This is a genomic window from Paenibacillus oryziterrae, assembly GCF_042610485.1.
Lineage (GTDB): Bacteria > Bacillota > Bacilli > Paenibacillales > Paenibacillaceae > Paenibacillus_AQ.
The window spans coordinates 5304-88719 of the sequence record NZ_JBGJZO010000020.1 but is presented as its reverse complement, the minus strand read 5'-3'; the positions used below and the strand labels follow the sequence as shown (position 1 = coordinate 88719).

Genomic DNA, 83416 nt, shown 5'->3' with positions numbered 1-83416 from the left:
CGGCCTCAGTCCCATTGAATTCAGGACCAAGACCGCTTAGCTATCTTTTATTTTTTGTACTGTCTACTTGACGGGGTGCAGTTCAAACGGCCTAGGTACACTCTCTTTAGATATTATTCCATATAAATTTCTATGATAGCAATTTGACGATCACGGGAAAGGTCGCAGAAGTGACTCTCGATCTTAACCAGTGGACGAAATACATCCGTTGGATTGTTCATAATAATTGTACCCATATCACCCGTACTGAGCAGGACGCGTTTGCCGATAAAGTTAGGCATTAGATGCTGAATAAAGGCTTGTACAGATTTGGCATTCAGTTTCCCGAAGCTGAGGTTGTGAATTTCACGTAATACTGTGATCAGTTCCTGCTTGGATTGATAAATCCTCGGAGTAGTCATAGCACTGTACACATCGGCTATTGCTGCAATCTTGGCGTAAGGATGAATTTCGGATTTCTTCAGGTTCGCGGGATATCCGGATCCGTCTTCTCTTTCATGATGCTGCAGTGCCACGAGGGCGGTATGTTGATCGTTCATAGAGTTAGAGATAATTTCGTAACCATATGTAGTATGTCGTTTAACTTCTTCAAACTCTTCCACAGTCAGTTTGCCTGGTTTATTCAGTATTGCCGGTGAAATCCTGCACTTGCCGATGTCTATCAAATATCCGGCGCGGCTGATCTCATAGCTCTCTTGTTTGGAATAACCCAGCCATGAAGCAATATAATAAGAAAGCATGCCTACCTGAAGTGAATGATTATAGGTGTACTCATCATCCCTATCCAGCAACAGCAGCAGCGAAACAACATCTTTGTGTTGATCTAGGGAGCCTAATAAGGGCTGAAGGACATCATCAACCATAGACTTGTTAAAGCTTCCCTTGGCCAAAGCTTCTAAATATAAAGATTCAAAGCCTTCAACCATACTGTCAAACCGGTTACTTACGATTTGAAGGGTCAATTCTTTATTAGAAGCTTGCTTGATTTCTTCACGGTCCTCGATAACAACGTAATCTACACCGTGCTGCATTAACTTGAAAATATCCTCCGATTGCAGTTGAGTTCCCTTGGATAATACGTGAATTCCTTTGGAGCTAAAAGTGTTATCTCTCAGATAATCACCGGGTTTTAGTTCCGTGACGTGCACTCTCAAGTCTGATGCCACCTTCTACTTCAATTTGTTTAAAGCATAGCAATAAACAATGATATTTACAATGATAAAGAAGTCACGTTCAGACAGTAAAATTATCCCTTGAATTACTGTCAGAATCTTTCCAATACTGGACATCATCGTTAATTTCTTTCTTCCAAATCGGTACGATTTGTTTGAGTTTCTCTATGGCAAAACGACTGGCTTCATAACAAGTTTCACGGTGGGGTGAGGATACGGCAATGACAACACTTGCCTCTTTGAGACCCACAAGTCCCAGACGATGCGCAATTGCACATCGTGCGTTCCAGCGGTGCTGGACTGCATTGCCGATCTCCTGAAGTTTAGAGAGAGCCATAGGAATATATGCTTCATAATATAGCGCTGTCGTTCGCTGGTCTCCTGTCATTTCGCGGGTTGTTCCGATGAATACCAGGGAAGCACCGTGCCCATTATCCAGTACCTTATCAAGCAGTTCTTGTGGTTCCAGCGTTTTATCAGTAATTATGTATAATCCATCAGGTGTGCTTACATTCAATGTTTCAGATTCTCCTCCAGAAACCGGAGGAATAAGCGCCACCTCAGCATTTTCCAGAATTATGGTATCCTCTGGCGCATATTCCCGGTCGATGGCGACAAGGGATACTGCAATCTGGGATGAAGCATCCGGATAAGCTGCAGAAAGAATCTCTTTGAGTTTTCCTGCAGTCAAAGGACTCTCAGCAGCATGGAAAGGAAGAGAGGACGTACCGATAACCTCTGCCAGACCTGCGAATAGACGGATCGTGATATGCAAGCTAGATCACCTCAATTTTAATTATAATGACTCTAATATACCATAATAGTTCTGAAAATGTTATGCTGTTCAGTAGAGAAAAAGCACTTACTGCCGCATAAAGCGGCTGTATAAGTGGAAGGGATATCGCGGATGAGGACCGAGCCAAGAAGATTGACCATTCTGCATACCAATGACATACATAGCCATTTTGAAATGATCAGCCCTGTGGCTGCTGTGATTCAGCGGGAGCGCGCAGCTGCACAGGATCAGGTACTGCTGGTGGATATCGGAGATCACATGGACAGAGCGGCGGTAGAGACGGAAGGGACAGGCGGACAAGCGAACATCGATATTCTTAATCTAACCGAATATGATGCGGTTACGATTGGAAATAATGAGGGACTGACCTTCTCTTCTGAAATGCTGGAAGCTGCTTTCGCAGGATTGCATTGTCCGGTAGTCTGCTGCAATTTTGTAGACCGTAGTACAGGAGTACCGCCAGTATGGATGAAGACTCATGCCATAGTGGTGAAAGACGGCATAAGAATAGGCATTACCGGCGCTACCGTTGCGTTCACTTCCTTCTACTCTCTGCTTGGCTGGGATGTGCAGGACCCAGAAGACGCACTGCGTGAGCAGTGCCGTGAGCTAGCACCGAAGGTAGACATTCTCCTGGTTCTTTCCCATTTAGGACTACCTGCTGACAAACAGCTGGCCGAGAGAATCCCAGGCATCCATGCCATTCTGGGAGGCCACACACACCATGTATTGGAACAACCCCTTCTTATTAACGGTACAGCGGTATGCGGTGCGGGGAAATTTGGCCGATATGTCGGGCAACTGCTATTTGAACAGAGTGAAGCGGGAGCATTTCATTTCGTGAATGGAGGCTGTTTAACGGTTGAGCCTCATTTGCAGGATGACAAGGTTCGGGCGGCTATCGCATTGCATCTTGCAAGAGCGCAGGAAGCTCTTCAGGAGACAGTCGTTTATACCGACAGAGAGCTGCCGCTGGACCTGAATGGAGAGTCACCCTTCGGCAATCTGCTCGCTCAGGCTGTAAGACAATTTACCGGCAGCCAAATTTCGCTGGTCAACACAGGCCAACTGCTGGGTCCGCTGCCTGAAGGCGAGATCACTACAGGGATGCTTCATGCCTTGTGTCCTTCTCCGATTAACTCTTGCACCATGCTGCTGAGAGGCAAAGATATCCGTGAGGCGCTGAAGCAAAGCCTAAATGAAGCTTTTAAGAGCAAGGTCATATACGGTTACGGATTCCGGGGGGAGATGCTGGGCAGTTTGGCCGTAGATGGAATAAAAATCTTGTATAACCCGCAAGCCATCCCTTATGATGACGATATTGCAGTTTTTGTCGATGATGAACCGCTTCAGGATGAACGGGAGTACAATGTTGGAACGCTGGACATGTTCACTTTTCGCATGGGATATGAGAATATCGCGAGCGGGAGAAATATTGTATACTTGCTGCCCCGTTTCCTGAGAGATTTGCTTAGAATGGAACTGCAACGGCCGGGCAGCCTTGAGGAATCCGAAAGTCCACGATGGATCACAACATTACACTAATTTATCATTCCCACATATAGGAGGAGTATATGGATACAATTACAGCAGTTATATTGGCAATAATCGAAGGAATAACGGAGTTTATCCCAGTATCCTCAACGGGTCACATGATACTTACAGCTGAGCTTTTAAATGTGGAACAGACCGCAATCCTCAAAACTTTCGAGATTGTCATTCAGTTAGGAGCCATTCTGGCAATCGCTCTGGTCTACCGGCGCCGTGTTCTGGATTTACTCGGGATTGGACGCAAACGTTCGGGAAGAGGCGGGGTTATGCCAAAGTCACGGCTGAACCTTGTACATGTTATTCTGGGTATTGCCCCGGCGCTTGGGGTTGCTTTCTTCGCTCGTGATTTTATCAAAGGCCTGTTTAGTTCCAGCACGGTACTGTGGGCGCTTGTTGCCGGCGGTATTCTGATGATTGTTGCTGAATGGTTCAATAAACGTAAAATCCGTATTACAGCGCATGAGCTTGATGATTTGTCCTATGGGCAGGCGCTGGCGATCGGACTCTACCAGATTATCTCCGTACTGTGGCCGGGTTTCTCTCGTTCGGGTTCCACGATTTCAGGGGGGATGCTGAGCGGAGTGAGCTACAAGGCTTCGGCAGATTTTTCATTCCTGATTGCCATTCCGATTATGTGCGCAGCTTCGGGCTATGAACTACTTGATTCTTACAAAGATTTCACAAGTGATACGCTTGGCGTCTTTGCGATAGGTTTTCTGATTTCTTTTGTGGTGGCATATCTTGTGGTAATTCTATTTATGAAGCTGATACAAAAGATCCGGCTGACGCATTTTGCAATCTACCGTTTTATTCTGGCGGCTGTATTCTGGCTCTTTGTAATGCGTTAAGAATATGCGTAGGTTCACTTAGGCAGGGATGCATTTTTTCGACACGATTGCGTGTTTCTTTATGGTAACGGTATAACCTATCGATAACAGATGATTTAATTACAAAAAAAGACAATTTACCGTTAAAGGGCAGGAGTGAGTTAAGGTGCGTTTAGTTTCCGTGAATAAGATCCAGGCTGGCATGAGGCTTGGAAAAAGAATATATAATGATGAAGGGCTCACACTTCTTGCGGATGGCATTGAGTTGACGGATGCCCTGATCACCAGGCTGTCCAGGCTCGATATTGGATATGTCTATATTGAAGATGCCCTGACTGCAGATGTGGAAATCCCCGGTTTGTTGCACGATGAAACACGTAATATGGCACTGAAGACGATCCGTAGCCAGTTCCAGGAGATGTCGGGAGCGTCTAATATTACCAAGGGTTTTTATCATCTCGATAAAAAGTTCTCTAAAGTTATGGACTCCATTCTCGATGATATCTCTTCACAGTCCGACCCGATGATCATGCTGCTTGATATGCACACGGCAGATAACTACTTATATGTCCACTCGCTGAATGTCTGCCTATATACACTGGTGCTTGGTATTGCCCACGGCTACAGCAACAATGATTTAAAGATTATCGGTCTGGGCGCGCTGCTTCATGATATCGGTAAGACGCAGATTCCGGTCAAAATCGTACAAAAGCCGGGCATGCTAAGTGAGGAAGAATTCCGTCATATGCAAGCTCATACAGAAATCGGCTACCGCATCCTGAAAGAAGAGCCCAACATTCCGCTACTGTCAGCACTTTGTGCCCTGCAGCACCATGAGCGGGTTGACGGCTCGGGTTATCCCCGGGGACTGACCGGTGACCAAATTCATGAATACTCCAAGTGGCTGGGTGTGGCGGATTCATATGATGCCATGACCTCCAACCGGGTATATAAAAGAGCAATGCTGCCGCATCAGGCCGTAGAGGCGCTGTATGTCGGCTCCGGTACACTGTATGAGCAGAAGCAATTGGAAATATTCCGTGATCGCGTAGCCATTTATCCCTTGGGGCTTACTGTAACGCTCAGTAACGGTGAAAGCGGAGTTGTAGTAAAAATTGACCCGAGTATTCCGCATAGACCGGTTGTACGTGTATTGACCGGTCCAGAAGGGGAAACCATAACGCCGTTTGAACGCGATCTTGGCAAGCACTTATCTTTAGTCATCTCCGGTGTGGCTGATCAGGGAGCGCCTACAGTCCGCTAAACCATTGTACCCGGGGTTTCACAAGAAGCCCTATAGTTTAATGCAGCGAGAATCGGAGACAGGGAACACCCACTTGCGGCGGGCCCGGTAACCGGCTCACGCTGCATTCTGTTTTTTTTATGAAGTTAACGGGCGGTTTAGTCTTTGTGCACCTCTTGTGCAGATATTTTCATCTTCGTGGTATGATATAGGGTAAGTCAATGTTACCAAGTGTTTTATTTTCGGTTAATTAATGAATAAGCCTAACGCTTCTAAAGGAGTTATTGCAAATGAAAGATAGATACAACGCTGAATCCCTGAAGGAGTTATCGCCAAGCTATGACCCCTGGGACCCGATCACATCGCTGCGCACCCACGGCCGCCATGTACTGACCAGTGTTGAAATGACGGTTACTAACCTATGCAATATGCGTTGTGAGCACTGCGCTGTCGGTGACAGTCTTTTACTTAAGGAAGGTGAGATGCTGCCGCTAAATGTAATGCTGAACAGACTGGAAGAGGTGGAGCATCTTCAGACGATCAGTATCACCGGCGGTGAGCCTATGTTCCGCGCGGGAACGGTGGATAATATCATTGTGCCATTGCTAAAATACGCCAGGGAACGGGGAGTGCGCTCCCAAATGAATTCAAATCTTACGATGCCTTATTCCCGTTATGAGAAGCTTCTGCCTTATTTGGATGTGATGCATATTTCTTTTAACTATTTGAACGGAGATGATTTCCACGAGGTTGGTTTTGCGAATAGCGGCCATACCGTTGCTAAGGAAGCCGCTTACCGTTTGTATGATACGATGCTGGAGAACTCCCGCCGCCTCAGCGCGGACGGCATGCTGATCTCCGCAGAGTCTATGATCAACTACCGGACGCACAACAAACTTCCGCAGATTCATACATTGATCCGGGAAATGGGGGCCAAAAGACATGAGGTTCACCCGATGTATGCTTCAAGTTTTGCTTCCACTCTGCCCGTATTGTCCCTGAAAGAGATGGGTGTCGCGATCAACAGTCTGCTGGATGCCCGTGATCCGGACATGTGGATGCTATTCGGAACGTTACCCTTTTTCGCTTGCAGCCCCCTTGAAGAGGATCAGTCGCTGCTGCGGAGGATGCGCTCCGAGAAGAATGTCACGATGCGGAATGATCCGGACGGAAAGAACCGGGTGAACGTCAATATGTTCACGGGTGATGTGTTCGTTACGGATTTTGCAGATATTGCAGCCTTTGGCAATATTGCGACAGACGGGCTTGATGGAATTTTTGCTGATTGGCAGAGCCGTCATCCGTTGAACCAGAAGGTGAATTGCCACTGTGATGCAGCCGGCTGCTGCGGCCCCAATCTGCTGGTGGCGGATATGTATTACCCGGATATCGATTTCAAGAGCAGAAAAGCGATCACTCTGTAGAAATGAGGCGTTGTTATAGTGCATACGGATTTTGAAGTGGGGAGACTGCTGCTGAATCTTTTGCTGGTTCTAGTGCTTGTGTTACTAAACGGCATATTTGTGGCTGCTGAATTTTCACTGGTGAAGGTCAGGCAGTCGCGATTGACCCAATTGGTGAGTGAAGGCAACAAAATGGCGGGGTACGCACTAAAAGTAAACAAAAGGCTGGATTCTTATTTATCCGCCACCCAATTCGGAATTACACTGGCTTCACTGGGACTTGGATGGGTGGGGGAGCCGGCGATATCGGAGCTGCTCGTGGAGCCCTTGATGTTCCAGCTTGGCGTTACCGATCATACACTGATTTCAACCGTATCAGTGGTTATTGGCTTCTCGATTATTACCTTTTTACATATTGTGCTGGGTGAGCTTGCCCCGAAGTCTCTGGCTATCCAAAAAACAGAAGGTTCGGCTCTGCTGCTATCCGCACCCTTGATGTTCTTTTATAATTTGTTCCTGCCTTTTATCTGGGTACTGAATGCCTCGGCCAATGCCTTGCTGCGGCTGGTAGGTGTAGAACCTGCCAGTGAAGCGGAAGCGGCGCACTCCGAAGAGGAAATTCGCATTCTGATGAATCAAAGCGCCAAGAGCGGGGTTATCGACAAAGACGAGATGAAGCTGATGGATAATATTTTTGAGTTCTCGGATTTGCTTGCCCGTGAAGTTATGCTGCCGCGGACAGATATGGATGTACTGTACAGCAACCTGCCGCTGGAAGAAAATATGCGGATCATTACCGAAACCAAACACTCCAGGTATCCGGTTGCTCTGGAAGACAAAGACCGGATTATCGGCTTTGTCCATATTACCGATTTGCTGTTCGCTCCACCGGAGCAGCAGCATGATCTGACTACTCTGGTGCGCCCAATCCTGAACGTGCCGGAATCAATGGAGATTAGTCATGTATTGCGTCTGATGCAGAAGAATCATTCGCAGCTTACGCTGGTTGTGGATGAATACGGTGGTACAGCAGGACTGTTAACCGCCGAGGAGATTCTGGAGGAGATTGTAGGAGATCTCCATGATGAATTCGAGGACGAACGACCTGAGGTTGAAATGATCGGTCAGGTTATTTCTGTAGACGGCCGCATGCTTATTGAAGAAATCAATGACTTGACCGGGGTTATCATCGAAGATGACGAAGTCGATTCCATCGGCGGATGGCTGTTTAAGGAGCTTGAAGGTAATCCCTCCAAAGGCAAGATGATTAAGCGCGAAGATGTTATCTTTGAAGTCGAGGAGGCGACACGGCTTCGGATTACCAGAGTCAGCATCCACCGGGTGCCTCCTCCAGAACCGGATGAAGTGATTGCAGGCAACGATGAGGAAGAAGAGTAATTACCACAGCATTCGGGTTAAAAAGAATATACATGCCACCGCCAAGCCCCATAAATCCTTATGGGGCTTGGCTTTTTTGTTGTCTATACGTCTTTTTATGCTGTGAAATTCATATGCTTGTTACGAAGGTAAGCGTTCATCATCGCTGCTTAGCAAGCGGTGAAATGAACTAAGGAGGGTATAAAACATTGAATCCACAGGAACGTGAATGGATGCCGTATAGGGGACCGTTTGATCCCTGCCCGCCGGTTCCGTGCAAGACGTATGTCGTGCCGCCCAACCAGTTTATTAACTTTCAGCCGCCAGATCTTCCGCAGTTCTCGCTGCCGGAAGCGCTTAGGGCGGGAACCTTATGGCCTGCATTATTCAGTCCGTATGAGTCTAAATGCAGAGGAGGGAACTAGCCGATGGAAGCCAATCCTTGCGAGCCACGTTATTACGAAATGCTTGAGCAGCTCCAGATCCTTGATTTTGCCTTAGTAGAGCTGAATCTGTATCTGGACACTCACCCGGATGATCTGAGAAGTATCCAGCAGTTCAATCAGCTGACTCAAGAACGAACCCGGCTGGCGAAGCAATTTCAGGAGATGTACGGCCCTTTGCAGAACTTCGGACGCGCGTATTCGAAATGCCCCTGGGAATGGAGCGAGAGCCCGTGGCCTTGGCAGGTATAGCCGCGGTATGCTTCCGATGCGAGTTTTGCCGAAGTGTTCTCAATGATGTGTAAGCTCACAAAACTTAGCATATGCTTCCGATGCAAGTTTTGTCGAAGTGTTCTCAATGATGTGTAAGCTCACAAAACTTTTAGGAGGGGAAGCTTCCGCATGTGGATATATGAGAAAAAACTGCAGTATCCGGTTCGCGTCAGTAAATGCGATGTCCGGATGGCGCGTTATTTAATGGAGCAATATGGAGGCGCAGATGGCGAACTGGCCGCGGCCCTTCGTTATATGAACCAACGCTATTCGATTCCTGATAAAATCATCGGGGTCTTAAATGATATTTCAACAGAGGAATCAGCGCATTGTTGTTATCGTTTATATAAAAAGCCCGGAACATCAATGCTCCGGGAGCTTAGGGAATAATTGTAGGTCAAACTTCGCCATCGTTTCCGGCTTCGACCAGTGGCCCTTTTCCTTCTTGCTATAAACTGCCGGTTCCATTACTGATTTAAGCAATTCGTTGCGTTCACTGGCATCCGTTGTTTTATGGTATACCTCCAGCACATGTTCAACTTTAGGGATAATCTCCGATTTCGCCTGACTCCTCCGGTTTTCCAGATCCAGTTCTTCTTTAGCTCTGGCAAGGGCATTCTCCGCCTCAGTAATACGCTGGGTTAAGTTCTGCGAGCGTTCCATAAACACATCAATGGTATAAGCCCCACTCTCCAATAAGTCATGCAGACTGCCTTTCTGTACTCGAAGTTTATTAATCTGTTTCTCAACATCGGCAACAATGAGCTGCTTGGCAACCATCAAATCTTCTGCGAAGTCTGTTTCTACTGGGACATTCTGTTCCCATTGCGTTTTATATTGTGTAATCCAGATTTTAAGACCCTCCAGAATGCGATCCTCCACCATAGAAAAACGAGAGCTAATGTTCTTGCAGAGTGGAGTAACACATATCAGCGTTGGCTCCTGATCCCTTGTGTACGGTCTACGGACCATAAACCTTCCACAATCCGCACAACGCACCAAACCTGCCAAAGAGCTTGTGATCACGCCTGTAGGAGAAGGGGGGTGGTAACGACTCTTAAGAAGGTGCTGCGCTTTATTCCAAATCTCAGTGGATACCAGGGCCTTATGCTTGCCTTTGGCTCTAATCCATTCGGATTCAGGAGCCTCATTCCTGGTCTTGATGATCTGCCCGGCTTTACGGGTTTTCTTTAAGGGCCTGCGCTTCCATACAATTTCACCGTTATATACTGGGTTTTGAATGATTCCACTTATGGTTGCAACAGTCCAATGACCGCCTTTAGCGGTAGGAACTGACAGAAGATTTAGCTTCTTGGCAATGTTACCCATGCCCATATTTTGAGTAGTATACATGTCATATATCATGTTTACGATTGGGGCCTGTTCCGGATGCGGCTCCAGGGTATGAGACTTGTCCGCCAGCTGAATTCGTCTGTACCCATACGGAGGAATATTCCCAATATAGTTCCCTTCTCCAACTGACGAGAGCCTACCGTTCTGCTGCCTACGGTTGATTGTTTTATATTCACGCCGCGACATAAACAAACCGAATTCAAAGTACTCTTCATCGTATTCATTATCTGGATCGTAAACTTTCATAGGCGTGAAAATCTTGGTACCACTATATTTAAACGTCTGCGCAACAAGTCCTTGATCCATCGTATCACCGCGGGCTAAACGTTCAACCTCCATAACAAAGACACCGGTCCATTTACCTTCCTCAACGTCCTCCAGGAGTTTCAGCATTTCAGGACGTTCCGCCACCCGTTCACCGGATACAATCTCCGGATAAACTTTAGAGATATGTATATTCAACTTCTTAGCCAGAGCAAAGAGGGCTGTCCGGTGTTTCTTCAAGGTTTCGCCCTCGCCCCGGGCTTCTGCGTCCAGATCCGCACGGGATTTCCTTAAGTACATGCAGTATGTATCCAAATCCGAACCTCCTATCTCAATAAATCCATTGTAAAAAAATATACGCAATATTAAAAGTCTTGTAAGGAAACTATATATACTCATCTTATACTGCCGATATATAATATGGTTAATTATGACGAATATTATGTCGGGCGGTGTTGTGTGGTGTCGTGGGAGCCAGTAGGTTTTATGTTCTTCTCGATCTTCGAGACGTTTTCTCTGTATTTCTTGATTATGTGTTTATTCCGGTTCAAATATCGGGATTTCGCTTGGCAGGCATTAGTTCTTACCCTGTTGATAAATCTACAAAGCTATATTCTGCGCAATGATTTCTCTTTGGGTTATTATATGCCTGTGATAACGATCGTTTTCTTTGTCATATTCTGTACCGTTATTGTCCATATGCCGTTTATCCTCTCAGTGATCGCAACCATATCCGGATATGTTGTATTTGGAATAGTGCAGTGTTTACTTGCAATTCTATTATTCGGGTCCATAGATGCAGTTGGGGACTCAATCAGTAATGGTTATTTGCTACAGTTTGCAACAGGGGCAATTATCATGCCGGCCTCTTGGTACTACTATCGACGCGGAAACGGCTATACCTTTGATTTGGAGAGATTGAGATTCAAGTTCGAAGACATTGCGGTGATTATTCTAATCGTTGTATTTCTGATCGGTATCAGCACAATCCTCTACTTCAACAAGCTGCATATTGTAACATTATTTTTTGTGGCGACTTCAGCCTATCTCTTTTATTATGCTAGGCGAAAGGAGTACGAGAATTGATTGAGAGACTGGCAGCAAATAGTGCGGCAGCTATCAAAAGAAGAGTACCACATCATCCGGCCAGCGCGGCGGTTATGCAGTATGCACTGGAAGTGATCTATAATGCTTTGTTTATAGTTACGTTCTCACTCCTCATATCACTTTTCACAGGCAAGTCTCAAGAGGTTGTGGCGATCCTAGTCGCATTCGCAGTGTTGCGACAAATCACAGGTGGCATTCACTTGAAGTCTAGCGTTTCATGCGTGGCGGCAAGTACCATAGGATGCACATTGCTTTCTATCGTTCAACTACAATCGGGTATTCTCTATCTCATCGGAGGGTTGTCTTTAGGGCTTGTGCTAATCTTTGCTCCGTCCAGATTAGATGAGCAAACCCGCATTCCTGTCCGTTTCTATCCTGTACTAAAAATTATAGGAGCCGTAGTAGTAATCATAAGCGTCTTCATCCAGTGGACACCAGTTAGCGTGAGTGTATTCGTCCAAGCGATGACCTTAATCAAATTCACCCCGAAGGGAGGTGACCACAATGAATGAATACCCAATGAAAGAAATAACAAAAAAGATGAATCTTAGTGTATTCTATGCTCTGGCATCGGTCCTATCGTTAATCGCTATGTCTATTGTAACAACGAACAGCATCTTGTTCGTACATAAACCTGAAGTGCCGCAGGAATTGCGCAAATAGTACTGGAGTTGATCGATGTGAAAAATCTTCACCTAACCAAAGATAAAGACGGCAAATCAGGTATCTTTAACATACCGGTTGAAGATGTGTTCTACTTCGAAAACTGCATTGGTAAAATCAGAAGGTTAAACGTTCACACTTCACAAGGTATGTTCTACGCCATGGGGACTATGACATATTTGATGGAGGCGCTAAATAATAGCGGGTACCATTTCTCCGTAGGTGATAGATCAGCGTGTATCAATCTGGATAGAGTCGTAAGAGTGAATGAGTACTTCTTAACCGCGTATTTCGACGATAGCAATGAGGGTTGTATGTTAACCGATAAGGGATATCAGGAACTAATGGAAGAGTTAAAGGTCCTAAATCCGAATATGTTATTTAATTGACTGCCGAAAGGCAGTTATTTTTTTGATCAAATATTATAGCATGTTATGCCAAAAAAATGTTCGCTATGATTTTGCAAATTATTGAACAGAAACCCACTTCTCGCGGGATGAGTTATTGTTTACATATTCTTCAATATGTCGTTTAATAAGGGTGAATATTCGGAGCATGAAATTATGTTGACAAATGTAGTATCGGGGTATTAAAATACGCTTTTTAATAATTTAAGCTAGATAGGAGTCCAAACTACTTCAAGATTTCTTGAAGTCTCGGCCGGATCGGGAGGATAAACCTCCGCGCCTCACTTGGATACATCTACTATACGCCAGGTGTACAATAATTCGGGGTTAGGAAGCTTCAATGCTTTGCTAATGGTTATAGCAGTAGCGAACCCCATTTTAGTACGGTTGTGGGCATAGTCGGATAATTGACTCTCGGGATATCCAGTGATGATGTGTATCTCACGTTGAGATATGCCGGTCAATTTATAAAGTTCCAATAGGCGGCAACGATCCGGTTCATACCGCATCGTTCCTGCTCCTTGAATATATTAATTTTTTTGGGAAATGCAGAACGTTTACGAACATATGCTCTTATGTTAAGATGGATAAATAAAGCACCCAGAAATCGGATGGTGACAAGAAGATGGATTCAATAGAAAAAGACGCACTACTTAACATTGAATTAAATGGTATGAACTTAACTATGACTCAAATTTCGAAAATCACCAAAGACGCAGAGTCAATCTTCAGAGGAAAAGATGATTTTTGCAGCTCGCTTGAGCTTTTTTTGGATTTCCGGGTCCGTAAGATCAAGCCCTAAATCATTTTCTAAATGATGAAAGAAATTTATTTTCTTTTGAGTTTCTAAATCATTCTTGGAATTTATCTCATAGTCTGCGGATGATTTTTGCGTTTTTTCGACTGACTTAGCTAAATAACCTGAATTTGAAGCTTCAGTGAGAATTGATTTAATCTCATCAGGAGCTTTTTCAATATGCCCTGCTAAAAGTAGGGACTCTATTTCCCCACCTGTTATTTCAGCAAGTGCTCTATTGAGTGCATCTGAAGCAGGCGGGTTTTTTCCGTTTTGAAGCCTGCTCAAATATTGTTTGCTTGCAGATAGCCCCCTTTTTTCAAGTTCTAAAGAAATGTCGTCTAAGGTAAGTTTAGAACGATTAATAAAACTTTTTAAAAGTTCAGCATAATTCAATGATTTCATCCTCCTTCAACAACCTATTATCTCATTATTGACATAAAAATATCAATTCAACCGAGTTGATATTTTTTTATTACTTTGTGTTGACATATACATATTAAGTTGATATTATCGTGTTACAAAGTAAACATAAATATATCAACTGGTGGTGAAAAAAATGAGATACTCTGAGCTATTAAAACAATCAATTAAAAGAGAAAAATTGACTCTTAATGAGATTTCCGAACGGCTAGATGAGTTTGGTAGGAAAACAAACAAGATTTACATCAGTAAACTTCAGAACGGGAAATTACCACCAGCTAGCGATAATTTGAATGATGCCCTAGCAAAAATCCTCAATATTGATCCTATTGATTTAATGGCTGCAGCATATCTGGAGAAAATTCCAGTTAAGGTTTTGCAACGGATCATAAGCAAGGAAAGGAAGGAGGCGTAAATTATAATGGCTGTCCCACTCCAGGTGCCGCATACACATACCGTAAGGGGTGATGCGGCCATGAATAACAATTTACTCAATAAAATGCCTGAAGGTAATGTGGTTAAGACCATTTGGATTGGCGAGAGCAAGATTGAGTTCTGCGATAACTTTGTAGCTCGTACACCTGAAGATATTTCCAGGGTGCAAAGTGATCTTTACGGCAAGGCTTGGCAGATTGTGAATCGACTCCGCGAGGATGGCGTTGACATCTGATTAAGAAATAACCCGCCAATGTGTACCATCATTGACGGGTAGTGGAATGGGCAAGGGGAATTGCTTAACTAGATATTACATCATGCCTTTGTCCGAAAGCATCCCCAAAAATGGACAAGGAGACGATGAAAACAATGGCAATCGGACAATTTGGGCCAGCACTTGAAGCGGCCATGAAACGTGCAGGTAATACTCGTGGGGATGTTGGCAGGATCGTTCACACCGAATCTTCGATGGTCGGCAAAGTGATGAAAGGGAGCAGAAGGCCATCGAAGCCGGTTATGCAAGCTGCGGTTCAGCATTACGGAGACGTTCAATTAGTGCTGGCGGCGGCAGCAGAAGTAACTGGAGGTGCTTCAGTTCCTTGGTTGGATTGTGCTGACTTACATACAAGTTCAACACATATCAAGACAATTGAGGAAATTCGTGAGGCAGAACAAGCCCTCCAAAAGGTACCGGTTACTAAACGATTAGACCAACTAACACCTGGTGATCTGAAAGCAATTAAGGATGCCTTAATGGAGCAGATTGAGGCAATTACAGCTCTGACCCACAACGTGGCTGTGACCTGCCGAAAGTATGATTTCTCATACATAGAACTTTGGAAGGAACACAGACAGGAATTGAAGATCAAAAAATATATGAATTGAGGTATCGAAATGAAAGTTGAGTATATGGAAGCCGAAGTGCGGTTTATCGCCCAGAATGCAAAGCACAATCTTGAACTGGTTCGAGGTCAGGCTGATCTCATTGATCCGGTAAAGTTGAACCGCAGTATCAAATGGTTGGAAATGATGATCGATTTGAATAACCAACATCTTGCTTTTGCAAAAGAAGAACAGAAAAAAGCCCGCCGGTCAGGGCGGACTCCGTTGAGCACTCGGTTAAAGTATCTCGTTGCGTCTATTTTAACCGTTGAATCCACAAAACGCAAGGAGGCACGGCAATGAGCGAAGATAAAAAAACAGTTACCAAAGGATTCAAGGTCACACCTGAAAACAAAAAGTTCATTGATGAACTTTTCGCTGCTTCTGGGTTTGCCGATCAAGAGGAATTTCTGCTTCATTTGGCTGCGCTGTATGAAATGGAACAGCTTAAGAACGGGGAGTACGCCGGGTATTCTAAACAGCTCGACGAGATGGGCTTTCATTCCCGCCGAATGACAGAGTTGTTCCTTGGAATGATTCAAACCGAGAGCCACCTACGCGCTCAAATGGGTGAAGATCACGCTGTCCACCTTGCAGACGTATCGAACGAGCTTTCAGCACAGCAGGATGAGATTCGTGGGCTTAAGGATGAGCTAAAGAAAGAACAGCAAGCCGGGGCCGAGCAGCGTAAGCAAATCGGTGAAATGGAAAAGCACGTTCAGCAACTCCAGCAGGTCAATGAGCGCGGCGAACAGCTCATATCCGAGTACAAGGGTCGCATTGATTCGCTTTCTGCGCTGGTTGCCGACCAGCAGGAGGCAGTTAACCAAACAAAGGCTATAGAACAACGGTTAACCGAGTTATCCAAGTTAACCGACGATCAAGCACGAGAGATTGACCGCTACAAGCAAGGATTGCAAGATGCTGCAGATAAGCACGAGCGGGAATTGTCAGACCTTCGCGTCCGTGCCGAGCTGGAGCAGGAGAAGGCCTTGCTTGCGGAGCGCCGGGAGCTTCAGGACCAGCTTAATACCGAGCGTGAGGCAAACAGCGCTGAACAGCGCCGCCTGTACGCCGAATTAGATAAGCTGCGGCAGCAACTCTCAGCGTCCAAGCAACCGGCAGTGAAGACAGCTGCTCCTGCTAAACCGAAAGATCAAAAATAACCGCCTGATGATGGCCCGAGGGATACGAGCCGAAACCTACCGGCAGCCGCCGGGATGGTCGCGGAAATCCGCAAATCTATCGAAAGGGGAATGGGATTATGATTCCAGATGGCAATCCGATTCCTGAAGAACTGCTTCAGAATCGGTACTGGCGGGGGCTGCTATTCATCTTCATGAATCATAGCAAACTTAATCTATTTCTGAAACCGGATTTTGTTGATTTAAATGAACCAGTCGTTCATATCGACAATCTAAAGGCTGCTACCAAGCTTTGGAGTCCTTCGGATAAGTTCATGCTTACCGCAGCACTTCACTTGTACAATGGCCGCAATAAAATTGATTTGTCTATGGCGGATCGGTTGGATGACAAGAACACGGAAATCTTACTCAGCGCGCTAAAACTGCGGTTTTCCGGGTAAGGGGGCGGAGAATGCTCGTACTTAAAGGTGACATCGTACGGACAAGCTCCGGCCTGTCAGGTGAAATCACAGATACATGGGGGATCGCTCGGCCTTGGGCTAAGCTCCGTCAGGAGGATGGCGAATTAGCGTTTATCCTGCGCACGGATGTAACAGAGATTATAAAGCGACTTCCGGTAAAGAAGGGCAAGCGATGAAAAGACAGCAGAGGTGAGCTTATGCCAGCAGATAGCTTTCCCTTTACAGTCTACTCGGGGCTATTGGAGCCGCAGCATTATAAACAAATCGGCTCAGCATTATGGCTATTTGCTTGGTGCATTAGCTCCACAACCGCTGAAATCGAAGATGACGGAATCATTATGGGAATTGTCCTGGGGGGCAAACCTATGAAACTATCAGAAATCGGTGAGAAGTTTGGGGTTAACGACAAGACTGTCAGCAGATGGATTAGTGATCTACAAGATCATGATTACATCCGAACCACCAGAGCGCCCCGGGGTTTGATTCTAAAGGTAAAGAATTCTAAAAAGAACCTGTTAAATAGATCGGACAAAAATGTCCTTTCATTAAATAGTGATCAGACAAAAATGTCTGTTCATAATGCCAGTGATAAGACATTTATGTCCGATCATGAGCCGAATTCAGACGGTGATCAGACAGAAATGTCCGATGCAAAAGATATTAAAGATCTTATTACTACTGCTACTACTATTTTGAATATTGAGCCGTGGGAAGAACCGAAATCAGATTCTCAAACGGACGGAATGATTACCCTTTTAAACGCCTATTGCAAGTTGCATAAGAAAATCGACTTTCATGTCACTCAAACAGAACGCGTAGCCATGGGTAAGATGGTCGCCGGGGGGATGCCGGTACCCTTTACCATCACAACTATGGCAAGCCTATACAAGGCGAAGCGAGAACGTGAGGGAGACAGTTTCCAGCAGCCAAACAGCTTTTCTTATTACGTGCCAGGTATCGAAGAGGCATGGAGGAATGCCAAAGTGGGCGGTAAGCGTAAAGGGAAGACCACAACATCAACGCCGAGCAATAACAAGCAGGATAAGCTGGCAGAGTTACGGCGTAAACGGATGGAGGCAGAGCAACTTGAAGCGAGCGCAAGTCATTGACCTGCTGGTGAAGATCGCGGAGGAATACGGCCAAGTTGATACCAGCGATCCAGAAATAGACAGGCTTTACGAGAACCTGAAGGATTTCCCGTTTGACGTTGCTTGCGAGAATGTCCGGCAGCACATGTTAACGAATCCATGGCCTCCGAAAATTGCGCAGATCCGAGGCGGGGTTAGTGATCTTCGGGAGCAGCGTAAATCCAAGGATCAGACGGCAGAGTATTTTGATGAGAGGGATAAAGCCCGAGCATCTGCAACGCCGATGCCTATGGGATGGAAGGAGGAACTGTATGCGCGACTTAAATCAGGAGCCACCGAACGACATTGAAGCAGAATGGTCTGTTCTTGGAGCAATCATGATTGATACCACGGGTGATGCAATAGACAAGGCGAGTTCTTTAGCACCACAAGTGTTCTATGATCCGATGAACCGGACGATCTTCTCAGGAATGGTTGAGCTTCACAATGCAGGTGAGCAAATTGATATCCGGTCTCTGACAGGGGTACTGCTTCAGTGGAAGAGTCTGGATAAGGTTGGCGGCGTACATCACCTTACCAAAATTGCTAGATCATCACCAACAGCGGCGAACATCGAATATTTCATTGGCATCATAAATAACAAATTTACTTTGCGGCAAGCCTTGAAGGATGCATATGACCTAATTGACATGGTTCATGAAAGTGAGGATGCCGATGCAGTGGTTTCCCATGCTCTTACCAAGTCAGCCGCACTATCCGATCAATCCGCACCTAAACAAGATTTTAAATCAACAAGAGAAATTGGAATCGCATATATCGAAACGATTGAACAACGGGTTACCAACCGGCTGAATGGAATCATCAGCGGCAAAGAAACTGGGTTTAAAGATTTGGACAAGCTTACGGGCGGGTTCCAAAAGCAAGATCTGATCATTGTCGCGGCTCGTCCCTCAGTAGGTAAAACGGCCTTTGCGCTTAATATCGCGCAGAATGTCGCTGCATTATCCAAAGATCCGATTGCCGTTTTCAGCCTTGAAATGTCAGAACAGCAGCTCATGCAGCGTATGGTGAGTGCTGAGGTGAATCTTGATGCGAATGATATCCGAATGGGCGACATTACCAGTGATGATGATTGGGGAAAACTGACGATCGGAATTACGTCTTTGGCAGACAAAAACATATTTATTGCTGATGATCCGATTGTCACGGTACACGACATCCGGGCCAAGTGCCGCCGCTTGAAGAGAGAGCGAGGGCTAGGCATGATCATCATTGACTATCTGCAGCTCATACAGGGCAGCAGCGGCAAACGTGGTGAGAACCGTCAGCAGGAAGTGTCAGAAATATCCCGCGTTTTGAAGCAGATTGCCCGGGAATTGGACGTGCCGGTTATCGCTTTGTCACAGCTCAGCCGGAATGTCGAGCAAAGGCAGGATAAACGTCCGATTATGAGTGATTTGCGAGAGTCTGGTTCTATTGAACAAGATGCCGACATTGTAGCGTTCCTTTATCGGGATGATTACTACGATAAGGAATCTGAGAAAAAGAACATCATTGAAATCATTATAGCTAAGCAACGTAACGGCCCTGTTGGAACCGTAGAGCTTGTATTCCTTAAGAATTTCAATAAATTCGTAAACTATGAACGGGCGCATGCGTCATGAGCCTAAAGGAGAGATAGTTATGGAAACATGGGATAAATACCGCTGTGAATGTAGTCGGAAGTTTGCTATTGAGCAGATTCCTGGGGATGAACTGGAAGAGCCAGCTTGCCCAGAATGCGGTGAGACTAACAATAAATTAATGAAGGGGGCGGAAGAATCCACCCATGCATTGAAGGTGACCATTTATCAATGCCAGATGCACAGACCGGATTACATTTTCGCTGTCGTTGACGATCCGTGGCCTGAAGGGAGCTTCCCAGCCTGCCCTATCTGTCAGTCAGAGGACAACATTTACATGCATGCAATCGGAGAGCTGACGAAGACAAAGGTATTAAATCAAGAAGAGGACGAGGGCTAACTCCATGCAGATGGATATTTTCGATCTCTTGAACGCCGAGAAAATAGAGGCGCGTAAAGTCCTTGAATCAGAACGTCTACAGCAGAAGATTACAGAAAATCGGAAAGTACTAGGTTGGGAAGATTACGTGAGATTAAAGGCTGAACGATCCTTGATGGTAGATGTTATAAGTCTCCCTTGGGTGCGATCACATCCAAACATATCAACCTCTGGCTATGAGCATTGTGAGCTTAAGGTAATTATTCCACCGGATATATTGAGCCCTACGGAATATCATTTGCGTTTTGGACGTTCTAAAGAAGTTCCTAGTTATTATGACGATCCAGCAAGAGATGTAAGTAGAGAATTGTGGTCCTCATATAACCATGGGATTTGGGCCTATAAGTCTCACCAGGTTGATTGGTGCGGGGCTACACGTCTATTAACTGAATACCGCGATGCTGGAGAACCAATATGGATGCGGCTCACAAAAATGGGTGAGATATTGATATATGGTGCATTGCCAGATTGCATCGTCGAGGTATCAGGAGCAAGTCAATTTCGAGGGGAGGATACACCAGTATGAGCAGAGAGATTAAGTTTCGGGCGTGGCTCAAAAAAGAAAAGCGAATGCTTGATAAAGTGGCACTTACTTGGCCGGGCTCAGAAATGATTATCCAATGGTACGACAGTCTTGATGACTATTATGCAGGTGCGCTATCAGATTGCGCGGAACGGGACGCGGAAGTCATGCAATACACCGGACTCGAAGACCGGAACGGCCGGGAGATATACGAGGGAGATATTTGGGAAAACGGCATACCAAGGGTTGTGGAGTTTCGGGAAGACCGAGCGGGTTGGTTCCCATTTGCAACGGATGATGGTTGCGGGTGTTGTTCCAGCGAGACGTATCAGCCAGAACACGGATCGGTCATCGGAAACATCTACGAAAACCCTGAACTATTGGGAGAGGTGGCGAAAGCAGAATGACACTTACACTTGAACAAATGTATGAAATGCAGAAGGAACTGGACGCAAAGATAATCCGGGAGAAAGGACTTGAAGGAAAAGACCTGTTGCCGAATACTGTTTTGGCTCTGCAAGTAGAGATTTGCGAGTTGGCGAATGAATGGCGTGGGTTCAAACACTGGAGCAACGACCAGGCACCGCGATATGAGAATAAGTCGATTGCATTTGCTAATCCCGGTGGTCCATTTGAACATACGTCATACCCGCTGATTGAAGAATACGTTGATTGCCTGCATTTCTTTCTCTCCATTGCGCGGCAACTCGACCTTCCCGCAGATGATTTGTACGTGGCTGAAGATTCTTTGGACTATGAAACGACAGTCGTGTTCACTGAATTACTCCACGTTGTGGGTTTGATTATGGGTGACGAGTTTTTGATAAACACTCCAAAGAACATCATGGAATATCGGAGAGATCATCTGCGAGGTGCTCTATATATCTTCTACGGGCTTGGAGAACAACGGTTAGGATTTACTTTTGAGCAGATCGCGGATGCCTACGCAGCCAAGAATAAGATAAATCACAAACGTCAGGCAAACGGGTATTAGGAGGGCAGTCCTTTATGAGCACTATATCCCCAATTCATCCACAGGCTGTGAGGATGATCAACATTGCTCTTAACCAGGTAATCCGCAGAGGTCGCAGGATCGAGCGCATGAAGTTATATGTATGCCCACGTTCCGAGCTTGCTCAGCATCATATTATAGAGACAGCTTTTGGAGAATTGCGGATTCATTCTAAAGACTCTGTTCCGAAGGGCTATTCTTATCTGATGGAAGATCCAGGAGGTGAGAAGAGAGGATTTGCATGGGTGTCAGTGCCGAAGGGCGCGATTAAAGGAGAAGACATAAGAAAGGAGGCAAAGTAGTGATCATCAAGACAATGAAAAACATTAATTCACCAGCTGGATGCATCGTTTCCGGCGTGTCATTCCGGGCTAATAGAGAGAAGAATGGATATAAAATCAACAGTGGAGAATTTAAGGGGATTTTTATTCCAGAAACTTCAGCAATCATCTTAAGCGATGTTGTACTGAATGAAGATGGAAGAATCCCGCGAGGTAAAAAATATGCCTAATGAACATGGAAAGACCCCCTAATCCTTGGCCGGTCCCGGGGGTCAATAAGTGGAAAGTTATTCCTCAACCCATTATAACATAAAGGGGAATGAGGGGAATGGCATTGGTGTGGGAACAAGGGGAATTGTTCGCAGAAGCATCAGAAGAGGAAATAGCTCAAACCGAGTTCTACCTCGAACGGTATAAGGATATGACACTCTTTATATCAGACTATAATAAATTTGAAAATGAAATGGCTGGAGTTGCCGTCGATGGAGAAGTTGCCCGGCGTCTTTCTGCCGATGAATTACACGCCGATAAGACAGCCAATGCTGTTATTTTGAATGAGAAACAGAAATGGATGTATGAGAGATATCGGGTGTATACGTACATGATCTTCCGAGCATACAACCTGATCCGGGATCAAGAGGTCAAGAAAGTCTTGAATGCTCGCTTTATTCAGGGGCACAGCCGGAGAGATACCATTCTCTTTATGTGTAAGGGTACGTCAGCCAGCACAGTGGACCGTTACATTGAGCGTGGAATTAAGATGATATCGAACTCGCTTCATCAGATGGGTTTTTTTGATGAAATACTGAAGAGAAACTGACGACATGTTGAGGACAAAGCGGTGGATTTTGAACACCACATGACTATTTTTCCGTGGTACATTGGTAACGTAGAAATTTAGGAAAGATTCAAAACACAAATCTAAGAAAGTCGCTCATATCTGGGCGGCTTTTTTCTTTGTGTGGAAAAAATCGGGGTGGTGATATGAAGAAAGTACAGCCCATTAGGGATGAGCGAATTATTGACGGAATGAAACATTATTTCCGAATCCGCAGCTTACGGAATTTCCTTTTCTTCTGTATCGGTATTTACTCCGGCTTGCGTGTTTCTGACTTATGTACGCTGCGAGTTGAAGAGGTACGTGGGACGCACGTCAGCCTGACGGAGAAGAAGAATAAGCATGCGAAACGGTTTATTATTCACCCAAGTATCCGGGAAGATTTAGACCGGTACATTGCTGGGATGGATGATGGAGATTATTTGTTCGCCAGTAGGCAGCGCAAGAAGATCAGCCGGATAAAATATCAGGCGATTGATCGAACAACTGCGTATCGGTTTCTCAATGAAGCAGCTCGTGAGTTTGGTTTAAAGGAAATCGGCTGTCACACCCTGCGAAAAACATGGGCCTACAGATTGTATATGCAAGACCCAAACAATCTAGCGTTACTAATGGAGATGTTCGGGCATAGCGATCCGAGGGAGACACTGGACTATATTGGGCTGACACAGGACATGATGGACAAGGCAATCATGGCTTTGCGTTAATTTCAGTGCAACATAATCAGCACTTCATCGAAGTCGTATTTAAGTATGTGAATGCATATATGAAGAAACGCATTTTTTAATGCAGAAGATGAGTGCAACAGAATTACCATTGTGTTTCACTCAAGACCCATTATTTAGCAGTTTAGCAGCAGCAGCCTTTAGGTCGCTAAAGTAACGTTTGTAAATAACTGTTAAAAGTGTACTGTCCAAACTCGAATGTCGTGCGGAGGTGTTGGAATGAGTGAGTAGGAGCCGTAGTGAAAAGCGTGACAGGGCATTTCGAATGTGGGAAAAAAGTGGCCGGACAATGGCGCTGGTGGATATCGCGAAGAAGTTGGAGGTCGCGGCATCGCTTATTCGGAAGTGGAAGCATGAGGATGCATGGGAGGCGCGGCCAAGTCGAAAGCGTGGCGGCCAACCTGGTAACAAAAATGCTGAGGGAAATAAAGGCGGCGGTGCTCCACCGGGGAATAAGAACGGCTGGAAGCACGGCATGTATGAATCCATGTGGATGAGTGAGATTGCTGTCGAACATAAGATGAAACTTATGACGATGGAAACAGACCCTCGGCAAATACTCATCAATGAAATATCACTGCTTGAATTTCGGGAATACCGCCTCATGCGGTACAGTCGGGAGATGGAACAGGGATGGGATGCAACGATTGTTCAGTCCAAGAAACAGCGTTTTGAGACGCTAGTTAAGGATATGGGTGATGTGCCTACCTTTGATGAAGAAGGGTTCCTTCAAATCGAAAAGAAGGTCGGGCATGAAATGGTTGAGGTCGAGACGGTCACTAAGACTCCTCAAATGTTAGAAAGGCTGCTTGCCATAGAGGGCCAGTTATCAAATGTACAGGGCCGCAAACTGCGGTGCATCGCGCTGCTTGATCAATTTGATCGAAACGAGTTGACTACCGAAGAGCTGCGGCTTAAGGTCGAGCGGATGCAGCTTGAAGTGAATAAGCTCAGATCGGAGGCGTGGTAATGGCAAAGCATGCAATACTCCAGACGTTTTACACATCGGATAAATGGAGAGACTTTCGGCTTAATCTGATTGTGGAGCGCGGCAACTCCTGCCAGCGCTGCGGCTGTATAATTGCCAGGCCCATAGATATCATCGGACACCATAAGGTGGAGTTGACACCGGAGAATGTTCATGATCATTCAATCAGCCTTAACTCGGACTTGGTTGAACTGATCTGCTACGACTGCCACAACAAGGAGCATAAGCGATTTGGTTATCAGTCGCAGAAAGAGGTGTTCTTGGTCTATGGTCCGCCGATGGCTGGGATGGTGGAATTTGTACGGCAGCAGATGAGTCGTGGGGATCTGATCGTCAACATGGATCTTCTATACTCTGCAATGTCCGGCCTGCCCGACTATGACAAACCGGATGCGCTGTTCTCCAACGTAATCGGTGTGCAGAACTTCCTCATCGACAACATCAAGACCCGGTTGGGCAAATGGGGTACGGCTTGGATCATCGGCGGGTTTCCTGAAAAGTTCAAACGGGATCGCATTGCCGAAGAGACTGGCGCTGAACTGATCTACTGTCCAGTGAGCCGGGAGGATTGCCTTGCGAGATTGGATAGCAGTGAGTCGCTGCGGTATCGCAAGGATGAATGGCGCGGCTACATTGACAAATGGTTTGAACAATACCGGGAGTGAGGTGTATGTCATTGAATAAGCCAACAGTTGCACCGCCGCCTAAAAGGATTGACGGCGTATCTGCGGTGTTCCTTGATTCAAAAGTATTCGCTGCAAAGATAGAATACCTTAGTCAACTAAGGCAGATTGAAAGTAAGTGTCTGATTGAATCAAATACTATTCAGTCTCGAATTAATGGAGTCTGCGATAGTATTGAAAAAGATTTAAATCTTTAAGCCCCCCGGGTCAAAAATATTTTTAAAGTTATGGGCAACCGTATAGGGGACGCAATTTTGGTGCAAGACCAAAAATTTTGAAATTGGATCGAGGTGTTGAAATCTTTGGAAAAATCGGAGGTCTATAGTCGAGAATTGGCGAAGTTGCAGGCCATCTTTGCCGATGTTGATCCTTCAAAGGCTCAGTTGGTAGAGGGGCTGCTGGAGGATGCGGCGTTCCTGAAGGCTGAAAACACCGTTTTGAAGAAGGCGCTTATCGCAACTGGTATGGTTAAGATCCATCCGACTAACCCGGATCTACAGAAGCCGGTTGAGGCAGCTCGGCAATATCTGAAGAACGTCAATTCCTACTCGGTAATTATTAAGACGCTGAACAGCATCTTGAATAAGAACATCATAGACGATGACGATGATGATTTGGATGATTACGAATGAGTGCGCCGTTTACTTCATGGCTGCATGAATACATGTCACTGTGCCGGAGTGGTGAAATATTAGTCGGGCAGGAATTACTCCAGACGTTCGATATTTTGGACGAACATTTGAGAGATCCCAACATCCGATTTGAACCGGCAGATGCAACCAAGCGAATTCAATTCATTGAAGAAAAATGTCGTCACTTTGAAGCGCCGTATGCGGGAAAGCCGTTCAAGCTGGTATTGTTTCAAAAGGCGTTCATCACTGCATTGCATGCTTTCAAGATATTCGAAGAGGAAATTCAGCGCTGGGTACGTCTTTTCCAAGACGTGCTTTTTGTCGTGGGTCGGAAGAATGGGAAAACGCCTTTAATCGGAGCTATGAATCTGGCTGAGTTTTTCTGTGGTCCGGAGGGAATCAAGATCCTTTGTTCCAGCAACGATTATGAGCAGGCTTCCCTCATGTTTGATGCCATTAACGCTATGCGGGAAGAGAGTCCATCCCTTGAAAAGGTGACACGAAAAAACCTAACCGGCATTTACTTCGGAAATCCAAAACGTCGGAAGAAGAATAGTAAATTCAGCTACCGGAATAAGGGCCACATCAAGAAGATATCCGCCAAAACGGGTGCGAAGGAAGGCCGGAATATCGCGGTAGGTGCTGCAGATGAAGTCCACGAGATGAAGGACAACAGTGGTGTGATGCCTATTCGGCAATCCTTATCCACTCAGGATGAACCACTGTACTATGAGCTGACGACAGAGGGCTTCACCAATGACGGTTATCTCGATGGCCGGATGATTGAGGCCAGACAGGTGCTGAACCGGGAATTGCATCGTCCACGCTGGCTTGTGTGGATGTATACGCAAGACAGCGAACAGGAAGTTTGGCAGGATGAACGCACTTGGGTGAAGAGCAATCCAGGGCTGGGAACAATCAAGAAATGGAGCTTCCTTCGCGGAATGATGGAAGAGTCCAAGACCAACAAGGCAACGCGTATTTTTGTGCTGGCGAAGGACTTCAACATCAAGCAGAACAATGCTGCTTCCTGGTTGACTATGAATGATATCGTCAATGCCAATGATCAAGCTTTTGACCTGGAGGTAATGCGTGGGCGTGTGGCTATAGGCGGAGTGGATCTTTCCAAGTCCGGTGACTTGGCTTGTGCAAGGGCGTTGTTCCTTAAAGATGGCAAGAAGTTTACGGTTTCGCAATACTTCATCCCGGAATCAAAACTATCTAATCTATCGAAAGAGGATTTGGAGAAATACAAGGAATGGATTCGACTGGGCCGGATCACGGTGAGTCCCGGAAATGAAAATGATTTCCGGTTGGTAACTGCATGGTTCGTGAAGCTGGTTAAGGAATACGGAATTAGGTTCCTGAAGATCGGATATGACAAGTGGTCTGCTATCTACTGGGTGAAGGAAATGGAAGAGTACGGATTTGATATGGTTCGTGTGGCTCAGGACTGGGCGCCGATGTCCGAACCGATGAAGCTTGTTGAGGCAGACTTAAAAAGCGATCTGATCCATTACAACAACGATAGCCTGGACAAGTGGTGCCTAGAAAACACAGCGATCACAGTCAATTCTAAGATGGAACAAATGCCAATCAAGGTGCAGGGGAAAGAGGACAGGAAAATTGACGGAGCGGTGACCTTGATAGTTTCATATCGGGTGTATATCGACAACCGCAGTGATTTCCTTCGCCTATGCGCGTAAAGATTGGAGGAAGGAGGGCAGGAATGTGTCCTTAATTGATAGCTTTAAAGGGCTTGTTACGAAATCGAAGGAATTCATTCGGGCAAAAATGCTGAACGGATACATGCCCGTGTTCGGCCAGTTTGGAAACAATATTTATGCTTCCGATGTTGTACAAAATTGCATTGACATCATAGCAACGGAAATCAGCAAACTGCAGCCAAGGCATATTCGTACGGATAACAATGGCATCCAGACAACGCCACGCGGGAACCTGAACAGGCTCTTCAAATTCGGGCCGAATGAGTTAATGACAACAAGAGACTTTCTGGAAAAGATAATTTGGTTACTGTTCACGAATTTCAATGTGTTCATCTATCCTCTGTACACCGTGCAGCAAGAAGACGGATCGGAGAGCCGAAACTATTCAGCGTTTTACCCTCTTAACCCCTATCAGGTCGATTTCCTTCAAGATCCGACAGGGGTTTTGTATGTGAAGATGTTTTTTAAGTCCGGCGAGAACTTTACCGTTCCCTATTCTGATGTGATTCACATTCGCAAGCGTTTTTCGATGAATGAAATCATGGGCGGGGGCTTGAACGGGCAACCGGATAATGAAGCGCTGCTGAAGGTATTACGGATTAATGACACCGTACTGCAAGGGATAGAGAAAGGCATAAAGACCAGTATGTCTATCCGTGGAGTAATGAAGATTGCAACAATGATGGACGATGATACGCAGCGTAAGGAGCGGGAGCGCTTTGAAAAGCTGATGGCTTCCGGCGATTCGGCCATTTTGCCGGTTGACCTGAAGGGGGAATTCATACCGGTTAACATTGATCCGAAGATGGTGGATAAGGATACAATGACCTTTCTTAAAACCAGCGTTCAAGAGTGGTTCGGCGTTTCGTTGCCCATGCTTGCCCGTGATTACAATGATGAGCAGTATCAGGCATTTTACGAAAGCACCCTTGAACCTATCTTAATCGGACTCAGCCAAGCCTTTTCTAAAACGATCTTCAGTCCCAGGGAGCTTGATGTGGGGAACGAGATCGTTTTTTATCAGCGGGACATGATGTATCTCAGTACAGCAGCTAAACTCGACCTGATCAAGATAGCAGGGGAGCAGGGGCTGCTCGATGATAATCAAAAGCTGGCACTGCTCGGCTACCCTCCACTTCCGGACGGTAACCGAATCACGCAGAGCCTTAACTATGTGGACCGATCAATCATTAATATCTATCAGCTCAACAGTGCGAAGGCGGGAGCTGGAAAGGCGGTGAAGGAAGATGGCGAAGATTAACCCACCGGCAATTACGGGGCCGGAGCGTCGTGCATTTGCAATGGAAGACCTGAAGGCTGATCCTAATGGGAATGTCATTGAAGGGCATGCTGCTGTTTTCGATCAGAAAACGATTATCGGAGGTTGGTTCAAAGAGATTATCGAACGCGGGGCTTTTGACAAAACCGACTTTAAAGATGTCCTGATGAGCGTGAATCACGATTTGTCGCAAATCCCCTTGGCGCGTAGCAGGAACAACAATGCCAATTCTACATTGCAACTTCAAGTGGATCAGCAAGGTCTTGCTACACGGGCCGTGCTGGATATCGAAAATAATATGCAAGCGAGGGCGCTGCACAGTGCAGTGGATCGTGGAGACATTTCGGGTATGTCCTTTATCTTTATCGTTCGCAAGGGCGGCGAGGTCTGGGAAGACCTTGACACAGAGATTCCCACTCGACGAATCAAAGACATTGCGAAAGTTATTGAAATCTCGGCGGTATCCTTCCCGGCTTATGACGGGACTGATATAAATGCTCGTGACCAGCAGGCACTGGAGAGTGCCCGCGCTGCACTGGAGAGTGCGCGGTCTCAACTGGACAGTTCGAACAGCGAGCTTGAAATGTTAAGGATTCGAAATCAAATTTTAGCGAAGGGTTAAGGTGAATAATATGAATAAAAAGAAACTGAAAGCTCTACTGGACAAACTTGAGGCAAGAAAGGCGGCGCTGGTTACACGCTCTGCTACTGTTGAAGTAGTTGCTGAGCTTCGTAGCATTAACACGGAGATGGAAGAACTGAATACTCAGATTACTGAGCTTCGTGGAATTCTCGATGAAATGCCGGATGAAGTGGAACCGCCGATTGCTGGAGGTAACATCCCTCCTGAACAGCGCGGAGCGGGACAACCTCCTGCTGGCAACCCAGGACTTGCAAAAGTGCTGGCATCGTTTGGGCTTTCCCAAGTTCCACAGCAACGTTCCGACGAGCCGCAAGACCCATATTCAACTCTGGAATACCGTAACGCGTTTATGGCTTTTGCTAAGACAGGGGAGGTCAAGCCTGAACTTCGTGCCAACGCAATGACGCAGACTACCGATGTATCGGCTGTGATTCCTACAACTATCCTGAATGAAGTCATTCAGAAAATGTCCGTTTACGGTCAAGTCTACAAGCGGATTCGCAAACTTAACATTCCTGGTGGGGTAGATGTTCCTATTCTTTCCCTTAAGCCGGTTGCAACATGGATCGGTCAGACAACACCTTCAGATAAACAAAAGGTTCAAGCGAATACAAAGGTATCGTTCAATTACTATGGTTTGGAATGCAAGGTTTCGATTTCCTTGCTGGCGAGCACCGTAACCCTAAGCGGATTCGAATCGACTATTACTGATCTTATCGTGGAGGCCATGGTTAAAGCGCTTGATCTTGCCGTTGTGAAAGGTACGGGGAATGGCAGCCTTTTGGGTATCACCGTTGATCCTCGGGTAACTGCTTCTCAGAAAGTATCCATGACACCGACTGAGTTTGGCAGTTGGGAGCAATGGGCAAAAAAGGTCATGGCTAAGATGCCTCTGGCCCATAAAGCAGGAGCAACATTTTTGATGGCTTCCGGCACATTTGAGGGTTATATCAATGGCATGGTGGACGACAACGGCCAGCCAATAGGCCGGATTAACTACGGCATCACAGAAGGACCGCAGGAGCGCTTTGGAGGTAAGGAAGTCATATTGGTTGAGGATGATGTTATTACTCCATATGCTGAAGCGGCAACGGGTGATGTAGTTGGTCTGTACTGCAACCTGGGCAACTATGCTTTGAATAGCAATCTGCAAATGACCATGTTCCGGTATTTTGACCATGATACCAATGAATGGGTAGATAAAGCCGTTTTGATCGCTGATGGCAAGCTTCTGAGTGCAGATTGCTGCGTGATTATCACGAAAGCGGCAGCATCCTAATAAACGGGGCTTCACGGCCCCATAAAGGTGGTGAAAATGATGGCTAAAAAAACACAGGCTACAAAGATTGACGGCATTGAATCTTCCACGTTGACTGGTGAAACGCTTGTACTTTGGAAGGCCACCCGCGAATTATCCGCAGAAGAGCATGAGCAGCTTTCCAACAAGTTGCGGATGGAACAGGAGCATGCCGGGATTAAAATCGTGCTGGTTCCGTTGTCCGTTGACGTAGAGGTGACCACGCAAGGCGAAGCCGAACTGGATGCTGAACCAGCTGGAGAGCCAGCAGCGGAACCGGAACCGCCAACAGAACCAAAGCAAGGCGGGGATGAATAATGACGGATGCAGAACTTTTACAGCAGTGCAAGATTGGGCTGGGGATGCCAGCGCAAGGAGACGTGTTCGATGGAATACTCTTGCCTAAGTTGCTGGCCGTCAAGTCTTATATGGCCGGAGCAGGCGTTTCCGATGAAATGATGGCCGATGATGCAGCTATTGGTGCAATCGTGGTCGGCGTGACGGACTTATACAATCTGAACAGCGGAGAGATTCACTTTTCCGCTGTTTTTCATTTGCTGCTTACTCAACTGGCCTGCCGCAGTCTACCGGAGGTGACGTGAAATGTGGAAGCCGGGAGTTCAGCAGTTTACCACTCAGATCCGTATCCAGCACCGTCATGAAACGAAGGTCAACGGTGCATCTGATATCTCATATGTTGATGCGGATATTCCGCTTGATTGCTGCAACTGGAAGGGACGCGGCGGATCAGAGAGTTTAAGCGCCGGAACAATAGTTGTTGCGGACACTGCGGAGCTGACTATGTGGTATCGCCGGGATGTGTCGGAGCGGGACCGCATTCTATTGCAAGATAATGTTGAACTTGCTTATGAAGTAACTAACATTGAGAATGTGGAAATGCGAAATCAATTCATGATCGTCAAGGTCAAGCGGGTGGTGAATGCATAATGGCACGAAGCCGGAGAGTGACGAACTCACGCACGATTACCCTAGACGTGTCCGGTGTTGAGGATTACCTTGCACGTGTGGCTGCAGCTGGCCGGAGCGTTGACGATGCTGTGAAAAAGGCATTAACCGAGAGTGCCGCACCTATCCAGGCAGACATTTCGAAGTGGGCAGAGAAGCACAAGTTGACCGGAACCACGCTGGCTGGGGTGGATGTCGCAGATCCGCAGCAGTTCGGCAACAAAATTGTTGTCCAGGTCGGTATAGATGATACCAAGTCGCCGGGAGCTTGGCACTCTACATTTGTAGAATACGGTACACCTACCCAACCAGCAGACCCGGGCATACGCATGGCTTTTGAGAAAAACAAATCAAAGGTCAAAAAGATTCAACGGGAAGTGCTGAAGCGGGAGGGGTTGCCGGTTGACTAATATCTATGAAGTGGCATGTTCAACCCTGGAACAATTAGGTCATGATGTGCGGGAGCAAGGCACATCCGCTCCAAATGCAAAGCTTCCGGAAAGTTTTGTTACGTATCAGGTGATTGATGATAGCCCCGCAAGTCATGCGGATAACAAGCCTACGTCTCTCGTGTGGCGCGTTCAGGTGTCGTTGTATAGCAAGAAGCCAGCCATCAAACAAGGAGCTTCTGAGGCGATTAAGGATGTAATGTTGGCGGCTGGGTTCCTGAGAGTCGGCGGGCGTGATCTTCCGTTCTCGGAGATGACAGGACACTACGGATATACCTGTGATTACAGGTTCTATGAAATGGAGGAATGAAAGTGGAAAAACAATATGGTGAATTTGTTGGTGTGGACAGACTCCATTATGCAAAAGTCACTGATACAGAGGATAGTTATACGGCGGAAGCCCCGAAGTACCTTGCACCAACTGCAGAAATTTCGGCAGAAGCGGAAACCAGCAACACGCCGACTTATTATGACAATGTTCCAGGTAACAACTATGTTTCTGAAGGTGTAACGACTTTGACGATTACGGTATCCGGTGTCCCCGCTTACAAAGCGGCAGAGCTGCTGGGGAAAGACTTTGATCCGGCTACTGGACGATTGATTGATAGCGGACAGCCTAATCCGCCGGATGTAGCGGTCGGATATCGTGCAAATATTGGGCGATCTGATCACCGGTACACCTGGTATTTGAAAGGGACGTTCTCCGGTGGAGCTGAAGAGGCAGCGACTAAAACGTCTGATGTAGATATTCGCACCTATCAGCTGACCTACACTGCCGTGGCTACGACCAAACAGTTTGAGGTTTTGGGTGAGGAGAAGCCGATCAAGAAGATTTCCGGCGATACGACACACGAAGCCTTTGATCCTACTGGATGGTTTGATCAAGTCCAGACCCCGGACAACTCGGGATCTCCTGCAGCCATTACGCTGATCAGTGTTCCGGCCAATAATGCCACAGGCGTGGCCGTAGGTGCCAATGTCGTGTTGACATTCAGCAATAAGCTCGCGTCTTACTCGGCGGTGCTGCTGAATGGTAGTTTCGATGTTATTGCCTCAGCAGTATCACTTGATGGTACAGGGAAGATCTTGACCATTAATCCGAATATTAACTTGGCTGCAGCGACAGAGTATGCAGTGATCATCAACGGAGCCGTGGATGTGTTCGGTCATGCGCTGCCGCAAACAGTGATTAGTTTTACAACGGCATAATGTATTCAAGGGGCGGAGCGATCCGTCCTATTTTATTTAGCGGAGGCGAGAGTTTAAATGAAACCGGCATTTATTAAATTCACGGATGCCCAGGGCGCAACGACAAAGACGTTCACCACATGTAGTCTTAAAACGGGGCTGATGGATACGATATTTGACATTGCGGAGCGGGCGGAAAGCTTTAAGTCCGATACACCGGATATCCAGGAAGTTCGCGAGTTTTATAGAGAGGTCAAGGCGGTTATAGTTTCGGCGTTCGGTAAACAATTCACCTTTGATGAACTGAATGAAGGCGTTGAAACCGAGGAACTGATGAGTGTCTTCCAGACGCTTTGTAAAAATGTGATGAGTGGTGTCAGAAAAAACTAAGCCCGGGGGATCAACCGAAAGACGATTCCCCGGCGAGCTATCGTGTAAGTATGCTGAGCCTGAAATATAAATTGGTGAAAAATCTAGGATGGACACTGCATTCGATAGATGAGACGGACTTTAATAATCTACTCACGTTTATCAATTTCAAACCATCCGATGACCCGAACACCCGCGTTATTAATGGAAAGACCTATCACCGCGCAAGCAGCGCGCCTAACTGGATTTAAGGGGGCGAGTGAGAGATGGCAGAGAATGAAAATGACATCGGCGGGCGCGTCAGTTTAGATACCTCAGATTTTAAAGCAAACATTAATGCGCTCAATCGGCAGATTCAAATTATTGACACCGGATTCCGGGCCGCGGCGGCTGGTATGGACGATTGGGGATCATCTCAGGAAGGTCTGGAGCAGCGAATCAATGCCCTGAATGGCATAACGGACTTACAGCGGCAGAAAGTGGCCAACCTTACCGCACAGTATCAGCAAATAGTTGCGGAGCAAGGAGAAAGCAGCCGTGCAGCGCAGGCATTACAGGTGACGATTAACCGAGAAACTGAAGCACTTAACCGGAACTTGCGGGAACTAGGGAATGTTACTCAGTCACTTGATGATCTGCGCAGCGGATCAGATCAAGCTGCCGATAGTACAGACGATTTAGCCAACTCCGCAGAATCCGCTGGTGAGCAGCTGAAGGACATGGGTTCTGCCATTGCTGAAAAGGCGGCACTTGGCATTGCTGCTATTGGTGCGGCTGCACTTTCGGCAGTAGGTAGCTTAGTGAAGTTTGGGGACGAGTCCAACAAAGCAATGAACCATCTGCAAACGCAGACCGGAGCAACCGCAGAGCAAATGGAAGAATTCCGAGATACTGCAAATGATATTTACGCGGACAACTTCGGTGAAAGCGTGGATGATATCGCTAATGCTATGGCTGCGGTGAACCAGGTCACGAAGCAGACGGGCGATGAGTTGAAGAAAACTTCCGAAAACGCCTTGCTCATGCGGGATGTTTTTGACTTTGAAGTGGCTGACAGCATTAAAGCAGCCAATGCCTTGATGACTAACTTTGGGATAAGTTCAGATGAGGCGTATGCCTTGATTGCCCAGGGTGCCCAAAACGGTGCGAATAAGAGCGGCGACTTGCTGGATGTTCTAAATGAATTTGCCCCTCATTTTGCTCAACTTGGACTGGATGCCAATGAATTTACGGATACCCTTATTCAGGGTGCCTCCTCCGGTGCTTTTGAAATTGCTACTGTCGGGGATGCTGTCAAGGAATTTGGCATTATCACTCGTGAAGGTACGGACGATGCCCGGGCTGCGCTGACGGAAATGGGGCTAGACGCGACCAAACTATTCTCAACCTTCGCAGCTGGCGGACCTGAATCGGCGGCGGCGTTTAACGATGTAGTCAAGCGGCTTGGTGACATGAAAGATCCCATAGCTCAGAATCAGGCAGGCGTTGCGCTATTTGGCACGATGTGGGAGGACTTAGGCGTTCAGGCGATTAAGGCGCTTGGTGATATCAATGATACGGCAGACATGACTGGTGACACACTGCAGCAGCTCAATGACGTGCAATACAACGACATTGGATCTGCACTGGAAGGCGTTAAACGGCAACTGATAACTGATTTATCTGGGCCAATCAATGATTTGGTCATGCCTGCGGTCAATGACCTTGTGGACACGGTTAAGAATATGGATTTTGGCCCGATTGTTGATGGTTTGGGATGGATCATTAACAATGCGGGAAACATCGCTGCTGGAGCTGCTGCCATCGGTACGGCCATGCTTACCTGGAATGTGGTATCTATGGTTATGGGGCTAGTAGAAGCCATTAAGCTCTGGAGAGTAGCAAATGAAGGATTAACCATTGCCCAGATTGCGCTGAATTTGGCAATGTCATTGAATCCAATTGGGCTGATTATTACTATTGTGGCCGGGTTAGTAGCTGCTATCATCGTACTTTGGAATACGAATGAGGATTTTCGGAATGCATTAATCGGTGCATGGGATGCCATAAAAGGTGCATTTATCGCGGTAATCGATTGGGTGAAGGGAAACTGGGGGAATCTGCTATTGCTGCTGACCAACCCAATTGCCGGAGCACTCAAAATGTTATACGACATGAATCCGAATTTTAAAAAGTGGGTGGACGGGATTTGGTCTACCATCGTCGATGTGATCAAAAATCTTCCCGGAAAAATCGCCGGATTCTTCAATGAAATCCCAGGTAAAATTGGTTATGCCCTTGGCCTTGCTATTGGTACCATGATCAAATGGGGCCAAGAAGCAATCAATTGGGTCATGACCGATGTGCCGAAGATCATCAGCAACATTGTTTCCTTCTTTGTAACTTTGCCAGGGAAAATAGCTGCTGAGCTTAGCAGCGCATTTAGCAGATTCATAGAATGGTCATCCAATCTGATTGCCACCGCGAAGACGGAAATTCCAAAGGTCATCAATACGATTGTTACGTTCTTCACTTCCCTGCCAAGCAAGATGCTGGATATCGGGGAGAACATTGTGCGTGGCTTATGGGATGGCATCAAGAATATGACAGGCTGGATCAAGGACAAGATATCCGATTTTGCAGGCGGAATTGTCGATGGCATGAAGGATTCACTTGGCATTCATTCTCCGTCCAGAGTCATGCGGGATGAAGTCGGTAAGATGGTCGGCGCTGGTATGGCTGAAGGGATCTCACAGAGCGCGCGTCAAGTCACTGCTGCCATGGATCAAATCAGCGGAGAGGTTACGGGCGGGCTTTCTGGCAAGAGTGCAGCACCATCCGGCGGTAGCACCAAGAATACGTATAACTTTGAAAAAATGCTAGATGGGGCAACCTTCTACGTCCGTGATGACGCGGATGTGACCACTATTGTCCGGGAGGTTGTCAATGTAATCAGCGGCGGCGTTGCCATGGCAGGCCGGGGTATGGGAGCTGCGAGAGGAGCGACAACATGAGTGTGTATAAGATAGCAGGCGTTAGACCGGCTGACATTGGTCTGATGGTCATGCGGGGATCGGATCGGCCTATACTTCCGGGTACACGTGACCGGCTGTTGGTCATATCTGGTCGGCATGGAGTCAGGGACTTCGGAGCGGATCTGGAAGCTCGGAATTTCGGGTTGAAATGCAGGTTCATTACCCGATCACCAGCAGCATTGCAGTATGCGGCTGATACTCTGGCACAACTGCTTGTGGATGCATATGGCAGACCGAAAACGGTTGATCTGATCTTCAACGATCATAAAGAACAGACCTTCAAAGTACGGTACTCGGGTTCATTGCCGATAGATCGTTTGGTTGGAATGGGAGACTTCACGCTGCCCCTGGTGGCTTATGATCCGTTCGCACGGGGACCTGAAATACTGGAGGAGATGCAGATCATGGCATCTCCTTTTTCTAAGGAAATTTTATCTTCCGGAAATATTCGCACGGAACCGGTGATTGTGGTTACCAATAACACTCCATCCACATTAACCGGCTTCATTATCAAAAATGAATATCAAATCGAATAGGAGGCGGCGAGTTTGAATCTATCAAACTATTTTGTAACGGCTGCTTTGAATGCGGCTTTTCGCGGCGTTGTAGTGACTTGGCCGGATACGGTTTATCTCGCGCTATATACTAGCAATCCGACTGCGGCGGATACAGGGCAGGAAGTGACTGCAGGTGAATACGAGCGGCAAGAAATCACGTTTGGTGCTCCAGCACCGGAAAATTATATACTCTACAATCTGATTACTGGTGTGCAATCATCAGTACAACGGTTGACCATAAAAAACACCGGTGACGTAGTTGCTCCAGTAGCAGAGAGCAATTGGGGAACAATTACACATATCGGCATTAGGGACGCTGCCAACGGCGGCAATCTGTGGGCGTTTGGAGCACTTGATAACGCTCGAAGCATTCTTGTAAATGACGTTTTCAAAATATTGTCCGGTGAGATCCAGATTGAGATTGGATAAGGAGGTCTGCAAATATGCCGCAAACACAAATGTATTCTGCCTTTGCAAACAGTAGGCAAACGGAGCTGGCTGGAGATATCAACGCAATTCAGACTACAATTACTGTTCTGGATGGTTCTGTTCTGCCTAATCCTCCAAACATGCTTACTTTATCCCCAGCAGGGGAGTCGGCGGAGACGATTCTTTATACGGGCAAGACCGGGAATAACCTTACCGGAGTCACGCGAGGGATAGACGGTACGAATGCACAATCCTGGACGGCAGGGACAAAAATTGCTCGGATGTTCACTGCAGCTGATCATGAGGCATTCAGGCAAAATATTGCGGATCACGAAACGCGTATCGTGGCGGTTAAAGCTACGGCTGATGCTGCGGAGACACCGGCGGGAGCGCAGGCGAAAGTTAACGCTCATATCGCCGACAACGCTAAGCACGTTCCGCACATCGGCACGACAACGAATAGCGGAAACGCGTACAGCGTGACAACTACGGAGACTATATCAGCGAATCAGAAGTTTACCGTCAAGTTCAATACGGCTTCTACCGGTGCGGCTACCCTCAATATCAACGCTTCCGGGGCTAAGGCAATCAAAAAAGCTGGCGGTACAGACGCTACGCTAAAGATTGGGGTGTATACTCTCTTTTATGACGGTACAAATTTTCAACTATTGGGTGAAGGAGGTGAGTATGGAGACGCTACAGCAGATAAAGTATTGGCCCCAAATACTATCGGAACTGACACAGGTATTGTAGTGGGTACGATGCCTAACAACGGAGCACTAGGTACAATAACACCATCAACTTCAAACCAGAACATTCCTGCGGGTTATACAAGCGGTGGCACGGTATTAGGAGATCCAGATCTAATTCCAGCTAATGTTTTGACAACCGCTAATATTTTCGGCATACAAGGCATGGCTCCAGCAATAAAAAAGAACGACGTTGCTGCTCGTGCACTATTCGCATCCGGTTTTGGAACAACTGTAACCCAACTTGCTTACAACGGAGATGCGGATAGATTGGTGTTGCTCGGCGTTCCTGAAGCTGGAAATCATCGCATATACGGTCTCAGGGATGGAGCTCAAGTTTTTACCAGCGCTGCTCTGTCAGCATCACAATCCGTGTGTTTGTGGGTAGTTAGAAATGGTTCGTATTGTATTGCGGCTACTAACAATTACGTTCACAAAGTCCCGGTATCAGTGGGAGGTAGCAATGTTGCACCAACATGGTCAAGAATTCTAACAAATAGCCTTAGCACTATGTGCGGATTATTAGAATTAGGTGACGGGACTATTGTAACAGCAGGTGGTAACTATCTTGAAATAACGTCCTCTTCTGGAGTCTTTGTAAAAAATATAAGTGTAACTTATGCGATACAGACTATGTGTAGCGATCCTACAGACCCGGATATAGTATATGTGCACCTTTCCGACTACTCAGTAAAGAAAATACGCATAAGCACATCAGCGGTAGTCTGGACTAGGGCGAGCATGTCGTTATATACCGGTAGACAACTTATTTACTACAAGGGGTATATATACGGCACAACAGCCGGTCAGACGGCTTTTAAATTATCGGCTGTCGATGGTTCCGTAGTGATCGCAGAAACTAATGTTACCACTGTTCACTCTGGGTTTATGTTCGACAAATTTGATAATTTATTTACAGTAGATAATTCCGTACCTAATAATAATTACGGTCTTAAATGGTGCGGTACTGAAACATTCACATCTACCAAATATACAGTTACCGATTTGATACATGCGTCTTCAAATTGTTACTCTAAAATCATAACTGATAATAATATGGGAGTTGCTTTTGGGAATAACGTGTTGACTGTATTCGAATTTAAATACGGATTACAATAGGAGGATTAAATCATGTTGGTTTCTTACGACAAAGTAACAAAAGCCAAGGGTACAACATATTTCGATACACGGAATATCTCTCAGAAAATTCTTGATGAATGCATTGATATAACCACATTTCCGGAGCAGCCAGCCCCAAAAAGAGGTATTGCCTTCGTTGAATTTATCGACACAGAAACAAAAACTATATACTTCAAGGAAACACCAAGACCGCTTACGCCGGAAGAAAAGTTGGATGTGGCGCTGGAAGATAATGAGGCCCTCAAATCTTCTGATCTGGATAACAAAGAACTTATCACATCGCTGTTTGAGATGATTCTTGGAATGGGGGTGTAGCAGATGCCATTTAATAAGGAACTGCTTGCAAAAGCTTACCGCGACTTGGTCAAGGCCGGACGTAAGGCCGAAGAAGACGTCCCGGCAGAAATTAAACCAGAATACGATGCGTTGAAAGAGGCGGAGTCCAAGTCATAATAGAATAGTTTATCTGGTAGCGCCTCAGGGCGTTTTTATTTTGCCCTCATGCCTGGTATGGGGGCTCTTTTGGAGGTGAGATGATGTTCGGCGGATATTTTAATCGGTTGCCATTTAACCGGGAGTTAACGGTTTTCGTGCTGGGTAGCGCTACGCTTCATGGGGCTGGAAGTCTGCAAGGTGCTGGTGCTTTGATAATGTCGGGATATACTACGCTTCATGGTGCCGGATTACTTCAAGCTGACTTTATTAGGGAGGTATCATTTGCGGCTACTCTTCATGGGACTGCTCACATGTCAGCAGATTTTATTCGGGAGCGGCTGCAATCGGCCTTTATGCATGGCGCGGGACTGACCCGGGCGAACGGGAGCCGGTTCCACATCGACACTATCCAGTTCATGGGGGATTTTGAGCCAGGGGATCAGATTATTATAGATGCCAAACGTCTCAAATTCACTTTGAACGGCCAGAATGCCCTGCACCAAATGCAGGGTGATTTTTTTGACCTGAATTTGGGTGTCAATCATATCACATACACCGATGCAGCAGAAGGGCGAGACGTTCTTATCCGAATCACATACCAGGACAAATATGTTTAGGGGGATATAATGAGGAAATCGTATATCACGGTTTATGATTTGCAGATGCGGCGGGTTGCTGAGCTGGAGAACGCTCTGACGGTTGGTTATTCAACGCCATTTAACGGGCTTTGGACAGCATCCTTCACACTACCGGCTGACGATGAGAAAAACGCGGAATGCCGCCCACTGTATTTCGTGGAGTTGTATGACGGTGATGAACGGCTGGAGCTGTTTCGTATCCTCCCAAACACGACGATGCGGGACAGTGGAGGCGGGACCATTACCTATCAATGTGAGCATGTTCTTGCAACGCTGCTGGATGATGTATTGTTCCAGTATCACACTGTCGGCAACTTGGGTGTGTACACGGCGGATGTGCTGACCTATATCTTACAGCGGCAAGCGGTGCAGCGATGGGTTATTGATAATGTCCAATTCGATAGGCAGTTTGAGTACAACTGGGAGAATGAGAACCTGCTGGGAGCTATTCTAAGCGTTCCGAAGCCGTTCGCGGAGGAATATCAGTGGAAGTACGATACTAGCGTCTGTCCGTGGAAGCTGAGCCTTGTCCAGCCCTCACAGCAGGAAGAGGCGTATATCAGGTACGGTGTCAATATGCAGGGCATAACGAGAGTCGAAGATCCGAGCGACACGGTTACTCGGATCTACGGGCTTGGGTATGGGGAAGGGGTTAATCAACTGACGTTTGCCGAGCTTAATGGCGGATTGCCATATGTGCAGGCGGAGCCGGAGTACATTGAGCGCTATGGTCTGATAAGCAGTGTCTTTGTAGATAGCCGGATTGAGTACCCGGATGTGCTGCTGGGACATTGTCAGGCGCTGTTACGCGAGGCCAAGGAGCCAAGGGTATCTTATACCGTGCAAGCGTCCGAGCTTTATGCCATTACGAATGATCCGATTGATCGGTTCAAGTCGGGGGCTATGGTTCGGGTGATTGATCAGGAAATGGGTATTGATGTGATTACCCGTGTGCTCAATGTATCGAAGCAGGATGTTTTCGGACAGCCTGGTAATGTCACGCTGGAGATTGCCAACCGGACACAGGATATATCCGGGACCATAGCCACGCTACGGAACCGGCAGTATGCATCCGAAGTGTATGCGCAGGGAGCAACTAACTTGGATACTCGGGATTTTGCTGATAACTGTGACCCGGATCATCCTGCCATACTTAAATTTTATGTGCCGGAGGAAACGGTTCGCATTAATAAAGTGCGGTTGAGTTTTGAAACAGAGTCATTCAGGGCGTATTCGAAAGCCATTGAATCAGCACCAGCAACGTCTTCGGGGCCAAGTAGTACACAAACTACATCAACAGAACCAGCTAGAATTCCAACTACCTCGGTTGATGAATCAAAAGTATTATCTTCTACGACATCAGACGAGTGGATGCAGTTTGCGATTGAAATACCAGATGCAGTTTCTGCAGCGGACGACCACAACCATGGAATTCCTAACGGTACTACGCTTATGGTTCAAGGAGGAGGGACGGTAACTTTCATCGCATCTGGGGGTCACGTACATGCCCTTACTTCGGATCATAGGCATCTTATAACAATACCGGGACATTTTCACAACGTTCAAATCCCAGCACACAATCATGAAATGCCGCATACACATCAAATTCCGGCACACAGCCATGAAATAGAATACGGAATTTACGAAGGTCCAAGTCCGAATACACTGATTATAAAAGTAGACGGACATACAATTCCAAACAATGCGATAAGCGGGACAGACGTTGATATTATTCCATATCTCAGTAAAGACGACAGCGGTAGGGTCCAACGAGGAACATGGCATACAATACAAATAACGCCCGATAGTCTCGGGCGTGTTGTCGCAAATGTAGTTACTCAATTATTCGTTCAGAGTCGTGGCGGAGGGAATTATTAAAATGTGATTCCCAAAATGTCCAATGTGTCTCGCCCGAGATAGATTGATGATTCAGAAATCTTAATTGATGCAGTTCCTTCACTGTTTTTATAGACTCCGTCGGTACCATTGGTTTTAAAAGAATAAGGAAAAACTAATGTAGTTTCATTGTACGAAATGGTGGTGTCTTGAGAATTTAGCTTGATTGAAACCGGGAATGCCTTGACTACGTCTCTCGCGGATATCCATTCGTTAGATTCTTTTGTTGTCACGAGACCGCCTCCTTCCTTCAAATTGATTGATTTTGCTTTGCTGTCAAACTCAAGGTCATAGCCGGTCATTAAAGCTACTTCTCGCACTGGCAAGTATGTAGTTCCTTTATACACGAGCGGGTCACCTTTCAAAATCTGTTTTTCTCCGTTAATACTGAAAGTAAACTTGGCAATGGTAGCTTGAACGGTTGAATTAGTAGCTGCGGCAGTCATTCCAGCTGATCCAATCAAAATCCCGGCCAAAAGGCCGATGATATATTTCTTCAAAAAATCATCTCCTTTAGTGTCATATTACCATATATCTCGGTAAATGATGGGAGTTGGTTTATAGAGGACATGCCCAAGTAGGCATGTCTTTTGCTTTTTTAGGGAGTTTCATAGGGAAGGGGGAAAAGACGATGACAGGAGGAGGAGCTGTAGGAACAGAGGACAAGCTTGTTGAGATTCAAATCCAATTGGCACGTATGGAAAAAACGCTTGAAGCAGTCCCTACGTTGACCGTCACTATCGAAACAACAAGGGACCTAGCACGGGAAGCCATGCAATCAACTAAATCCGCGCATCACCGGCTGGATCGAATTGAAGATGGTCAACGCTGGTTGTGGCGTACTATCGGGGGTTCAATTATTACTGTTGTTATTGCTGCTATTATAGCGGCCATTAAACTCACTGGAGGTTAAGCAAATGGAATGGACTGTTGTATCTGAATTTATTAAGCCGGAATTGCTGATTGTTGTGGTTGTCTGCTGGATTATCGGGTATGTCCTGAAGCAGACTCCGAAGGTGCCAAATTGGATCATTGTATATGTCGTGACTTTGGTTGCGATTATTATCGTCTGTCTGATCCTTGGGTTTATCGCGGATAGCATTCTTCAGGGTATTATATGCGGAGCTGTGTCCGTATACGGGAACCAACTTATAAAGCAAGCAAAGAAAGGATTTGATGAATAATGACATTAACACTTGAACAAGTAAAGAGTAAATCGTCCGCTAGATTAGTCGGACTTCAGCCGGTAGTGCTGGCCGCTGTTCTGGCGCTGATTGAGCGCAGCTTTGCGGCGGGTGTACCGATCATCATCACTCAGGGTTTGCGGACAATTGCTGAGCAGGATGCGCTGTATGCCCAGGGCCGAAGCAAGCCTGGTAGCATCGTTACTAACGCAAAGGGCGGTTACAGCTATCATAACTACGGGCTGGCTGTGGACTTTGCTTTGTTACTTCCTGACGGAAAATCAGTGTCTTGGGATATGAATCTTGACGGTGACAAGGATAAGTTAAAAGACTGGGATGAGGTAATAAAATTAGGGAATGAACTCGGGTTTGAGTGGGGCGGTGACTGGACAAGTTTCAAGGATTATCCGCACCTACAGATGACTTTTGGATTATCATTAGCACAACTACGAGCAGGTACTAAACCTGCTAAGATTGAAACAGATAAGATTTATACCTTAATTAATAAGTTAGCTTGTGAGGATGAAACAGTAAGCAAAGAAACAAAGGTATCAGTGCTAGTGAACGGGGTAAAGATTGCTGATGGTTACTTGGATGCTGGAACAACACTCGTTCCAGCTAGGGCAATAGCTGAAGCCTTTGGGGCTTCCATTTCTTATGATGTGGAGACAAAGACAGTTAACATTACAAAGAAAAGTATGATATTATAAGTACATCTGGAAGCACCAGTATAAAGCCTCTGCCAAGTGCAGGGGCTTTTTTGTTAATGATAACAACAACGTACGGAAGAGTTTGCCCATTTGGAAATGATCGCGACCATGATCTACAAGTTGACGAAGGACGCCTCCATTCCTGAACTAGAAGCCGCAGGACTTGGACCGAACTATGCGACCCGGGATCATGCATTGTTCTATCAGAATGCGGCAGGCGTACCCTGGACGGCAACCTATATTCAGGCCAAAGGCGATCCGCTAGCAGACTTGTACGAGGATATCGCTGCAGAAGAGAAGGCGCGGGCTACATACCAGTGGCTGATTGACATGACTGATGATGTGGATCTGCAGGACAGCCTGAAGTTCCTGAGGGAAAGAGAAGTTATCCATGCGATCCGATTCAAGGAAGCGGTACAGATTATTATTGATGACCGTGCTCAGAAGAAGGTGTTCTGAAAAACTACAAAAAGTGAGTAGAGCAGCGATTCTCCCGTTATTGGAGGATCGCTGCTTTGTGTTTTTGGACATTTGTGGGTGCAGAAATCGGTCGCTGCCGTCCGGCCAGCCACATAGTATCCAAATCTGGTGCAGCAGGTCAATTAGCTTAACAAATCTCTTTGGAATTGCTAACGGAATCAGGAGACTTGTTATTTATTACAAGAAGACCTTATTATATTGGGGTGGTTGTTGAAGGGAATTTACTGATCGCCGAAGGAGAGGTGCGATTTTGAAGAATAATATTATCGAATACTGTTTAAAGAAAAAAGGAGCGACCAAGGAGTATCCCTTTGGGCCCACTCCAATAGTGGTCAAAATTGCTGGTAAAATGTTCGCGCTTATTTTTGTGGAAAAAGAGAGTGATATTCGCCTGAATCTTAAATGTGACCCGGTTATTGCGGAGAACCTGAGAGAGCAGCATAAGAGCGTCCGACCCGGATACCATATGAACAAAAAGCACTGGAACACAATTATGATAGATGGTACTTTGCCAGAATCGGATGTCTTTGACATGATTGATCACTCTTACGATATGGTTGTTAAAAATTTGCCTAAGAGTCTTAAAAGGGACTTATTTGTTAGCAATGATAACGAGCCCAGGTGATTCTGTGCTAAAAGGAGATTTACTGTAATCACCGTATATGGATAAAGAATGAAATCCGCATTTTTGCAGCTCATTCTGCAGCTGGTGTTTTGTAACAGGGTACAGAGGAAGCGTATTTGAATATGTGTCGGAGGGAACTTCCAGAACTGCAGTAAACAATATTTTATCATCCTGAAGCTCATACTGACGGGTAAAAGTGAAATTATCTTTTTGGATTATTGGGAAGGAAAAATTTTGTTGAAGCAGTACCTTCTCGAAATTAACAGTCTGAATTACAAGCGCACCTTGCTCCTTCAACTTGTCATATGCAGCTTGAAGAAATGTACGGATTTCATTGAAGTTGTCCAAATGAGGAAGCGTATTGCCTATACAATAAATCCCATCGAATGTTTCGTTTATCTGGGATATTTGCTGCATGCTGTTTGGTATCACCTGTATATCAAGTCCGTCACTCGTTGCTTTTTCCTTGATTCTGGTGACTATGCTATGTTCGGGCTCTGTTGCAGTTAGATTATTGCCAGATTTTGCCAAAGCAATAGCTGTGTTTCCCGTTCCTGCACCAACATCAAGCAGCGTGGAGGCAGCCGGGAAGCATGAAGATAAAAAGCTGATTTGCTTGTCATTAGCAGGGAAGATTTCATCATAATAAGGGTTTAATATTTCATAGAATGTCTTCATTGTAAAGGCTCCTCAGATAATAATTCGACTATGACGATAATGAGAATCAATATCATTGTAACATACAATACGATTAACAATAAGAATGAATGTTCAATACTATTGAATTTTTTGAGAAAGAATAGCCTATGGAGCAATCCTGATTTAATGACAAATGTAACTACAGGCCGGTTCATGCGATTGTCATACTTGTGGTAAGGATATTACAGAGAGGGTGAACCTTATGACGATTGCTTCGATGCAGGGTGTAGTTGCACGGTATGGCGCAAATGTGGTGTTGGATTATGTGGATTTAGAAATTGCCCAGGGTGAAATTATCGGCTTGCTCGGTCCGAATGGGGCAGGTAAAACAACGTTAATCCAGACCTTGACCGGCATGCTGCCTGTTGAGCGGGGTCGGGTGGAGCTTTTCGGCGACTCGAAGAATCCATTCTCCCATTCAAATAAAGAGAAGCTGGGGCTTGTGACACAAGAGATTACGGTCTTCGAAGAGTTGACAGCGAAGGAGAATTTGCTGTTTTTTGGTGGTATTTATGGACTAAAGGGAGCGGAGAAGCACAAAAGAGTACGTGAAGCTTTGGAGTTTGTCGGATTAAACGATCATGCGAATCAGAGGCCTTCCAAATTCTCTGGCGGTATGAAACGCAGATTGAATATTGCCTGCGCTCTTACACATCGGCCCAAGTTTCTGATATTGGACGAACCTACCGTCGGCATCGATCCCCAGTCGAGGAAGCATATTCTGGAATCCGTGAAGAAGCTGAGAGATAACGGCACAACGATTTTATATACGACCCACTACATGGAGGAGGTTCAACTCATTGCTTCCAGAGTGGTGATTATGGATCATGGTCAGATTATCAAAGAAGGTACTGTCGAGGAGCTTATTCAAACCATTCAACATGAGGTAAAAGTGAACATCGACGTGGCTGATCCGGATCTAGTCCCCTTGAAAAGTCTTGAGGAGGTTACCGGGGTGAAAAAGGTTCTGCTGTCCGGAAGCCAGATCAGTGTAATTTCAGCAGCGGGTTCCGGCAATCTGGATCGCATTCTAACACTAGTGAAGGAGCGCACGGGTGTGCTCGGTATCCAGAGTGATAAACCCAATCTGGAAGACGTCTTCTTAACCTTAACTGGCAGCCAGTTGAGGGATAAGGAGGGAGAGATGTGAGAGTTCTATCTACAGTTCCATTCACTGTACTTCGTATGCTTCGGAACTATAATTTTCTGCTGTTGTACCTTGCTTCCCCGATGATTATGCTCACTGTGCTATACATGATCCTTTCAGGTGCTGGCAATGAAACCATTGAGCCCTATATAACCGGTGCGGCTACCATCATGGTTCTCTGCGTTCAGCTATTTGGCGGGTCCATTGTCATGGCGTGTATTTATACGGATTTTTTTACTGCATTCAAAATGAAGGTTTATTCATTACCGTTTAACCAGACTCTGTACGCTTTCTCCATTATGATCTGCGGTACGTTTTTTTCGATTCTGCTCGGCGTGCTGTTAATGCTATTCACGCATTTTGCGCTAGGGGCTGAGTGGGGAAACTGGTTATGGACGATTTATATTATTGCGTTGATGGCGATACTATCCAGCATTGTCAGTCTGATTATTACCTTCTCCGTTAGAAGTATCAAGATCGCGGATCGATGGATTAGCGTGTATGGACTTGGCTCTATCTTGCTGACCAAAGTGCTCTTACCCTTGCCGGACAATGCCTTCTTCGAGTTTATGGGTTCGTACGGCAATCCGCTGGCATTGTCCATCATGTCGATTGATGAAATGAACCAGGCCCATACTGGCTTGGCATGGCTTCAAGCCACGATTCTCTTAACGGCGATTATCCTTTTGTTTATGGTGATGCTTGCTGTAGGGAGGAGGAGAATGGCATGACGATTTTTCATTTTGCCTTAAAAAGAAGCTTTGGCAGTACCATGAATTTCGTGTTCCTCATCCTGGTTCCACTATCCTGCATTTTTTTGCCTGAGGGAGAGACTTTGACGCATCTACCCTATGGGTATCAATATTTTGGCATTATATTATTATTTGCCGGCATTCGCTTAACCTCGATTATTCTGGAGGACAGGGAAAGAGGTGTGGTCAAACGCCTTGCGGTTGCGCCCGTCAGTCATTTTCGCTATTTAAGTCAAAATCTGTTGGCGTATGCGATCATTGTGACCATTCAATGTACGGCAGTTGTTTATGGCGGGGTGCTGTACGGGCAAGAGCTTTATCGGCCAAATGCGCTCTTACTGCTGTATATTTCCTTCAGCTTTACTTCGCTTGCTCTTGCCTTGGCGTGGATTTCCTTCTACCGCAGGAGGGAGATGTCCTTTCTTATTTATACGTCACTCCTCTTTTTAATCGTGCTCTTAGGCGGATTAATGATACCTGTAGACCTGTTCCCTGATTTACTGAAACGAATCGCTGCCGTGCTTCCCACTTACTGGCTTGCTGAAGGTCTCGATTGGATTGTTTTTGGCGGGAATTATTATGATTTCCTGCTCATTATTGGGGTGTTATGGCTATATACGGCCGTTTTTGTTATTATCGGAAGCACTAGAAAAATTCATTGATGCTGTGGAGGGTGAAGGATGAGGCGCATGCTGGAACCGATGATATTCGTAAATGGATGGCGGCTGTTAAATATCGGTTTACTCATTCATTTATGGATCATGGGTGAACCCAAGGGCAGCTCCTTTATTCTAATTCTCCTTTTGCTGGTCATGATGAGCTTACGCTGGCGGTATGATATTTTGGTCTGGACGGTCGTATTCGATACGTTATTGTGCCTGATGTTTATCCCTTATACGGATATCAGTGCGTACGGTTTAGTGCTGCCGCTTTTTGAGCTGGCTTTAAGCGGGAGATGGGCTGTTGTTCTTTTGTTCTTCGGTGGAATACTAATTACACCCTTGTCGCCAAACCTTTTATTCTGGAACGGTCTTCTTGCGTGCTTTATGGGTTGGTTTTCATTTATGACCCTAAAAAATCAAGAAGATTATAGGCGGGAAGCCGATGAGCAACGTAAAGCGCGGTATGAGCTGGAACGAATCAAGCTGGAGCTGCTGGAGGCGAATCAGTCCGCCTCGCATCAGGCTGAGCTAATGGAACGATACCGGATATCAAGAGAGCTTCATGATCATTTGGGACATGATTTAACAGGCGCATCCCTTGCTCTGCAGGCATATGAGGTTGTTCAGGATCAAGAACCGGTTAAAGCCCGCGAGCTGCTCCAGGAAGTCAGAAACCGCTTGGAGCGGAGTACGGAGAGATTAAGGGAAACCGTTCAAAATATGACGTCAACAACACTCATTGGTGTCGAAAATTTGGAGTACATTATCCGGAATTATCAACAGATACATATTCAGTTTCAGAAGTCGGGCGATATGGAGCCAGTGACTGCCCATCAATGGGGACTGCTGGAAGCTTGTTTAAAGGAGGCTTTAACCAATGTTGCCAGACATAGCAATGCCACAACAGCCGAGGTGGATCTGCAGACAACGGCATCGATTGTGCGTCTGTCCATTCGCGATAATGGGACAATTAGAAAAGGGAATAATCCAGCGGGTACTGGTTTAAGGAGCTTGCAAATGCGGGCACGGTCTCTGGGAGGCAGCTTGTCCATCAGCATGGATGACGAGTTTATACTGGTTTGTGTGATTCCTCTGGAGAAGGAGGTGTTAATGGATGAAACTTTTAATCGTCGATGATGATCCGCTTGTGGTTCTAAGCCTGCAACTGCTGCTGGGGAAGGAAGAGGACTTTGAAGTAATTGGCGTAGCCGGTAATGGTCAAGAAGCCGTGGAGCTTTGTGTGCAGCAGCCGGATGTCATTCTAATGGATATCCAAATGCCGGTATTGGGCGGAATTGAAAGCACGAAGATGATTAAAAAAGAGTTCCCGTCCATTCAAATTATGATGCTCACTACCTTTCGCGATGAAAAAAACATCAGACTCGCTTTGCAGGCAGGTGCGGAGGGTTATCTGCTCAAATCGGCAGCGATTGATAATATGGCTGCTCAAATCAGAGCCCTAGCCTCCGGAACGAATGTCTTGGACCCGGATGTTTTAAAAACCATTATGGAGCCCGCCAGTGAAGCCTTTGTAGGCTTAACCGGGCGGGAGACCAATATTGTTGAGCTTATCGCCCAAGGCTTATCGAATAAAGAAATCGGTGAGCAGCTTTATTTAAGTGATGGAACCGTACGTAACATGCTGACGGTCATTTTGGATAAAATGGAGCTTCGGGACCGTACGCAGCTGGCGATTTATTATTGGCAGCGGAAGCAAGGATGAAGTGAGCCGAAATGCACCAATAGTATTCGGCAGAATCGGTTGCCATAGCACAGAGTAGCGAACCCAGCGCTTATAACTGTTTTCTGTCAGCCAGAGAGCGGTTATTGCTATGTTTAGCGGTATAATCTAAATGGATAATAAATTACAGGGTTGGGGTGGGGAGGATGAAGAGTAAGCGTAATCTAATCATTTTATTAGTTCTCACTTTGTTATTTGTATTTTCAGGCTGTGATAATAATAAGGATACGAAATTGACAATGGATGATATACGCGAGCTGGCACGAAAGGGTGAGGATTTAACATGGAAGGATTTTGACGTCTATCTTTATGAAGACATTGGCTCAGGCTTATATATCCGTAAATATGAAGTGGATGAGAATTATTATGTGCTAGTGAGTGGTGGAAGTCTGAGCATTTCGCCTATGCAAATCAGTCTAGTTAAAGCAAACGGTGAGCCTATTGATATTCGTCATGATGATATTGATTTGATCGATAAATAAGTACAACCGATTAATCAAAACAACACAGTTATGTTATAATGTTGGGCGTTGGGATTACGGGCTATTTAATTCATTACTGGCAACATTGTATCCTGCAGCAATGAGGAAATAGAAATTTAATAGTACGAACAACAGGAGGTTAACCACTTTGGCTAAGATTAAAGTAACGGTGTGGAATGAGTACCGGCATGAAAAACAGAATGAGCAGGTGGCAGCTATATACCCCCGGGGAATTCATATGGCGATTGCCGATCATCTTTCAACTTTTGAAGAGCTTGAAGTTGCTACCGCTGTTCTGGATGAACCGGATCACGGGTTGACCGATGAAAGGCTGGCGAACACGGATGTGCTGCTCTGGTGGGGACATATGGCCCATCATGAGGTACGTGATGATATCGTGGAAAAAGTGCAGCAGCGCGTACTGGATGGTATGGGACTGATTGTGCTCCACTCAGGTCATGCTTCCAAAATCTTCGGACGGTTGCTGGGCACGAATACCGGTGATCTAAAGTGGCGGGATGACGGTGAAGTTGAACGGATCTGGGTCGTAGAGCCAGGCCATCCGATTGCAAGCGGTCTTGGAGAGTACATTGAAATTCCGCGCGAGGAAATGTACGGGGAACGGTTTGAAATCCCGGCTCCGGATGAGCTGGTCTTCATCTCCTGGTTCGAAGGCGGGGAGATCTTCCGCAGCGGGTGTTGCTATAGACGGGGAAGAGGCAAGCTGTTCTATTTCAGACCCGGACATGAGACGTTCCCGGTCTACCATCAGCCGGAGATTAAACAAGTTATAGCGAACTCTGTATTCTGGGCAGCACCGGTGGCGGGAGCAACTTCCGTCTACGGACGTACTGCACCTGCGGGTGCGGTAACCAGTCACTGATATCCTAGCATAAACATAACGCCGGAACTGGAACAGGTTGGATCGGGGCTTATCCCACAACAGTCTGTATGCAGTCCGGCGTTTTGATTTTACTTTGGTCAGAGGGTAACTCTCAGAGGTTAGCCTGCTTTAGGTCCACTTTGCAGCCCAAAGCTTCATTTCCTTCAGAATCTGATGAAGATCCACACCTTTTGGTGTAAGGCTGTATTCAACAGTAACGGGGACTGTCGGAAAAGCGTGCCGTTCAAGCACTCCCTGGTCCTCCAGATGGCGGAGCGTATTGGTCAGTGCCCGAGGGCTGACACCGGCAATATTACGCTGCAGTTCTCCAAAACGCCGGGTGCCCTCGAACAGCTCCCTCAGCACAAGGAAAGCCCATTTGCCGCCAAGAACATCCAGTGTTTTCTCAACACTGCATTCAATATGGACGGGGATCTTTGGGGTATAATTATCGGCACGTTCTGCTGCTTTCAAGTGATCTCCTCCTGCACAAATTCTACTATACCTAAGTATAGCAAGTATAAAATGTATAATATAATGAATATGTTTTCACTTCTTTAAATTATATATAAACTCTTCTAGAATGAAAAGGAACGTACATCACAGATCCAAACCATTCCGGAGGAGGAAGAAACTTGGAATTTAGAAGACTTGGTCAAAGCGGAATAAAAGTCAGTGAGATCAGTTTGGGCAGCTGGCTGACCTATGGTGGTTATGTGGAACGAGAAAATGCGGTCAAAGCGATTGAAACCGCTTATAGTCTGGGAGTCAATTTCTTTGATACAGCGAATGTCTATGAAAAAGGTGCAGCTGAAAGACTTCTGGGAGAAACGCTGCGCGCGTATCCGCGGGAATCTTACGTGCTGGCGACGAAAGTGTTCTTCAATATGGGCGAAGGTCCGAATGACCGGGGTCTCTCCCGTAAACATATTACCGAACAGATGCATGCGAGCTTGAAGCGGTTGGGCACCGAATATGTAGATATCCTGTATTGCCACCGTTTTGATCCAGAGACCCGGCTTGAGGAAACACTGCGTACGCTGGATGATCTGGTCCGCCAGGGCAAGGTGTTCTATATCGGTGTCAGCGAATGGACTGCGGCTCAAATGACAGAAGCTTTAGCGGTAGCGGACCGTTATTTACTGGACCGGATTGTGGTCAATCAGCCCGTGTATAATATGTTTAACCGCTACATTGAGAAAGAGGTTATTCCGCTTGGCGAGAGCAAGGGCATTGGACAAGTTGTGTTCTCACCGCTTGCCCAAGGTCTCTTAACCGGTAAATACTCTTCGGTGTCCGACATTCCATCAGAAAGCCGTGCAGCAAGACTGGAATGGGTACGAAACGGGATTACTGAAGATAAAATCCAAAAAGTACAGCAGCTCAGCAAGGTGGCTTCTGAGCTTGGCATCACGGTCGGGCAGTTGGCATTGGCCTGGATTCTCAGACAACCGAATGTGGCCAGTGCACTGGTTGGCGCCAGCAAACCTCAGCAGGTGGAAGAGAATGTTCTGGCTTCAGGCATTGAACTGAGCGGTGAGATACTTCAAGCGATTGAAGATATTTTGGCGTAGTTATTGTGAGGAGTCAACAGCGGCCGAAATTCCGTACATTCATTTCAATACGTTTAACTTCGGCTCACAGTAAATGGAGGCAACGATCATGGCGAAAGTAGTAGTTACCGGAGGCAGCGGAATGCTCGGTAAATGGGTAGTCCGGCATTTCGTGGAACAAGGTTATGAAGTGGTGAATGTGGATACACATAAGCCACAGGAATCAGCGGCACCTACCCTCATTGCAGATCTCAATAATCTGGGTGAAGTATACAGTGTGCTGGCTGGGGCAGAGGCTGTTGTGCATTTGGCTGCGATTCCCGCTGCTCACATCAAGACCAGTGAAGTGACTTATCAGAATAATGTGATGTCTACTTACAATATCCTTGAGGCTGCGGCCGGTCTCGGCATTCGCAAAGCGGTTATCGGATCGAGCGAATCATCATATGGCATTGTGTTCGCAGAGCATCCATTCGGACCGATGTATGTGCCTGTAGATGAGGAGCATCCGCAGTTACCACAAGACAGCTATGGATTATCAAAGGTTGTCAACGAATTGACAGCCGATATGTTCCATCGCAGAACGGGAATGCAGATCGTGTCGCTGAGGATTGGCAATGTAATCGATCCTTCGGTGTATGAACAATTCCCTTCATTTATTCATGATCCTGCGCAGCGGGACCGGATACTATGGAGTTATATCGACACACGGGATGTTGCAGAGGCTTGTCGCTTGGCGGTAGAAGCTGAGGACCTGGGTTCAGTGGCGGTAAATATCGCCGCAGATGATACCAGCATGGCTGTAAGCAGCAGAGAGCTGATGAAAGCCCGTTATCCGGAAGTGACGGATTTCCGTGAGCCGCTTACTGGCCATGAAACTCTGCTCAGCAATGCAAAGGCCAAAAGACTGCTGAATTGGCAGCCTAAGCATGTTTGGCGTAATTATGTTAGAAACCAATAGATTTCCTAAAGGAGTATGGCCCGATGAAAGTATTATTTATTGGCGGAACCGGACTAATCAGTCAGGCAGTATCGAAACTTGCCGTAGAACGCGGCATTGAATTGTACCTGTTCAACAGAGGACTGCGGGATGAATGGGTCCCTGAAGGTGCTCATGTAATCCGTGGGGATATCCGCAATGAGGCAGAATCCGCACAGGTGCTTGCGGGATATGAATTTGATGTTGTCGTAGATTGGATTGCGTTTACACCGGAACATGTTCAGACAGACATTTCGTTGTTTACGGGGAAGACGAAGCAGTATGTGTTCATCAGCTCCGCGTCCGCCTACCAGAAGCCGCAACAGCATTATATCGTAACTGAAGAGACTCCAATGGAGAATCCGTACTGGCAGTATTCACGTGACAAAATTGCCTGTGAAGAGCTGCTGATGAATGCATACCGCAGCAGCGGGTTCCCGGTAACGATTGTCCGGCCTTCCCATACATACGGAGATACTTCTATTCCAGGAGGTCTTACGAGCTGGGAATTACCTTGGTCTTTGGTGGATCGCATCCGTAGAGGGTTGCCCATCGTTATTCATGGTGATGGAACGTCACTATGGACTCTCACTCACAATACGGATTTTGCAAAGGCTTTTATTGGACTGCTTGGACATCCCGAGGCCATCGGCGAAGCAATCCATATTACATCGGACGAAGTGCTGAACTGGCATCAGATTTATGCCGCGATTGGCCAGGCAGCAGGCAGGGAGCCACAAGTAGTGCACATGTCTACGGATTTCATCGCTGCCTATGCGCCTCCAGGTACGGCTGACGGGCTGATCGGAGACAAGTCGGTGAGCAGTGTGTTCGATAACTCCAAAATCAAACGTCTCGTTCCTGACTATAAGGCGGTTGTTCCTTTCGCTGAGGGAATCAAGCAGACGATTGCCTGGTTTGAGAACCATCCTGAGCAGTGTAGACTTGATCCGGAATGGGAAGCGCTGCTTGATCTCTTGATCAGCACACATGGCATCGAACCGAAGCCGCTTTCTACGTATGTGAGCTATAAGGCTTAAGGGTTTAAAAGTACTTCATTTCACAAGGCTGTCCTAATCCGTAAAAGGGTTATGGGACAGCCTTTTCACTTATTCAGGGAGAGGCATGAAACACAGAATTACGAATATACTCTCACTACCGAATTCCCTGATAAAGGAGACCTGGCCATGCCGACCCATCCGTACGTATCACGTTTCTTTGTCAATGATGATGCAAGGCGAGAACAGCTGGTGTACCAACTGCCGGAATCCTGGTGGAGCCGTCCCTATGAATATGAGTGGTGCATAAACTTCATCTCACCGCATGATACCGTGCTGGATGCAACCTGCGGTATTTCGCATCCGTTGAAATTCTATCTTGCCGAGATCTGCGAAGAGGTATATGCCTGTGATGTGGACCGGCGTATCCTGTCGAGGGAGGCGGTATTATCAGAAATTGCTCAAGACATCGGAGTGGACGCTGTTCATGAAGTTGTTCAGAGCTGGAGCGATAATCTGCATCTGGCACATACCAATCTTACTTCGCTGCCTTATGCGGATGAAAGCTTTGATACGATATTCTGCATTTCCGTCCTGGAGCATCTTTCTCTACAGGAAAGCGCGGCAGTTCTGAAGGAATTTCATAGAACGCTGAATGAAGAAGGGTTACTGGTGCTTACCTTTGGTTATCCGACAGTGAGTTTGCCGTCAATAAATGAACTACTCCTGCATGCCGGATTCGTATATTGGGGGGAGACAGACTTTAGACTTCCGGACAATGCAGTTTATTCCGGGGAATGGGGCGGTCTCAACTGCTTCCGGGCCATTTTAAAAAAAATAATATAAGAGTAATGATTTTCTAATATTTTCTAAATAATATTTGGAAACTCTCATATCCTTATAGTAATATAAGAAAAAATGCTCGCAAATGGGGAAAATCATGCGTAAATTAATTTTATTTGTACTGATATTTTGCTGTGCGGTTCCTGCACCATTGATGGCAAGCAGCTCCGAAACGTCTACTGGAGCAATAACGCTGGCATTTGCCGGCGACGTCCTGCTGGACGGTTTTGTCGGTGATCAGATTGATAAATATGGAGTGAACTATCCTTTTGTTAAGGTGGAAACCACCCTTAAAAAGGCGGATATGGCCTTCGTTAATCTGGAGACACCCGTAACGGTCCGGGGCGAGCCCTCTGATAAAATGTTTGTCTTCCGCTCCAAACCAGCTTCGCTGGGTGGTCTTGTGTATGCCGGAATCGATGGAGTATCCCTAGCGAATAATCATATTCTGGACTATGGTCCCGTAGGGATGCTGGATACCCTCATTCACCTTGACAAGTATAAGCTTGGTCACACAGGAGCAGGTAAGAATAGTGCCGCTGCCTTCACTCCGTATATTAAAACTGTCCAAAATAAGAAAATAGCCGTAATTGGCGTTAGCCGCGTATTCTCTGATCCGTCCTGGCAAGCGGATGCTAACCGCGCGGGTGCCGCATCGGCCTATCGACTGGACTCGATGCTGGGGGAGATTAAGAAATCGTCTAAAGCTAATGATTTCACGATTGTATATATTCATTGGAATGTGGAGTTCATGGATTATCCGGAGAAATCTTCACGTGAGCTTGCCAAGAAGATAATCGACAGCGGAGCGGATATGATTGTGGGAGCTCATAGCCACTCTCTGATGGGAATTGAATTCTATAAGCACAAGCCAATCTATTATTCCCTGGGAAATTTCGTGTTCAACCGTTCTACCCGCGGGGGAGACAAGACGCTGAACTCTATGCTGCTGAATGTTGAAATCGAGGGTAGTAAGGTAACAAGCAGGATTACCCCGGTGAAGATTCTAGCCGGCCAGCCCAACTTTATGAGTGACAAATATAATCAGGAAACGATAAAGCTCATGAATAAGTTATCGTATAACGCGAAGATCGATTCCAAGGGAGTCGTGAGCGAGGAGTAGACAGGAGAACATCTGATTTATTTTTTCAAGAATGAGACGGCCTTCTGTACTTCAAAGCTGTAAAAGCTAAAAAGCTAAAAAGCTAGCGTGTCTCAAGGGTATTGGAGACACGCTAGCTTTCTTTTTTGATCCCTAGCGATTCGCTAAGTATAGCGTAAATAATGACTTGTGGAGCATTTGAAGTTGGTAGCTGTCGCTTCGCCAACGGTGTGGAGAAGATTTTCAAATGGTTCCGCCGAAAGTAGCGGAGAGGACGGACTGATTGTGGAAAAGCGGCAGCGGTCGCCCGAAAGCTTTCCGGAGGAAAGCTCGCTCCGGAAGCATATGCTTCTCCGGATTTTCACCGCTAAAGGGAATGAAAAAAATCTGGAGAGCACAGCGATTGGAACAACGTTCCGTTCCCGGAGCGTCCGCCACAAGTGCTAGAGTTGATCCAGTAACAAAAAACAAGGGAGTCCCAAAAGCCATGAGTTGGCTTCCGGGACTCCCTCTTTAATTGCCACCTTAGCCTTTAACGGCCCCGGCTACAACACCTTTAACGATATATTTTTGCAGGAAGATGAACACGATAATGGATGGTAGTACAGCCATTACCATGGCCGTCATCGCATACTGCCAATCGGAAGTATATTGACCGACGAAGGTATAAGCCGCCAAGGTTAGAGTCTTGGTATCCGGCGAACCATTAACCATGAGGAGCGGGAGCAGGAAGTCGTTCCAGATCCACATCACGTCGATGATAACTATCGTAGTCGTTACCGATTTGAGCAGCGGGAAGATGACACTGAAGAACAAGCGGAATCCCGAAGCTCCATCGATGGTGGCACTTTCATCAATTTCAACCGGAATACCTTTAACGAACCCGTGGTAGATGAACACCGCCAGCGGAGCGCCAAAACCCCAGTACAACACGCCCAGCCCCCAGGTGCTCTCCGACAAACCAATTCCTTTTGCCATTTGCATTACGGTTAACATAATGGATTGGAAAGGAATGAGCATCGGCATGATACACAGGAAGTAGATCACTCCGCTCCATCTTGATTTGGTCCGCGCCAGCTTGTAAGCAGCGATGGAGGAGATGAGGATAATTCCGAGCAGCCCGATCGTAGTAATAATCAGATTGTTCAGGAACAGCTTCGGATAGTTGATGAACTGCCATACATAAGAATAGTTGCTGAATACGAGATGTTTCGGGAGGGCGATGACGTCGGTCATTACCTCGCCAAAACTTTTGAAAGAATTAATTACTGTTAGAAACAACGGGTACAGGAACAATAGCGAGAGGAGTACCATAACGATTTCTATGAGGATGCGGCTTGCTCTGCCTTGTGATTTCATTATGCTTCCACCTCTCTGCGTTTGAAGAATGTTAACTGGATGACGGTAACGACCAGAACAGCAAGGAATAGGATAAGTGCTTTCGCCGTACCGTAGCCGTACAAGTTATTCTGGAAGGTATCACGGTAAATATCATAAGCAATACTGTAAGTGGTTCCGCCAGGTCCGCCGCCGGTAAGGGACAGGATCACGTCAAAGACTTTAATGGAATTCGTCAATGCCATGAACACCGAGATGGTAACCGATGGAGCTAGAAGCGGCAGTGTGATGCTGAAGAACTTACGGAAAGGACCTGCACCGTCAACGGTAGCGGCTTCCTTCAGATCTTCCGGTACGGACTGCAGACCTGCGATGTAAATAACGAGATAAAAACCGATGGACTGCCAGATGGAGACGGCGAGTATCGAAACAAAGGCTAATCCAGGCGTTCCAAGCCAACTGAGATCAAATATTCCCCAGCCGGTACTTTCACCTAAAGAGCTGAAGCCCTGCATAAAGATGAATTTCCAGATGAAGCCGACAATGACCAAACTGAGAATATACGGGACGAAGAAGGCTGCACGAAGCCAAGAGGATGTCTTCAGCTTCATGTCCAGAACAACAGCCAGCAGAATCGCCAGTACATTGACAAGGATGATATACAGCACGGCATATTTTATCGTAAACCATGCGGAATCCGCGAAATTAGTGTCTCCTGTAAAGATCTGCTTGAAATTATCCAGTCCTACGAACTTAGGATGCTTGGAAATCCCGTTCCATTTGGTCATGGAATAGCGGATCGTCATCGAGAACGGAATGTAGAATGCTACGGCGATACAGATGAGAACCGGCAGGGTAAAAATGCCGAATTCTATTTTATCGCGCCATTTTCTGCCCAGAGTTTTTAACATGGATGCACCTCTTCTTGATATTAGGGTGGGGTAATGGTTTATTCTATATGGAGTATTATAGAGCAGTCCTCTTTACTCACAAATGGATTTAAGAGTACAGTTAGGGGTAAAAAGGTGAACTGAATCTATCGCCAGGGAGGTTGTCCGCTATCATTCAAAAGTATCTGCTTCGGCCGTTTCAACATCTGTTCGAGTCCGTGTCACGCCGGCTGGTGAACAAGCTGATCCTGCTATTTACGCTCATTATTATCCTGGTCGTGACCTCTTTGACCTTCATTTCATATGGCATGCTGCAAAAAGAATCCGTGAACAACAGCATTGCCAGCACAAGCAACAACCTGCTTCTGGTAGGGAGGAATCTGGAGAGTTACCTGGATGGAATTGAACAGTTGTCACTGCCGCAAATCTCCTACGATGAGATTACTTATGCGATTTTGCATGAGTCTGAAGATTATTCCTCCAAGATGTATGTTCAGGATTACCTGAAGAATCTCTATTTCTCGCGGAGTGATCTGGAGGCTGTATACCTGTATATCATCAAGGAGCATAAATATTATGCCGTAACGAAAGAGAATTATAACATTACTGTCCGGGTGGCCGAGCACCCTTCGATAGAGCAATTGCCCTGGTATCAGCGCGCGATGGAAAGTCCGTATAACCGTTCGTACCAGTCTTTTGTTAAAGGTGGAATTACCACTGTAGGAGAAGCTGATTATCCGATTAATAGAGAGAACAGCTTTATGGGCTATCACAGGCTGTTCCGGTCGATTGTATCCCGGGAGCCTCAGGCGGTATTATCGCTTTATTTCAACTCGTCTGTAAAAGACGGGATTATGAAGGATATTCCGTTCAGCAGCGGACAGCATCTGATGTACGTTAGTCCGGATCAGGAGCCTTTTTATGTCGATGATCCTAAATTCTACAAAGAAAATGTACAGGCGGGATTGCTCAAGAACCTTGACGCCGGGAGCGGCCGTTTTACCTGGTCGGATAAAGAGCAAAAGTATCTGGTGATCTATGATGTAAGCAAGCAGGAGGGCTGGAAGCTGATTAAGCCCATTCCTTATAAGGAGATTTATGAAGCCGCCAACCGTACACGGAATTTGAACTTTCTGATCGGGCTGATCTTCCTGATTGTTTCTGTCATACTAGTCAGCTTCACTTCCAACAAAATAACGAATCCTCTTAAAAACCTGTCACTGCAGATGAAGCGCTTCAGTACAGGGAGCTTTGACGCTGAAGCACAGGTGAAGGGTAAGGATGAGATTGCCTATCTGTCACGGCATTTCAATAAGATGGTGGAGAAGACCAATGATCTGATCAATGAACGCTACAAAATGAAGATTGTCGAGAAGAATGCGGTCTTAAAAGCGCTGGAAGCAGAGATTAATCCTCATTTCTTGTACAATGCGCTGCAGGCCATTTCGACGAAAGCCCTAAAGAACAATAATGATGAAATTGCCGATATGGTTGATAATCTGGCCTTAACTCTTAGATACTGCATCAGCGGCAAGGATGTGGTTTATGCCAGAGAAGAACTTAAACATATCGAACGTTATTTAGCCCTGCAAAAAGCCCGGTTTGGGGGAAGAATGCAGGTTGTATTTGACTGGAATGACGACTTAATGGAACTTAAAATTCCCAAACTCTCTATACAAACACTGGTGGAAAATTGTATTAAGCACGCGCTGGAGAAGGTATCAAGCACCATAACCATTACAATCAAGGCGCATATTACTTCTAGCTTCACCGTCATTACCGTCGAGGATAATGGCCCGGGGTTTACTCCGGAGCGGCTGGAGCAGGTGCTCGGCAGTCTTCAGACCGAGTGGGAGGAAGTGGAAGAGTCCAGCATGGAAGAGAGTGAGAATGAGAGCATAGGACTCAAGAATTTGAATACCCGCCTGAAGCTTCTGTATGGAGAAGAAGCTGCACTACTGATCCGAAGTGATTCAGGCGGAACGGAGATGGACATGCTGCTGCCCCGGGGAGGAATACACCATGTATAAAGTGCTCATTATAGACGATGAAGAACCACTTCGTGAGGCAATCACGATTCTGGGAGATTGGAAAGGCCTCGGTGTTGATGAGCTGATGGAAGCGACTAACGGTAATGCCGGTCTGGACATTCTGCGGAGGGAAAAAATTGACCTTGCGATTGTAGATATGAAAATGCCCGAGCTGAACGGAAGTGAACTACTGCAGATTGTGGAGCAGGAATTTCCTGAGCTCTTGACGATTGTTATCAGCGGATACAATGACTTCGAATACACACGTCAGGCGATCCGCTCCAAGGTGGTCGATTACCTGCTGAAGCCGGTTAACCGTACTGACCTGAATGCCGCGCTGCGTAAGGCTATTGATATTCTTGAGGCCAAGCGTAGGAAAGAAAGTGAATTTATCAGCCGAAACATTACGCTCAACATGTCACTGCCGAAGCTAAAAGAAAAGATGTATGTATCCATCATTGAGCGTAGCTTCAAGAACCAGTCCAACGAAGCATTTCTGCCGCTAATCGGAGCGGATGCTCCGGGAAATCACTTTGTTGCGGGGCTTTTGCGTGTGCTGAATTTGGAGCAGGTGAGGCGAGGTAGGTTTCATGAGGACAGGGAGCTGCTGCATTTTGCAGTTACCAATGTCATTAATGAAATCAGTGATAGTCAGTTCCAGGCGTTCAGCTTCCTGAGCCCAAAAGGAGAGCGGGAATATGTCGCAATCTTCACACTGAAGGGTGGTTACAGCGAAGATGCCGCTTTCCGCGCTTTATATCACATGAAGAAAGTAGCCTCTACCTTGAATGAGCTATTCGGCATAACCATTGCCGGAGGCCTTGGCCAGCCTTATGGAGATGTGATGGAGCTTGCCAAATCCTACGAAGCTGGCAAAAATGCGCTTGATGGAATCGATCTATTAAAGCTGAAGGGTGCCATTGTGACCGGAAGTATTGACAAGACACCGTCCAAAGAAAATCCTTCACTGACCAGCCGGATGCCTTTAATCCGCAATGCACTGGAAAGCGGAAATCTGAGTCATGCCAAAAGCATCCTGCTTGAGTCCACTAAAATTTGGCGCACTTCAGAACGGTTCAGTATCGGTGAAGCCGACCGGACGCTGCATGAGTTCACGATCCTACTGAGTGATATTGCTTCGGGACTAAATGTTCCTTTGGAGCGTTTACGGATCGGCGAGGACGGGGGACTGCGCGGTATGGGAATAAGCAGTGATTTTGCCACCTTTGGAGAATTTGAAGCTTTGCTTAGCCAGATCCTGGATACATACTGTTCAGAAATCGGCAAGACGCTTGCGGGAGACCGCCCCAGTGTGCTCGAGAATATTAAAACGTATATCGACAATCATTATTTCGAGAATATTAAAATATCCATGTTCACGGACAAGTATTTCCTGAGCCGGGAGTACCTCATGAAGCTGTTCAAAGGGCAATACGGCTATGGCATTCATGAGTATGTACAGAAGGTGAGAATGGATAAAGCAAAGGATTTATTGAATGATCCCGCGCTCAAAATTCAGGATATTTCCGAGATGCTGGGCTATAAGGATAAGAATTATTTCAGCAAGGCTTTCCGGAATTACTATGAATGTTCACCTTCGGAATATCGGTTGAAGCTTTCAGGGGGAGAAAAGTGATGCCATTGCAGGAGCACACTTTTTTACCCTTATAAGTTCACTTATGTACATTCTTATCCTTTTTCTTTTTCTTTAATATGGACATCAGAAGTACAAGACGCATGAGAAGAAGGGGGCAACATCATGTTCAAGAAAAAAATCGTAGCACTATCGACCAGCCTACTGCTTGTTGGTGGACTACTGGCCGGTTGTGGCGGTAATAATGCCGCAAATAACGAGGCAGCCAACAATGGAGCCGGTAATGCGGGTGGCAATACACCAACTGCTAAAGAAGTGAAGATCAATATGTTCACTGCTTCTCCGGAGTACACAGATGCTTTCAACGCTTATATTGCCGAGTACAAGAAAGTGAAGCCTAACGTCACCATTAACCTGGAAATCATGCAAGCCGATTACAATACAGTTCTTAAATCCAGAATCGCCGCAGGAAGTACGCCTGACGTGTTCCAAACGACTGCCGGCGGAGATATTGATACTTTTGCCGAATACAGTGCTGATCTGACCAATGAGCCTCTTGCTGCAGCAATGACTGACGCGGTTCGCTCCAATATGAGCTCCTCGGACGGTAAAGTGCTCGGATTACCCGTTAAAGGCAACTTGTTCGTCCTGATGTACAACAAGAAGCTTTTGGCAGATGCCGGAATTACAGAGGTTCCAAAAACGACTGCTCAAATGGATGATGCGATCGCGAAGCTGGAAGCTAAGGGAATTACTCCTTTTGCGAACGCTTACAAAGAGTGGTGGGTATGGAAACATATCTTCCAGCATTTCATTGATGCTGCTGCTCAGGACGCAGGAACAGATGCTAAAACATTGGTTGCTGACTTCATCGCCGGCAAAACAACGTTCAAAGATCATCCGGTACTGTACACTAATTTCTTCAACTTTGTAGATACAACCGTAAAACACGGAACAGACAAGCCGCTTGAACGCGACAGCAATGCAGAAGTTAGTGACTTTGCCCTTGGCAAAGCAGCGTTTATGACAGGTAAAGGCGCGTGGGATGAGGAAGCAATCAAGAAAATCACACCTGACTTTGACCTCGGTATTATGGGATACCCAGTCAGTGACAAAGCTGAACAGTCCATGATTATTACGGGTGCGGACCAAGCACTGCGCATTAACAAAGATTCCGCAGTAGCCGCTGAAACCATCGAATTCTTTAACTGGCTGTACACTTCCGAATACGGCAAGAACTGGTTCTCGACCGTAGCAAAGGTTATTCCTCCAATCAAGGATGCACCGCTTCCAGACCTGCAAATGCCTAAAGAAATGGAAGAAATCCTTAAAACTGAAGCATCTGGTGATCTGTCCGTCAACTACTCTTTGGATACCTTCCACCAAAAATTCGGTGAATTGATGCAGGCTTATATCGGCGGCAGCAAATCCAAAGATCAAGCCATCGATGAAATTCAAAAAGCATGGATTCAATTTGGTTCTGCTGCACAATAAGCTGATCCGAACGAAGGGTGTCTCTCCGGTAGATTTGTGCCGGAGAGATGCCCTTTTTGTTAAGATAACTACGATGATAGGAGGCTGGGATCAGTGGGGAGACTGATAGAAGTTGCGGAAAACGGGTTAAATCTTGTACTGGAAATCACAGAGGAGAAGGATGTACGTCTCCTTCATTTCGGTGCGAATCCACTGGAGGCAGATGGAATATCGGACAGGCACAAACAGGGATTCCGGCTAATGGAGCTGCAGCTGTCGGGAGAGGACCGGGCGGAATATCACGGCCGCACACACCGGGCGTCATATCCCGGATTGCGTATGCAATTCGACAATTATACAGATAGTAGGAATAGATGGGGACGTAAGTTCGAGGTAGCTCTTGAAGATCCCGTAACTGGTCTGCGGGCGATCCAGCACTTCCAGTTTTATAACGGTATTCGAATAGTCCGGTGCTGGACGCAGCTAATTAATGCAGGCGAAAATGAGGTCTCCGTAGAGTATGTATCTTCCTTTGCCCTTACTGGTGTAGATAAGGAAGGAGGCGGAGACCGAAGCGACAAGATTGAGATATCTCTCGCGCACAGCGGCTGGCAGAGTGAGCTGCAGTGGCGAAGTTACAGCCTGCCGGAGCTGGGAATGTACCACTTGGCAGACCGTGGTTCCAAAAGGATTGCCTGCAGTAATACAGGGTCATGGTCTGCGGCAGAGCTTCTGCCGATGGCGATACTGCGTAACAAGGAGAGCAGAACTAGCCTGTTCTGGCAGATTGAACACAACGGCTCTTGGCATTGGGAGATGACCGATCAATATGATCAGTTGAGTCTGCTGGTCAGCGGTCCTACAGAACATGACAACCACTGGTGGAAGAAACTTCAGCGAGGAGAAGAGTTTATTTCCGTGCCGGTTGCCGTAGGTGCTGTTTCCGGAGGATTCGAAGAATCTGTTGCGGAGCTTACGGCTTACCGCAGAACGATCCGTCGTCCTAATCGGGATAATGAGCTGCTGCGTGTCATTTTCAATGATTATATGAACTGTCTGTGGGGAGATCCCACGACGGAGAAACTGCTGCCCTTGATTGATGCAGCGGCAGATGTCGGCTGTGAATATTTCTGCATTGATGCGGGCTGGTATGCTTCTGGCGAGTGGTGGGATGGTGTAGGAGAGTGGGAGCCGTCTAAGGAGCGTTTTCCGGAGGGAATTAAATTAGTACTGGATTATATTCGCAGCAAAGAAATGATTCCCGGCCTGTGGCTGGAGCTGGAAGTTATGGGCGTGAACAGTCCGAAGCTGGCGGAAACCGATGACAGCTGGTTCTTTATGAGACACGGGAAGCGGGTCAAGGACCGCAGCCGGTATCAGCTGGACTACCGCAACCCAAAGGTAATCGCGCATGCGGATGGCGTGATCAAGCGGCTGGTAGAGGAGTACGGCGTCGGCTATATCAAGATGGATTACAACATTAATGCCGGAATTGGAACAGAGACGGCAGCGGACAGTTTTGGAGACGGGCTGCTTGCTCATAACCGCGCTTACCTAGCCTGGCTCGACAGCATATTTGTGCGATACCCGGATCTGGTGATTGAGAACTGCTCCAGCGGCGGTATGCGGATGGATTATGCAATGCTTAGCCGGCACAGCATTCAATCAACCAGTGATCAGGAGGATTATGTGAGTTATGCGGCGATTGCAGCTTCGTCCCCTGCCGCACTGACGCCGGAGCAATCCGCCGTATGGTCTTACCCGCTGCGGGAAGGGGATGATGAGGAAGTGATCTTCAACATGGTTAATGCGATGCTGCTGCGGGTGCACCAGAGCGGACACTTGGCGGAGCTCAGCCCGCGGCGCAGGGAGTTAGTGAAGGAAGCGCTGGATGTATACAAAGTAATCCGCAAAGACATTCCGCATGCTGTTCCCTTCTGGCCGCTGGGACTGCCGAATGGATTAGGCGAATGGATTAGCTTTGGACTGCATTACGGTGGGACGCGGTATCTGGCGGTATGGCGTATTGCTGGGGAAGAAGTAAGTGTGACGCTTCCTTTGGAATCACTAAGAGGGCATAAACCGGAGGTCAGCTGCGCTTATCCTCAGCAACACGGTTCCAGCTGGAGCTGGGACGAAGAGGCTGGGCAACTGACTGTAAGTCTTCCTCCGGGTAAGACGGCGCGGTTGTTTGAACTGCGGGCGTAAAGCAAACAAATCAATGGTAGAAATACCGTTGAATCAGTCTAGATGGGCCCAAATGATGAAATCAACGGCAGAATTACCGTTGATTAACCCCCCTCCGGTCCAGTCTATATTCAATATAACAATTAAACACCACTGTTCCTTTTCAGGGAACAGTGGTGTTTTTAGATGGCTTTCTATTGATTTTACTACTTAAAAGTGGAAAATTTTAAATTTTACCCTTATAATAGTATTTTGTCGAAATAACCCTAAACTTTGTCGAATCATTTGTCGATATATATCAAAAGATGTAGAAATAAAATTGACAGGAAAGAAATAGCACTTTACAATGCAGATATAACAATCATTTCTACTTTATTCAAACTCAGATAGTTTTTCTCGTATTTATTAATAAGTGTTATTTTTAAAGGAGGATGCTTAATTATGAAAGCAACAGGAATTGTAAGAAAAGTGGACGAATTGGGACGTATCGTTATTCCAATCGAATTGCGCAGAACCATGGGGATTGACATAAAGGATCCGCTCGAAATTTTCGTAGACGGAGAAAAAATCATTCTTAGAAAATACGAGCCTACCTGCATTTTCTCGGGAAGTGCAGAAAACTTGATTAACTTTAAAGGTAAAATGATCAGCAAAGATATTCTTGATGAGCTGAATGCCAGCTTCGACAGAATATAATTTATAAAGAGTATAGGACTGTTCTTTCGGCAGATGTAACGCTGCCGGAAGACAGTCCTTTTTTGTGTACTCTGATGATCAGATATAATCTTTAGCCAGTGCTCAATATGGACAATATATAGTAGTTTCTATATCATAGGGCATGTAATATTCTTATCGTCCTTGCAGAAATCCCGTATTTTGAAACAGGAAGGGAATGTTCATTGATGAGTAATGATGGATTAGGAGCAGTCAAGATAGATAATGAAGTAAGGCTGAATAAACCGGAAGCTATTGTATTTGATATGGATGGAACTTTATTTCAGACAGAAAGCCTGTTGCTGCCTGCGTATCACAAAATGTTTGATATTCTCCGTGAGGAGGGTCTGTTCACAGGTCCTACCCCGCCGGAGGAACGGATTCTGGGAAGCCTCGGCATGCTGCTGGAGCAAATCTGGATGAACGTCATGCCTGAAGCTGATAAAATCGTACACCGCCGTGCGGATGAACTGCTGCTGAAGCTTGAAGTAGAGGGCCTGGAGGCGGGAGGGACACTCCTGTATCCTCACGTGGTTGAAACCTTGAAAGCACTCAAGGATCGGGGAGTACGGCTATTTGTAGCGAGCAACGGACTTGAGGATTATATACATAGCATCGTGGTTGTGCATGAGTTGAAGGAACTGTTCGAAGGCTTGTATAGCGCGGGCGGACAGGGTACTGCAACCAAGACCGAGCTGCTGCGGGTTCTCTTGGATAACCACGGAATCAGCAATGCCTGGATGGTCGGAGACCGTTCTTCCGATGTGGAAGCCGGCACAGGGAATGGGCAAACGGTTATTGGCTGTGCGTATGCGGGCTTTGGCCGACAAGATGAGCTTAAAGGCTCGGATGTCATCATTACTTCCTTCGATGAGCTGCTGGATCTATATGATAATGCAGAATAAATAAAGCTTTGAAATGACAAAAGAGCCTATTCCACATGAGGAATAGGCTCTTTCTTTAGTCCTCCGGTTTAGCTGAAGATGGCGCGCTGACACCTTTGTTCCTATAGACCCAAAGGGCGTATTCCAGCGGGCGAATCAGAGCTTTCCGGTAAGTCTCGTGGTCTCCTGAACGGGCAAAGACTTCACGGGCAGGTTTAGGATTCACTTCCAGTACATAGACATGGCCTTCTTTATTGATTGCAAGATCCAGAGCAAGCTCACAAAGGGTGCCGAAGCTGCTCTCCAGATAAGCAGCGGCTTCTATGCCGAGCTTCTCGGAAGACTTCATGACCCTGCCTGCTTTCTCCTCGCTGCCCAGCCAATCTCTCAGCAGTTTCTCGGCCCTAACGGCATGACCGCCGCCATGGAGATTGGAGGTTACACTGCGGGCCGCGCCAACACGTCCCGCCATCCCGGTTACCTCCCATTCCCCATGGCCGTTCTTTTGCACAAGCATGCGGTAATCATGGTAGCGTCCACTGGGCAGGCGCAGCGGGATGCCTTGCTGCACAAGGAACCGGCCGCCGAGGCACCACTGGCGTACGATCGATTCCAGCCGGGTCAGTGTAACCTTACGAGGGGCGATGATCTGCCGGTTCTGGCGGCGTCCCTGGATATCGTAGAGGTTCTTATTCTCGCGTTGCCGTTCAATCCGCAAGATGCCGCGTCCGCCGGTACCGTTGCTCGGCTTGACGTAGACAACAGGGCTAATCTTGAGCATCCGGTGCAGATCGGCAGATGACTGGTAGAGCAGCGTCTCTGGCATGTGTTGCCGGAAGCGGCTCCGCTGCGAGAACGTCTGATGGACCGTCCATTTATTGCGCAGCGGCCGGTTCAGGAAAGTCAGATGATTGTACTTGGAACGAAAATGCAGCAGTTGCTGGAACCGGACGCTGCGCTGAATACGGCAGCGGTCATAAATCATATTAGGAAAAGACCGCCACTTGCGGGTCCACTTGCCGCTTGCGATGTCGAGGACAAGTGCATGAATTAGCTCCTTGCTGGCGTGAACATCCATGGGCGTGAATACAAAGACATCCAGTCCGAGCTTTCGGCCCTCAAGGATCATCCTGCGGTATACGCTACTTTCTTCAAGCTGTTTGGCATCGTTTAAGTATAGTGTAAGTATGCCTAAGACGGGTTGCGGCACAGGAGGTCACCTTCTTGTGAAGTTATGAATTCAGTTTCTGTGGCTGTGTCTTTCATGGGGAGAGTTCGGAGCAGAAGATCAGGCTGTTCGCCGGGCCCGTTAACCAGATCCACCGCAACTAGACCTGCTTTGAAGCACATCTTAAGGCTGGCAGCATGAGTGCTTTCAACTTGGCATTGCAGACTCCCCAGACGCTTCACCTGTTCGGTGAGCAGGAGGGTGCCTACGCCCCTGTTACGGTAGAGAGGGTGGACGGCGACAAAGAATATCTCCTTGCCATAATCAACTGCGATGCTGAGGCCAGAGACCTGACGGCCTTGCTGGCCCCGGACTGTTGCAACAAGCAGCGATATACCCGGCAGGCTGAGCTGCGATGGTGTCAGGCAGGACAGATTTTTGCAGACGCTCATTACGATCCGGATATCGCCGTGCTCCCGGATAAATAAAAGCAGACCATCCAACTGGCGTTTCCATACCCCGGACTCCGTATCATAGAGTGAGGATATCTGCATGGTTATGTCACTTCCTTGATCCAATCTATTTGGTGAGATGGGTATGGGCCAGATGCTGGCTGAATTGAAAAATCCGTTCTAATGACAGTTTGCGGATCGCCGGCTCATCAAATTTCATTGGCCGTGAGTTGGCTTCAAAGAACCACAGGCTGCCATTCTCATCGACACCCAGATCCATGGACATCTCACCGAGAATATGCGTGGATGCCCGCTCGATTTGCCGGGCGATCAGCAGGGCTGTAGTTGGAACGTTCTTGAGAATTGCCGTTGCCCGATCATTTCCAAAGTTCCCCTCCAGCATACTTTCGGGTTCCTCGATGCTCCCCCCGCGCGGTACATGGGTTGTGATGCTTCGTGCCCCAGCAAGGCGCGCGCCAACACCGGTAACGGACCAACCTCCTCTGCCGTTCTTTTGCAGCAGGACACGCAGGTCAAACGGGCGCCCCCGGTGTGTGGCCAGAGTTATGGCTTGCTGCACGATATAGAGTTCGGTCCCTTTTTCCTTGTTGATCCGGGCCCACAGCCGCTCAAGGGATGCAGCCTTATAGGTTACGTTTTTCTTCCCGCTCTGGATTTGCAGACGATAGGGCAATATTGAATCATCGCGATATTTGAGTCTCATGATCCCTTTACCAGCCTTGCCGTTCTCCGGTTTGAGATAAAGATTGTCATGATTTTTCAGCATGAGCGCCAATGTACGGGAGCTTCGCAGACGTTTCGTCTGGGGAACATGCTTTGAAGTAGATCGAGAGTCCTTGAGCCATTCAAACAGATTCCATTTATTGAAAAAATAAGGATTGTACAGCACAATGTCCGGATGCTCCAGACATTGTGCTATTTTACGTGCGACAGGAACTTTCTCTTCCTCTTCCCGGGTGGGAATGCGGTTATAAATGATCTTAGGAAGAGGCGCCTGAATAGTTTGCCAGATTTTCCCTCCTGCCGTAGGAACATAACCGATCACGGTATCGGAATCGAGATTTAACTCCCGAACCGTTACTACATATACGAAGTAGCCGAGCTCTTTGCCGGTTCGGATGATATCCCTGAAGTTATTCCTGTTGCCGCAAAACTTCCGTTCCTTGTCGCTTGTCGTCAGAATGGCGATCACCGGTTTGTCGTCAGGGATTCGCGAGATCACGTTTCATCCCTCCTGCGGAATTTGCTGAGGTACAGGCAATGCTCCAGAATATGCTCGATAGAGGCTTTGCCTTCGGCGCGGAGTGAAGGGTGGCGGAAGATGGATCTTCCCGGCTTCGCATTGGCTTCGAACATCCAAATATCCTCATCTTGATCGATCCCCAGGTCAAAGCCGATTTCTCCAAGCAGATGCCTGTGCTGGATTTCCAGGGATTCCGCAAGCTTGACGGCGGTTGCCTTGGCTTGTTGGAGCACTTCGTCAGCTCTGGCGCCGAATACGCGTCCGAGTGCCTGTTGCGGTGTGAGAAGAGAGCCGCCATTCTTCAGGTGTGTCGTAACGCTGCCGCGTCCGGCTTTCTTCGCTCCGATTCCGACAACGACCCACTGATTGCTGCCGTTCTTGTGCATATGGAAGCGGAAGTCGATCGGGCAACCGTCGATTTCAATCAGGCGGATCCCCTGCTGTACAACGTAGTTACCGAGGCTTCGGCCATGGCGGCCTTGCAGCATCCGCATCAGGCTGTCAAAGTTTGCGAAGCGCAGCAGGACATTTTTGCCGTCCCGGCGGTAACGGGCGAAGTAGCCTTTTTTCGGCAGATAGGTAAGCCTGTAGATGCCGTGGCCCAGACTCCCTGCGGAAGGTTTATAGTAGACGAAATGATGCCGGTCCAGCATATCTCTCATTTTCTCCGGAGCCGGGTTGCTGTGTGTCTCCGGCACATAACGGTAAGCGCCGCTGTCATTCTCCAGCAGGCGGTAAATGTCGGATTTATTGAAGAAGCTCCAGTTGAAGAACGGAATTTTCTTACGCATGAACCGTTCCCGGAGCTGGCTGATATAAGGGGAAGTCTCCGCACGGCGGCTGGGAAGACGGTTATAAACCACATCAGGAAGAGGAACAATCTTGCGTTCAAATTTACCGCCTTCAGTCAGAAAATAGCCGTTCACCTGATCCTGCTGCCAATTAATATCACGGGGCATAAACGCAAAGATATAGCACACATTACTGCCTTCGCGCAGAAGCTGCTTGATGAACCCCGTTCGGGACCCGAAGGGCGAACCTGAAGAAGCAGGTCCGTCTGACAATACGCCGACAAGCGGACCAAGCTGGACCTCATCGTTCTGGAGATTTCGTAAAAAGATGCCTCCCGTTTTGGGCACTTTGATGGCACTCTTAACTCCGGAGGCGAGGAACATGTGCTTGCCGGTACGTTTGATTGGCTTGATCATGGCCGGGATGGTTTCTTTACCAAGCCGCAGCCTGATATTCTTTTTCCCGGACAGTTTCAGGCTTTTCATCAGCTCTCCTGATACATAGACTACTCTTTGGGGTTGCTTGGTGAAATGCACATTGCAAAAAGTGAGACTCATTGATGAATCCTCCTTAGGAACCATTGATATCATATTTACGGATACACTGGAGTGGCCCGGCCGATGACCGGGATACCCTTGCTTGCAAGCATCAGATGACGGGCATAACGCAGTGGATTCTCATAGGCGAGCTGTTCAGCTCTACGGTCGCCCATTAACCGGAAGACACTGCGACCTGGCTTGGAATTCGCCTCAAGTAAGGTAATTCTGCCACCGCCATCGATCCCGAAGTCGAGCCCCAATTCACCGAGTCTGCCGCAGGCGGATTCCAGCAGAGGAGGGAGGATAGAAGCTTCATCGGCAATTTGTTCCCGGATAACAGCTCCTAATGCTCCGTATTCTTCTTCCAGAAAAGGCTCTAGTGCCACAGCGGTTGCCCCTCCATGCAGATTAGAGGTGAGTGAACCGTGTGTCCCGAGGCGAACGGCCATCCCGGTACGTCCCCAGATTCCCCGTCCGTCCTTTTGCATCAGCACCCGAACATCGAAAGGCTGACCACTCCGGCTGGTAAGCTGGAGATAAGGCTGCATGAGATAGCGACGCGGATGGATAAAATGGTCAATCCACAAGAGTCCTTCTTCCAATTGGGTGAACTCGCCGTGAAAAGCCTTATTTCTCCCGTCACGGCCCCTGACGTATAGACCTTTGTTTAGCTTCACGGCATGCAAGGTCCGTTTCCCGTGAGTTCCAGCCAGTGGCTTGAGGAATACCCCGTATTCCCTTTCTGCCAGCATATTGCTTAGACCGCGACTCCCTGTGTAGAGTTTGGTTTCGGGCAGCAGCATCGCCGCTCTCTTGCTGCGTTTCAGGATTTCATGTACGCCCCATTTGTCCGGCAGCCCCCTGGACCAGGGAAGTGCCTCCGAAAGGGCGTTCAGGGCGGAAGCTGCTTCTTTGCGTTCTTGTCTGCTTTCATAAAAGCAGCGATTATAGATGATATCCGGCGCTTGTGATTCGGAGGTTACCCATTGTCCGTCTTTCCGGACTTGGCCATGGATTGATTTTCCGTCTGGAGATACCCCATCCGGTTGAAATATTGTGACGTCCAGACCATACTGCGGGGCCATACGGCACAAACGATTGTAGAAGCTTGATTCGCTGCTGGTGAGGTTTCCGCTTCGGCGGAATGTCATAATGCCAAGCCGTCCAATCGAAGTTTCTGTCATGTGGCCTCCTATAACCCGGCCAAATAACGGCAATACTGCACCATTTGCTTCACAGACGGCCTGATTTTCTGATCACTCAGCGGTGTATTATCATTTTTAGAGGGCTTCGAATTCACCTCAAGCAGCCAGATCTTGCCAGACTGGTCCAGGGCAAGATCGATTCCCAGTTCACCGAAGTGGGCAGGGATATGGGTTTCTATACCGCGCGCAATGGCTAGTGCCGCCTTGGGTAGTCCGGTATGGGCGCTATCTTTGGCTCCAGAGGGAAGATTGCTTTTGGAAATAGCCTCCTTGACAGGACTCAGGGTTCCACCTTTGGCTAGATTGGAGACGAAATGGTTATTCCCGGCCGTACGGGCAACGATCGAGGTGACTCCCCATTTGCCAGTATTGTTTTTTTGCACCAGTGCCCGGAAATCCACCGGCCTTTTGCCTAGTTCCATAAGGGGTAAGCCTTGTTGAATTTGAAACCGTGTGCTTTTCATCTTTGGTGCGATAGACTGGAACAGTTTTGGCAGACTCGGATAGCTCTGCTTACGTGTGCCGAGTGGTGTAGTAGACATCAGGCGGTAGCCGCCGCCTTCTTCTCTGGAAATCCGCAGGATTCCTTTGCCAAGGGAACCGCGTATCGGCTTCAGGAAGATAACCGGATAATGGTTACACATTCTTTTGAACTGGTCATATCCGCTGAGCAGATGCGACTCCGGCAAATAGCGCTGAAGTGAGGAATCTTGGCGTAGTGCATCGAACACTTCGGTTTTATCCAGAAATTTTTCGTTGAAAAAATGGGTGCCATAACGCGATTTTACATCGGCTAAAAAATGCTGTACGCTAGGTTTATTCTCTGTTTTCCGCGAGGTGAGGCGATTGTTGATAACATCGGCGATAGGAAGATTCAGCTTCCGCCAGCCCCCTTCGTACACCCAGCCCTGAATCGTGGAGCCGCTGCGGGATTCCAGTGCTTCCGGCGTAAAGAAATATACATATGCGCCCTGTGCACGGCAGGCATTGGTCAGTTCCCGGCAGAACATGGTAATGGGTCCAAACACTTTGTCAGGGTTATCCGAATGGTCCCGGCTCACAAGTACTCCAATCAGCGGACCAAGACGCAAGGTGCGGCTTGAGGGACTGTAGGAGACATTCAGTGTATGGAGGAATTTCCATCCGGTCCGGCGTGCCAGTCCTTCGCTTACGCGCAGGCTGTCGGATTTGGGAACCGGGGTGATGGTAATCTCCTGCCGGAAAGAACCAAAGGCTAATTGCAGCGGTGCGTGTGCCGGGATTTTCAGTCTTTTCATAGACCGTTCTCCGAGCATTACGACATTTTCCTGGAGGATGCCTGATTGAACCGCGTGCACCAGGATCTTAAGCTTAGACATCGTGGATCTCCTTCCGGTAGGCAGCATGATGCCGGCAAATTAATAAACTTAAGGGTTACATATCATTCATCATATGGAGACATCTAACCCTTGGTGATTGACCCAATTTCTAAAAAGCAACTACAATCAAGGAGGAATCGGAATGAACGTATACGATAAAGCGCATGAATTGGCCAAAGCCATCAAAGAAAGCAGTGAGGTAACGGATATCACGGGCGCAATGAAATTGGTGGAGGCTGACCCGGAGAGCAAACGCATGCTGGATAATTTCCGCCAGAGCCAGATGGAGCTGCAACAGCGGATGATGAGCGGGGAAATGCCTGCGCCGGAGGAAATGGAGAAGATGGAAAAGCTCTTTGAGGTGCTCAACCTCAACCTTAGCATTCGCCGCCTGTTCGAAGCCGAACGCCGCCTGAGTGTGGTCATCGAGGACGTTAACAAAATTATCTCCGAGAGCCTGCAGCACCTGTATGGTGCGGACGCATAGTGAGATTACTAGAGTTGAAGATAAGTGGGGATCGCTAGAATAGGGCAAGAGGCACGGATGAGTGAATTAAGCTGCATATGTGCACCTTAACTCGGCCGATATCACACCTTTTTGTGTAACAAGAAAAACAGAGTGCCTTGAAAGCCGTAACGGCTTAGGCACTCTGTTTTTTAATATAATCAATGGTAGATAGATAACTACGGTAATTTCTCTATTCTAACCCTGCTTGCCCTCAATGGCGCATAGCAGAATTCCGGCGGCAAGTCCGAGACGGCGGTCAAACTGCATGTTCGGATCGCTGGAGAAATCAATGTTAATTTTACTGACGAACGGGTTGAAATTCTGCTTATAAGTTGTGATCGTTCTCCCGCCGAAGGAAACGTTATAGCTCTGGGGGATTATATTGATGAAACGGCGCAGGATGGACATCAGCAGGCTGTCTTCCTTGATGGTTCCGATCTCATTTCCGCTTGTGTTCAGGATGATCCATTCATCCGACACAATGGATTTCAAGCCTTTGCGGCGCAGGGAACCAACGAACTCTCCGGTGGTTGAATCCTTGACATCATAAGTAGCGGAGATATCCATTACATTGCGTGATTGGATGCGAAGAAGCTCCTTATGCATCTCTTCATCGGTGTAGAGGGAAATGTCCTCCTTCAACTTGAATGCCTTCATCTGTGAATAGAGCACCAGATTTTCAGCGTCGTCATAAATGTGCAGCTTCGCTCCCAGAACGGAGAATACTTTTTTGCGGATAACATAACGGGTATGATTAAATGCTTGAGCCACTTCTGCATCGCCTCCTTGGATGAAGAAATCATCTCATGAATTTCCCAAATTTACCATGCGAAAAAATACGCAGAGATCACACATCTTTGAGCAGACTTGTCTCATAATTTCCAGCTCCCGTTCATAGAGTAGATATATAGATTCTCTCAAATAGAAGGAGTTGTTCAGATGAAAAAGAGAAACAAGTTCAAGCATGTGATCTACCTATTGATCGCTCTCGGGATGCTGCTCTATGCGCTGCCGAAACTTTCGCCCGGCGGATCGGGTGTGGTGTTTGCTTTTGGCGCAGCATGGTGTGTGTTTGCCTTTTTTGTGATTGCTGCACATTTGCATTTTATCATTGGAGTAGACGAGGAGAAGTCCAAACGGTTGGAGGCGGTCCGTAAGGCTAAATTGAATCAGTGGCAGGGCAAATGGCAGGATCATGAGAAAGTCACACAACGCTCCTAAATTCCCTCATTGAACCTATTTCGAATGATTGCGAAACCCCCGAAAAGACGTTAATATAAGTACAGTATAGTACAGATCGGACTATGGGGGTGTAACAGTTGGAGGGCCAGGGCGATACGATTACTAAGCACGAGCAGTTGCTGCAGCATATAGAGGGTTTGAAGGTGGGCACGAAGATATCGGTACGGAAGCTGGCTAAGGAACTGCAGGTCAGTGAAGGTACGGCATACCGGGCGGTAAAAGAAGCAGAGAACCTCGGAATAGTCATTACCAAAGAGCGGATCGGAACGGTTCGTGTGGAGAAGAAGCCGCGTAATATTTCCGAGCAGTTGACCTTCGGCGATGTCGTGGACATTGTGGAAGGTCATGTGCTTGGAGGGGCGAACGGTCTCAGTAAACATCTTCATAAATATGTGATCGGGGCGATGAAGGTCGATGCCATGATCCGGTATATCGATGCCGACAGCCTGCTGATCGTGGGTAACCGCGATGATGTGCACTCGCTTGCATTGGAGCAGGGAGCAGGTGTGCTCGTCACGGGCGGATTTGGGACAAGCCGTGAAGTGAAAGCGCTGGCAGACCAACTGGATTTGCCAATCATTTCCTCCCGACATGATACCTTTACTGTGGCTTCTATGATCAACCGTGCTATTTTTGACCGGTTGATTAAGAAGAAGATTATGCTGGTGGAAGATATTGTAGACAGCAAGCCGCGTCTTAGCACCTTGAAAATTACGAGCACCGTGCAGGAGCTGATTCAACTGTCCCGGGACAGCGGAGAGCAGCGATTTCCGGTCACTGACGAATGGAACCGGGTAATCGGCATCGTTGGCCGCCGGGATGTGGAATCTCTGGCAGAAGAACAGAACATCGAACGGGCCATGGTGCGTAATCCCGTCACAGCCGGCCTGCAGACCTCGCTGGCTTCGGCAGCCCAGATCATGATGTGGGAAGGCATTGACTTCCTTCCTATCGTTGACCGTAATCGAAAGCTCGTTGGCTCGCTGACCCGCAAGGAAGTGCTGCAAAGTCTCCGGGACGTCCGGAATCAGCCGCAGCTCGGTGAAACCTTCGACCATCTCACATGGAATGGCTTCGCTGAAGAACGTGACGAAGAAGGACATCTGTTCTTCCATGGGTTTATTACTCCGCAGATGGCGACGGACCTGGGTACGATTTCTGAGGGGGTATTGTCTACCCTGATGACACAATCGGCATTCAAGGCTGCTAAGGACATTACTGGCAACGACCATGTGCTTGATAATATGTCCACGTATTTTGTCCGTCCCGTTCAGATTGAGGATTCGATAGTTATCATGCCGAAGCTGCTGGAGAGCAGCCGCCGCACCTGCAAGCTGGAGATTGAGATCACCCATTTGGAGACCCTGGTGGCCAAGTCCGTGCTGATGCTGCAATCTATTGATCATCCCTAAATAATGACAGTAGCTACATTATAGAATATGAAGAAGACTATCTCCCGGATTTGCGGGGGATAGTCTTCTTTCTACATTTCATAGAGTGATGGGATTGGAGAGTTCAGCTCCAGGATCTATCTACCCGTGGAGCCTGACTTCATCCGCAGATAATAGCTGCGGCTGCGCAGTCCGGAGAACATATTGAAGAGGCCCATGAGAATAAATACCGCCTCTATAATGACGCTAAGCGTGGAGCCGTGAAACAGGAACATCGACATTAGGGCTAGTGTCACTAGCATGGCGCCCATCAGAATATTAAGCGCCGACCGCTTCAGTCCTTTATCCAGTGGGTCGGGGGTACGGCGGGCTGCGATACTGAACAAGGCGGCACTGATGACGAAGATCACCAGCAGGATAAATAGCAGATATTTGATCGTTATTATCATGCAGGGCAGCTCCTTTGGCAGTAGGGTGAAGTGATTCCGTTAGCGGCAGGTTGTGCCAGTACTGCGAATTGAATGTGTGCCGAACGGAAGCATACCAGATTCCTGCATCTATTGTATCATGGCTTCACTAGACGCGCTTGAACGGTTTGACCTCGACCCAGATTTGCAGGACTCCGTCCATGACGAGCATGGTCCGGATGGACACGGAGTATTCCTTATCACGGACAATATAGATTTTTCCGTCCAGCAAGAGGCGTGCCATTTTGCTGTCGGCATCGATATCATACACACTGCGCCCGCGCAGGGGAGATAGGTCGGAGGTCATTTCGCTGATGATTTCCTTCACGGTGACTGGATCCAGCGGAACGGAGCCCTCCTTCACTTTTCCTTCCTCGGTACGTATTTTGATCTGGCGGACGACTGTGGAAGTATTGCTGTATTTCTTAAGTGTCTGGATATCTTTTTCGTACTGCTCAATCTGCACCCGCAGTTCCAGATTATTCTGCCATAGCGCATTGTAGCCCGAATGGTAAATACCGTTGTAGACAATGGCTCCCACGACCATACCCAGGACAAAGATAGCAGAAATTTGGGAGAAGCGGCGGAACTGCTGAAAAGGCGGTACTCTCATTACGTTACCCCCTGCCGCACACCCATTTGACAAGCTCACTGCCCATGTGCGCTCCCAGGAAGGCGAACGCCAGGTAGAGAATCTGCTTGATGGCGGGTGAAAGATTGCCTCCCAGCATGTTGCTCTCAATGACCCGCATAGGGTCGATGGTACCGCCGACAGCTGCAGCCAGCGCCCAAATTTTAATCCGGTCTGCGACATCAAGCATGGTATGAGTTGGCGGCTGCAGGGAGACTACAGCACCCACTCCGCCCAGCATGGCTCCCCCGAGGACAATTCCGAATGCGATAAAGAAATCAAGGACGGCCTTGCTCAAAAATAGATTCATGAAGACACTACCCCTTTCCGGACGCGGCCTAAGCCCAAAGTCTGCCTGTCCTTATGCTCTCTATCCATTCTATGGGCGCTTCCCCCCCTAATATGATAAAATAGTTTCATCTAATGTTTGAGGTTTTGAAGGAAGGAAGTGGGATCATGAGCCCTTTCGTGCATCTGCATGTGCACAGCGAATATAGTTTACTAGATGGAGCGGCACGCATAACCGATCTTGTGCGCCGGGCCGGCGAATATGGCATGGAATCGCTCGCATTAACGGATCACGGGGTAATGTACGGGGCGATCCCTTTTTATAAAGCCTGCAAGGATAAGGGCATTAAGCCCATAATCGGCTGTGAGGCTTATCTGACTTCGGGCTCACGCCGGGAGCGGGGCAGCCGTAAGGACCAGCCGATCTATCACCTGATTCTGCTTGCCAAGAATGACACCGGCTACAGGAATCTGATGGATCTGATCTCTATCGGCCACCTGGAAGGGCAGCACTACAAGCCGCGTATTGATATGGAGGTCTTGGCCTCACATGCGGAGGGTATTATTTGCTTAAGCGCCTGTCTGGGCGGGGAAGTACCGCAGCATCTGCTGCACGGGCGGGATGAGGAAGCCCGGAAAGCCGCTCTTCGCTACAAGCAAATCTTTGGTGAGGATTTCTATCTGGAGCTTCAGGATCATGGCATACCTGAGCAGAAAAGGGTCAATCCAAAGCTGATCGCTCTGGCGGAAGAGTTGGACATCGAGCTGGTTGTCACCAATGACGTTCATTATCTGTCACAGGCAGACTCCGAAGTCCAGGACGTGCTGATCTGTATCGGGACCGGTAAGACCGTGGACGATGAAGAACGCTTCAAGATCGGAACGGACCAGCTGTATATGAAAAGCGGAGAGCAGATGGCCGCGCTGTTCCCTCATGTGCCGCAGGCGCTGGAGAACACGAAGGTCATTGCGGATAAATGCAATCTGGAGCTGGAATTCGGCAAGCATATCCTGCCCGCCTTTTCGCCGCTGCCGGAAGGAATGGACTCAGCCGCCTATTTGCGCGAGCTCTGCCGAAACGGCCTTATCGAGCGTTACGGAGATTGGGCAACGCCTGAATTGAAAGAGGAAGCTTCGAAGCGGCTGGAGTATGAGCTTGGAGTCATCGAAAATATGGGCTTTTCCGATTATTTCCTGATTGTCTGGGATTTTATCGCATTCTGCCACCGCCAAGGTATAGCTACCGGACCTGGACGGGGTTCCTCCGCAGGAAGCCTAACCGCATATTCGCTTCGGATTACCGATGTCGATCCGCTTAAATATAATCTGCTATTTGAACGTTTCCTGAATCCGCACCGGATTACAATGCCGGATATTGATATCGACTTTAGCGATGAACGACGTGAGGAAGTCATCGAATATGTTGTGGGCAAATACGGTCGGAGACATGTAGCCCAGATTATCACGTTCGGCACAATGGCGGCGAGGGCCGCAGTGCGCGACGTGGGACGTGCGCTTAACCTTCCTTACGGTGAGGTTGATAAGGCGGCCAAGCTGATCCCCGGACAGCTTGGCATCAGTATTGCCCGGGCGCTGGAGCTCAGCCCCGAGCTGAAAGTGCTGTATGACGGTTATCCTAAAACCCGCGCGCTTCTCGATATGGCCATGAAGGTGGAGGGAATGCCTCGACATGCTTCGACACATGCTGCGGGGGTGGTTATTTCCAAAGGCCCTCTTACGGAGGCAGTACCGCTGCAGGAAGGTAATGAAAGCACGGCACTGACCCAATACTCGATGGAGCATTTGGAGAGCGTCGGCCTGCTTAAGATGGACTTCCTCGGCCTCCGCACCTTGTCTATCATCGAACGCTGCATGAACTGGATCAAAGAGATGACGGGTGATCTGCCTGATTTTCGGACCATTCCCGATGATGATCCCTTAACCTACGAAATGCTTGGGGCGGGAGAGACAATGGGGGTATTCCAATTGGAGTCTGCCGGGATCAGGCGTGTGCTGAAGGATATGAAGCCGAACGTCTTCGAGGATATCATCTCTGTGCTTGCGTTATACCGCCCGGGTCCGATGGAATTCATCCCCAAATATATCCAGGGAAAGCATGGTCAGATTGATGTGGATTACCCTCACCCCGATCTGATTCCGATTCTGTCCGATACATATGGGATTATCGTGTATCAGGAGCAAATTATGCAGATTGCCTCACTCATGGCTGGGTTCTCACTGGGTGAAGCGGATCTGCTCCGACGCGCCGTTTCCAAGAAAAAACGGGAGACGCTGGACAAGGAACGGAGCCATTTTGTCGAAGGCAGTCTAAAACAGGGTTATAGTGAAGCCGATGCCAACGCTGTCTATGATATGATCGTACGGTTTGCCGATTATGGCTTCCCGCGCGCCCATGCTGCTGCGTACGGCGTCCTCTCCTTCCAGACCGCATTCCTCAAAGCGCATTATCCGGTGCAGTTTATGTCCTCCATGCTGACAGCGGTGATGGGAACCCATCGCAAGGTGGCCGAGTATGTGCTGGAATCGCGGCGGATGGGCATTTCCGTGCTGCCTCCCGATGTGAATGAGAGCGGTGTGCTGTTCACCCCTGTGTCAGGCGGTGAGGCGGGCCATATCCGCTTCGGGCTTGCGGCAGTCAAGAATGTGGGCACCCTCGCCGTGGAGAATATTATGGCCGTGCGTAAGGAGCGTCCATTCGACAGCCTGCTCGATTTCTGCCGCAGGGTGGATCTGCGGGTCTGCAACAAACGGGTAGTGGAATCGCTGCTTCAGGCCGGGGCATTTGACTGCTTACCTGGTCACCGGTCGCAGCTTCTGGCCATGCTGGATGAAACGGTCGATGCCGCCGCTAAATGGCGCAAGGAACGGGATGAGCTGCAAATTCAGCTCTTCGATGATCTGATCGAAACGTCAAACTGGGAGATCAGTTATCCCGATATTCCCAGATTTACAGTAACCCAACAGCTTGAAATGGAACGTGAGCTGCTGGGGCTCTACCTCTCGGGACATCCATTGGATGATTATACAGAATTGTTGGAAGAGAACGGTGCGCAACGGCTGATGGATCTCGGTGAGGTTCCGGATGAAAGTCAGGCGGTTACCGCCGGAATGGTGGTATCCGTTAAGGAAATCACGACAAAGCAGGGCAAGGCCATGGCTTTTGTTGAATGGGAGGATCAGATCGACCGCTGCGAGGTCGTACTGTTCCCTGAGGTGTGGAAACGCAGCCGCACCCTGATTGAGAAGGGTGCGCTGCTGGCCCTGCGCGCCAAGGTGCAGCAGGGCGATGAAGACTTCAAGCTGCTGGCGGACGAAGTCGCGCCAATCAGCAGCGAGACCCTGCGCGCGCTGCAGCAGCGCCGCAGTGCGGCCCCCGCGCAGCGCGGAGCGGGCTCAGCCCGCCCCGCAGGCGCGGGGGCACCAGGCGGCGCGCAGCGCAGCGCCGCCTCCGGGCAGGCCGCAGCGCGTCCCGCTGCGGCCCATGCACCATCCGCGGGCGTTGCCGCCGCGGA

98 protein-coding genes and 2 pseudogenes are annotated in these 83416 nt (G+C 47.5%); 80 read left to right on the top strand and 20 right to left on the bottom strand.

The annotated features are described in order from the left end of the window. Nucleotides 1-113 precede the first annotated feature (113 nt). Together ACAN55_RS18495 and ACAN55_RS18490 are read right to left on the bottom strand one after the other, a co-directional pair. Nucleotides 114-1154, bottom strand: a complete 1041-nt coding sequence (locus ACAN55_RS18495; protein ID WP_379136104.1) for an HD-GYP domain-containing protein — start codon at nt 1152-1154, stop codon at nt 114-116. Nucleotides 1155-1233: 79 nt separating this feature from the next. Further along, nucleotides 1234-1947, bottom strand: coding sequence for a molybdenum cofactor biosynthesis protein MoaE (locus ACAN55_RS18490; protein ID WP_379136102.1), 714 nt, complete (start codon nt 1945-1947; stop codon nt 1234-1236). Between the two features lie 132 nt (nt 1948-2079). Here ACAN55_RS18490 and ACAN55_RS18485 point away from each other — a divergent pair, with 132 nt between their 5' ends. The 8 genes and pseudogenes from ACAN55_RS18485 to ACAN55_RS18450 form a co-directional block, all read left to right on the top strand. Continuing rightward, nucleotides 2080-3513 carry a bifunctional metallophosphatase/5'-nucleotidase gene (locus ACAN55_RS18485; RefSeq protein WP_379136099.1) on the top strand — a complete coding sequence of 478 codons (1434 nt, stop codon included), beginning with the start codon at nt 2080-2082 and terminating at the stop codon, nt 3511-3513. Between the two features lie 29 nt (nt 3514-3542). Beyond that, nucleotides 3543-4367, top strand: coding sequence for an undecaprenyl-diphosphate phosphatase (locus ACAN55_RS18480; protein ID WP_379136097.1), 825 nt, complete (start codon nt 3543-3545; stop codon nt 4365-4367). Nucleotides 4368-4512: 145 nt separating this feature from the next. Then, on the top strand, nt 4513-5610 hold the full coding sequence (locus ACAN55_RS18475; RefSeq protein ID WP_379136095.1) for an HD-GYP domain-containing protein: 1098 nt from the start codon (nt 4513-4515) through the stop codon (nt 5608-5610). Between the two features lie 269 nt (nt 5611-5879). Then, entirely contained in the window at nt 5880-7013 is a 1134-nt protein-coding gene (gene yfkAB, locus ACAN55_RS18470; RefSeq protein WP_379136091.1) for a radical SAM/CxCxxxxC motif protein YfkAB, read from the top strand. 18 nt (nt 7014-7031) lie between these two features. Continuing rightward, complete coding sequence (locus tag ACAN55_RS18465; protein WP_379136088.1) at nt 7032-8390, top strand: hemolysin family protein; 1359 nt, start codon at nt 7032-7034, stop codon at nt 8388-8390. A gap of 212 nt (nt 8391-8602) precedes the next feature. After that, on the top strand, nt 8603-8794 hold the full coding sequence (locus ACAN55_RS18460; protein WP_379136116.1) for a spore coat associated protein CotJA: 192 nt from the start codon (nt 8603-8605) through the stop codon (nt 8792-8794). 3 nt (nt 8795-8797) lie between these two features. Further along, the gene (locus ACAN55_RS18455; RefSeq protein ID WP_379136086.1) at nt 8798-9064 is read left to right on the top strand and encodes a spore coat protein CotJB; all 267 of its coding nucleotides are present in this window, start codon (nt 8798-8800) and stop codon (nt 9062-9064) included. Nucleotides 9065-9214: 150 nt separating this feature from the next. Continuing rightward, nucleotides 9215-9415: pseudogene (locus ACAN55_RS18450) on the top strand (manganese catalase family protein); the annotation flags it as partial. Nucleotides 9416-9448: 33 nt separating this feature from the next. Here the strand turns inward: ACAN55_RS18450 and ACAN55_RS18445 are convergent. Continuing rightward, nucleotides 9449-11017, bottom strand: a complete 1569-nt coding sequence (locus ACAN55_RS18445; RefSeq protein ID WP_379136083.1) for a recombinase family protein — start codon at nt 11015-11017, stop codon at nt 9449-9451. A 543-nt stretch (nt 11018-11560) separates the two neighbouring features. On the opposite strand from ACAN55_RS18445, the gene ACAN55_RS18440 reads away from it, so the two are divergent. The 4 genes from ACAN55_RS18440 to ACAN55_RS18425 are packed head-to-tail and all read left to right on the top strand — an operon-like array spanning nt 11561 to nt 12861. After that, entirely contained in the window at nt 11561-11788 is a 228-nt protein-coding gene (locus tag ACAN55_RS18440; protein ID WP_379136081.1) for a hypothetical protein, read from the top strand. Continuing rightward, nucleotides 11785-12321: an accessory gene regulator ArgB-like protein gene (locus tag ACAN55_RS18435; protein ID WP_379136079.1), complete on the top strand. Its 537-nt coding sequence runs from the start codon at nt 11785-11787 to the stop codon at nt 12319-12321. The genes ACAN55_RS18440 and ACAN55_RS18435 overlap by 4 nt, the downstream gene beginning before the upstream one ends. Beyond that, a complete protein-coding gene (locus tag ACAN55_RS18430) occupies nt 12314-12472 on the top strand; it encodes a cyclic lactone autoinducer peptide (RefSeq protein WP_379136076.1) in 159 nt (52 codons plus the stop codon). The genes ACAN55_RS18435 and ACAN55_RS18430 overlap by 8 nt, the downstream gene beginning before the upstream one ends. A gap of 17 nt (nt 12473-12489) precedes the next feature. Then, nucleotides 12490-12861: a LytTR family transcriptional regulator DNA-binding domain-containing protein gene (locus ACAN55_RS18425; protein ID WP_379136074.1), complete on the top strand. Its 372-nt coding sequence runs from the start codon at nt 12490-12492 to the stop codon at nt 12859-12861. A gap of 299 nt (nt 12862-13160) precedes the next feature. On the opposite strand, the gene ACAN55_RS18420 is transcribed toward ACAN55_RS18425, so the two are convergent. Beyond that, nucleotides 13161-13388, bottom strand: coding sequence for a helix-turn-helix domain-containing protein (locus tag ACAN55_RS18420; protein ID WP_379136071.1), 228 nt, complete (start codon nt 13386-13388; stop codon nt 13161-13163). Between the two features lie 212 nt (nt 13389-13600). Beyond that, nucleotides 13601-14071 carry a hypothetical protein gene (locus tag ACAN55_RS18415; RefSeq protein ID WP_379136068.1) on the bottom strand — a complete coding sequence of 157 codons (471 nt, stop codon included), beginning with the start codon at nt 14069-14071 and terminating at the stop codon, nt 13601-13603. A 163-nt stretch (nt 14072-14234) separates the two neighbouring features. On the opposite strand from ACAN55_RS18415, the gene ACAN55_RS18410 reads away from it, so the two are divergent. The 41 genes from ACAN55_RS18410 to ACAN55_RS18210 all read left to right on the top strand — a co-directional run bounded on the left by ACAN55_RS18410 (nt 14235) and on the right by ACAN55_RS18210 (nt 42610). Then, nucleotides 14235-14513, top strand: a complete 279-nt coding sequence (locus ACAN55_RS18410) for an XRE family transcriptional regulator (protein WP_379136065.1) — start codon at nt 14235-14237, stop codon at nt 14511-14513. Nucleotides 14514-14519: 6 nt separating this feature from the next. Next, a complete protein-coding gene (locus tag ACAN55_RS18405; RefSeq protein ID WP_379136063.1) occupies nt 14520-14768 on the top strand; it encodes a hypothetical protein in 249 nt (82 codons plus the stop codon). A 134-nt stretch (nt 14769-14902) separates the two neighbouring features. Further along, nucleotides 14903-15418, top strand: coding sequence for an XRE family transcriptional regulator (locus ACAN55_RS18400; protein WP_379136061.1), 516 nt, complete (start codon nt 14903-14905; stop codon nt 15416-15418). A gap of 9 nt (nt 15419-15427) precedes the next feature. Beyond that, nucleotides 15428-15718: a hypothetical protein gene (locus tag ACAN55_RS18395; RefSeq protein ID WP_379136058.1), complete on the top strand. Its 291-nt coding sequence runs from the start codon at nt 15428-15430 to the stop codon at nt 15716-15718. Beyond that, nucleotides 15715-16581, top strand: a complete 867-nt coding sequence (locus tag ACAN55_RS18390; protein WP_379136056.1) for a hypothetical protein — start codon at nt 15715-15717, stop codon at nt 16579-16581. The genes ACAN55_RS18395 and ACAN55_RS18390 overlap by 4 nt, the downstream gene beginning before the upstream one ends. A 98-nt stretch (nt 16582-16679) precedes the next feature. Continuing rightward, nucleotides 16680-17000: a hypothetical protein gene (locus ACAN55_RS18385; RefSeq protein WP_379136052.1), complete on the top strand. Its 321-nt coding sequence runs from the start codon at nt 16680-16682 to the stop codon at nt 16998-17000. Nucleotides 17001-17011: 11 nt separating this feature from the next. After that, nucleotides 17012-17197 carry a hypothetical protein gene (locus tag ACAN55_RS18380; RefSeq protein WP_379136050.1) on the top strand — a complete coding sequence of 62 codons (186 nt, stop codon included), beginning with the start codon at nt 17012-17014 and terminating at the stop codon, nt 17195-17197. A 63-nt stretch (nt 17198-17260) separates the two neighbouring features. After that, nucleotides 17261-18130 (top strand): hypothetical protein, encoded by an 870-nt coding sequence (locus ACAN55_RS18375; RefSeq protein WP_379136047.1) that lies wholly within the window; start codon nt 17261-17263, stop codon nt 18128-18130. Further along, nucleotides 18108-18458 carry a replicative helicase loader/inhibitor gene (locus ACAN55_RS18370; RefSeq protein ID WP_379136045.1) on the top strand — a complete coding sequence of 117 codons (351 nt, stop codon included), beginning with the start codon at nt 18108-18110 and terminating at the stop codon, nt 18456-18458. Before ACAN55_RS18375 ends, ACAN55_RS18370 begins: the two co-directional genes overlap by 23 nt. After that, nucleotides 18421-19773 (top strand): replicative DNA helicase, encoded by a 1353-nt coding sequence (gene dnaB, locus ACAN55_RS18365; RefSeq protein ID WP_379136043.1) that lies wholly within the window; start codon nt 18421-18423, stop codon nt 19771-19773. The genes ACAN55_RS18370 and dnaB overlap by 38 nt, the downstream gene beginning before the upstream one ends. A gap of 19 nt (nt 19774-19792) precedes the next feature. Next, on the top strand, nt 19793-20131 hold the full coding sequence (locus tag ACAN55_RS18360; RefSeq protein WP_379136041.1) for a hypothetical protein: 339 nt from the start codon (nt 19793-19795) through the stop codon (nt 20129-20131). Nucleotides 20132-20141: 10 nt separating this feature from the next. After that, nucleotides 20142-20696 carry a hypothetical protein gene (locus ACAN55_RS18355; protein WP_379136039.1) on the top strand — a complete coding sequence of 185 codons (555 nt, stop codon included), beginning with the start codon at nt 20142-20144 and terminating at the stop codon, nt 20694-20696. Then, nucleotides 20693-21100, top strand: a complete 408-nt coding sequence (locus tag ACAN55_RS18350) for a YopX family protein (RefSeq protein ID WP_379136036.1) — start codon at nt 20693-20695, stop codon at nt 21098-21100. Before ACAN55_RS18355 ends, ACAN55_RS18350 begins: the two co-directional genes overlap by 4 nt. Continuing rightward, nucleotides 21097-21687, top strand: a complete 591-nt coding sequence (locus ACAN55_RS18345; protein WP_379136033.1) for a dUTP diphosphatase — start codon at nt 21097-21099, stop codon at nt 21685-21687. The genes ACAN55_RS18350 and ACAN55_RS18345 overlap by 4 nt, the downstream gene beginning before the upstream one ends. A 14-nt stretch (nt 21688-21701) precedes the next feature. Continuing rightward, on the top strand, nt 21702-22007 hold the full coding sequence (locus ACAN55_RS18340; RefSeq protein WP_379136030.1) for a hypothetical protein: 306 nt from the start codon (nt 21702-21704) through the stop codon (nt 22005-22007). Next, nucleotides 22007-22216: a hypothetical protein gene (locus ACAN55_RS18335; RefSeq protein WP_379136027.1), complete on the top strand. Its 210-nt coding sequence runs from the start codon at nt 22007-22009 to the stop codon at nt 22214-22216. Before ACAN55_RS18340 ends, ACAN55_RS18335 begins: the two co-directional genes overlap by 1 nt. A 98-nt stretch (nt 22217-22314) precedes the next feature. Beyond that, a complete protein-coding gene (locus tag ACAN55_RS18330) occupies nt 22315-22806 on the top strand; it encodes a hypothetical protein (protein ID WP_379136024.1) in 492 nt (163 codons plus the stop codon). A gap of 164 nt (nt 22807-22970) precedes the next feature. Then, the gene (locus ACAN55_RS18325) at nt 22971-23531 is read left to right on the top strand and encodes a tyrosine-type recombinase/integrase (RefSeq protein ID WP_379136021.1); all 561 of its coding nucleotides are present in this window, start codon (nt 22971-22973) and stop codon (nt 23529-23531) included. 241 nt (nt 23532-23772) lie between these two features. After that, nucleotides 23773-24519 carry a phage terminase small subunit gene (terS, locus tag ACAN55_RS18320; protein WP_379136019.1) on the top strand — a complete coding sequence of 249 codons (747 nt, stop codon included), beginning with the start codon at nt 23773-23775 and terminating at the stop codon, nt 24517-24519. Then, entirely contained in the window at nt 24519-25202 is a 684-nt protein-coding gene (locus ACAN55_RS18315; RefSeq protein ID WP_379136016.1) for an HNH endonuclease family protein, read from the top strand. Before terS ends, ACAN55_RS18315 begins: the two co-directional genes overlap by 1 nt. A gap of 5 nt (nt 25203-25207) precedes the next feature. Next, the gene (locus ACAN55_RS18310; protein WP_379136012.1) at nt 25208-25417 is read left to right on the top strand and encodes a hypothetical protein; all 210 of its coding nucleotides are present in this window, start codon (nt 25208-25210) and stop codon (nt 25415-25417) included. Nucleotides 25418-25522: 105 nt separating this feature from the next. Beyond that, nucleotides 25523-25852: a hypothetical protein gene (locus ACAN55_RS18305; RefSeq protein ID WP_379136009.1), complete on the top strand. Its 330-nt coding sequence runs from the start codon at nt 25523-25525 to the stop codon at nt 25850-25852. Next, nucleotides 25849-27558 (top strand): terminase large subunit, encoded by a 1710-nt coding sequence (locus ACAN55_RS18300; protein WP_379136006.1) that lies wholly within the window; start codon nt 25849-25851, stop codon nt 27556-27558. The genes ACAN55_RS18305 and ACAN55_RS18300 overlap by 4 nt, the downstream gene beginning before the upstream one ends. A 25-nt stretch (nt 27559-27583) precedes the next feature. Next, on the top strand, nt 27584-28840 hold the full coding sequence (locus ACAN55_RS18295) for a phage portal protein (protein WP_379136003.1): 1257 nt from the start codon (nt 27584-27586) through the stop codon (nt 28838-28840). Further along, nucleotides 28827-29480, top strand: a complete 654-nt coding sequence (locus ACAN55_RS18290; protein WP_379136000.1) for an HK97 family phage prohead protease — start codon at nt 28827-28829, stop codon at nt 29478-29480. Before ACAN55_RS18295 ends, ACAN55_RS18290 begins: the two co-directional genes overlap by 14 nt. 10 nt (nt 29481-29490) lie before the next feature. Next, nucleotides 29491-30780: a phage major capsid protein gene (locus ACAN55_RS18285; protein ID WP_379135997.1), complete on the top strand. Its 1290-nt coding sequence runs from the start codon at nt 29491-29493 to the stop codon at nt 30778-30780. Between the two features lie 39 nt (nt 30781-30819). Further along, a complete protein-coding gene (locus tag ACAN55_RS18280) occupies nt 30820-31116 on the top strand; it encodes a hypothetical protein (RefSeq protein ID WP_379135994.1) in 297 nt (98 codons plus the stop codon). 44 nt (nt 31117-31160) lie between these two features. Next, on the top strand, nt 31161-31400 hold the full coding sequence (locus ACAN55_RS18275) for a hypothetical protein (RefSeq protein ID WP_379135991.1): 240 nt from the start codon (nt 31161-31163) through the stop codon (nt 31398-31400). A 1-nt stretch (nt 31401) separates the two neighbouring features. Then, the gene (locus ACAN55_RS18270; protein ID WP_379135989.1) at nt 31402-31746 is read left to right on the top strand and encodes a phage head completion protein; all 345 of its coding nucleotides are present in this window, start codon (nt 31402-31404) and stop codon (nt 31744-31746) included. Further along, nucleotides 31746-32174, top strand: a complete 429-nt coding sequence (locus ACAN55_RS18265) for an HK97-gp10 family putative phage morphogenesis protein (protein WP_379135986.1) — start codon at nt 31746-31748, stop codon at nt 32172-32174. The genes ACAN55_RS18270 and ACAN55_RS18265 overlap by 1 nt, the downstream gene beginning before the upstream one ends. After that, entirely contained in the window at nt 32167-32523 is a 357-nt protein-coding gene (locus ACAN55_RS18260; RefSeq protein WP_379135984.1) for a hypothetical protein, read from the top strand. Before ACAN55_RS18265 ends, ACAN55_RS18260 begins: the two co-directional genes overlap by 8 nt. A 2-nt stretch (nt 32524-32525) precedes the next feature. Continuing rightward, on the top strand, nt 32526-33422 hold the full coding sequence (locus ACAN55_RS18255) for a major tail protein (protein WP_379135982.1): 897 nt from the start codon (nt 32526-32528) through the stop codon (nt 33420-33422). Nucleotides 33423-33479: 57 nt separating this feature from the next. After that, the gene (gene gpG / locus ACAN55_RS18250; protein WP_379135980.1) at nt 33480-33791 is read left to right on the top strand and encodes a phage tail assembly chaperone G; all 312 of its coding nucleotides are present in this window, start codon (nt 33480-33482) and stop codon (nt 33789-33791) included. Between the two features lie 245 nt (nt 33792-34036). Then, nucleotides 34037-36763, top strand: coding sequence for a phage tail tape measure protein (locus ACAN55_RS18245; RefSeq protein ID WP_379135976.1), 2727 nt, complete (start codon nt 34037-34039; stop codon nt 36761-36763). After that, nucleotides 36760-37320 (top strand): distal tail protein Dit, encoded by a 561-nt coding sequence (locus tag ACAN55_RS18240; protein ID WP_379135974.1) that lies wholly within the window; start codon nt 36760-36762, stop codon nt 37318-37320. Before ACAN55_RS18245 ends, ACAN55_RS18240 begins: the two co-directional genes overlap by 4 nt. A 12-nt stretch (nt 37321-37332) precedes the next feature. Continuing rightward, the gene (locus tag ACAN55_RS18235) at nt 37333-37770 is read left to right on the top strand and encodes a phage tail fiber protein (protein ID WP_379135971.1); all 438 of its coding nucleotides are present in this window, start codon (nt 37333-37335) and stop codon (nt 37768-37770) included. Nucleotides 37771-37784: 14 nt separating this feature from the next. Then, entirely contained in the window at nt 37785-39638 is a 1854-nt protein-coding gene (locus ACAN55_RS18230) for a hypothetical protein (RefSeq protein ID WP_379135968.1), read from the top strand. Between the two features lie 12 nt (nt 39639-39650). Then, complete coding sequence (locus ACAN55_RS18225; RefSeq protein WP_379135966.1) at nt 39651-39974, top strand: hypothetical protein; 324 nt, start codon at nt 39651-39653, stop codon at nt 39972-39974. Nucleotides 39975-39977: 3 nt separating this feature from the next. Continuing rightward, nucleotides 39978-40112, top strand: a complete 135-nt coding sequence (locus tag ACAN55_RS18220; RefSeq protein WP_379135964.1) for a hypothetical protein — start codon at nt 39978-39980, stop codon at nt 40110-40112. An 83-nt stretch (nt 40113-40195) separates the two neighbouring features. Next, complete coding sequence (locus tag ACAN55_RS18215) at nt 40196-40711, top strand: phage distal tail protein (RefSeq protein WP_379135961.1); 516 nt, start codon at nt 40196-40198, stop codon at nt 40709-40711. Nucleotides 40712-40720: 9 nt separating this feature from the next. Then, nucleotides 40721-42610 carry a phage tail protein gene (locus ACAN55_RS18210; RefSeq protein ID WP_379135958.1) on the top strand — a complete coding sequence of 630 codons (1890 nt, stop codon included), beginning with the start codon at nt 40721-40723 and terminating at the stop codon, nt 42608-42610. Here the strand turns inward: ACAN55_RS18210 and ACAN55_RS18205 are convergent. Next, nucleotides 42607-43128 (bottom strand): stalk domain-containing protein, encoded by a 522-nt coding sequence (locus ACAN55_RS18205; RefSeq protein ID WP_379135955.1) that lies wholly within the window; start codon nt 43126-43128, stop codon nt 42607-42609. The genes ACAN55_RS18210 and ACAN55_RS18205 overlap by 4 nt on opposite strands. Nucleotides 43129-43211: 83 nt before the next feature. Between ACAN55_RS18205 and ACAN55_RS18200 the strand changes: the two genes are divergently transcribed. The 5 genes and pseudogenes from ACAN55_RS18200 to ACAN55_RS18180 all read left to right on the top strand — a co-directional run bounded on the left by ACAN55_RS18200 (nt 43212) and on the right by ACAN55_RS18180 (nt 45627). After that, the gene (locus ACAN55_RS18200; RefSeq protein ID WP_379135952.1) at nt 43212-43541 is read left to right on the top strand and encodes a hemolysin XhlA family protein; all 330 of its coding nucleotides are present in this window, start codon (nt 43212-43214) and stop codon (nt 43539-43541) included. Nucleotides 43542-43545: 4 nt separating this feature from the next. Beyond that, complete coding sequence (locus tag ACAN55_RS18195) at nt 43546-43812, top strand: phage holin family protein (protein WP_379135949.1); 267 nt, start codon at nt 43546-43548, stop codon at nt 43810-43812. Then, nucleotides 43812-44522 carry a M15 family metallopeptidase gene (locus ACAN55_RS18190; RefSeq protein ID WP_379135947.1) on the top strand — a complete coding sequence of 237 codons (711 nt, stop codon included), beginning with the start codon at nt 43812-43814 and terminating at the stop codon, nt 44520-44522. The genes ACAN55_RS18195 and ACAN55_RS18190 overlap by 1 nt, the downstream gene beginning before the upstream one ends. A 72-nt stretch (nt 44523-44594) precedes the next feature. Beyond that, nucleotides 44595-44981 (top strand): annotated as a pseudogene (locus tag ACAN55_RS18185) (manganese catalase family protein); the annotation flags it as partial. A 271-nt stretch (nt 44982-45252) separates the two neighbouring features. Next, nucleotides 45253-45627, top strand: a complete 375-nt coding sequence (locus tag ACAN55_RS18180) for an MmcQ/YjbR family DNA-binding protein (protein ID WP_379135944.1) — start codon at nt 45253-45255, stop codon at nt 45625-45627. On the opposite strand, the gene ACAN55_RS18175 is transcribed toward ACAN55_RS18180, so the two are convergent. Then, nucleotides 45595-46305 (bottom strand): class I SAM-dependent methyltransferase, encoded by a 711-nt coding sequence (locus tag ACAN55_RS18175; protein ID WP_379135941.1) that lies wholly within the window; start codon nt 46303-46305, stop codon nt 45595-45597. The two genes, ACAN55_RS18180 and ACAN55_RS18175, sit on opposite strands and share 33 nt — an antisense overlap. A gap of 223 nt (nt 46306-46528) precedes the next feature. Between ACAN55_RS18175 and ACAN55_RS18170 the strand changes: the two genes are divergently transcribed. From ACAN55_RS18170 to ACAN55_RS18140, 7 genes are all read left to right on the top strand, one after another. Then, nucleotides 46529-47476: an ABC transporter ATP-binding protein gene (locus tag ACAN55_RS18170; RefSeq protein ID WP_379135939.1), complete on the top strand. Its 948-nt coding sequence runs from the start codon at nt 46529-46531 to the stop codon at nt 47474-47476. Next, entirely contained in the window at nt 47473-48204 is a 732-nt protein-coding gene (locus tag ACAN55_RS18165) for a multidrug ABC transporter permease (RefSeq protein WP_379135937.1), read from the top strand. Before ACAN55_RS18170 ends, ACAN55_RS18165 begins: the two co-directional genes overlap by 4 nt. Next, nucleotides 48201-48887 (top strand): ABC transporter permease, encoded by a 687-nt coding sequence (locus tag ACAN55_RS18160; RefSeq protein ID WP_379135935.1) that lies wholly within the window; start codon nt 48201-48203, stop codon nt 48885-48887. Before ACAN55_RS18165 ends, ACAN55_RS18160 begins: the two co-directional genes overlap by 4 nt. A gap of 18 nt (nt 48888-48905) precedes the next feature. Further along, a complete protein-coding gene (locus ACAN55_RS18155; protein WP_379135933.1) occupies nt 48906-50024 on the top strand; it encodes a sensor histidine kinase in 1119 nt (372 codons plus the stop codon). Continuing rightward, complete coding sequence (locus ACAN55_RS18150; protein WP_379135930.1) at nt 50002-50610, top strand: response regulator; 609 nt, start codon at nt 50002-50004, stop codon at nt 50608-50610. Before ACAN55_RS18155 ends, ACAN55_RS18150 begins: the two co-directional genes overlap by 23 nt. Before the next feature lie 257 nt (nt 50611-50867). Beyond that, the gene (locus ACAN55_RS18145) at nt 50868-51110 is read left to right on the top strand and encodes a hypothetical protein (protein WP_379135927.1); all 243 of its coding nucleotides are present in this window, start codon (nt 50868-50870) and stop codon (nt 51108-51110) included. Between the two features lie 148 nt (nt 51111-51258). Continuing rightward, nucleotides 51259-51993: a ThuA domain-containing protein gene (locus tag ACAN55_RS18140; RefSeq protein WP_379135925.1), complete on the top strand. Its 735-nt coding sequence runs from the start codon at nt 51259-51261 to the stop codon at nt 51991-51993. Between the two features lie 129 nt (nt 51994-52122). Here the strand turns inward: ACAN55_RS18140 and ACAN55_RS18135 are convergent, their stop codons facing one another. Then, entirely contained in the window at nt 52123-52467 is a 345-nt protein-coding gene (locus ACAN55_RS18135; RefSeq protein WP_379135922.1) for a winged helix-turn-helix transcriptional regulator, read from the bottom strand. Between the two features lie 161 nt (nt 52468-52628). Here ACAN55_RS18135 and ACAN55_RS18130 point away from each other — a divergent pair, with 161 nt between their 5' ends. From ACAN55_RS18130 to ACAN55_RS18110, 5 genes are all read left to right on the top strand, one after another. Continuing rightward, nucleotides 52629-53567, top strand: a complete 939-nt coding sequence (locus ACAN55_RS18130) for an aldo/keto reductase family protein (RefSeq protein ID WP_379135919.1) — start codon at nt 52629-52631, stop codon at nt 53565-53567. Nucleotides 53568-53655: 88 nt separating this feature from the next. Continuing rightward, on the top strand, nt 53656-54507 hold the full coding sequence (locus ACAN55_RS18125) for an NAD-dependent epimerase/dehydratase family protein (protein ID WP_379135916.1): 852 nt from the start codon (nt 53656-53658) through the stop codon (nt 54505-54507). A gap of 23 nt (nt 54508-54530) precedes the next feature. Continuing rightward, nucleotides 54531-55565 (top strand): SDR family oxidoreductase, encoded by a 1035-nt coding sequence (locus ACAN55_RS18120; RefSeq protein WP_379135914.1) that lies wholly within the window; start codon nt 54531-54533, stop codon nt 55563-55565. A gap of 147 nt (nt 55566-55712) precedes the next feature. Further along, the gene (locus tag ACAN55_RS18115; protein ID WP_379135912.1) at nt 55713-56369 is read left to right on the top strand and encodes a class I SAM-dependent methyltransferase; all 657 of its coding nucleotides are present in this window, start codon (nt 55713-55715) and stop codon (nt 56367-56369) included. Nucleotides 56370-56463: 94 nt separating this feature from the next. Further along, nucleotides 56464-57489 (top strand): CapA family protein, encoded by a 1026-nt coding sequence (locus ACAN55_RS18110; protein ID WP_379135909.1) that lies wholly within the window; start codon nt 56464-56466, stop codon nt 57487-57489. 504 nt (nt 57490-57993) lie between these two features. Here the strand turns inward: ACAN55_RS18110 and ACAN55_RS18105 are convergent. Together ACAN55_RS18105 and ACAN55_RS18100 are read right to left on the bottom strand one after the other, a co-directional pair. Continuing rightward, nucleotides 57994-58827 carry a carbohydrate ABC transporter permease gene (locus ACAN55_RS18105; protein ID WP_379135905.1) on the bottom strand — a complete coding sequence of 278 codons (834 nt, stop codon included), beginning with the start codon at nt 58825-58827 and terminating at the stop codon, nt 57994-57996. Beyond that, nucleotides 58827-59717 carry a carbohydrate ABC transporter permease gene (locus ACAN55_RS18100; RefSeq protein ID WP_379135902.1) on the bottom strand — a complete coding sequence of 297 codons (891 nt, stop codon included), beginning with the start codon at nt 59715-59717 and terminating at the stop codon, nt 58827-58829. The genes ACAN55_RS18105 and ACAN55_RS18100 overlap by 1 nt, the downstream gene beginning before the upstream one ends. 140 nt (nt 59718-59857) lie before the next feature. Between ACAN55_RS18100 and ACAN55_RS18095 the strand changes: the two genes are divergently transcribed. From ACAN55_RS18095 to ACAN55_RS18070, 6 genes are all read left to right on the top strand, one after another. Further along, the gene (locus ACAN55_RS18095; RefSeq protein WP_489685777.1) at nt 59858-61726 is read left to right on the top strand and encodes a sensor histidine kinase; all 1869 of its coding nucleotides are present in this window, start codon (nt 59858-59860) and stop codon (nt 61724-61726) included. Then, complete coding sequence (locus tag ACAN55_RS18090) at nt 61719-63362, top strand: response regulator transcription factor (RefSeq protein WP_379135899.1); 1644 nt, start codon at nt 61719-61721, stop codon at nt 63360-63362. Before ACAN55_RS18095 ends, ACAN55_RS18090 begins: the two co-directional genes overlap by 8 nt. Nucleotides 63363-63485: 123 nt before the next feature. Then, nucleotides 63486-64814: a type 2 periplasmic-binding domain-containing protein gene (locus tag ACAN55_RS18085; RefSeq protein WP_379135897.1), complete on the top strand. Its 1329-nt coding sequence runs from the start codon at nt 63486-63488 to the stop codon at nt 64812-64814. 93 nt (nt 64815-64907) lie between these two features. Beyond that, complete coding sequence (locus tag ACAN55_RS18080) at nt 64908-67001, top strand: glycoside hydrolase family 36 protein (protein WP_379135894.1); 2094 nt, start codon at nt 64908-64910, stop codon at nt 66999-67001. 417 nt (nt 67002-67418) lie between these two features. Next, a complete protein-coding gene (locus ACAN55_RS18075; protein ID WP_379136110.1) occupies nt 67419-67676 on the top strand; it encodes an AbrB/MazE/SpoVT family DNA-binding domain-containing protein in 258 nt (85 codons plus the stop codon). Nucleotides 67677-67882: 206 nt separating this feature from the next. Continuing rightward, nucleotides 67883-68599 carry an HAD family hydrolase gene (locus ACAN55_RS18070; RefSeq protein ID WP_379135891.1) on the top strand — a complete coding sequence of 239 codons (717 nt, stop codon included), beginning with the start codon at nt 67883-67885 and terminating at the stop codon, nt 68597-68599. Nucleotides 68600-68654: 55 nt separating this feature from the next. On the opposite strand, the gene ACAN55_RS18065 is transcribed toward ACAN55_RS18070, so the two are convergent. The 6 genes from ACAN55_RS18065 to ACAN55_RS18040 are packed head-to-tail and all read right to left on the bottom strand — an operon-like array spanning nt 68655 to nt 75356. Further along, nucleotides 68655-69788, bottom strand: coding sequence for a YheC/YheD family endospore coat-associated protein (locus ACAN55_RS18065; protein ID WP_379135888.1), 1134 nt, complete (start codon nt 69786-69788; stop codon nt 68655-68657). After that, nucleotides 69770-70300, bottom strand: coding sequence for a GNAT family N-acetyltransferase (locus tag ACAN55_RS18060; protein ID WP_379135885.1), 531 nt, complete (start codon nt 70298-70300; stop codon nt 69770-69772). Before ACAN55_RS18060 ends, ACAN55_RS18065 begins: the two co-directional genes overlap by 19 nt. 25 nt (nt 70301-70325) lie before the next feature. After that, nucleotides 70326-71441 (bottom strand): YheC/YheD family endospore coat-associated protein, encoded by a 1116-nt coding sequence (locus ACAN55_RS18055; protein WP_379135882.1) that lies wholly within the window; start codon nt 71439-71441, stop codon nt 70326-70328. Then, complete coding sequence (locus ACAN55_RS18050; protein ID WP_379135879.1) at nt 71438-72811, bottom strand: YheC/YheD family endospore coat-associated protein; 1374 nt, start codon at nt 72809-72811, stop codon at nt 71438-71440. The genes ACAN55_RS18055 and ACAN55_RS18050 overlap by 4 nt, the downstream gene beginning before the upstream one ends. A 35-nt stretch (nt 72812-72846) precedes the next feature. Continuing rightward, entirely contained in the window at nt 72847-73977 is a 1131-nt protein-coding gene (locus ACAN55_RS18045; protein WP_379135876.1) for a YheC/YheD family endospore coat-associated protein, read from the bottom strand. 8 nt (nt 73978-73985) lie between these two features. Continuing rightward, complete coding sequence (locus ACAN55_RS18040) at nt 73986-75356, bottom strand: YheC/YheD family endospore coat-associated protein (RefSeq protein WP_379135874.1); 1371 nt, start codon at nt 75354-75356, stop codon at nt 73986-73988. Between the two features lie 142 nt (nt 75357-75498). Here ACAN55_RS18040 and ACAN55_RS18035 point away from each other — a divergent pair, with 142 nt between their 5' ends. Continuing rightward, nucleotides 75499-75843: a YlbF/YmcA family competence regulator gene (locus ACAN55_RS18035; RefSeq protein WP_379135872.1), complete on the top strand. Its 345-nt coding sequence runs from the start codon at nt 75499-75501 to the stop codon at nt 75841-75843. Between the two features lie 216 nt (nt 75844-76059). Here ACAN55_RS18035 and ACAN55_RS18030 read toward each other — a convergent pair whose 3' ends face one another. Then, nucleotides 76060-76635: an LURP-one-related family protein gene (locus ACAN55_RS18030; RefSeq protein WP_379135869.1), complete on the bottom strand. Its 576-nt coding sequence runs from the start codon at nt 76633-76635 to the stop codon at nt 76060-76062. Nucleotides 76636-76803: 168 nt separating this feature from the next. Between ACAN55_RS18030 and ACAN55_RS18025 the strand changes: the two genes are divergently transcribed. After that, nucleotides 76804-77085, top strand: a complete 282-nt coding sequence (locus ACAN55_RS18025; RefSeq protein WP_379135866.1) for a hypothetical protein — start codon at nt 76804-76806, stop codon at nt 77083-77085. 98 nt (nt 77086-77183) lie between these two features. Then, nucleotides 77184-78518 carry a DRTGG domain-containing protein gene (locus ACAN55_RS18020; protein WP_379135863.1) on the top strand — a complete coding sequence of 445 codons (1335 nt, stop codon included), beginning with the start codon at nt 77184-77186 and terminating at the stop codon, nt 78516-78518. Between the two features lie 116 nt (nt 78519-78634). On the opposite strand, the gene ACAN55_RS18015 is transcribed toward ACAN55_RS18020, so the two are convergent. The 3 genes from ACAN55_RS18015 to ACAN55_RS18005 form a co-directional block, all read right to left on the bottom strand. Beyond that, nucleotides 78635-78946: a YtpI family protein gene (locus ACAN55_RS18015; protein ID WP_379135860.1), complete on the bottom strand. Its 312-nt coding sequence runs from the start codon at nt 78944-78946 to the stop codon at nt 78635-78637. 127 nt (nt 78947-79073) lie between these two features. Then, nucleotides 79074-79577, bottom strand: coding sequence for a sporulation membrane protein YtrI (locus ACAN55_RS18010; RefSeq protein WP_379135857.1), 504 nt, complete (start codon nt 79575-79577; stop codon nt 79074-79076). A 4-nt stretch (nt 79578-79581) separates the two neighbouring features. Further along, nucleotides 79582-79905 (bottom strand): YtrH family sporulation protein, encoded by a 324-nt coding sequence (locus ACAN55_RS18005; RefSeq protein ID WP_379135855.1) that lies wholly within the window; start codon nt 79903-79905, stop codon nt 79582-79584. Nucleotides 79906-80051: 146 nt separating this feature from the next. Here ACAN55_RS18005 and ACAN55_RS18000 point away from each other — a divergent pair. Next, a partial coding sequence (locus ACAN55_RS18000) for a DNA polymerase III subunit alpha (RefSeq protein ID WP_379135853.1) occupies nt 80052-83416 on the top strand: 3365 nt, incomplete at its 3' end.

Coding starts and splice junctions, on each gene's coding strand:
- ACAN55_RS18485 (WP_379136099.1), top strand. CDS start 2,080: ATGAGGACCGAGCCAAGAAGATTGACCATTCTGCATACCAATGACATA.
- ACAN55_RS18480 (WP_379136097.1), top strand. CDS start 3,543: ATGGATACAATTACAGCAGTTATATTGGCAATAATCGAAGGAATAACG.
- yfkAB (WP_379136091.1), top strand. CDS start 5,880: ATGAAAGATAGATACAACGCTGAATCCCTGAAGGAGTTATCGCCAAGC.
- ACAN55_RS18460 (WP_379136116.1), top strand. CDS start 8,603: ATGCCGTATAGGGGACCGTTTGATCCCTGCCCGCCGGTTCCGTGCAAG.
- ACAN55_RS18455 (WP_379136086.1), top strand. CDS start 8,798: ATGGAAGCCAATCCTTGCGAGCCACGTTATTACGAAATGCTTGAGCAG.
- ACAN55_RS18440 (WP_379136081.1), top strand. CDS start 11,561: ATGCCGGCCTCTTGGTACTACTATCGACGCGGAAACGGCTATACCTTT.
- ACAN55_RS18430 (WP_379136076.1), top strand. CDS start 12,314: ATGAATGAATACCCAATGAAAGAAATAACAAAAAAGATGAATCTTAGT.
- ACAN55_RS18420 (WP_379136071.1), bottom strand. CDS start 13,388: ATGCGGTATGAACCGGATCGTTGCCGCCTATTGGAACTTTATAAATTG.
- ACAN55_RS18410 (WP_379136065.1), top strand. CDS start 14,235: ATGAGATACTCTGAGCTATTAAAACAATCAATTAAAAGAGAAAAATTG.
- ACAN55_RS18405 (WP_379136063.1), top strand. CDS start 14,520: ATGGCTGTCCCACTCCAGGTGCCGCATACACATACCGTAAGGGGTGAT.
- ACAN55_RS18400 (WP_379136061.1), top strand. CDS start 14,903: ATGGCAATCGGACAATTTGGGCCAGCACTTGAAGCGGCCATGAAACGT.
- ACAN55_RS18395 (WP_379136058.1), top strand. CDS start 15,428: ATGAAAGTTGAGTATATGGAAGCCGAAGTGCGGTTTATCGCCCAGAAT.
- ACAN55_RS18390 (WP_379136056.1), top strand. CDS start 15,715: ATGAGCGAAGATAAAAAAACAGTTACCAAAGGATTCAAGGTCACACCT.
- ACAN55_RS18385 (WP_379136052.1), top strand. CDS start 16,680: ATGATTCCAGATGGCAATCCGATTCCTGAAGAACTGCTTCAGAATCGG.
- ACAN55_RS18380 (WP_379136050.1), top strand. CDS start 17,012: ATGCTCGTACTTAAAGGTGACATCGTACGGACAAGCTCCGGCCTGTCA.
- dnaB (WP_379136043.1), top strand. CDS start 18,421: ATGCGCGACTTAAATCAGGAGCCACCGAACGACATTGAAGCAGAATGG.
- ACAN55_RS18360 (WP_379136041.1), top strand. CDS start 19,793: ATGGAAACATGGGATAAATACCGCTGTGAATGTAGTCGGAAGTTTGCT.
- ACAN55_RS18355 (WP_379136039.1), top strand. CDS start 20,142: ATGGATATTTTCGATCTCTTGAACGCCGAGAAAATAGAGGCGCGTAAA.
- ACAN55_RS18350 (WP_379136036.1), top strand. CDS start 20,693: ATGAGCAGAGAGATTAAGTTTCGGGCGTGGCTCAAAAAAGAAAAGCGA.
- ACAN55_RS18345 (WP_379136033.1), top strand. CDS start 21,097: ATGACACTTACACTTGAACAAATGTATGAAATGCAGAAGGAACTGGAC.
- ACAN55_RS18340 (WP_379136030.1), top strand. CDS start 21,702: ATGAGCACTATATCCCCAATTCATCCACAGGCTGTGAGGATGATCAAC.
- ACAN55_RS18330 (WP_379136024.1), top strand. CDS start 22,315: ATGGCATTGGTGTGGGAACAAGGGGAATTGTTCGCAGAAGCATCAGAA.
- ACAN55_RS18325 (WP_379136021.1), top strand. CDS start 22,971: ATGAAGAAAGTACAGCCCATTAGGGATGAGCGAATTATTGACGGAATG.
- ACAN55_RS18315 (WP_379136016.1), top strand. CDS start 24,519: ATGGCAAAGCATGCAATACTCCAGACGTTTTACACATCGGATAAATGG.
- ACAN55_RS18310 (WP_379136012.1), top strand. CDS start 25,208: ATGTCATTGAATAAGCCAACAGTTGCACCGCCGCCTAAAAGGATTGAC.
- ACAN55_RS18300 (WP_379136006.1), top strand. CDS start 25,849: ATGAGTGCGCCGTTTACTTCATGGCTGCATGAATACATGTCACTGTGC.
- ACAN55_RS18290 (WP_379136000.1), top strand. CDS start 28,827: ATGGCGAAGATTAACCCACCGGCAATTACGGGGCCGGAGCGTCGTGCA.
- ACAN55_RS18285 (WP_379135997.1), top strand. CDS start 29,491: ATGAATAAAAAGAAACTGAAAGCTCTACTGGACAAACTTGAGGCAAGA.
- ACAN55_RS18280 (WP_379135994.1), top strand. CDS start 30,820: ATGGCTAAAAAAACACAGGCTACAAAGATTGACGGCATTGAATCTTCC.
- ACAN55_RS18275 (WP_379135991.1), top strand. CDS start 31,161: ATGCCAGCGCAAGGAGACGTGTTCGATGGAATACTCTTGCCTAAGTTG.
- ACAN55_RS18270 (WP_379135989.1), top strand. CDS start 31,402: ATGTGGAAGCCGGGAGTTCAGCAGTTTACCACTCAGATCCGTATCCAG.
- ACAN55_RS18265 (WP_379135986.1), top strand. CDS start 31,746: ATGGCACGAAGCCGGAGAGTGACGAACTCACGCACGATTACCCTAGAC.
- gpG (WP_379135980.1), top strand. CDS start 33,480: ATGAAACCGGCATTTATTAAATTCACGGATGCCCAGGGCGCAACGACA.
- ACAN55_RS18245 (WP_379135976.1), top strand. CDS start 34,037: ATGGCAGAGAATGAAAATGACATCGGCGGGCGCGTCAGTTTAGATACC.
- ACAN55_RS18240 (WP_379135974.1), top strand. CDS start 36,760: ATGAGTGTGTATAAGATAGCAGGCGTTAGACCGGCTGACATTGGTCTG.
- ACAN55_RS18230 (WP_379135968.1), top strand. CDS start 37,785: ATGCCGCAAACACAAATGTATTCTGCCTTTGCAAACAGTAGGCAAACG.
- ACAN55_RS18225 (WP_379135966.1), top strand. CDS start 39,651: ATGTTGGTTTCTTACGACAAAGTAACAAAAGCCAAGGGTACAACATAT.
- ACAN55_RS18220 (WP_379135964.1), top strand. CDS start 39,978: ATGCCATTTAATAAGGAACTGCTTGCAAAAGCTTACCGCGACTTGGTC.
- ACAN55_RS18215 (WP_379135961.1), top strand. CDS start 40,196: ATGTTCGGCGGATATTTTAATCGGTTGCCATTTAACCGGGAGTTAACG.
- ACAN55_RS18210 (WP_379135958.1), top strand. CDS start 40,721: ATGAGGAAATCGTATATCACGGTTTATGATTTGCAGATGCGGCGGGTT.
- ACAN55_RS18200 (WP_379135952.1), top strand. CDS start 43,212: ATGTCTTTTGCTTTTTTAGGGAGTTTCATAGGGAAGGGGGAAAAGACG.
- ACAN55_RS18195 (WP_379135949.1), top strand. CDS start 43,546: ATGGAATGGACTGTTGTATCTGAATTTATTAAGCCGGAATTGCTGATT.
- ACAN55_RS18190 (WP_379135947.1), top strand. CDS start 43,812: ATGACATTAACACTTGAACAAGTAAAGAGTAAATCGTCCGCTAGATTA.
- ACAN55_RS18175 (WP_379135941.1), bottom strand. CDS start 46,305: ATGAAGACATTCTATGAAATATTAAACCCTTATTATGATGAAATCTTC.
- ACAN55_RS18170 (WP_379135939.1), top strand. CDS start 46,529: ATGACGATTGCTTCGATGCAGGGTGTAGTTGCACGGTATGGCGCAAAT.
- ACAN55_RS18160 (WP_379135935.1), top strand. CDS start 48,201: ATGACGATTTTTCATTTTGCCTTAAAAAGAAGCTTTGGCAGTACCATG.
- ACAN55_RS18155 (WP_379135933.1), top strand. CDS start 48,906: ATGAGGCGCATGCTGGAACCGATGATATTCGTAAATGGATGGCGGCTG.
- ACAN55_RS18150 (WP_379135930.1), top strand. CDS start 50,002: ATGAAACTTTTAATCGTCGATGATGATCCGCTTGTGGTTCTAAGCCTG.
- ACAN55_RS18145 (WP_379135927.1), top strand. CDS start 50,868: ATGGATGATATACGCGAGCTGGCACGAAAGGGTGAGGATTTAACATGG.
- ACAN55_RS18125 (WP_379135916.1), top strand. CDS start 53,656: ATGGCGAAAGTAGTAGTTACCGGAGGCAGCGGAATGCTCGGTAAATGG.
- ACAN55_RS18120 (WP_379135914.1), top strand. CDS start 54,531: ATGAAAGTATTATTTATTGGCGGAACCGGACTAATCAGTCAGGCAGTA.
- ACAN55_RS18115 (WP_379135912.1), top strand. CDS start 55,713: ATGCCGACCCATCCGTACGTATCACGTTTCTTTGTCAATGATGATGCA.
- ACAN55_RS18110 (WP_379135909.1), top strand. CDS start 56,464: ATGCGTAAATTAATTTTATTTGTACTGATATTTTGCTGTGCGGTTCCT.
- ACAN55_RS18105 (WP_379135905.1), bottom strand. CDS start 58,827: ATGAAATCACAAGGCAGAGCAAGCCGCATCCTCATAGAAATCGTTATG.
- ACAN55_RS18100 (WP_379135902.1), bottom strand. CDS start 59,717: ATGTTAAAAACTCTGGGCAGAAAATGGCGCGATAAAATAGAATTCGGC.
- ACAN55_RS18090 (WP_379135899.1), top strand. CDS start 61,719: ATGTATAAAGTGCTCATTATAGACGATGAAGAACCACTTCGTGAGGCA.
- ACAN55_RS18085 (WP_379135897.1), top strand. CDS start 63,486: ATGTTCAAGAAAAAAATCGTAGCACTATCGACCAGCCTACTGCTTGTT.
- ACAN55_RS18070 (WP_379135891.1), top strand. CDS start 67,883: ATGAGTAATGATGGATTAGGAGCAGTCAAGATAGATAATGAAGTAAGG.
- ACAN55_RS18060 (WP_379135885.1), bottom strand. CDS start 70,300: ATGCAGATATCCTCACTCTATGATACGGAGTCCGGGGTATGGAAACGC.
- ACAN55_RS18050 (WP_379135879.1), bottom strand. CDS start 72,811: ATGAGTCTCACTTTTTGCAATGTGCATTTCACCAAGCAACCCCAAAGA.
- ACAN55_RS18045 (WP_379135876.1), bottom strand. CDS start 73,977: ATGACAGAAACTTCGATTGGACGGCTTGGCATTATGACATTCCGCCGA.
- ACAN55_RS18040 (WP_379135874.1), bottom strand. CDS start 75,356: ATGTCTAAGCTTAAGATCCTGGTGCACGCGGTTCAATCAGGCATCCTC.
- ACAN55_RS18035 (WP_379135872.1), top strand. CDS start 75,499: ATGAACGTATACGATAAAGCGCATGAATTGGCCAAAGCCATCAAAGAA.
- ACAN55_RS18025 (WP_379135866.1), top strand. CDS start 76,804: ATGAAAAAGAGAAACAAGTTCAAGCATGTGATCTACCTATTGATCGCT.
- ACAN55_RS18015 (WP_379135860.1), bottom strand. CDS start 78,946: ATGATAATAACGATCAAATATCTGCTATTTATCCTGCTGGTGATCTTC.
- ACAN55_RS18010 (WP_379135857.1), bottom strand. CDS start 79,577: ATGAGAGTACCGCCTTTTCAGCAGTTCCGCCGCTTCTCCCAAATTTCT.
- ACAN55_RS18005 (WP_379135855.1), bottom strand. CDS start 79,905: ATGAATCTATTTTTGAGCAAGGCCGTCCTTGATTTCTTTATCGCATTC.